Raw genomic sequence first — 115,343 nt, 5'->3', positions numbered from 1 at the left:
CCTGTCGGCCACCCGCTGCGCGCGGCCCGCGTCGCCCGTCCACACGCCGCCCGCGAGCCCGTAACGCGTGTCGTTGGCCAGCTCCAGCGCCTCCTCCTCGGTGTAGAAGCGCTCCACGGTCACGACGGGCCCGAAGATCTCCTCCTGCACGATCCGCATCGTCGGCTTGCAGTCCGCGTACACGGTGGGCAACAGGAAGAATCCGCGGGCGAGTTCGGGATCGTCGGGACGGCGTCCACCGGTGACGAGCCGCGCCCCGTCCATGCGCGCGATCTCCAGATAGCCCTCCACCTTCGCCCGGTGCTCGGCCGAACTGAGCGGCCCGGACTCGGTGAGCGGTTCGAGACCGTCGCCGAGGCGGATCGCCTCGGCCCTGGAGGCGAGTTCGGTCACGAAGCGGTCGTGCAGGCCGTACTGGACGATGAGCCGCGACCCGGCCGAGCAGACCTGGCCGGAGTGGAGGAACGCCGCGTCGAGGGCGTAGTCGAGCGCGGCGTCGAAGTCGGCGTCGTCGAAGACGATGTTGGGGTTCTTGCCGCCCAGCTCCAGCGCGATGTTCTTCACCCCGGACGCCGCGCTCTCCATGATCCTCCGCCCGGTCGACAGTCCTCCCGTGAACGAGACGAGATCGACCTCCGGGTGCGAGGTCATCGCGGCGCCGACCGTGGCGCCCGCGCCCAGCACCAGGTTGGCCACGCCGGGCGGCGTGCCCGCCTCTTCCAGCAGTCCCATCAGGGCGATCGTCGTCAGCGGCGTCATCTCGCTCGGCTTGAGCACGAACGTGTTGCCCGCGGCCAGCGCGGGCGCGACCTTCCAGGAGGCCTGGAGCAGCGGGTAGTTCCACGGTGCGATCAGCGCGCACACCCCGACCGGCTGGTACACGACCCTGCTCAGCACGTCGGGGCCGACGTCGACGACGCGGCCCGCCTCCTTACCCGCGATCTCGGAGAAGTAGCGGAAGGCGCCCGCGATGTCCTCGATGTCGAGGCGCGACTCGGCGAGCGTCTTTCCGGTGTCCAGGGTTTCCAGGCGGGCGAGTTGCTCCAGGTCGCGCAGGAGGAGTTCGTGCACGCGGTAGAGGACGTCCGCGCGGCGGCGGGTCGGCGCCCATGCCCAGTCGGCGCGTTCGAAGGCCCGCTTGGCGGCCCGTACCGCCAAGTCCACGTCGGTCTCGTCCGCCTCGTCGACCGCGGTGATGACGGAGGCGTCGAACGGGTTGACCACATCGCGCTGTCCGCCGGTGACGGCCCCGGTCCACTCGCCGTCGATGTACAGCTCGGCCATCGCGAAGCCCTCCGCTCGCCCCTGGTGTTCGCCGTCCCCCTGTCGCCGGCATGACCGCTCCAACATCGTGCGGGGCGGGGCGGCTTCCTACGGGGCGCACCGGACGGGGGGACTTGGGGAGGGGATGTTGACCCACGTGGACTAAGAACGGGCGAGCGGCTGACCGGAGTTGACCGCATCCGTCATGGAGAACGACCGCCCGCTGTGCGTTTCCGCCGCCCCGTCGACGCGTCGACGCGTCGACGCGTCCGTACGTCACCGCCGTTGCCCGTCGTCCGCAGCGGTATGCCGCGGGCCCCGTCGTCCGCAGCCGTATCCGGCAGGCCCGCTACCCGCCTTTCTCGTCCGGCTCGTGGCCCTCGTCCACGTCGTCCGGCACCGGTACCCGCCCCTGGGGCCGTACGGCGGGCTCCCCGCGCCGGAAGGAACCCGGAGCGCGCCCCGGAGGCCGGGCGGGCCGGCGCCTGGAGGAGGTGAGATGCCACGGCACGGCGGTGACCATCACGCCGGGCACGAGGAGCAGCCGGCTCTTGAGCCACAGCGCGGACTTGTTGTGCAGCAGGTTCTCCCACCAGCGGCCCACGACGTACTGCGGGATGAAGACGTTGATCACGTCGCGCGGGCTCTCCCGGCGAATCGAGCGGACGTACTCCACGATCGGTCTCGTCACCTCGCGGTAAGGCGACGCCAGCGTCTTCAGCGGTGTCGCGATCCGCGCCGAATCCCACTGCGCCCGCAGCTGCTTGGCCTCGTCGCGGTCGACCGCGACGGTGACGACCTCCAGGGTGTCGGGATGCGATGCGCGCGCGTAGGCCAGTGCGCGCAGCGCGGGCTTGTGCAGCCGGGAGATCAGCACCACCGCCCGTACGCGCGAGGGCAGCACCGCCTCCTCGGACGGGTCGGCCACGGCGAGTTCGTCCGACGTGCTGTCGTAGTGCCGCCTGATGCCGCGCATCATCAGCCAGAGCAGCACCGCCGCGAGCACCGCCAGATAGGCGCCCTCAAGGAACTTGGTGAACAGCACGACGACGAGCACCACACCGGTGATCGACGCGCCCACCGCGTTGACGGCGCGCGCCGTGTGGTGGCGGCGGCGCAGGGCGGCTGCATCCGGGCCGGAAGCCTTGCCCGGCTCGTTCGTACGGACCGAGGCCGTCAGATTGCGCAGTTCGCGGTTCCAGTGCCGGACCATGCCCGTCTGGGAGAGCGTGAACGAGGTGAAGACGCCCAGGATGTAGAGGTGGATCAGGCTCGTCACGGAGGCGTGGTACGCCCACAGCAGCACGGCCGCGACCAGGGCCAGCGCCACGATCCCGTTGGAGAAGGCCAGCCGGTCCCCGCGGGTGTGCAGTTGGCGCGGAAGGTAGCGGTGCCGGGCCAGGATCGACGACAGCAGCGGAAAGCCGTTGAACGCGGTGTTGGCGGCCAGCACGAGAACCAGCGCCGTCACCGCCTGCACGAAGTAGAAGCCGAAGCTGTGATCGCCGCCGAAGGTCGCCGCGGCCAGCTGGGCCACGACGGTGCGCTGCGGCGTGCCCGCGCAGTCGCCGCCGACGCCGGTGAGCCGGCACGTGTCCTGGGTGATGTGCACGTCGGCGACCAGTGCGAGCGCGGTGACGCCGGTGAACATCGTGATCGCGATCAGGCCCATCACGCTCAGCGTGATCGCGGCGTTCCTCGGCTTGGGCCTGCGGAACGCGGGCACGCCGTTGGAGATCGCCTCCACACCCGTCAGCGCCGTACAGCCGCTGGTGAACGCACGCAGCGCCAGCAGGAACAGGGCGAAGCCGGTGAGGCCGCTGTCCCCCGGTACCGGCCGGATTCCGTGTGCCGCCGACTCGGCCACGGGAGCGTCGCCGACGGCGGCACGGAACAGGCCCGTGGCGCACATGACCAGCACACCGCCGGCGAACAGATACGTGGGCACCGCGAACGCCCGCCCCGACTCCCGCAGGCCGCGCAGATTCACCGTCGCGAGCACGGCCACGAACAGCACGGCCAGCAGCGTCCGTTGACCGTGCAGGGACGGTACGGCGGAGATGACGTTGTCCACGCCCGCCGCGACGGAGACCGCGACCGTCATCACGTAGTCCACGAGCAGCGAAGCGGCCACGACCAGGCCCGCGGACGGGCCCAGATTGGTGGAGACGACCTCGTACGAGCCGCCGCCGGACGGATAGGCCTGCACGACCTGCCGGTACGACAGCACCACCACCGCCATCAGCGCCACCACCGCGGCGGCGGCCCACTTGGCGAGATGCAGATACGCCAGCCCGCCGAGCGTGAGCACCAGCAGGATCTCCTGCGTGGCATAGGCGACCGACGACAACGGGTCCGAGGCGAACACGGGCAGCGCGAGCCGCTTCGGGAGCAGCGTCTCCCGCAGGTCCTCCGTCGGGAGCGCGCGACCGATCAGCAGCCGCTTGACCGAGTCGCTCAGGTTCGCCACGTGGGCGAGCGTAAGCGCAGGGGTACGGGCCGGGGCGCTCCGGCACGGCCCGTACCCCCGGGCACCGCACGGGAACCGCGCCCCCCGACACCGGACGGGAACCGGTGGCCCGGCACCCGACGGGAACCGTGCCCGGGCACCGGACGGCAACCGTGCTCCCGGCACCGGCGGACAACCGCCCCCGGCACCGAACGGGAACCGTGGTGCCCCGACACCGGCGGACAACCGCCCCCGGGCACCGCACGGGAACCGGTGCCGCTGTGGCGCCGGAGGCGCCGGGAAGCCGGAGGCCCCGAAGGGCACGGCTGGCGCCGGAGGTGCCCAAAGGCGCCGGAGGCGATCGGAGACACGGGAGGTGCCCGAAGGCACGGGAGGTGCCCGAAGGCGGGCGCCGGAGGCGCCGGAAACCGCGGCTCAAACCCCCCGCACCGCATTGGCGAAGATCGCATCCCGCAGGTACCGCGCCATGCCCGGCTTGATCGCCTCGTAGTACGCGGTGAAGCGCTCGTCCGCGACGTACATCTCACCGAGGCAGGTGTGCATCTCATACGGGCACTCGTAGAAGTTGCGGCCGATCTGCCGCCTGTGCTCCTCGGCGAGATCCATCGCCGCCTCTGACTCCGGCCCCGCGCCGCTCTCCATCAGCGCGGCGAAGTCCCGTCCCCACCGCTCGCCCTCCTCCTTGATCCGCAGCCAGTCCTCCTTCGTGTACGAGGCCGTTCTGCGCTGCGACTCGCGGTACGCGTCGGTGCCGCCCCAGCGCCGCTCGGTCTCCTCCGCGTACTGGTCGGGGTCGAAGTCCCCGAACACCTCGAACTTCTCCTCGGGTGTGAGATCGATGCCCATCTTCCGTGCCTCCATTGCGTGTTCGACGGCGGCGGCCATCTTCCGGAGCCTCTCGATCCGCGAACTCAGCAGCTCGTGCTGCCGCCGCAGGTGCTCCCGCGGGTCCACGTCCGGGTCGTCGAGAAGTACCGCCACCTCTTCGAGCGAAAAGCCGAGCTCCCGGTAGAACAGGATCTGCTGGAGCCGGTCCAGGTCGGCGTCGCCGTAACGGCGGTGGCCGGCATGGCTGCGCTCGCCGGGCACCAGCAGGCCGATCTCGTCGTAGTGATGCAGCGTGCGCACGGTGATGCCGGCGAACCCGGCGACCTGTCCCACGGAGTAGCTCATCTCCGCTCCTCTCTCGTACGCACTTCACGATGAGCCCTCACGTGACGTGAGGTGCAAGCGGAATTTCCCGCGGGCCACCGGACCGCGACCCCGGCCCGCACCCGCACCCGCACCCGCACCGGCACCGGCACCGGCACCGGCACCGGCAGCGCACCCCCACCGCACAAGACCGCCCGCATTTGACAGTGGCCGAATGTGCACGGTTAGCCTCGAAAGATGACAACAATGTTCAGAAAGGCGCTCGGTGCACTGCCCAGGTTGGGTGTGCAGGTGCTCGACCTCGGCCCGGGTGCCGCCGTTGTCTCCCGGCGCGGCGGCTACACCGCTACGAAGACGAGCGTGGATTCGTGGATGGTGGGCGGCAAGCGACCGGACACCGACACCGACACGTCCGCCGACAGCTGGGGACTGCACAAGGCGGCCGCCGCCGACCTGTGCACCCGCCACGTCGCCGAGCTGCTCGCCAACTACGAAGTGAACTGCGTGTTCGACGTCGGCGCGAACAAGGGGCAGTACGGCAGGCAGCTCCGCGAGTCCGGTTACCGCGGCAGGATCGTCTCGTTCGAGCCCGTACCGGAGGCGCTGGAGCGGCTGCGCAAGTCCGCCGGCCGCGATCCCGACTGGCGGGTGTGCCCCTTCGCACTGGGCCGCAGCGAGTCCGTCCAGGACATGCACCTGGGCTGGAAGACCATGAACTCGCTGCTGCCGCCCAGCGCTTACGGAAAGAAGCGCTACAAGCGGTTCGCCGACTCCCGTACCGAACAGGTGCGGATACGGCGGCTGGATCAGGTCATGGACGAGGCCCTGGAGGGGATCGCCGAGCCGCGCCCCTATCTGAAGATGGACACGCAGGGCTTCGACATGGAGGTCTTCGCCGGCGCCGGCGAGCGAATAGGCGACTTCGTCGGGATGCAGTCGGAGGTCGCCGTGCTCCGGCTGTACGAGGGGAGCCCGCACATGAGCGAGGCGATCGCCGCGTACGAGGACGCGGGCTTCGAGATCACCGGGATGTATCCGGTCACGCGTGAGAAGACCACGGGGCGCGTCGTGGAGTTCGACTGCGTACTGGCGCGGGCGGAGTCGGCACCGGCCAGGCTGCGCTGAGGACACGGCGGGCGGAGCCGTAACGCGTCCGCCGCGCGCACCCCGCCTGCCCCACCTGTCTCCAGCCCACCTGCCCGAAGACAGAGGCACCGAGAGGGAGTTGGCGACCCGAGACAGGGAGCGTCGAGGGCCCGCACGCTCAACCACCCCCGCACGCCCACGAGTTGAGAACGGCGAGCCGAGGACGGCGAACCGAGGGACCGCGAACCACACACCCCCGGGCGCCCGTTCCCAGGCCCCCGGCTCGCCGGGGCTTCGGGATCCCGCCACCGCCCCCGGAGTGACATCCGCCACCGCATCTTTCCCGGCAGGCGTGGGACCCGTACGGCGCCCGGCGGCGGTCAGCGCCCGGCGGCGGTCACCGAACTCGCTTCACGCTGCCGGTCCGGAATTCATTCCGGCCGGTCGGACTCCGTTCATCTGGGCTTTACAGCACGCGGGCAACCGCAGGAAACAAGCCGTAATCCAGCTGAAAGGTTGCAGTGCGTACCACGCCCACGGTCAGCAAGCCCCCGGTCAAGGTGAGCGTCGTCGTCCCGACCCACAACACCGGCAGGACGGTGCTGACCGGACTGCGCTCCTTCCTCGCCCAGACCATGCCCCGCTCCGACTTCGAAGTCGTCTACGTCGACGACGGCTCCACCGACGACACCGTCGCGATACTCGAATCCGAACTCGCCCGCCAGGAAGCCGAGTCGGCGGTCCGCGTGATACGCACCGGCAACTCCGGCTGGCCCGGCAGGCCCCGCAACATCGGCGTCGACGAAGCCCGTGGCGAGTTCGTCCACTTCGTCGACGACGACGACTGGCTCGCGCCCGAAGCCCTTGAACGCACCTACGAGCGTGCACGGGAGACGGGAGCCGACATCGTCATAGGGCGCATGGCCGGGCACGGACGCCGCGCGCCGCGCGTCCTGTTCGAGAAGCCCCTCGCCTCGGCCGACCTCCGCACGTCCGCCAACGCGCTGCTGACGTCGATGACCGTGCACAAGCTCTTCCGGCGCGACTTCCTGCGTGACCACGGACTGCGCTTCGCGGAGGGACCGGTCCGGCTGGAAGACCACATGTTCACGCTGCGCGCGTACCTGCTCACCGACCGGGTGGCCACCGTGCACGACTACACCTGCTACCACTGGGTGCGGCACCGCGGCGACGAGCACAACAACATCAGCTACGGGAAGATCGATCCCGGCCCCTACGTCGACAGCGTCCGCAAGGTCCTCGCGATCCTCGAAGCCCCGGACACCCGCGTCGCCTCCGCCCGCCGCCGCCACCGGCTCGCGGCCAACTGGTACGGCAAGAAGGCCCTCGCCCGGATCAGCGGCGAGCGCTACCTCGCACAGCCCGACCACCGGAAGACCGAGTGGTTCGAGGCGGTGGGCGCCCTGGCCGCCGACATGCCGCCGGAGGCGGACGCGGCGCTCCCCACCCGGCTGCGGATCGTCGCGGCACTGGCCCGCCATCACGACCGGACGCCGCTCGACGAGTACGCGAAGTTCGAGGCCGCGGTCGACCAGCAGCCGCACGTCCACTCCGCGAAGTGGGACGACGGCGGGCGGCTCACCGTCAGGTGCGGCACCCGGCTCGTACGCAAGAGCGGCAAGGGCGCCCGTTCCGTGCCGCTGGCCTTCTCACGGACGCGAGGCCGCCACCGGCTGCGGCTGACTCCGGGAACCGGGGAGGCGGCGGACGCCGGAGCCGCGCCGGACACCGCAGCCGCCGCCGCGGGCCCCCCGGAAATCGCCGCCGTCGACGCCGTGCCGGGAGTCGCGGAGGCCGCCGACTTCACGAGCGCGGTGCGGCGCAGCAGCGTCCGCGGCCTGCTGCGCCACCGCGAAGGCGGAACGGTGCTGAGCGTGCCGCTCGACCACCGCGTGGTCGAGGAACCGCTGCGCAACGGCAAGACCCAGGCCACCGCGCCGGAAGCGCTCAAGACGCTGACCAGGGCCGCCGGGGGAGCCGCGCGCCGCCTGAGCGAGCGCCTGGGACTGCCGGGCTCCCCGGGCTCGCCGGGCTCCCATCCGTACGCGGACGGACCGGACCCCCGCGACGAGCGTGCGGAACGCGAAGCCGCCGATCAGCGTGCGGAACGCGAAGCCCACGATCAGCGTGCGGAACGGGCAGCCCACGAGCAGGGCGACGAACGTGACGACTGCGCCCTGAGCTTCGAGACGGAGTTCACCGTCGACCCCGCCACGGCCGACAACGGCCGCCCCCTGGCCCCGGGCACCTGGGACCTCCAGCTCCAACTGGGCTTCGGCGGCTGGCGCGCCGCCCGCACCCTGCGCGGCTACTCCATCGACGTACCGGCGGAGAACGAAACGGACCGGCCACGGCAGCGCACCCCGAAGCTGCGCCGTCCGGTCCTCCAGCCGGCGGCCTGGTGACCGCCCGAGGCTCTGCTACGACGCCGCCTGTCCCTGGAGGCTCCCGACGGCGTCGGTGAGGAAGTCCAGCGGTGCGTCGAGGTTCTCCGTCGAGAGCTGCACCTCCGAACGCCAGGTGAGCAGATGGCCGTAGCGCACCTCGAGCGGCAATTCGCCCGCGCGCGGGTCGGAGATCAGGAACCGGCCCAGCCCGCCGCGCAGGAGCGCCAGGGCGCCCTCCTCGTCCTCGGCGACGATGTGGAACTCCTCGTCGACCTGCGGGATCCCCGTGGCGAGGGAGCCGCCCGAGGTGACCTTGCTGTGCCAACGCCGGTGCAGAATGCGGATGTCGGGAACGTGCGCGCTCAACTTCAGTGCCCACACGGGAAAGTAGTGGATCTGCTGCCTCATGTGATCGTCCACCCCGGACCCCACGCTGAGGGTGCTCTGGTACTCGAAGGCCCGGAAAGCGAACCCGCGGTGCGTCCCGGTGACGACGTTGCCGCCCGGCACGCCCTTCGCGACGGGCAGCGGACCGGCGCCGGAGAACGCGTCGATGAGCCCGGCGACCCCGGGCTCATAGCTCCAACCGCGGCCCTCCGCCAGGGCCTTCAGCTCCGCTCGGCCCTCCACCCTGGCCTGCGTACGCCGAGCGGCTCGCCTCCGGGACGAAATGATCAGGGCCGCGAGCGCGACGAAGAACAGCAGGTAGAACAGGATTTCCATGACGCGCGTTCCTCCCCCGTGTCCCGGCGGGCCGCAGCCCCCGGGCAAGTCCGACACCACCTGTGCCTCAGCATCGCACGTCACTCATACGAGCAGTCCCCGGGCTGCGTGCGCTCCCACACGACGCTTCGCCCGCCCCGCCCCGCACCGGCCACGGGCCGGCAGCGACGGAACAGCGACGGAACAGCGACGGAAAGGGCCCCGACGGGCGGAGAACCGCCGGTCAGGGCCGGGTGGATGTTCGTTCAAAAACGGTCGGTAGGCCGTGAGGGACTCGAACCCTCAACCAATGGATTAAAAGTCCACTGCTCTGCCAATTGAGCTAACGGCCCGCCCCCGCAGCATAGCCCGGCGGGCCGCCGGGCTTCGAAGGCATTGGCCTTCGCGCTGGGGAGGTTTCAGGGGTCAGGAGGGGCGTCAGCCGTTGCGCTTCCAGCGCGGCTTGTCCGTACGGCGGTCGAACGACCGGCCGCCTCCGCGGTGATCGTCGCGTCGGCCGTGCGGGCGGCGGTCGTCGTGGGAGCGGGCGTCGCGACCGTACGAGGACGAGGGGCGCCGGTCGTCCCGGCGGAAGCCCGGGCGGTCGCCTTCGCGGCGCTCGCGGTTGTACGAGTTGTACGACGGACGGGCTTCGCGCCGGTCGCCACGGGGACGGTCACGGTCGCGCCCGTACGCGGGCCGCCCGCCGTCACGCCGGTCGCCACGGTCACCGCCGCGGTCGTCCCGCCTGCCGTCCCGGCGCTGGTCCCGCTGCTCACGCTGGTCGCGCTGGTCCCGCTGCTCACGGTGATCGCGCTGCTCCCGGTCGCGCTGCTCGCGCACCTCGCGGCGCTGCTCCCGGCGCAGCTCGCGCTGCACGTCCGCCTCCACCTCGGCGGTCAGTGCCGCAGACGCCTCGGCGACGGCGGCGTCCGGGTCGTCGCCGCGCTCGCGCGCCGCGCGCGCCGTCAACCGCTCGGATTCCTCGCGGAGTTCGGCCGCACGCTGCTGCGCCCGCTCCAGCTGCCTGCTCAGCTTGGCGGCCTCGCGCTCGGCCTGCTTGGCGGCGTTCGCGGTCGCCTCGGCCTGCACCTCGGTCAGCGAACGCGCACCCGTGATCCGCGTCACTTCCTCGTCGAAGACGTCGCCCCGCCCGATGATGTGCCGCGAGGCGTCGACGCCCGCGTCCTCCATCAGCCGGAAGATCTGCTTCCGCTGGTGCGGCAGCGCCAGCGAGACGACCGTGCCGGACAGCCCGGCCCGCGCCGTACGCCCGGAGCGGTGCAGATAGTCCTTGTGGTCGCCGGCCGGGTCGACGTTCAGCACCAGGTCGATGTTGTCGACGTGGATGCCGCGGGCCGCGACGTCCGTCGCGACCAGCACGTTGACCTTGCCGTCCTTGAAGTCCGCCATCGTGCGCGTACGGGCGCCCTGCGTCATGCCGCCGTGCAGCGCGTCCGCGCCGACGCCGCCCTCCCGCAGCTGCTCGGCCACGCGGTCGGCGCCGAGCTGCGTGCGCACGAAAATGATCGTGCGGCCCTTGCGCGAGGCGATGGCACTGGTCACCGGCGCCTTGTCGCGCGGCTTCACGACGAGCACGTGGTGGCTCATCGTCGTCACGGCGCCCTGCGCGGCGTCCACTTCGTGGACGACGGGCGTGACGAGGTAACGCCGTACGAGGGTGTCGATCTCCTTCTCCATCGTCGCGGAGAAGAGCATCCGCTGCCCGCCCTCGGGCAGTTGGTCCATCAGCTCGGTGACCTCGGGCATGAAGCCCAGGTCGGACATCTGGTCGGCCTCGTCGAGCACGGCCACCTCGACGTCCTCCAGCGAGCAGGAGCCGCGCCCGATCAGGTCGCGCAGCCGCCCGGGGGTCGCGACGAGGACGTCGACTCCGCGCTCCAGGGCCGTGATCTGGTTCGCCATCGAGGTGCCGCCGCAGACGACCTTGAGCTTGAGCCCGAGCACGTCGCCGTACGGCTGGAGCGCGTCGGAGACCTGCATGGCCAGCTCACGCGTGGGCGTGAGGATGACGCCGCGGGGGCGCTTGCGCTCGGTGCGGGCGCCGGTGAGGCGCGTCAGCAGCGGCAGCCCGAAGGAGAGGGTCTTGCCGGAGCCCGTACGGCCACGGCCGAGGATGTCCTTGCCCTCCAGCGCGTCCGGGATGGTCGCGGCCTGGATGGGGAAGGGGATGGTGACGCCGTTCTGTGCGAGCTTGCGCACCACGGGCTCGGGAAGCCCGAGATCGGCGAAGGTGACGGTGTCCTCGTCCTCGGGCAGGACAGCGTCGATCGAGGCAACAGACATGCGAAGTGCGAACCTTCCGGAGTTCAGCAGCACGCGCCCAGACTCCGTGAATTCGCAAAAGACCGCCTCTATGCGGTCAGCCACGGCTGAGAGAAACGCGCCACGCGGCGCGCTCTGCAAGGGCGCCGGGCAAATGGGATCAAACGATCAACCAGCATACGCACCCTGAGGTGCGCCGCGCAAATGAGATCGGAGACGGTCCGCGGCCCCGCCGCGGCCCTCCCGTCGGCCTCCTCACCTCCCCTGACGGAACTATCGCCTGGTGGGCGGCGCCGGCACCGCCGTCGACGGCTGAGGGGGCTGCGGCGGCCGGGTCCGGGTGGGAGTGGGCTTCGGCACACTCGGCTCGGGCGGTGCCGGCGGACGGGGACGCGAAGGAGGAGTGGGCCGCGGCCGGGCGGGGCGGTCCGTACGGCCGGACGTGCCGCCCGAACTGTGGTGCCCCGCACCGGAGTCGGCGCCCTCGTGCGCATGGCGCCGCTTCGTGCCCTCACCGGTCCCGGAGTGCCGCTTGCGGGCTTCCGCGCCGCCGCCGGACCTGCCGTGCTCGTGCTCACGCCCCCGCCGATGCCGGTGGTCCTGCCCGGGTCCTTGCTCGCCCTGGCGCCGCAGGCTCCGGCCGAGCCCGCCCTCCGGGACCTCCGTGCCCGTGCCCGCGCCCGCCGAGGACGAGCCGTCACGCCGGACGGACCCGCCGCCGTCCGCTCCCTCGCCCCGTACCGTCATGCATCCGGACAGCACCGCGAGCACCATGGCGCCGGCCACCGCGCGGGCGGCGGTGCGAGCGACCGTACGGACGACGGGTGCGCGAACTCCCTTACGGCCGGGGGAAGTCGAGCGGGAACAGCCCTCCGGACCCGGCACGGCGCGGGGGTCTGCGGAGCCCGGAAAACGGGACGAGCGCACGGCGGGGCCTCCAGGGCACGCGGGAAGGACTGGACGGGATGGACGGTCGGTCGGTCGAGGCGAGAGAGCGGACCGGCAAACACGGCAAACACCGGCGGACGCCCTGCTCAACTGCCGCGCCGCGCAACAGGTCACGCGAACCGTCGCCCCAACACGCCGCGCGCGAGGGCGAGTCCGGCGACTGCCACCCCCCCCCCCGCACGGCAGGCACCGGCCCGGCCGTGATCGCCAACGTCGTTGTTCCGCGGCGGCGTTCGGTTCGGTCGGCCGCGGCATCCGTCTCGTACGAGAACGCCGAACAAGTCGTCGTGGGCGGGTGGGCGGTCGAGCGGTCGGTCACCGCTTCCGTACCGAAGGCAGTGCGCGGGTGGCCGCCGCCCCCGCCCATACCGCGGCGAGGGCGCCGAACAGCGTCGCGCCGAGATACGCGGCGCCGGTCGCCGCCGCATGATCGCCCGCCCGCAGCAGCTGCGCCGCCGCGACCGCGTACGTCGAGAAGGTCGTGTAACCGCCCAGCACGCCGACGCCGAGGAACGGCCGCAGCAGCGCGGGCGTACGCGCGTCCCGGCCGCCCTCGGCGATCAGCGCCATCAGCACGCCGATCAGGGCGCAGCCCGAGATGTTGACGAAGAAGATCCCCCACGGGAAGCCGGCGCTCCCACGCGCCGGGAGCCACAGTTCGAGCGCGTGGCGCGCGACCGCGCCGAGTGCGCCCCCAACGGCGACGGCGGCGAGCACCACGAGCCCGTGGCGTCCGGCGGTCTCGGCCCGCTGGGCCGGTACGTGCAGATCCACGTCGGGGTCGACGGCACCCTGGCCCGGCGGCGGCACGTCGGACCCGGGGCCGGAGCCGCTCATCCGTACCCCAGTTCATGCAGCCGCTCGTCGTCGATGCCGAAGTGGTGGGCGATCTCGTGCACGACGGTCACCTCGACCTCCGTGACGACGCCCTCCCGGCCGCCGCTCTCGCCGTCCACCATGCGCAGCGTCGGACCCCGGTAGACCGTGATCCGGTCGGGCAGCACGCCCGCGTACCACTCGCCCCGCTCGGTCAGCGGCGTCCCCTCGTAGAGACCGAGCAGCTCCGGATCCTCGGCCGGCGGCTCGTCCTCGACGAAGACAGCGACGTTGTCCATCAGCCGCGTCAGCTCGGGCGGAATGCGGTCGAGCGCCTCGGCCACCAGCTCCTCGAAGTCCTCGCGCGTCATCTCCAGCACCCGGCCATTGTCGCCAGACGGCAGTACGCGGTGCACGGCAGGCCCGGGCACGGTCGGGCCCCCGGCGCACCTCCGCAGCCGTATCGCGTCCCCTCCACCTCTGTTCCGGGCCCGCTCCCGCGCATGGTCCGGGCGGCTCCGCATAGGTGCCCGTCCACGCGGGCATAGGGGGCCTCATGGGCCGCGACGCCAGGAAGCCCCGTAAACCGCTCGCTCTGCCGCATTGGGTACGCAAACCTCCGGTCCCCCGCTTCCTCAAGGCCGGGAACATCCGGAAGGCCCGGTGGACCACCCGCGCCACGGCACGGACCACGGCACCGGCCCCGACCCCGGACCCGGCGACATCGCTCGCCCCCGCGCCCCGCCCGTACGTACGCGCCCTCGGCCTCGCCGCGACCACCCTCGTCGGCGCCTGGCTCGGCCTGCTGATCGTGGGCAGCATCGACGCGCCCGTGGGCCCCGTGGACACCAAGATGGCGCTCCGCCCCTCCCTCACGGGCGGCACCAGGGTCAACGTCTCGCCGCTCGGCGCCCTCGAACTGCGCAGCCACGCCGCGCCTCTCCGCCTCGACGTGAACGTCGACCAGCTCGACCAGCAGCGCGCCTCCGCCCTCGTCGACCACCCGGAACGGCTGGAAGGCCTCGAGGACGAGATCACCTCCGACGTGCAGGCGGGCACCGGCGAACTCGCGCTGCGCTCCGCCGTCGCCGTGGTCGTCGGCGCAGGCGCACTCGGCCTGGCCGTCTACCGGCGCCCGCGCCGCGCGCTCGCCGCGAGCGGTCTCGCGCTGGCGCTGCTGGCGGCCTCGGGTACGACGGCGTACGCGACGTGGAACCCCAAGTCGGTCCTGGAACCGAAGTTCTCCGGCCTGCTCGCCGGCGCCCCCTCCGTCGTCGGCAACGCCCGCAGCATCGTCACCGATTTCGACGTCTACCAGCGGGAGTTGGCCCGCCTCGTCACCAACGTGACCAAGCTCTACGAGGCGACCTCCACCCTCCCCGCGTACCAGCCCGACCCCTCCACGATCCGCGTGCTGCACGTCTCGGACATCCACCTCAACCCGGCCGCCTGGCAGATCATCAAGTCGCTCGTCGAGCAGTACGACATCGACGCGATCATCGACACCGGCGACACGATGGACCACGGCACCTCCGCCGAGAACGGCTTCCTCGATCCGGTGACCGACCTGGGCGCCCCGTACGTCTGGGTACGCGGCAACCACGACTCGGACGAGACGCAGAAGGCCTTCGAGGAGCTGGGCAAGAAGAAGGGCAGCGACGTCCACGTACTCGACGACGGCGTACCGCTGAACGTCGCCGGACTGCGCGTGGCCGGCTGGGGCGACCCCCAGTTCACGCCGGACCGCTCCGTCAAGCCCGAGGGGGACCCGCGCGAACGCAAGGACGGGCGGCGCCTGGCCCTGGCACTGCGCGCCCAGAAGGCGGCGGGCACCCCCGTCGACATCGCCGTATCGCACAACCCCGTACTGGCCAAGGAGACCGACGGACTCGTGCCGCTCGCCCTCGCCGGGCACACGCACCAGCGCAGCAACGAGATGCTGCCGCGGGACACCCGGCTGATGGTCGAGGGGTCCACGGGCGGCGGCGGACTGCGGGCGGTGGAGAAGAAGCAGCCGCAGAAGGTCTCCGCATCGGTCCTCTACATGGACCGGGACGGCGGGGAGCTCCAGGCCTGGGACGAGATCACGCTGGGCGGGCTCGGCCTGACCACGGCGGAGGTCACCCGTCACCTCGCGGAGGACGAAACGGGCTCGTCCCCCTCCCCCTCACCGTCTTCCCCCTCGCCCACGTCCCCGTCCTCGTCGCCGTCGTCCCCCTCGCCCTCGTCGTCGTCCGCGCCGGGATCGGCCGCTCACGAAGAGGGCTCGTACGGCCCCGGACCCGCCGCCGGCCCTGCTCCGGCGAACTCCCCGTAACCGTTTTGGCGAACGCTCCGCTATCCCATATGCTTCTCACGTCCCCGACGCGCTGACTTAGCGAAGCGCCCAGGTGGGCCATCAGCCCTCATCGTCTAGTGGCCCAGGACGCCGCCCTTTCAAGGCGGTAGCACGGGTTCGAATCCCGTTGGGGGCACGCACCACACTGTGCGAGACTTGTCCTCGCGCGACGCTTGGTCCTGTGGAGCAGTTTGGAGTGCTCGCCACCCTGTCAAGGTGGAGGCCGCGGGTTCAAATCCCGTCAGGACCGCTTCCCTCATCAGGTCCCGCACCTCTTGAGGGCCACCCGACTGGGGCTTCGCCCCCAGATCCCGGGCTGGGTAGCTCAGTTGGTACGAGCGTCCGCCTGAAAAGCGGAAGGTCGCCGGTTCGACCCCGGCCCCAGCCACAGCAGTTGAACAGCGAGAAGCCCCCGTCGAGTTCGCTCGGCGGGGGCTTCGTCGTGCCGGAAGCTTCTTGCACGAGGGGCGGGGGGCCTGATCCGGCGGGAACGGCACGGAAGCGGGCGAGGGGCGCGCTCTCACGCAGAAGGGTCCGGGAGTGCGATCGGAGATCCGTTAGCCGATGATTCCGCGGAGCAGCCCCAGAAGGGTGTCGAGAAGGCTCGACAGCATGGCCATCACCTCGATTTCCAGTAGGCGTATCCCCTGGGAGAGGGGGGTCGGGACTGGAGAGAGGTACCCGCCCGAAGGGGCGGATACCTGCGCCGAAGGATCTTCAATCGAACGATTGACGGCCCGCCGAAGGCCGCGAACCGACCGATGAGAAGGCGCGCGACGGTCGACGAGACCGGGGTATCCGGCAGGCATCGAGGCACCTGTTCACGCGACCGTGCCGGGCCCCCTGGTCATCGCCTTGCCGTCGCCCGGCCACGCCGTCACCCAACCGTCGAAATACCGGGCCTCCGACGGGAGTTGAACGCCGCTTGTCGCGAGCGCAGTCCCCGGGACGCCTCAGTACGGCGCGTAGAGCGACGTCCCGTTCTCGTTGGCGAAGGACGTGCCGAAGCCCGCGCCCTTCGCCGGGATGCCCAGGTCCACCGGGTTGAACGCGAGGGAGCCCGTCGCCGTGAGGCCGCCGGACGTGCCGCGCAGGGACCAGACGGCGCCCGTGCCGTTCTCCTCCGGTGCGGAGACGGCGAGTTCGGCCCTGGCGTCCTTCGTGACGTCGAGCAACCGGACCGCGCCGCCGAAGCGGTCGCCGGACTCCGCCACCCCCGGTATCCCCGCGGTGTCCTGGTGGAAGGCCTGCGCGCCCGTGCCGCTGAGCCCGCCGGAGCCGCCCTTGAGCAGCACCGCCGCGCCCGCCGCCCGTTTCGCTCCTATCGCCTCGAACGGCACTCCCGCGACGAGGTCCGCGTAGCCGTCGCCGTCGACGTCGCCCGCGTCCAGCCGGGCGCCGAACTGGTCGCCCTTCTCGCTGGTGCCCGGAACGCCCGCGCTGTTCTGCGTGATCGTCCTGGTGCGGGTGGCGCTCGGGCCGTCGGCGGTGCCGTAGTAGATCTTGACCGTGCCCGGGTCGTACGGGAGGTCCTCCGTGATGCCGCCCGGGACCGTACGGGTCGCGAGGTCGCCCTTGCCGTCCTTGTCGAAGTCTCCCACTACGGCCACGTCCGCGGAGCTCAGCTGCTTCGCGTCGGTCGAGAGGCCGGAGGAGGTGCCCTGCCAGAACCGGCCGCCCTCGGAGTGGTTCTCGTAGACGTAGAAGGTGGCCAGGTCGTCGATGCCGTCGCCGGTCATGTCGCCCGCGGCGACGGTGTACATGTCGTTGTCCGTGGTGAACATGTCGAGGACCTGCTCACCCGCTGGCTCGCCGCCGCGCGTGAACGGCCCGCGGAGGACCGAGCGGGACTCCCAGTCGTCGGCGTGCTGCATGAAGAGGTCGGTGTGCCCGTCGCCGTCGAAGTCGCCGCCGGTCAGATTGACGCCGACCTGCCAGCCGCTGGAGCCGGACGGCGCCTCGATCGTGGCGGCGTCCTGGCCGCTGATCCCGCCCGTACGGCCCCAGAGGACGGTCACCGTGCCGTAGCTGTTCGTCGCCGCGACCTGTTCCGCCGAGGCGCGCACCGCGAGGTCGGTGAGGCCGTCGCCGTCGAGGTCGCGGGCGACGAGCCTGGCACCGAAGCGGTCGTCGGTCTCGGCGACGCCCGGGACGCCCGCGCTGTTCTGCGTGATGTACGTGTGCGCTTCGGGGTCGAGCCCGGACGCCGAGCCGTAGTTCACCACGACGTATCCGGCGCGGGTGTGGCCGGCGACCGTGGCGTTGGGAGCGGCCGTGGCCACGTCCTGGAAGCCGTCGCCGTTGAAGTCCTCCCGGACCGAGCCCGCCTTGGCCGCGGCCTTCGGTGCGGCTTTCGGCCCGGCTTTCGGTGCGGCCTTCTGCCCGGTCTTCGGTGCCGAATTCAGTGCCGACTTCGGTGCGGCCTTCGGCGCAACAGCCCCTGTCGCCGGGCTCGTTGGTGCCGCCTCGGCGGCGGATGCCGCTCCGCTCATGAGAGCGACGGCAAGGCCCGCCGCGGCGGCGCCCAGCGTGCGTACGCGCATGTCCCCTCCAAGTCCCCCCGAGGCGCCCTGGGGGCGCCGGTACGCAAGTGAGACTCGCGATGGGCACGGAAAGTTGTACAAGGGGTCATCGAGCCGGAAAACGTACCGACAGGGATGATTCCGGACCTCGAGTCCCGGACCGCGAGGGGACTTTGGCGTGCGAGGACGGTTACACGAATCAAGCCTGCTTGCTTGGATGTGCCTCGTACGTATCCCTCACCCCCCACGGGAGACGAACATGCGACCCTCAGCGGCATCCCCCACACCGGAGCCCGCCAACGCCGAGCCCCCACCACGCAGGTCCCCAAGAGCCCGTCGCGTCAAGGGACTTGCCGCGGCCGCCGTGCTGGCGGCGTCGGTACTCCTCGCCACCGGCTCGTCCGCGACCGCTGCGCCCGGGGAGCAGCCCCGGGCGGCCGGGCCCCCGGCCCTGAAGGTGCTCACCTACAACACCTTCCTGTTCAACAAGCTCATCTACCCGAACTGGGGCCAGGACCACAGGGGCGACGCGATCCCCGACGCGGACTTCTTCCAGGGCAACGACGTGGTCGTGCTCCAGGAGGCGTTCGAGAACTCCGTGTCCGACAAGCTCCAGGAGAAGGCCGCCGGGCAGTACCCGTACCAGACTCCGGTGCTGGGCAGGAGCAAGGACGGCTGGGACGCGACGGGCGGCTCATGGTCCGACATCGCGCCCGAGGACGGCGGCGTGACGATCCTCAGCAAGTGGCCCGTCGTCCACAAGGAACAGTTCGTGTACGACCACGGCTGCGGCGCGGACTATCTGTCCAACAAGGGCTTCGTGTATGCCGTGCTCGATGTGAACGGCACGAAGGTGCACGTCGTCGGCACGCACGTGCAGGCGGGCGACTCGGCGTGCGGGGACGGCGAGACGCGGAAGACGCGAGCCGAGCAGTTCCGTGCGATCGACTCGTTCCTGGACGAGAAGAAGATCCCGGCGGACGAAGAGGTCATGGTCGCGGGCGACTTCAACACGGACTCGCGGGGCGACGAGTACGGGGAGATGCTCGCGAACGCGGACCTGGCACCCGCCGACGCGCGTACCGGACACCCCTACTCCTCCGACAACCAGGAGAACTCGATCGCCCACGGACGCGACCCGGACGGCGGCCGGTCCGATCTCGACTACGTGCTGCACCGCAACGGGCATGCGCGGCCGTCCGGTTGGCAGAACGAGGTGATCAAGGAGGAGTGCGCGCCCTGGACGACCTCGGAGGGCACGTTCACGAATCTCTCGGACCACTATCCGGTGATCGCCGGGCCCGCCTCGTAACGGAGCGGGAGCACGGAACTGCCCCCCGACCGGGAGCACGGAACGGGCCCCCGGCTCAACGGCCGGGGGCCCGCCGCAGCCGTTCGTCCAGTCTGAGGAAGACGGCAAGCCCCGCCAGCGCCCACGCCGCGAGCACCAGATACGGCAGCGCATGCTGATTGCCCGGGAAGTAGACGGCCGTGTGCTGGGCGTTGACGGACGCACCCGGCGGCAGCCAGCGCCCGACCGTGCCCAGCGCGGAAGGGAGCAGCGGCCACGAGACCGCGCCGCCGGAGGACGGATTGCCGAGCAGCACCATCAGCAACCAGGTGGGGATCATCGCCCACCGCCCGATGAGGGTGTTGAACATCAGGAAGACCATCGCCGACGTGAACATCGTCAGCGTGAGGATCAACCACGAGTGCACGAACGGGAGTCGCACCGCGCCGATCAGCCAGCCGACCATCGCCGCGATGACGAAGCCGCCGAGCAGCGCGTAGGCGGCGACGAACAGGATGCGCGGCAGCGGCCGCAGATCCGGCACGTTGACGCTGAGCTGGATCGCGCCGATGAAGCCGATGATGTCGGCGGCGAGCGTCATGTAGAAGATCGTCAGACCGCGCGGGTCGCCCTTGCCCAGCGGCTTGAGATCCCTGACGGTCACCTCCACGCCCGTCTTGCGGCCCGCCTTCGGCGCCGTCTGCTGAAGCACCTCCGCCACGGAGGCGCCGGCGGCGCTGGAGAGGCCCAGCTCGACCCGGCCGTGCGCCCGCGGCCTCAGCACCGCGAACACCTGCTGCTCCTCGACGGCTTGCTCGGCCTGGGCGAACGTACGGTAGCGGTGGATCTTCAGCGACGAGCCGAGGCCCTTCTCCAGGGCGCCGATGAAGGGGCGGACGCCGCGTACGTCGTCGGCGTCGCCCTGTACGGCCGCCGGGATGTTGCGGGGAGTGGGGTCGGCCATGGCGTAGGTGTACGAGCCCGCGAAGAGGCCGGCCGCCGCGGCGATGATGAGCGCCAGCACGGTCGCCGGGAAGAACGGCGTGTGCGTGAAGATCCGCCACCGTGCACGCAGACCGTGGCGGGGCTCCTCCACGCACCGCGCACCGTGCGCCTCGGACCCCCTCGGCTCGGCCCCATGTGCCCCGGACCCCCGCGACTCCGAACCCCGCCGCGCAGACCCGCCGGACCCGGACCCGGACCCGGACCGGCAGGACCCGGATCCGCCGGAATCCGGCCCCCGATCCGATCCCCCGAACTGCGGTCCCCCTGACTCGGACCCGCCGGACCCCGGCTCCTGCTGCTCGCTCATGATCGTCACTCTAGGACCGGTTTGCCCGCATTCATCCCCGCCTCGGGTAATCCGTTGGCCCGTCGATTCGCGGAAGTGCGATCCTGGAGCCCGTATGCCGACTTCCACGTCCCCCTCCCCGTCCTTCGACGCTCTGCGCGAGCGCCTGCCCGGGCTGATGCTGCGCGACCGGCAGCGGCTCGGCCGCCGCCTGGAGGGCGTACGCAAGATCCGTAAGCCCGATGCCCGGGCCGCCGTCCTCGACGAGATCTCGGCCGCCATGGACGAGTCCGAGCTGAGGGTCGCCGGGCGCCGCGAGTCGCTGCCCGCGATCACGTATCCCGAGCAGCTGCCGGTCAGCGGCAAGAAGGACGAGATCCTGGAGGCGATACGGGACCACCAGGTCGTGATCGTCGCGGGCGAGACCGGTTCGGGCAAGACGACGCAGATCCCGAAGATCTGCATGGAGCTCGGCCGCGGCGTCCACGGCGTCATCGGCCACACCCAGCCCCGCCGCCTCGCGGCCCGCACGGTCGCCGAGCGCGTCGCCGAGGAGCTGCGGACCCCGCTCGGCGAGGCCGTCGGCTGGAAGGTCCGCTTCACCGACCAGGTCGGTGAGCGCACGCTGGTCAAGCTGATGACGGACGGCATCCTGCTCGCCGAGATCCAGCAGGACCGGGAGCTGCGCCAGTACGACACGATCATCATCGACGAGGCGCACGAGCGAAGCCTCAACATCGACTTCCTGCTCGGCTATCTGGCGCAACTGCTGCCCAGACGCCCGGAGTTGAAGGTCGTCATCACCTCCGCGACGATCGATCCCGAGCGCTTCTCCCGGCACTTCGGCGACGCCCCGATCGTCGAGGTAAGCGGGCGTACGTATCCGGTGGAGGTGCGCTACAGGCCGCTGCTCGAAGAGGATTCACCCGGGCCCGGAGGCCAGGGTGGTGCCTCCGCGGACGAGAAGGACCGCGACCAGGTCACGGCGATCTGCGACGCGGTCGACGAGTTGCAGGCCGAGGGCCCCGGCGACATCCTCGTCTTCCTCTCCGGCGAGCGCGAGATCCGCGACACCGCGGACGCTCTGGAGAAACGCATCGCCCGCGCCGGCACCGCACGCGGCGGCGGCACGGAGGTCCTCCCCCTCTACGCCCGCCTCTCCCACGCCGAACAGCACCGGGTCTTCCAGCGCCACTCGGGACGCCGGGTCGTGCTGGCCACGAACGTCGCCGAGACGTCCCTCACCGTCCCCGGCATCAAGTACGTGGTGGACCCGGGCACCGCCCGCATCTCCCGCTACAGCCACCGGACCAAGGTCCAGCGGCTGCCCATCGAGCCCGTCAGCCGCGCCAGCGCCGACCAGCGGAAGGGCCGTTGCGGCCGTACGTCCGACGGAATCTGCATCCGGCTGTACTCGGAGGAGGACTTCCTCTCACGCCCGGAGTTCACGGACGCCGAGATCCTCCGTACGAATCTCGCCTCCGTGATCCTCCAGATGACCGCGGCCGGCCTCGGCGACATCGAGAAGTTCCCGTTCATCGATCCTCCCGACCGCCGCAGCATCAAGGCGGGCGTCCAACTCCTCGAAGAGCTGCACGCGTTCGACACCCCGACCGCCGCCTCCGCCACCGCCACCGGCGCCGCCTCCACCTCCGGCGCCGACCGCGCCCCGAAGGGCGGCAGCCGGCTCACCCGCACCGGCCGCAGGCTCGCCCAGCTCCCCGTCGACCCCCGCCTGGCCCGCATGGTGCTGGAGGCCGAACGCAACGGCTGCGTACGCGAGGTGATGGTGATCGTCGCGGCGCTGTCCATCCAGGACCCCCGCGAACGCCCGTCCGACAAACAGCAGCAGGCCGACCAGCACCACGCACGCTTCCGCGAGGAGGGCAGCGACTTCCTCGCCTTCCTCAACCTGTGGCGGTACGTACGGGAGCGCCAGCGGGAGCTGTCCTCCTCGGCGTTCCGCCGCATGTGCAAGGCGGAGTACCTCAACTACCTGCGTATACGGGAGTGGCAGGACATCTGCGCGCAGCTGCGCCAGGTCGCGAAGACGATGGACATCCTGCCGGCCTCGTCCTCGCAGGAGGCGCCGGCCGACGCCGTGCACCAGTCGCTGCTCGCCGGTCTCCTCTCCCACGTCGGCCTCAAGGACACCGACAAGAACGAGTATCTGGGCGCGCGCAGCGCCAAGTTCGCGGTCTTCCCCGGCTCGTCGCTCTTCAAGAAGCAGCCGCGCTGGCTGATGTCCGCCGAGCTGGTGGAGACGTCGCGGCTGTGGGCCCGTGTCAACGCCAAGGTCGAGCCGGAGTGGATCGAGCCCCTCGCCGAGCACCTGGTCAAGCGGACCTACAGCGAGCCGCACTGGGAGCAGAAGCAGGCGGCCGTGATGGCGTACGAGCGGGTGACGCTCTACGGCGTGCCCCTCGTCGCACAGCGCAAGGTCCACTACGGGCGGATCGACCCGGAGACGTCCCGCGATCTGTTCATCCGGCACGCGCTCGTCGAGGGCGACTGGCGCACCCAGCACCGTTTCTTCCATGACAATCGCAAACTCCTCGACGAGGTTGAGGAGTTGGAGCACCGTGCGCGCCGCCGCGACATCCTCGTCGACGACGAGACGCTGTACGAGTTCTACGACGAGCGCCTCCCCTCGGACGTCGTCTCCGGCGCCCACTTCGACTCCTGGTGGAAGAGGCAGCGGCGCGAGGACCCCGATCTGCTCAACTTCGAGAAGTCGATGCTCATCAACGAGCAGGCGGAGGAGATCAGCCGCACCGACTACCCGGACGTGTGGCAGCAGGGCGAGCTGTCGCTGCGGGTGACCTACCAGTTCGAGCCCGGTACGGACGCGGACGGCGTGACCGTGCACGTACCGCTCCAGATCCTCAACCAGGTAGCGCCCGCCTGGGGGTCCCCCCAGGGCGAGCCCGGCGGATTCGACTGGCAGATCCCGGGCCTGCGGCACGCCCTGGTCACCGAGCTGATCCGCTCCCTGCCCAAGGCCGTACGGCGTCACTACGTACCGGCGCCGGACTTCGCCGCCCGCTTCCTGCGCGCGGCCGAGCCGGGCGGGGAGCCGCTGACCTCCGCGCTCGCGCGGGAGCTGCGGCGGATGGTCGGAGTGCCCTTCGAGGCGGGCGACTTCGACCTCTCGAAGGTCCCCGACCATCTCAAGATCACCTTCCGGGTCACGGACGAGCGCCGCCGCACGGTGGCCGAGTCCAAGGACCTGGAGGAGTTGCAGCACCGGCTGCGGGACAAGACGCAGGCCGCGATCGCCCGCGCCTTCGAGTCGTCGGGACGCGGGCGGCGGGGCGGCGGGCCCGGGCCCGGGAAGCGGAGTGCGGAGAAGACAAGCGCCACGGCCGGCGGCGGTGGCGCGGACGATGCCGTCGCCGGCGCCGCCGGACAGGCCGCGCCGCCCGCCCTCTCCTCCCGTACGGGCCTCACCGACTGGTCGTCGCTCGGCACCCTCCCCCGGATCTTCGAGACCCGGCGGGGCGGCCAGCCCGTGAAGGCGTATCCGGCGCTGGTCGACGACGGCGACTCCGTGTCCGTTCATCTCTTCGACACGGAGGCCGAGCAGCAGCAGGCGATGTGGCGCGGCACGCGTCGCCTGATCCTGCTCAACATCCCCTTCGATCCCGCCAGGTTCGCCGCCTCGAAGCTCTCCAACCCCCAGAAGCTCGCCCTCTCGCGCTCACCGCACGGCAGCGTGCAGGCCCTCTTCGAGGACTGCGTCACGGCCGCCGCCGACCGGCTCGTCGCGGCGAACGGCGGCCCGGCCTGGGACGAGGAGGCCTTCCGCAAGCTCTTCGACGCCGTACGCACGGACCTGATCGACGTCACCCTCAAGACCGTCAAGCAGGTCCAGGAGGTGCTCGCCGCCTGGCACTCCTGCGAGCAGCGGCTGAACGGCATCACGAGTCCGGCCCTCGCCGAGTCCGCCGAGGACGTACGGCAGCAGCTGGCCGGCCTGGTCTGCCCCGGCTTCGTCACCCGGCACGGCACGGCGCGCCTGCCCGACCTGCTGCGCTACCTCGTCGCCGCCGACCGCCGCCTGACGCAGATGCCGAACAACGCGGAGCGGGACCGTACGCGGATGGCCAAGGTGAAGGAGATGCAGGACGAATACCTGTGGCTGCTCGAGCAGTTCCCCTCCGGGAGGCCCGTGCCGCAGGCGGCGCTGGACGTGCGCTGGATGATCGAGGAGCTGCGCGTCAGCTACTTCGCGCACGCCCTGGGCACGGCTCATCCGGTCTCGGACAAGCGGATCATGAAGGCGGTGGACGCGGCGGCGCCCTGACCGGCCACGCACCGAGGCGGGGCCGCGCCGTTTGCGGTGACGAGGCGGTCGCGGAAAGTGAGTTCGCGCCGCTCGTGGAGGCTGCTGTAGAGTCTCGTCCGCACCCGCGAGCCGGGTGCGTCACCAAGGTCCTGTGGAGCAGTTTGGAGTGCTCGCCACCCTGTCAAGGTGGAGGCCGCGGGTTCAAATCCCGTCAGGACCGCAGCAGTTCGCAAGAGCCACACGGCAGCGCGAGACGAACGAGCGGCCCGTTCCCCGTACTTCGGGAGCGGGCCGCTCGGCTGTGTGCGCCCGGTGGCCGCCGTACGGGCCGTCGCCGTCGCGTACGGGCCATCGCTCCCGCCCCGGCGCCTCCGTGCCCGCATGAGGCGCCTGCGCGGCCCGTGCAGCGGGCAATTGCCCGGCCGACCGCTGATACCCCGTCAGCAGCCTTCAGAGCGCCGCACAGGAGCGCTCAGGCGTTCCCGCAAGGAAGACGCAGGGAAGAGGCCGCGCGCCGTGCCCCGTGCGCCGTTGCGCCCCGTACGGCGCTTCTTGACGCTCCGCCGTCCTCCCGGTACTTCTCGTATTGGGAGGTGGGGCAAGAATGGGGACAACTCCGCGCGGCCCCCGGCGGCATGAGACCAGGGCACTTCTGCGAGCACACCTGGCCGCTGCCACCCGCTACCGGCATGTGACACGCAACTGCCCCGTCTGTCACCGGCTGTTGAGGCTGGCGACCGAACACACTCCGGAGGAGCCGTACGGGCAGCCAAACGGGCAGCCAAACGGGCAGCCCGACGCCCAGCCGTACGGAGAAGCGCCCGAGGGATCGCCCGAGCCGGCAGCCGAAGGAGAGGCGGCCCACGAAGCGCCCGCGGCGCCTGCCGGAGACCGGGAAGGCGAGCCACCGGCCGGCGAACGGCGCGAACGGGCAGCGAGGCCCCGGCGGATCTCCGCGTCCAAGTAGTCAACGCCCGTTCCGGATAAGGGCGTTCGGTGACGGCTGTGAAGCAGACGACCCCTGCACCGCCACGGCTGCCCCTTTACCGCAGACTGCCCGTCCCGTACAACCAGAAGCGGATGTGACGGGAGTCACCATCCTTCTTCCGGATGTGGGGAAGCTTACGCCCTTCTCATCAAGCGCCAATTTAATATGTGCAATTGCACTACGTTCCCTTGTCCTCCACGGCAGTCCGCACAAGACGTAGCCGGATCCCCAACTCCCCATCCAGCGACCACAGTCGGAGCCCCGCACTCCCCTTGCGGACCCCTCCCGCCGGCCCTCCCCGGCCCCGCACAGAGCACGGGCCGCACGGTGCGAGCGCCCGCAACATGCCCGTCCGGGCACGTCCGGTCCGGGCACGACCAGTCCGGACACGGCAGGTCCGGACACAAAAAGATCGCGCCGGACCCGGCGGAGTCCAGCGCGATCAACGATCAAGCGCCGTTGGGGACAGCGGCCTGATGTCTGTTGCCTCAGGCGCCGATCCGGGGTGAGGGCCCCGAATGCGCCCTGTTATGCAGTTATTTCGCCTGATCAAACCTCACTGCGCTGCTGCGGGATGCCCGCCAGCAGTGCGCGCACCTCCGCCTCGCGGTAGCGGCGGTGACCACCGAGCGTGCGGATCGACGTGAGCTTGCCCGCCTTTGCCCAGCGTGTGACCGTTTTCGGGTCCACGCGGAACATCGTGGCAACCTCAGCCGGGGTCAACAGGGGCTCGGCATCTGGGGTGCGAGCGGTCATGAGCGGCCTCCTCGGAGGAACCGAACCATACGGTTCTTTCCTTGAATTCTGCACCTTGGCCCGCGTTGCCCGATATGGACGTACGCGAGCCGAGTCGGTTATAGGACGAACGGCTTGTCCTCGGCACTACAACTACACCATCTGTCCAGCCACGTCGGCCAAACCGATGGAATTGCCCTCTGAGGTGGTGAACCTCGACGGAAGCCGATGGACCGCCCCATAGCGGACAGTCACCCCACCGTGACGATCAGTCACAGGGCGACCAAGCAGCACCAGCCCCACCAAGGTGGGCAATACCGATCTTTCCGACCATAGTTGGATGGATGGAGCCCCCGTCGAACTCCTTGTCCTATTTTGACACGAGGGACGGCTCTGAGAGCAAGGCCCCGGAAAGTGCTGTCCGTCACGCTTGAGGCTTTGGCCCCTTTCGGGACCTAGGTCCTGGAGGTCCGTGACATGCACAACCCCGTTGGCCCCCGTCCGCGTTCAGTTCACGAACACAACCACGAACGTGAACCTCACGGAGCGAACCCGCGCAGTCAGTTGGCGAACTGTAGTTCTCTCACAGCGCGCCAGCGGTCCGTCAGCCGCTCGTAGGCGACGCCGGCCCGCTCCCCGTCCCCTGCGCGCAGTGCCGCGATTCCCTCCGCCACGTCGGCAGCGGAATCGTCGTCGGCGAGCTGCTCCTCAGGGATCGCGTGCGCCAGACCGCCGTAGTCCAGTTCGACGAGGGACCGCGGATGGAATTCCTCCAGCCATCTGCCCACGTCGACCAGGCCGTCGACGAGCGGCCCCTCCTCCAACTCCTCGCGGAGAACCTTCAGACCACGGGCGAGGCGGCGCCTCGCCTGGACCATCGGCGTGCGATAGCGGAGGACGAACTGCTGAACGCTCTCCTCACCGCTTCCTGGCTTCGCAAACTCTTTCTCCTCCGAAGAAAAAAGAACGAACCAGCGCACAGGCACGTGCCACAGCGCCGTGCGGATCCACGGGCGGGCGTCGGGATTGCGCGTCAGCCAGCGCTCATAGTCCGCGGCGGCCTGACGCCGTACGACCGGAGGAACCGCCGCGTCCAGCACGGTCTGCGGCATCGCCACCTCCTGCTCGCCCGCCGCCTGCGACAGCGCTGCAAGCGCCTGCCAGCCGCGCAGCCGGGTCCGCCAGGGGCACACGCACACCACGCCGTCGACCTCCGCCACGAAGGCGTCCGCGCTCTCGCGCACGGGCACGGCCACGGGCGGTACGGGCAGCAGGTCGGCCAGCGAACGGCGCAACTCGTCCTGGGCGGTGGGCACACGGTCCCGCTTGGCATAGCGCACCCAGTGCGCACGCTCCGGTTCGGGGAACGCGGCCAGTGGCTCGTACACCCGCAGATACGCCGCGTACGGGACGATGACCGACGCCTGCTGAGCCACGCGTTTCCTCCACGGTTCGGGACTGGGGCTCCCGCGGGAACCCGGGCCCGCACCCTTACGGGCGGGCCTCGAGGGACAGTTGACTACCACCGATCGTGGCACCGCAACGATGCGGCCGCGCGCAGGTCGTACCCTGCTGTCGACCGGCCCTCCCCGCCGTGCGCGCCACAAGCTCGGACGGCGACGAAAAGGGCGTACAACCGCGACACCTGGAGTCACCACCGTGGCTGACGTACGTCCCTCCCCACAGCCCGCCGAGGCGCCCACCATCAGCGCCGACGGAGCGAGTGGCACAGGGATTCTGCGGACCCTCTTCCGGTCCGAGCAGGGCGGGCACGAGCAAGTCGTGCTGTGCCAGGACCGCGCCAGCGGCCTGAAGGCAGTGATCGCCCTCCACTCCACCGCCCTCGGCCCCGGCCTGGGCGGCACGAGGTTCCACCCCTACGCGGGCGAGGACCAGCCCGAGGAGGCCGCGCTGCTGGACGCGCTGAACCTCGCTCGCGGCATGTCGTACAAGAACGCGATGGCCGGACTGCCCCACGGCGGCGGCAAGGCCGTGATCATCGGCGACCCCGGGAAGATCAAGACGGAGGAGCTGCTGCTCGCCTACGGGCGCTTCGTCGCGTCGCTCGGCGGCCGTTACGTCACCGCATGCGACGTCGGCACGTACGTGCAGGACATGGACGTCGTCGCGCGCACGTGCCCCTGGACGACCGGCCGTTCGCCCGAGCAGGGCGGCGCCGGCGACTCCTCCGTGCTCACCGCCTTCGGCGTCTTCCAGGGCATGCGCGCCAGCGCGCAGCACCTTTGGGGCGCGCCCACGCTCCGCGGCCGCACGGTCGGCATCGCAGGCGTCGGCAAGGTCGGGCACCACCTGGTGGAGCACCTGCTGGAGGACGGCGCGCGCGTGGTGGTCACCGACGTGCGGCCGGAGGCCGTCGAGCGGGTGCGTACCGCGCACCCCGAGGTCGAGGCCGTCGCCGGCACCGAGGCACTGGTCCGCTTCGAGGGGCTGGACGTCTACGCCCCCTGCGCCCTCGGCGGCGCCCTGGACGACGCGACCGTCCCGGCCCTGACCGCGAAGGCCGTGTGCGGTGCGGCGAACAACCAACTCGCCCACCCCGGCGTGGAGAAGGACCTCGCGGGCCGCGGGATCCTCTACGCGCCGGACTACGTCGTGAACGCGGGCGGCGTGATCCAGGTCGCGGACGAGCTTCTGGGCTTCGACTTCGCACGTGCCAAAGCAAAGGCTGCAAAGATCTTCGACACGACGCTGTCGATCTTCGACCGTGCCGCCACGGACGGTGTGCCCCCGGCCGCCGCCGCGGACCGCATCGCGGAGACGCGGATGGCCGCCGGTGCCGGCGCACCGGACGACGGGACCGACGAGGACGGCGACGGGACCGGCACCGGTGCCGCGGGCGTCCCGCGCGGCTGAACGGCCTTGCCGGGCCCCTTCCCCTGGACCCCTCGGCGGGTCGACACTCGGGCACACGGTAAAATGACAGCTGACCAGCGAAGAGAGAGCCGCAGGACGCCTCCGACGGCGCCCGTGTCGTGCGGGCGGCGTACCGTACGGCGTCGGAAGCAGGTACCGTTGAAGCCCTACGGGACGGTCTCTCCTTCGAGGGTCCGCTCTGAATTGTGAACGCGTGTCAAGACTCTGGGGCCGTCGAGCCCCGTCGTTGAGGGGGTCGAGCCATGGGGCGCGGCCGGGCCAAGGCCAAGCAGACGAAGGTCGCCCGCCAGCTGAAGTACAACAGCGGTGGGACGGACCTGTCGCGCCTGGCTGAAGAGCTGGGCGCATCGACGTCGAGCGAGCCGCCGAACGGCGACCGCTTCGAGGACGATGAGCGTGACGACGACCGGTACGCACAGTACTCGGACGTGTACAACGACGAGGAGGACGAGGGCGAGTCCTCCGACTCTTCGGCGCCACGGCGCCGGAGCTGACGTCCACAGATCCCTGCCCGGTCCGGCCTCTGCCGGACCGGGTTCTGTGCTGTTCCGGGACGTGCGCAGGCCTTGGCGCCCGCGGAGTGCGTCCGCGGGTCACCGCGCATAGTCGCCCGTCAGCGTCACGGCATCGGCGCCCGCCGCGCGCTCGGTGATCTCCCCCGCGACCCAGGCCTCGACTTCACGGTCGGCGAGGGTGTCGAGCGCGGCCTCCGCCGAGCCCGGGGGCACGACCGCGACCATGCCGACGCCCATGTTCAGCGCGCTCTCCAGCTCGTCGCGTGCGACGTCCCCGGCCCTCCCGACCAGGTCGAAGACCGGGCCCGGCGTCCATGTGCCGCGGTCGACGCGGGCGTGCAGCTCGTCCGGGACCACGCGCGCGAGGTTGCCTGCGAGTCCGCCGCCGGTGATGTGCGAGAAGGCGTGCACCTCGGTCGTACGGGTCAGGGCGAGGCAGTCCAGGGAGTAGATCCTGGTGGGCTCCAGCAGCTCCTCGCCGAGGGTGCGGCCGAACTCGGGCACCTCACGCTCCAGGGCCCAGCCCGCGCGCTCGAAGAGTACGTGCCTGACCAGCGAGTACCCGTTCGAGTGAAGACCTGAGGACGCCATGGCGATCACGGCGTCCCCCGTACGGATACGATCCGCGCCGAGCACGGCGCCGGCCTCGACGACGCCCGTGCCGGCGCCTGCGACGTCGTACTCGTCGGGCCCGAGGAGGCCGGGGTGCTCCGCGGTCTCGCCGCCGACGAGTGCGCAGCCCGCCAGCACACAGCCCTCGGCGATGCCCTTGACGATCTGGGCGACGCGCTCGGGGACGACCCTGCCGACGCAGATGTAGTCGGTCATGAAGAGCGGCTCGGCGCCGCAGACCACCAGGTCGTCGACGACCATCGCCACGAGGTCGTGGCCGATGCTGTCGTGCTGGTCCATGCGCTGTGCGACGGCGACCTTGGTGCCGACGCCGTCGGTGGCGGAGGCCAGCAGGGGCCGTTCGTACCGCTTGAGCACGGAGGCGTCGAAGAGCCCGGCGAAGCCGCCGAGCGTGCCGACCGACTCGGGGCGCTGGGCCTTCTTCACCCACTCCTTCATCAGCTGTACGGCGCGGTCGCCGGCCTCGATGTCCACGCCGGCGGCGGCGTAGGTGGCGCCGGCGCCGGAGGGGTCGGCGGGCTCGACAGGCATGGTCGGCTCTCTCGGTCGTGGGGGCAGGCGGGCGGGCAGGCGTGGCGGGCCGGGCGGTGGGGCGGTGCCGGTCGGGCCGGCTACGGGCGCCGCAGCGCGTCGGTGCCGCCGACGCCGGCGGTGAGCGTACCCACGCCGTCGACGTCGGGCACCGAGGGCTGCTCGGCGGGGGCGCTGCCGGGGGCGGTGTCCGGTTCGCGCAGGTGCTTGCCCAGCAGCTCGGGGTCGGGCAGCGGCATCGGGTACTCGCCGTCGAAACAGGCGCGGCACAGCTGCGACTTGGGAATCGTGGTCGCCTCGGTCATCCCGTCGATGGAGATGTACGCGAGGGAGTCGGCTCCCAGCGACTTGCCGATCTCCTCGACGGTGAGGCCGTTGGCGATCAGCTCGGCGCGGTTGGCGAAGTCGATGCCGAAGAAGCAGGGCCACTTGATGGGCGGCGAGGAGATCCGCACATGGACCTCGGCCGCTCCGGCCTCGCGGAGCATCCGCACCAGGGCGCGCTGGGTGTTGCCGCGGACGATCGAGTCGTCGACGACGACGAGGCGCTTGCCGCTGATGACCTCCTTCAGCGGGTTGAGCTTGAGACGGATGCCGAGCTGGCGGATGGTCTGGCTCGGCTGGATGAACGTACGGCCGACGTAGCTGTTCTTGACCAGGCCGCTGCCGTACGGGATGCCGCTGGCCTCCGCGTAGCCGATGGCGGCGGGGGTGCCGGACTCGGGCGTCGCTATCACGAGGTCCGCGTCGGCGGGGGCCTCGGCGGCGAGCTTGCGGCCCATCTCGACGCGGGAGAGGTAAACGTTCCGCCCGGCGATGTCGGTGTCGGGGCGGGCCAGATAGACGTACTCGAAGACGCAGCCCTTGGGTTTCGCCTCGGCGAACCTGGTGGAGCGGAGCCCGTCCTCGTCGACGGCGATCATCTCGCCGGGCTCGACCTCGCGGATGAAGCTGGCGCCGACGATGTCGAGCGCGGAGGTCTCGCTCGCGACGACCCAGCCGCGCTCCAGCCGGCCGAGGACGAGGGGGCGCACGCCCTGGGCGTCGCGGGCGGCGTAGAGGGTGTGCTCGTCCATGAAGACGAAGGAGAAGGCGCCCTTCACCTGGGGCAGTACGACGGGGGCGGCCTGCTCGACGGTGAGCGGGGTGCCGTCCTCGTCCGTCTGGCCCGCGAGCAGGGCGGTCACCAGGTCGGTGTCGTTGGTGGCCGCGACCCTGGTGGCGCGGCTGCCGTTCCCGGGCGACAACTTCGCGACCAGGTCGGCCAGTTCGACGGTGTTGACCAGGTTGCCGTTGTGGCCCAGCGCGATCGAGCCGTGCCCGGTGGCGCGGAAGGTGGGCTGGGCGTTCTCCCACACGGACGCGCCCGTCGTCGAGTAGCGGGCGTGACCGACGGCGATGTGGCCGCGGAGGGAGCCGAGGGAGGTCTCGTCGAAGACCTGCGAGACGAGGCCCATGTCCTTGAAGACAAGGATCTGCGAGCCGTTGCTGACCGCGATGCCCGCAGACTCCTGGCCGCGGTGCTGAAGCGCGTACAGACCGAAATACGTGAGCTTCGCGACCTCTTCCCCGGGGGCCCAGACGCCGAAGACGCCGCATGCGTCCTGTGGGCCCTTCTCGGCGGGGAGCAGGTCGTGGCTGAGTCGTCCGTCACCACGTGGCACGGGACCGAGTCTAGGACAGGGGGCGCGTTGCTCCGAATCGGGTACATGCTCAGCCAATCCGGGTTACTCGTCCACTACTTGCGGTCACGAGGTCGGCAGCCGTTCTTGCGTGGTACGCAGATTTGCGTGATGCGCAAGAATTGCTAGGGTCCCGTGCATGGACAGGGAGGACCCCGGACGCGGCGGCGGACTGCGGGAGCGGAAGAAGCGGGAGACGCGAACGGCGTTGAGCTGGGCGGCGATCCGGCTCACGGTCGAGCGGGGGCTGGCGAACGTACGGATCGAGGACATCGCGGCGGAGGCCGGGGTCTCGCCGCGTACGTTCAACAACTACTTCTCCGGCAAGGCCGAGGCGATCGCCGCGCGGCACGTCGAGCGCGCGCACCGGATCGCGGAGGAGCTGCGGGCGCGGCCCGGTTCCGAGCCGCTGTGGGACGCGGTCGTCCATGCGGCGCTGGCCCGCTTCGCGCTCGATCAGCAGGGCGAGGCGGACCGTGCGCCGGACGAGCGGTGGACGGCCGGGGTCCGGCTGATGGTGGGCGAACCGGCGCTCCAGGGCGAGTTCTTCAAGGCCAACGCCCTGGCCGAGGCGGAGCTGGCCGCCGCCGTCGCCGAACGTACGGGAACGGACGCGGCGCGGGACCTCTATCCGCGGCTGGTGGCGGCGGCGGTGTGCGGGGCCGTCGCGGTCGTCATGGAGCGGTTCCTGGTGGGGGGCGAGGACGGGGGCGAGGGCGGCGGAGCGGGGCCGGGGGGCGGTGCGGGTGCCGGGAGCGGGACCGGTGCCGGGAGCGGAGCGAGGGCCAAGAGCGGGGAGAGCGGGGAGGCCCGTTCGTTCCCGTCGCTGTTGCGGGACGCGCTGGGGCAGCTCGCCGAGGGACTTCCGCCGCCAGCGCCCACACGCGGGTCCGCGCACGGGGAGCGGAAGCGGCCGGAGGACCCCGGGGAGACGGGCTCCCGGGAGACGGAATCCAGGTAGACCGATCCGGGTGGAAGGGCGCGGACATGCCTTGCGAAGAGTGGGACGTCGTCATCGCGGGCGCGGGCCCTAACGGGCTGATGCTCGCGTGCGAGCTGGGCCTCGCGGGCGTACGGCCGCTGGTGCTGGAGCGGCTGCCGGAGCGTACGACGGAGAACCGGGCCAACGGCCTGATCGGGCGGGTGGTCCTCATGCTCGACCGCCGCGGCCTGTACGAGCGCCTCAGCGGCAGCGCGGAACCACCGGACCCCGTGCCGCGATTCGTCTTCGGCGCGATGCCGCTGGAGCTGGGGCGTCTGGAGCCCGGGCAGAACCGGCTGTACGGGCTGGGCGTGCCGCAGCTCCGCGTCGAGCAGGTGCTGGAGGAGCGGGCCCTCGAACTCGGCGTGGAGGTACGCCGCGGACACGAGCTGACGGGGCTCTCCCAGGACGAGCACGAGGTGACGGCGGAGGTCTCCGGGCCCGGCGGGCCGTACCGGATCGGGTGCCGCCACCTCGTCGGGGCCGACGGCGGGCGGAGCCTGACGCGGAAGCTGGCCGGCATCGGCTTCCCCGGGGTGACCAGGGACGACACGGTGCACCGCACGGCGCACGCGACGGTGCCCGAAGCGATGACGGACCCGGCGACGGGCGGTCTGGACGTGCCCGGGCACGGTCTCGTGCAGCCGTTCATCCATCACCGCACGGACCGGGGGCTGTTGGCGTACGCGCCGTTCCCCGGCCGTGCCGCGATGTTTCACACGACCGAGTGGGACCACGGCGACGGGAGCGAGAACGGGGACGGAATCGGCTCCGGGGTCGGCTCAGGGGGCGGGGACCGCGGCGGGGACCGCGGCGGGGACGGCGGTCCGCTGACGCTGGAGGAGATGCGGGCGAGCGTGCGCCGCGTACTCGGGGCCGACGTGCCGCTGGGGCCGCCGGAGGGCGACGGGCCTCATCTGCTGCGCCGCCTGCACGGGGGCAACACCCGGCTCGCGGACCGATTCCGCGCGGGCCGCGTGCTGCTGGTCGGCGACGCCGCACACGTGCACTCGGCGCTCGGCGGGCCCGGGCTCAACCTCGGCCTCCAGGACGCGGTGAACCTGGGCTGGAAGCTCGCCGCCGAGGTGCGCGGGTGGGCACCGCCGGGACTGCTCGGCACCTACGAGAGCGAGCGCAGGCCCGTCGCCGAGCGCGTGGTGATGCACACCCGGGCGCAGTCGGCGCTGATCGCTCCGGGCAGCGAAGTCACCGCGCTGCGCGAGCTGTTCACGGAGCTGCTGGAGCAGCCGGGGAACATCCGGCACATCGCGGACATGATGGCGGGCGCCGACGTCCACTACGGGACGGGGAACGGGGACCCGCATCCCCTCATCGGCGCCTGGGCGCCCGACCTCCTGCTGGACACCGGTGCCGGACGGCCCGTACGGCTGGCGGAGCTGACGAGGAACGCGCGTCCGCTGCTGCTGGATCTGACCGGGGACGGTTCGTACGCCGGTGAAGTAGGGCCGTGGGACGACCGCGTGGACGCTCTCGCCGCGCGATCCGTGCGATCCGTGCGGCCCGGGCAGGAGACGGGGGGCACGGGGGAGCCGGGGGGCACGGACGGCGCCGGCGGGCCCGGTGGCTCCGAGGGCCCGGGGGGTCCGGACGGGGCGGCCGGTTCGCCGCCCGCGACGGCGCTGCTGCTGCGCCCCGACTGCCATGTCGCCTGGGCGTCGTCCGCGGCCCGTCCCGGTCCGGGCGAGCGCGAGGGGCTGCGGGCCGCGCTCGCCCGCTGGTTCGGTCCGGCAGCCGCCGCGCCGGAGCCGGTCAGCCGAGCAGGGGCAACAGGCCGCTGAGGTCGGCCCGTTCGCCGCTCGCGGAGACCGCGTGCGCCGTACGGGCCCGCTCCCAGGTGATCCGTCCGGTGGCGAGCCTGATCCAGGTCAGCGGGTCGGTCTCGACGACGTTGGGCGGAGTGCCCCGGGTGTGCCGCGGGCCCTCGACGCACTGGACGACGGCGAACGGCGGCACCCGCACCTCCACCGACGCACCCGGCGCCTTCACGGCGAGGGTGTCCGTGAGCACCCGTACCGTCGCGGCGAGCGCCTGCCGGTCCAGGGTGACGGGGCTTCCGGTGGCGCGGGCCAAGTCGTCGCTGTGGACGACGAGTTCGACGAGGCGCGTGACGGTGAAGTCGAGCATCCGCATGGGCCCGGCGCCGTGCGGGATGAGCAGATCGCCTCGTACGGCCGACTCCAGTACGGGCTCCAGCTGCGCCACGGCCTCGTCGATCCGCGCGGCGCCGCCCGCGCCGCCGGAGGCCGCTCGGTCGGCCTCCTCGCGGGTCTCACGGTCCAGTTCGGCGGCGGCGACGGCGGTGGACATCGCCCAGGACGTGAGGTCCACCTCCGGTGCGGGCGCCTTGGACTCGGGCCCGGCGAGATAGCGGGGCACGGCGTCGATCTGGAGCGCGATGTGCACGAGCAGCCGGTGCACATCCCAGCCGGGGAGCCCGGAAGGGCGTGCGCACTGCTCGTCCGTCAGCTCGTGCGCGGCGTTGGCGACGGCCTCGACCTGCCCGATGAGGGCCTGGCGGACGCGGGCGGGATCGTAGCTGCGTTTCTGTGCGGCTTTGGTGCGTTTGGCGGGCGGCATGGTCAAGAGGTTAGGGCCTGGACGGGCCGCCGGTGTCCCGCGGTACGGAGCACGATGTCCGCCACCGGGCACGCGCGCACGACCGGGCACGCGCGCACGACCGGGCCGGGCCCGGCCTCGGGCTCCGGCTCCGGCTCCGGCTCCGGCTCCGGCTCCGGCGGGCCCAGCCTTCGATCTCGGCCCTCGCTCACGCCCGCCGCCTCACGCCGTGCTCTCCCGCGCCACCAGCCGGTGCGCGGCGTGCAGCGTCGTGTGCGGCGCCTCGGGGTCGCCCGCGATCCGTGCGAGCAGGGCCTCCACCGCGAGCCGGGCGACCTCCCGCTTGTCGGGCGCAACGGTGCTGAGGGAGGGCACGCCGTACCGCGTCTCCTCGATGTCGTCGAAGCCGACGACCGCGATGTCGCCGGGCACGGTGCGGCCCGCGTCGTACACCGCCCGTACGACCCCGGAGGCGAGCAGGTCGGAGAAGCAGAAGACCGCGTCCGGCGGTTCGGCGAGCGCGAGCAGCGCGCGCATGGCGGTCATGCCGTCGCCGCGGGTGAACGCCGGGACGAGCGGGGTGAGTTCGGGCCGGTGCGGCAGACCGGCCGCCTCCAGTGCCGCGAGATAGCCGCGTGCGCGCTGGTGGGAGGTCGTGTGGTTCGGGTCGGACTGGAAGCCGACGGCGGCGATCCGGCTGCGCCCGCGCCCGAGGAGATGGGCCGTGGCCTCCTGTGCGGCTCGTACGTTGTCGATCAGCACGTGGTCGGCGGGCACCTCGTAGTCGCGCTCGCCGAGCAGCACGAGGGGGACTCGGCGCTCGCGGCGGACCAGGGTGGACTGGTCGAGGCGCTGCGGTGAGAGCAGCACGCCGTCGATCAGCGGGTCGGACAGGCCGCAGGCGACGCGCAGTTCAGCCGCCGGGTCGCCGCGGGTGTCCTCGATGAGCACGGAGACGTCGTGCTCGCGTGCGGCGTCGATGACGGCGGTGGCCAGCTCCGCGAAGTACGGCTGGACCAGCTCGGGGACGGCGAGGGCGATGACGCCGCTGCGGCCGGTGCGCAGGTGGCGGGCGGAGGCGTTGGGGCGGTAGTCGAGTTCGTCGATGGCGCTGAGGACGCGGCGGCGGGTGGGCTCCGCGACCCGTACGTTGCCGCGCACGACGTTGGAGACGGTCTTGATGGAGACGCCCGCACGCTCCGCCACGTCCTTGAGCCTCGTGCCGGCCATCCGTCGTCTCGCCCCCGCTCGGTCGTCCGGTCGTCCTGGTCGCCCCCGGACGGACAAAGGGCCGTCCGATGTGTTGACGTCACATTACGCCCTGAGTACAACGTTGGAAACGCGATTCCCGCGAGCTTAGCGGGGCGGCCCAACGGCCGTCCGCGCCTCTGGGACCCGTGGCTTCCAACGTTGAACGAACGGACGTGGTGCCTGTGCATGGCAGGCGGAGATTCCTCGGCGCCGTCGGCTCCCTCACGGCCGCGGGGGCGCTCGGCGGGTGCAGCAGTCCGGTCGGCCAGGCCTTCACCGGCTCCGCGGGACCGCCGTCGCTGCTCAACTTCTGGCATCCGTTCACCGGGGGCGACGGCGCGCAGCTCGTGACGATGCAGAGCGCATACCGCAAGGAGAACCCGGACACCGACCTGAAGTCGACGACGCTGGTCTGGGGCGCCCCGTACTACACCAAGCTCACGCTGGCGACGCTCGGCGACCGGCCGCCGCAGGTGGCGATCACCCACGTCTCCAGGCTGCCGACGCTCGCCGCCTCCGGGCTGCTGCGCGAGATATCCGGCTCCGAGCTGGACGAACACGGCCTGACCGCGGGCCGGTTCACCAAGGGCGCCTTCAACTCGGCGCACCACGAGGGCAGGCTCTACGCGCTGCCGCTGGACACCCACCCCTTCGTGCTCTACTACCGCACCGACGTGGCGAAGAAGGCCGGACTGCTCGACGACAAGGGGCAGTTGACGGACGTCGACGGGCCCGACGAGTTCCTCGACGCGCTGCGGGCCGCGAAGGAGGTCACCGGCGTGTGGGGCGGCTCGATCGCCACCGTCAAGGACCCCGCGACCTGCTGGCGGCTCTTCTGGTCGCTCTACCGGCAGCTCGGCGCCGACCTCGTCACCGACAGCGGACGGAAAGTGGTCATGGACGTGGGCGCGGCCGAGGAGGCGCTCGCCTACATCCGGCGGATGGCGGCGGCGAAGCTGATCCCGCCCGGCGCGGACGGGGACGGCGGCGCGATCACTCTGCTCACCTCCGGCAAGGCGGGCTTCCTGATGGACGGGGAGTGGCAACTGCTGGCCGTGCAGGGCGCGGTGAAGGACAAGTTCGACATGCGCACCTTCCCGCGGATCTTCCGGGACGCGCCGTACGCGTGCGCCGCCGACTCGCATGCCTTCATCCTGCCGAACGCCCCGTCCGAGAAGGCCCAACGGGCGGACAAGGCGCTGGAGTTCACCCGCTCCATGCTCGACGCCAGCCTCGACTGGGCCAAGGGCGGCCACATACCCGCATGGCAGCCCACGGCACGCTCCGGCGCGTACCACCGGCTGGAACCGCAGGCGCACTACACGGCGGCGGCGGACGGCGCGGCGTACGACCCGGCGGCCTGGTACTCCGGCGCCGACAGCAACCTCTACCGGCGCTTCGGGGACGTCGTCGCCTCCGTCGTGGGCGGCCACACCCGCCCCGGCCCCGGTGCCGCGCGCATGCTCGCGGCCGTGAAGGACCTGGCAAGGACGGAGGCACCGGTATGAGCGCGAGCACGAGCGTCCACCTCGGCGGTGGTACGGGCGCGTCCGCGGCCGGGCACGGGACCGGGCGCGCGACCGGACAGGCGGGGCGGGCAGGGCAGGCACGGCACGCGGCCGGGCGCTGGACGGCGGCCGGGATGCTGCTCCCCTTCGGCGCCTTCTACGTGGTCTTCCTGCTGGGCCCGCTCCTCTACACCGCGATCGCGGGCCTCTTCAACGACAGCCTCGTCAAGGACGGTCCGGGCGAGTGGGTCGGTACGGCAAACTACGCGGAGGCGCTCTCCTCCGGGGAGTTCTGGTCCAGCCTCGGCCACACGCTCTGGTTCACCGTGCTCACGACGGTGCCGCTGATAGTGCTGTCGCTGACGCTGGCCCTGATGACCGACCGCTTCTCCCGCGGCAAGTGGTTCTTCCGGCTGGCGTTCTTCGCGCCGTTCATGCTGCCCTCCTCGGTGATCTCGCTGCTCTTCATGTGGATCTACGCGGACCAGATCGGGCTGGCACAGGCCGTGGTCAAGTGGTTCGGCGTGCACGCGCCGCCGTCCTGGCTGGGCTCGCCGGACTGGGCGATGATCTCGATCGCCGCCGCGACCGTGTGGTGGACGGTCGGCTTCAACTTCGTGATCTATCTGGCCGCCTTGCAGGAGATACCGCGCGACGTGCACGAGGCCGCAGCGATCGACGGAGCGGGGCCCTGGCAGCGGCTGCGGCTGGTGGTCGTGCCGATGCTGGGGCGTGCCACCACGCTGGTCGCCGTGCTCCAACTCGTCGCGTCGCTCAAGGTGTTCGACCAGATCTACATGATGACCAACGGCGGCCCCGACGACGCCACCCGGCCCTCGCTGCTGTACATCTTCCAGACCGGCTTCACCGACGGCCGCGCGGGCTACGCCTCGACGGTCTCGCTGCTGCTCTTCGTCGTCATCCTGCTGATCTCGCTCGTCTGGTTCGCGCTGATCCGGCGCACCGAGAAGGAGGGCTGAGCACGGTGGCCACCCTCACCCCCGCCGCACCGCGCGCCGCGGAGGCCCCCGCGGCCTCCGCGCCCCGCCACCACGCCGACTCCGAGCGGCTGTTCAACCGCGTGACGCTCGGCGTGCTGATCGCCCTGGCGCTCCTCTGGCTGGTGCCCATCGCCTGGGCCGTCGCCACGTCGCTGCGTCCGCCCAACGACGTCGCCACGAATCCGACGTCGTGGGTCGCGGACGAGCCGACGCTCTCCTCGTACCGGGAGCTCCTCTCGGCGGGCCGCATCCAGTACTGGTACGTCAACAGCCTCATCACGTCCTCGCTGACGACGCTGCTCGCGGTGTGCACCACGTCGCTGGCGGCCTTCGCGCTGTCCCGGCTGAGGTTCCGCCACCGGCGGCCGGTGTTCCTGGTCGTCCTCGCGGGGGTCATGATCCCGCCGCAGCTGCTGATGATCCCGCAGTTCCTGACGTTGCAGGCGACGGGGATGCTCAACACGTACTGGGCGGTGATCCTTCCGCAAGTGCCCAACGTCGTCTCCGTCTTCGTCTTCAAGCAGTTCTTCGACGGCATCCCGGTCGAGCTGACGGACGCGGCGCGGGCGGACGGCGCGAGCTGGCTGCGGATCTACTGGCAGATCGTGATGCCGCTGTCCCGTCCCGCCATCTCCGCGGTGACGATCTTCGTCTTCGTGTGGTCCTGGAACAACTTCCTCTGGCCGCTGCTTGCCGTGACGGACCCGCAGATGATGACGCTGCCCGTAGGCCTGAACTCCGTACAGGACGCGTTCGGGCTGCCGCAGGCGCAGTTGATGGCTTCGGCCGTGCTGGGCGCCCTGCCGCTGCTCACCGTCTTCCTCTTCTTCCAGCGCCGGATCGTCGAGGGGATCGCCGGCACGGGCCTGAAGTGACGGGCCGCGAGCGACGGCGGCAGGCCGCCGAGAGCACCGCCGCCGGTTCAGCAGGACCGGCCCGGACCAGTGACAGCAGCGAGCCGGACCAGTGACAGCAGCGAGAGGGGCACCCACCGCATGACCGATCAGCCCGACCGGCCCGGCCAGTCCGACCAGCCCGGGCGGCCTGCCCGCACGGCCCGCATCACCATCGACCCCGGCTTCACCCTCGGCACCGTCGACCCCCGCCTGTACGGGACGTTCGTCGAGCACATGGGCCGCTGCGTCTACACGGGCATCTACGAGCCGGGCCACGACACCGCGGACGAGCACGGCTTCCGCGGCGACGTCTCCGGCCTCGTACGGGAGTTGGGCACGCCCCTCGTCCGCTACCCCGGCGGCAACTTCGTCTCCGGCTACCACTGGGAGGACGGCGTCGGACCCGCCGCCGACCGGCCCCGCCGCCTCGATCTCGCCTGGCGCAGCATCGAGTCGAACCAGGTCGGCACCGACGAGTTCCTCGGCTGGGCCCGCCGCCAGGGCGTCGAGCCGATGATGGCCGTCAACCTCGGCACCCGCGGCATCGACGCCGCCCGCGCCCTCGTCGAGTACTGCAACATCCCCGGCGGCACCGCCTGGTCGGACATGCGCGTCAAGAACGGCACCCGCGACCCGCACGGCGTGAAGCTCTGGTGCCTGGGCAACGAGATGGACGGGCCCTGGCAGACCGGCCACAAGACGGCGACGGAGTACGGGCGCCTCGCGGCCACCGCCGGCAAGGCCATGCACCAGGTCGACCCGTCCATCGAGCTTGTCGTGTGCGGCAGTTCGAACGCGGGGATGCCGACCTTCGGCGAATGGGAACGGCAGGTCCTGCACGAGACGTACGACGAGGTCGACTACCTGTCCCTGCACGCCTACTACGAGGAGACCGGCGGCGACCGTGCCAGCTTCCTCGCGAGCGGCGCCCAGATGGACGCCTACATCTCGGACATCGTCTCCACGGCCGACCACGTACGGGCCGTGCGCCGCTCGCGGAAGCGGATGCTGCTCTCCTTCGACGAGTGGAACGTCTGGTACCAGTCGCGTTTCCCCGGCGAGCGCGCACTGCCGCTGGAGGAGCGGCCGCGGCTGATCGAGGACACGTACAGCGTCACGGACGCCGCCGTCGTCGGCTCCCTGCTGATCACGCTGCTGCGCCACGCGGACCGCGTCGCCGTCGCCTGCCTCGCACAGCTCGTCAACGTCATCGGCCCGATCCGCAGCGAACCGGACGGCCCCAGCTGGCGGCAGACCACCTTCCACCCCTTCGCGCTCACGGCCCGGCACGCGCGCGGCACGGTTCTCCGTACGGACGTCTCGGGGCCGGTGATCGAGACGGAGAAGTACGGTCCGGTGCCCGCCCTCGACACGGTCGGCACGCTGGATCCGGAGACCGGCCTGCTCACGGTCCTCGCCGTCAACCGCGACCAGGAGCAGGGGCTCGGGCTTCGGGCGGCGCTCCGCGGACTCGGAAAGCGCTACCGGGTCGTGGAGCACCTGCTGATCGCCGACGACGACCCGGACGCGGCGAACACGCAGACCGAACCGGAACGAGTCGTCCCGCGCCCCGTCACCGCGACGTCCGTCAACGCCGAACACGAACTGGAGGCGGTCCTCCCGCCGGTCTCGTGGAACGTGATCCGGCTGGCGCCGGAAGCCTGACCGGTTCGCGCCGCCCCGGCACACGGCGGGCGCGGGCCCGGCACCGGCTCCCGCGCCCTCCACGCGGCACCCGCCGACCCCGCCGCCCGGCGGGCACGGGCCCCAACGCGCCCTCCCCGCTCCGCGGGAAAGCCCGCAGGGCCACACGGCTCGGCGCACGCGCCATGGCGAGACGCCCGACGACGAAGACCGGCCGCCCGACGGGCACGGGCCCAACGCGGGGCGCTGCCCACCCCGCTCCGCGGGAAAGCCCGCAGGGCCGCGCGGCTCGGCGCGGGCGCCGCACGCGCCACGGCGAGACGCCCAACGACGAAGACCGGCCGAGCCTCCGCCGCCCGAGCCCATTGCGCGGCAAGCGGCCCCAGCAGGCCACCTCGGGTCGGCACATCGACCGCGCGGGACCGGCCCGCCACCGGCTACCGCGCCCTCCACGCGGCACCCGCCGACCCGGCCGCCCGCCGGGCACGGGCCCCAACGCGGGGCGCTGCCCACCGTCTTCGGCCCGCACCCGCGCGCCGGAGGCGCAGCCGGCATCGCGCCGGAGGCGCAGCCGAACTGCGGCCCGGTCGCGCGGCCCCGGCGCCGAGCCCGACGTCAGCCGAAGAGTCCCGGCAGGGTCCCCTCGTGTGCCTCGCGCAGTTCCCGCAGGGAGATGCCGAACTGGCCCTGGATCTCGATGTCCTCGCCGTCCACGACGCCGATCCTGGCCGCCGGGAGGCCCCGCGCGCCGCACATGTCGTTGAAGCGGACCTCCTCGCTCCGGGGGACCGCGACCAGCGCGCGGCCCTGCGACTCCGAGAAGAGGAAGACGAACGGCGACAGCCCGTCCGGCACGACCACCCGCGCTCCCCTGCCGCCCTTGAGGCAGGACTCCGCGAGGGCCTGGATCAGGCCGCCGTCGCTCAGGTCGTGGGCGGCGTCGATCATCCCGTCGCGTGAGGCCGCGATCAGGATGTCCCCGAGCAGGCGTTCCCGTTCCAGGTCGACTGCCGGCGGCAGCCCGCCCAGGTGCCCGTGTGCGACCTGCGACCAGGCCGAGCCGCCCAGCTCCTCGCGCGTATCGCCCAGCAGATAGAGCAGTTGCCCCTCTTCCGCGAAGGCGATCGGCGTGCGCCGGGCGACGTCGTCGATGACGCCGAGCACGCCCACGACCGGTGTGGGGTGGATCGCCGCGTCGCCGGTCTGGTTGTAGAGGGAGACGTTGCCGCCCGTGACCGGCGTGCCCAGTTCGCGGCAGGCGTCGGCGAGCCCCCGGCACGCCTCGGCGAACTGCCACATCGCCGAAGTGTCCTCGGGCGAGCCGAAGTTGAGGCAGTCGGTGACCGCGAGCGGACGCGCGCCGGTCGCCGCTACGTTGCGGTACGACTCGGCCAGCGCGAGCTGCGCGCCCGCGTACGGGTCGAGCTTGGCGTAGCGGCCGTTGCCGTCCGTGGCGACGGCGACGCCGAGTCCCGTCTCGTCGTCGACGCGGATCATCCCGCCGTCCTCGGGCTGTGCCAGCACCGTGTCGCCCAGCACGTAGCGGTCGTACTGATCGGTGATCCAGGACTTCGCCGCCTGGTTCGGCGAGGCGAGCAGCGCCAGCACGGCGGCGCGCAGCTCCTCTCCCGTGCCGGGACGCGGCAGCGCCGCGGCGTCGTCGGCCTGCAACTCGTCCTGCCAGGAGGGGCGTTCGTACGGACGCCGGTAGACCGGGCCCTCGTGCGCCACCGTCCGCGGCGGTACGTCGACGATCTGCTCGCCGTGCCAGTGGATCTCCAGGCGGTCGCCCTCGGTCACCTCGCCGATGACCGTGGCGATGACGTCCCACTTCTCGCAGATCTCCAGGAAGCGCTCCACCTTGCCGGGCTCGACGACGGCGCACATCCGCTCCTGCGACTCGCTCATCAGGATCTCCTCGGGAGAGAGCGAGGAGTCGCGCAGCGGCACGGTGTCCAGCTCGACGCGCATGCCGCCGCTGCCCGCGCTCGCCAGCTCGGACGTCGCACAGGACAGCCCGGCGCCGCCCAGGTCCTGGATGCCCGCGACCAGCCTCTCCTTGAAGATCTCCAGGGTGCACTCGATGAGCAGCTTCTCCTGGAACGGGTCGCCGACCTGGACCGCGGGCCGCTTGGCGGGGCCCTTCTCGGGGTCGGTCTCCTCGAACGTCTCGGACGCCAGCACCGATACGCCGCCGATGCCGTCGCCGCCCGTGCGGGCCCCGTAGAGGATGACCTTGTTGCCGGTGCCCGAGGCCTGCGCGAGATGGATGTCCTCGTGCTTCATCACGCCGACGCACAGGGCGTTGACCAGAGGGTTTCCCTGATAGCAGGCGTCGAAGACGGTCTCGCCGCCGATGTTGGGGAGGCCCAGGCAGTTGCCGTAGCCGCCGACGCCGGCGACGACTCCGGGCAGCACCCGCCTGGTGTCGGGGTGTTCGGCCGCGCCGAAGCGCAGCGGGTCCATCACGGCGACGGGCCGCGCGCCCATGGCGAGGATGTCGCGGACGATTCCGCCGATGCCGGTGGCCGCTCCCTGGTAGGGCTCGACATAGCTGGGGTGGTTGTGCGACTCGACCTTGAAGGTGACGGCGTAGTCCTGGCCGATGTCGACGACGCCGGCGTTCTCGCCGATGCCGACGAGCAGCGCGTCGCTCTCGGGGGCCTTCTCCCCGAACTGCTTCAGATGCACCTTGCTGGACTTGTACGAGCAGTGCTCCGACCACATCACCGAGTACATGGCCAGCTCGGCGCCCGTGGGGCGGCGGCCGAGGATCTCGCGGATGCGCTCGTACTCGTCCTGTTTGAGGCCGAGTTCGGCCCACGGCTGCTCGGCGTCGGGGGTGCCCGCCGCGTGCTCGACGGTGTCGAGGGCCGTACGCGGCGCGGACGCCGTGCGCGCTTCGGCCGCCGTGCGCGGCTCGGACCGCGAGGACCGTGCGGACTGCGTTGACGGAGTCATGCGGTGACCAGCCTCTTGAGTACCGAGGTGAAGAAGCCCAGCCCGTCGGTCGTCGGCCCGGTGAGGGTCTCGACGGCGTGCTCGGGGTGCGGCATGAGGCCGACCACGTTCCCGGCCTCGTTGGAGATGCCGGCGATGTCGCGCCGGGAGCCGTTGGGGTTGCCGCCCGCGTACCGGAAGACGACGCGGCCCGCGTCCTCCAGCTCGTCGAGGGTGCGCTCGTCCGCGACGTAGCCGCCCTCGCCGTTCTTCAGCGGGACGGTGATCTCCTGCCCGGCCTCGTAGTCGCCCGTCCAGGCGGTGTCGGCGCGCTCCACGCGCAGCCGCTGGTCACGGCAGACGAAGTGCAGGTGGTCGTTGCGGGTCAGGGCGCCGGGCAGCAGATGGGACTCGCACAGCACCTGGAAGCCGTTGCAGATGCCGAGCACGGGCATGCCCGCGCGCGCCTGCTCCAGCAGCGGCTCCATGACGGGCGAGAAGCGGGCGATGGCGCCGCAGCGCAGATAGTCGCCGTAGGAGAAGCCGCCCGGCAGCACGACCGCGTCGACCTGGTGCAGGTCCCTGTCGCGGTGCCACAGCTCCACGGGCTCGCCGCCCGCGAGCCGCACGGCACGGCGCGCATCGCGCTCGTCGAGCGACCCGGGGAAGGTGACGACCCCGATACGTCCGATACCGCCGGTCACGCGGCGGCTCCCGCTCCGCGCTCCGCGGACTCCTCGACGCGCACGGTGAAGTTCTCGATCACGGTGTTCGCGAGGAACTTCTCCGCGAGTTCGTGAATACGGGCCAGCGCCCCGTCGGTGACGGGCTCCGCCACCTCCAACTCGAAGCGCTTGCCCTGGCGTACGCCCTCGATGCCCTCGAAGCCGAGACGGGGCAGTGCGCGCTGCACCGCCTGTCCCTGCGGATCGAGGATCTCCGGCTTCAGCATGACGTCGACTACGACGCGAGCCACAGGTACTCCCGGTGATGGTGGTGAAGCTGAGCGACAGTGCGTGCTGCCAGCGAAGCAACGCGTTCGCCACCCTACCGGCCCCGGAAATCTACGCGCGTGGATATCGGTGCCCGCACACCGCACACGCTTTCCTCCGGGCTCCTCCGCCACGTAGTCGCCCCGCACCTCTGGGAAAAATGCCGTGAAAAAAGTATGGTCCCGATTGCGGTCTGACACGCGAGCCGAAATACTCTCGCTTCACATTGCAAAGCCCTCCGCTGTACAAAAGAAAAAGCCCCAGCCCCAATCCCGTGGATCACCCGGGTCTCCCTCATGGTCTTCCCATGTCAGCACGGAGAATCCAGTGATCCAATTCGCGATCCTGATGGAAGGTCCGATATCCGTGGCACAACGTGTAGTGGTCACCCTCTCCGACGACCTCGAGGGCGGAGAGGCAGCGGAAACGGTCTCCTTCGGGCTCGACGGGAAGTCGTACGAGGTCGACCTCAACATCGAGAACGCGAAGAAGCTGCGCGAGGATCTGGCCCGCTTCGTCGAAGCAGGCCGGAAGCGCGCCAAGTCGGGCAAGGCCTACCACCGCACCTCGGTCGCCCCCGACCCCCGCGCGGTGCGTGCCTGGGCCGAGTCCAACGGCTTCGAGGTGCCCGCACGCGGGCGCATCCCGAAGAAGGTCTACGACGCGTTCAACGCCTCCCGTTGACCCCCGCGCCCGGCCCGAGCGGCACGGCTGCCGCCCCTGGGGGGCGTCCGTACCGCGGGCCGGGCGGCCCGACTTGCCACGCACCCCGGTTGATCCGCTAGAGTCGGGCCCGTCGCCGCGAGGGAAACCTCACGGAACGCGCGGGTGTAGCTCAGTAGTAGAGCGCCCCCTTTCCAAGGGGGAGGCGCAGTGTGCGATTCCTGTCACCCGCTCTCGTCACCGCCGGACCGGCATCGGAAACGATCAGGTACAGTGGGGGCGCGTCATTCGGTGATGAGCCGGATGAAAGCACGCGGACGTAGCTCAGTTGGTAGAGCGCAACCTTGCCAAGGTTGAGGTCGCGAGTTCGAGCCTCGTCGTCCGCTCCAGAGATTCACAGCAGAAGAGACAGCCGAGCCTCGGTCCCCGGACCGGGGCTCGTTCTTTTTCCGCACCGGACCGCATCGCTCCGGTCGGGCCGCTTCACCTCTTGTCCGCCTTTCACCCCCGGCGCCCTTCTCCCTTCCTCCCGCTCTCCCGTCATCGGCGTCATTCACCGCCTCCCCCCGCGGGCCCCGGGTGTGCAAGCCTCCTTGCCTGCGTATGAGGTTCGTCATACGCACTCGTGACAGCACGCATCGGGCAACCGCCGGGACACACGGAAGACTGAGGACATGGATGCGATCGAGGTCGAGGGACTCAAACGGCGATACACGAAGGGCTTCGAAGCCGTGCGCGGCGTCTCGTTCTCCGTACGGGAGGGCGAGATCTTCGCGCTGCTGGGTACGAACGGAGCGGGCAAGACCTCCACTGTCGAGCTGCTGGAGGGCCTGGCACGCCCCAGCGGCGGCGAGGTGAAGGTCCTCGGCTTCGACCCGTTCTCGGAACGCAGCGCCGTGCGGCCCCGCACCGGCGTGATGCTCCAGGAGGGCGGCTTCCCGTCCGAGTTGACGGTCACGGAGACCATAAGAATGTGGGCGGGCTGCACCAGCGACGCGCGCCCCATCGGCGAGGTCCTGGCACAGGTCGGGCTCTCCGACCGGCGCGCGGGCGTACGCGTGAAGCAGCTCTCCGGCGGCGAACGGCGGCGCCTGGACCTGGCGATGGCCCTCGTCGGCCATCCCGAGGTGCTCTTCCTCGACGAGCCGACGACCGGCATGGACCCCGAAGGGCGCCGGGACACCTGGGAGTTGGTGCGTGAGCTGCGCAGGGCGGGTACGACCGTGTTGCTGACCACGCACTACCTGGAGGAGGCCGAGGAGCTGGCCGACCGGCTGGCCATCATGCGCGCGGGGCGCATCGTCACCGCCGGCACTCCCGAACAGGTCGTCGCCGAGCGCCCGTCCAGCATCCGCTTCACGCTCCCGGACGGTCTCGCACCGCAGCACCTTCCGCAGTCGCTGCCGGCGGCCGCCCTGCGCGAGGGGGGCCGCGTGGAGATCCGTACGCCGCATCTGCAGGAGGCGCTCACCGATCTGCTGCTGTGGGCACGGGAGTCCGGCGTCGAGCTGCCGGGGCTGCACGCCCGCACCGCGACCCTCGAAGAGGTCTTCCTGGAGATAGCGCAACGGCCGGAGGAGGAGGACGGCGACGCCGGCGACGGCCGCGGGCCTGGCGGCACCGCCCGGGATACGGACGGGACGGCTCCCGGCGAGATGGAGGTGGAGCGGGTATGAGCACCACGGGCACCACGGGCACCAAGGGCACGGCCGAAGCCGGGGCCGGCGGCGGGGCCGCGGGCGGCGCGGGCGTCAAGGCGCCCCGCGGGCTGGACACTTCGGCGGCGAGCAGGCGCCTGCGCGCGCTGGGACGCGCCGAGCTGACGCTGCTGATGCGGAACAAGGCGATGCTCTTCGTCGCGCTCGCCACCCCCGTACTGCTGACCGTCCTGATGCGCCAGACGATCAGCGGCATGAACCTCAAGGGCACCGGGCTGTCGGTCGGGACGGTGCTCATCCCGGGCTCGATCGGCTACGTGCTGGTCTTCGCCGTCTACGCCAACCTCACCGGCATCTATGTCACCCGGCGCGAGGAGCTGGTGCTCAAGCGGCTGCGCACCGGTGAGGCGAGCGACGGCGAGATCCTGGCGGGCGGCGCGCTGCCGTCGCTGATCGTGGCGCTCGGACAGTGCGTGCTGCTGCTCGTCGGCGGTGCGGCCGTGCTCGACCTCGCTCCGCCCGAGCGGCCCGAACTCGTCGTCGCGGGCGTGCTGCTGGGCCTGGTGCTGATGGTGCTGCTGGCGGCGCTGTCCGCCGCGCTCACGCGCACCACGGAGGCGTCGCAGATCACCACGTTCCCGTTCATGGCTGTCTCCTTCGTGGGGTCCGGCGTCGTGGTGCCGCTGGACGTGATGCCGGACGCGCTCGCCGACGTGTGCTCACTGCTGCCCGTGTCGCCCGCGATGGAGCTCGTACGGAACGGCTGGGTGGGCACCCTGAGCGGAGCGGAAGCCGTCAAGGCGCTGGTGGTCCTGGCGGTGTGGATCGTCCTCGCCGCGCTGGGCGTACGGCGCTGGTTCCGCTGGGAGCCGCGGCGGTAGACGGCTGATGAGGAGCACGGGCACGTGATCGGCGGGTGGGTGGCCCCGAAGTACCGCCGCTGGCAGGAGCGCAGCAGCCACGAGCAGGTCGAGGCGTCGACGAGGTGGATGCTCGTCGCCTACGCCTGGGTGATGCTCGCCGGCTTCCTCGTGCAGCTCGTGCCCAACGTGGCGCCGGGACCGCTGCCCGCCGCCCTGGCATGGACGGTCCTCGGGCTGGGCCTGGTGCAGTGCCTGTCGTGTACGGGCGTACTGCACCAGGCCCTCGACAGCTATCTGGGCACCCGCGTCGTCACCGGCGCACAGCTCGCGCTCCCGGCATCGACGGTCGTGGCGATGACCGCGCTGACGGTGGCGCTGGTCGCGCTGGACGCGGTCGAGGGCGGCGTGACCGTGGGGCTGGCGCTGTACGGGACGCTCGCGCCGTTCGCGGTGACCTTCGGTGTGGCGGTGCCGCGGCGCACGGCGGCGCTCGCGCTGTGCGGCTATCTCGCCGCCGTGCCGTGTGCGCTCGCCGCGGCGGGCATGCCGGGGTCGCGGGTGCTGGTGGCGGGGGTCGTGGCGGGCCTCGGCGGGCTCGTCTCCGTGTTCACCGGGCGCTCCTCCGCCTGGTACATCGCCGTGATCAGGGAGCTTCAGGAGGCCCGCGGCGCACAGGCGCGGCTTGCGGTCGCCGAGGAGCGGCTGCGCTTCAGCCGCGACCTGCACGACGTGATGGGACGCAATCTCTCGGCGATCGCGCTGAAGAGCGAACTCGCGGCACAGCTGGTGCGGCGCGGTGCCTCGGCGGAGGCGTCGGCCGAGCAGATGACGCAGGTGCAGCACATCGCGCGGGAGTCGCAGTCGGAGGTGCGGGCGGTGGTGCGCGGCTACCGCGACGTGGACCTTCCCACCGAACTCGCGGGCGCGCGCGGCATCCTGCGCGCCGCGGGCGTCGACTGCCGTACGGACAACGGAGGTTCGCGGCTGCCGGCACGGGTGCAGGCCGCGCTCGGCTGGGTCGTGCGGGAGGGCGCGACGAACGTGCTGCGGCACGCGGACGCCACGTGGTGCACGGTGTGGGTGGGCACGGACTCCGCGGGCGGCAGTGCGCTGCTGGTCATGGAGAACGACGGTGTGCGTGGAGCCGCGGGCGGCGGTGCACGCGGCGCTTCGGGTTGGGGCTCGGGCTCAGGTTGGGGCTCGGCAGCGGGGCCGGGTGCCGGGGCCGGGGTGGGTTCCGGTTCCGGCGCCGGGGCGGGTTCCGGTTCCGGCGGCGCCGTGGGTTCCGGGCCGGGCTCCGGTTCCGGGCTCGCGGGACTGCGGGAACGGCTCGACGGGGTCGGCGGCACGCTGCGCGCCGAACCGGGCGGCGGGAGCGGTACGTTCCGGCTGACGGCGGAGGTCCCGCTGGGCACGGGCGACGGCACCGGCACCGGCACCGGCTCCGGCGCCACCGGTGGTACGGACGGGAAGGACACGGCGGAGTGAGCAGCGCGCACAGCGATCCGGCCCCCGGCGGCGAGCGGGCATCGGCCGGCGGCACGGGCGGTGGTGCGAGTGGCGGCACGGGTGGCGGCACGGGCCGCGGCATCCGCGTACTGCTCGCCGACGACGAGCATCTGATCCGGGGCGCCCTGGCCGCGCTGCTCGCGCTGGAGGAGGACCTGACGGTCGTCGCGGAGGCCGCGTCCGGACCGGAGGCGGTGGCGATGGCCCGTGCGCACGCACCCGACGTGGCCGTGCTCGACCTTCAGATGCCGGGCGCCGACGGCGTGCAGGTCGCGACGGAGCTGCGCGACGAACTGCCCGCCTGCCGGACGATGATCGTGACCAGTCACGCGCGTCCCGGGCATCTCAAGCGTGCGCTCGCCGCGGGCGTCCGCGGCTTCGTGCCCAAGACGGCGTCGGCGCAGCAGCTCGCGGAGATCATCCGTGCCGTGCACGCCGGAACCCGTTATGTGGACCCGGAGTTGGCGGCCGACGCGATCAGTACGGGCGACTCGCCGCTCACCGCACGCGAGGCCGAGCTGCTGAACCTGGCGGCGAACGGTGCGCCCGTGGCGGAGATCGCGGAGCGCGTCTCGCTCACCCCCGGGACCGTGCGCAACTACCTCTCGGCGGCGACCGCGAAGCTCGGTGCGGAGAACAGGCACGCGGCCGCGCGCATGGCCCGGGAACGCGGCTGGCTCTGACCCGCGGCCGGTCCCTGAACCGTCGGGCGCCCCGCGAACCGGCCGGCCCCGCGAACCAACGCACAGCACGGACGGCCCGCGAACCGCACGGCGCCGACCCCGCGAGACCCCGCGAACGGCCCGTACAACGCCGACAGCCGCTCACAACGGTCGAATTGGGACCATCCAGCGGCTGCGCCACCAAGCCGGAAAAGCGTTGCGAGGCGGATATCTGTCCCTATCCGATACCCGGCCCTTGTGCCAATTCCCAAAGATTGAGGTTTACTTGAGCATGGCGACCGGGAACCTGGAAAACAGGCACTGGCCGGTAGCGAATAGGTCCAGGCCATCCCCGCGCGTGGCATAAAGCTGCCGCATCGCGCTGCAACAAACTGTCACGGATTCCTCTTCTGCCGCGCATCACGTGCTGGCATCTTCATCCCTGCGGAAGCGAACCCGGGCATTAACGGGGAGGCAAGCGTGCGCTCGACCCGCTTCGCTGAAGTTTACGGTGACGACCGAAAGCTCACCGACGGGGGATACGGGCCCGGTGACCGACCCGAGCTTCCTGGCTTCGACCACTTTCGCGAGCAACAGCCAGTCATGTCTCAAAAGCTCGGAGGAATCACATGCTGGAAGAGAAGCTGAATCTGAAAATTCAGGACCAGCTGCACGAAGAGCACGCCGGCGAGATCGCCGAGGAGGCGGCTCCCGTCCTCGCCACCCCCGCTCTCGCGGGCGCCTTCGTCGGCGGCGCGGCCGTGGTGACCGGCGCCTACGCCGCCGGCAAGGCCGTCGGCTGACCACCGGCACCAGACGCGGCCGGTCAACTCGGTCCGGCCGTCGACCACTTGCCCTCCCGCGGACGGCGACGTCCCGGGCGGCCGACAGAACAGGAGTGCGCACATGACCGATGTGACCTCGCACATCAACGAGACGGCGGAGCTGTCCTCCGTCGGGATCGACGACGCCGAGGGTGTCATCTTCACCGACTACACCCCGGTGATGGGCACCCCCGGCGCCTTCCTCGGCGGCGTCGCCATCGCCTCCGCGACGGTTGCCGCCTTCGAGCAGGGCAACAGCTGAGCAGGCAACTGAACCGCTGATCACACGGCCACGTGGTACCCCCTTCTGCGCGGCCGGGTGACTTCGGGGCTCCGCCCGGTCGGCCGGTCCTGACACCGGCCGACCGGGTAACACCATCACCGATGAAGGTTTCTTTCAAGTCGGCCCGGACCAACTGCCTGGTATTTCCTCACTCTTTCCCGGTTCTCCGCACTCGTCTTCGCGACCGGTGCGACCAATGATTTCCGCACCACGCCAGCACTCCTGCCATTCACCGCGATTCAGACCGCCACCCCCTTCGGGTACGGGCACGAGGAGTCCGATGTGAAATCCCTCGCCAAAAAGCTGACCTCGACATTTCTGGGGCCGGTACCGATCTCCCGCAGCCGTGCGCTCGCCATTTCGGAGCGGCTGACGGCGATGACGTCCCTCACATCGAGTCTCGAATACATCACCCACCAGCGGCAGATACGCCGTGGAGGCCTCAACGACTGGACGATCGCGCGGAAGATGCACGCGTCGTCGACGCGGCCGACCAGGCGAATTCTCGACGCCGTCGGCAATCAGCGGACCACGCAGGCCCTGCACATCGCGCGAATCGCGGCGAGCGCCGCGCTGCTGGCCCCCGGAAACGCCCGCTGGCGGGGCGCCGCCAACATCTTCCTCGGGGTGAGCAACGCCGCCCTCTACCCGCGCCACCGCTACGGAACGGACGGCTCCGACCAGGTCTCCTCGTTCGTGCAGACGGCGGCCGGGCTGGCCCGCATGTCACGTCAACCCGCGGTGCAGGACGCCCTGTTGTGGTACGTGGCGCTCCAGGCCAACCTCTCCTACCTGGTCTCCGGCTGGGTGAAGCTGCTGGGCGAGCCCTGGCGTGACGGCTCCGCGCTCAACGGCATCATGCGCACCCGTACGTACGGGCACGAGGGCATGTACAGGCTGACCAACCGCCACCCGGTGCCCGCCCGTTACCTGGCGCACGGGGTGCTCGCCCTGGAGTGCCTCTTCCCGGTGGCGTACGCAAGGGGCGGTGCGCTCGCACGTCCGGTCATGGCGAGCGCCGCGGCCTTCCACGTGGCCAACGGCTACTTCATGGGCCTCGGCCGGTTCGTCACCGCCTTCGAGGCGATGCACCCGATGGTCGCGTACACCAGCGCGCCCAAGGACCACCCGGCGGTCGCCGGACGCGACGACCGGATGCTGAAGGCCACGGCCTCAATGGCCGCCATCGGTGCGACCATTGCGGGTTTCCTGGCCGCGATGCGCCGGATGCGGGCCACCGACCCGTGGCCGCACGGGAAGGTGCTCACCTCCCGGCACGGCAACGAACTCCACTACAACGAGCGGGTGTCCGAGGACGAGACGTCGCCGGTGCTGGTCTTCGGCACCGGCATGATCTCCACGACGGAGCACTTCGGCTGGATCACCGACAAGCTCGTCGAGGAGAGCGACTACGGGATCATCAGCTACAGCCGGGCCGGTTACGGCCCGAGCAGGCGCCGCAGCGGCGGCGCGTACTCCCTCCAGGAGTCGGTCGACGATCTGGTCGACCTGGTCGGCGGAGCGGTGGCCGACGGCCGTGAGGTGTATCTGGCCGGCCACTCGCTGGGCGGGGAGATCGCGCGGCGCGCCGCCGCCGAACTCGGCGACCGCGTAAAGGGCGTGATCTACCTCGACAGCTCCCACCCGGACGAGCTGACCCGCTCCAAGCAGCAGCAGGAGGCGGCGGACCGGCTCAAGGACGGGCTCAACATGTTCACGCGCAGCCTGCGTGCGGGGCTCGGGGCCACGCTCGTACGTCCCAAGTGGGTGCAGGACCTGCCCGCGGAGGTGCGCAGCCGGGCCTTCGCGCAGTACGCGGACAGCAGGATGTGGCGGGCCGGGATGCGCGAATGGGACGCCACGGAGGCCGACTTCCGCTGCTTCCGCGGGGACCTGCCCGCGATCGGCGGGCATGCGCTGGTGCTGTCCGCGCAGCGCACCGTCGACCGCGATCCCGAACAGCTGCTGATGCACAACGAGTTGGGCGCGGCGCACAGGGGCGAGGGGCGCGTCGTGCACAACTCAGTGATCGAAGGGGCCGACCACGACACGATGCTCACCGACGCCCGCCTGGGCGGGGAGGTGGGGCGCCGGATCCTGGACTTCCTCCGCGAGGCGGAGGGACGGCAGGGCGGCGAGGTCAGCCGCACCGACGGGAACCAGTCCGAGGAGGCACGATGAAGAGCACCCCGAGCGCAGCGAGGGGGAGCATCCCCAGGGCTCTCTCCCGCGCCTTCACCGGGCCGGGCGGTCTCACCCGGGCCGCAGGGGCCGCCCTGCTGCTGGGCACGCTCTCGGCGCAGCATCCGAATCCGCTGTTCAACAGGGCGCAGAAGATGGACATCTTCTCGGCGCTCTTCCCCAACTGGCGCTTCTTCGCGCCCACTCCGGCGCAACACGACTACCACATCCTCTACCGGACGCTGAACGACGAAGGGGAGACGTCCTCTTGGCGGATGGTGCAGGTCATCGTCGGCCGCAGGAAGGCGCAGATGCTCTGGTTCCCGGGCCGCAGGCCCGAGAAGGCCGTCTTCGACATCGTCACCGAGCTGACCACCCAGCTCGACAAGGGCTTCGGCGGGATGAAGAAGCTGCCCTCCTACCGGATGCTCTGCGCGTATCTGCGCCACCGCATCCGCGAGGACGGCGCGGCGGAGGGCGTGAAGGGCTTCCAGTTCACGCTCGTACGGGCCACCGGCTACGAGGAGACCGACCCGGAGATCGTCTTCGTCTCCCCGTACACCCCGATGGCCGGGCCCGGCGAGGCGGGCGGCCACGGGACCGGCGTCCCCGGCTCCGCACGGCCCTCCTACGACTCGCACATACGCGACGACTCACGCGGGGAGGTCCCCGCACGACCGGCCTGATCCAGGCACGCACCACACGTCCGCCTCCGCTGCCGCGGCGGCGGGTGAATCACCGACCGGAACCCGGAAGGGGTCGATGCACATGTCCACCGGCTCGATCGTCATCTCCGTCATCGCCATCGTGATCGTCGCCGCGATCGCGCTGAACGTCTCGAAGAACAGCAAGAAGAAGTAACGGCACGGCAGGCAAGGAAGCACAGCGGAAGGCCCGCACAACGAGACCGAGAGGGGGCCGTGATGAGTTCTGTGGACGACATAGGCTACGGGCGGCAGTTCGGAGACTTCTACGACCGGATCTTTCCGAGCGGCGCCTACACCGAGCCGACCGTACGCAAGCTCGCCGACCTGCACCCCAGCCCCGGTGAACGCGCCCTTGAACTCGGCGTGGGCACCGGCCGGGTGGCGATACCCCTGGCCCGGCGGGCCTTCCCCGTCACCGGCGTCGACTCCTCGCCCGAGATGCTCCAGCAGCTGCGGACGAAGGCGAAGGAGGCCGACGCCGACGTGGAGGCGGTGCACGGCGACATCCGCAAGTACACCGACGACGCGCGGTACGGACTCGTCTACTGCGTCTGCGCGACCTTCTCCATGCTCCTCGACCCCGACGACCAGCGGGCCGCGATGCGGTGCGCCGCGGACCGGCTCGCGCCCGGCGGCACGCTGGTCGTGGAGACCTCCAACCCGGGCGGGCTGCGCGCCCTGCACGAGGGGCAGCAGCGCACCTCGTACTTCATCCCCTATCCGGAGCCGAACACCGGGCTGCTGACGTACTCCACGGTCTTCGAGGAGAAGCGCCTGTGGCACGCGTCGCACATCTGGTTCGAGGACGGCAGGTCCTCCGTCGGATCCGAACTGGCGCGGCTCACCACGCCGGAGGAGGTGGACGAGTACGCGGCCGCCGCCGGGCTGAAGCCGGCCGACCGCTGGGCGGACTGGCAGGAGACGCCCTGGGCGGAGGACTCCCCCATGTTCGTCAGCACCTACACGGCGAGGTGACACCGGCATGAGCAGCACCCTGGAGGCGAAGGACACGCAGGACGCGGCGAGTTCGGGCGAGGGGCGCGAATCCGGCACGGGCCGCGGTCCCGGCTCCGGTGCGGGATCCGGCTCCGGTGCGGGATCCGGCTCCGGCGCGGGATCCGGCTCCGGCACGGGGTCCGGTTCCGGTTCCGGTCCGGCTCCGGACCCGGGCTCCGGTTCCCGGACGCTCCGCGCCGACGAACCGCTGGAGGCGCACCTCGGCCCGGCCCACGCACGCAGACGGGGTGGCGGAAACGGTCCGGCAGCCGTCTGGTACCTGGCGCGGCGCCACCGGGGGCTGCTTCTCGCGGGCATCGTCATCGGCCTCGTCGGCGTGACGGCGCAGCTCGCCCAGCCGTACGCGATCGGAGAGTTGATCAAGCAGGCCGGTGCGCACAAGCCGCTGACGGCGGCGGTCCTCGTCCTCGTGGCGCTGTTCTGCGTCGACGGCGGCTTCTCGGCGCTCCAGTCGTATCTGATCGGACGCGCGGGCGAGAACGTCGTGTACGACGTGCGGATGCTGCTCACCAAGCGGCTGCTGCGCGTCGATCTGGCCGCGTACGGCAAGCAGCAGCAGGGCGACGTGCTGACGCGTACGGTCGCCGACACCTCACTCGCGAAGATCGCGCTGTCGCAGAGCCTGGCGCAGCTGGTGATCAACGGATTCACGGTGGTCGGCGGCGTCGTCGTGATGTTCCTGATCGACGTGTGGATGATGCTCATCACGCTGGCCTGCCTCGGCATCGCCAGCGGCGTCTCGCTGGTGCTGGCGCGCAGCGTCCGCAAGGCCGCCGTCGTCAACCGCGAGGACACCAGCGCATACGGCTCGGACGTGCAGCGGGCGCTGTCCGCGCTGCCCACGGTGAAGGCCTCCCGCGCTGAGGACCGCGAGACGCACCGGATCGGCCTGCTGGCCTGGCGGGCCCGTAACTCCGGGGTGCGGGTCAACGGCCTCAACGCGCTGTTCATGCCTGCCATGAACGTCGGTACGCAGGCGGCGCTCGCCGTCGTCGTCGGCGTCGGCATGACCCGGGTCACCCGCGGGACGATGTCGATGGCGGACCTCACCGCCTTCGTGATGTATCTCTTCTACATGGTCTCCCCGCTGGTGCTCTTCTTCCTGGCCATCGGCCAGTTCCAGCAGGGACGGGCCGCGATCCGCAGGGTCGACGAACTCACCACCCTCCCGCAGGAGGGCGGCGTGCTCGACAGGATGCGGCACCGGCCGAAGCCGCCGCCCGCCAAGTCCTCGCTCTCGGCGGACCAGTACGCCGTCGAGTTCCGCGGGGTGCACTTCACGTACGGCGGCAAGGACGCGGGCGGTGGGGGCGCGGCCGGCGCGAACGGCGAACAGGCCGCGGAGCGGGCGGCGACGCTCTCCGACATCACCTTCTCCGTCGCCTCCCGCGGAATGACCGCGGTGGTCGGCCCGTCCGGCGCGGGCAAGACCACGCTCTTCCAGCTGATCGAACGCTTCCACGCGCTGGACTCCGGAAGCATCGCCGTCGGCGGCAAGGACATCGAGACGATGCCGCTGGCCACGCTCCGCGGGCTCGTCGGCTACGTACAGCAGGACACCGCGGCGATGCGCGGCACCGTGCGCGAGAACGTCGTCTACGCCCAGCCCGAGGCCCGCGAGCAGGACATCCGCGAGGTCATCGAACTGGCGGGTCTCACCAAGGTCGTCGAGGAGCTGCCCGCGGGCCTCGACACCGAACTGGGCGACCAGGGAAGCGGCTTGTCCGGCGGGCAGCGGCAGCGGCTGTGCATCGCACGCGCCCTGCTCCAGAAGCCGGCGGTGCTCCTGCTCGACGAGGCGACGTCGCATCTCGACTCCGACTCCGAGCGGGAGTTCCGCGAAACCCTGCGCAAGGTCTCGGCCCGCTGCGCGGTGATCGCGATCGCGCACCGCATCTCGACCGTCGTCGACGCCGACACCATCGTGGTGATGAACGAGGGCCGTGTGCAGGCCAGCGGCAAGCACGAGGAACTGGTGAAGCGGGACCCGCTCTACTACCGGCTCGCCAACTCCCAGCTACAGGCGGCCACTTCGGCGGCCTCCTGGCCCACGGACCCGTCCGGCGCGGCGGGCGCGGCGGGTGCGGCGGGCGCGGCGGGTGCGGCGGGGCAGAACGGCGACGGTGCGTCCACGCCCGCGTCCACGCGGGACGGCACGCCCGTCGGCGGGCCCCGGTGACGTACACCGTCGACGCGGCGGTCGTCGGCAGCGGCCCGAACGGCCTCGCGGCGGCGGTGACTCTGGCCCGCGCGGGTCTGCGGGTCGAGATGCACGAGGCCGCCGGGTCCGTGGGCGGCGGCCTGCGCTGCGAGGCGTACTTCGACGGCGACATCCGGCACGACGTGTGCTCGGCCGTCCATCCGATGGCCGCCGCGTCGCGATTCTTCCGGGAGTTCGACCTCGCGGCGCGCGGGGTCGAACTGATCGGCCCCGACATCGGTTACGCGCATCCGCTCGACGACGGGCGCGCGGGCCTCGCCTTCCCCGGTCTCGACGCCACGTGCGACGGCCTCGGCGCCGACGGGCCGCGCTGGCGGCAGCTGATGGAACCGCTGCTCGAACACTCCACCGGGCTGGTCGACTTCTTCATGGACGGCCAGCGCTCCCTGCCCGGCGACCCCGTCGCGCCGCTGCTGCTGGCGGCACGGCTGCTGCCCCGCCGGCTGATCCGGGGCTTCCGCGGCGATGTCGCGCCGGCGCTGCTCACCGGGGTCGCCGCGCACGCCGTGGGCAAGCTGCCGTCCCTCGCCTCGGACGCGGTGGCGATGCTGCTGGGCCAGCTCGCGCACGGCGCGGGCTGGCCGCTGCCGCGCGGCGGCAGCGAACGCATCGCGCACGCCATGGCCGACGACGTACGCGCACACGGCGGCACCCTCCACACCGGCTCCCTCATCACCTCCCTGCACGAGCTGGACCACGCCCGCGCCGTCCTCCTCGACACCGGGCCCGACCAGCTGCTCCGCCTCGCCGGGGACCGCCTCCCGGCGCGCTACGCACGGCAGTTGAGGCGCTTCCGCTACGGGCCGGGCGCCGCGAAGGCCGACTTCCTGGTCTCCGGTCCGATCCCGTGGACCAACCCGGAGGTGGGGCGCGCCGGCACCGTCCACCTCGGCGGAAGCCACACCGCGATCGCCCGCCAGGAAGGGCTGACGGTACGGGGCACACCCACCGGCGAGCCGTTCGTACTGCTCGTCGACCCGGCGGCCACCGACCCCGGGCGCGCACGCGAGGGCAGGCGTCCCGTGTGGGCGTACGCGCACGTGCCGAACGGCGATCCGCGCGACCCGGTCGACCTGGTGCGCTCACGCGTCGAGAAGTACGCGCCGGGCTTCTCCGACACCGTCCTCGCGGCGCGCGGCGTGCCCGCCGGCGACCTGGAGACGTACAACCCCAACTACAGGGGCGGCGACATCGGTGCCGGTGCGATGACGCTGTACCAGTCGGTCGCCCGGCCCGTCCCACGCCTCGACCCGTGGCGCACCCCGCTGCCCGGGGTCTTCCTGTGCTCGGCGTCGACGCCGCCCGGGCCGGGCGTGCACGGAATGTGCGGCCACCTCGCGGCGCTCTCCGCGCTGCGTCACCGCTTCGGCATCCGCGAGGCGCCGTCACTTGGGCCGGAGCCGGCGCCGCCGTCCGCGTCGCCCACGTCGGCGCCGGGAGGCCCCGCGGATCCGGCGGACCGGGAGGGCCCGGCGGGCCGGGGCTGAGACGGCACGGACGCCCGAAGACCGGGCACCGTTCCCGGCTCTCGGCCCTCGCGGCGGGCCGCGGCCTCACATCCGCCGCGCCCCGGATCCAGCGACTGCCCCGGATCCCGCGACTGCCGCAATTCCGGCCGCAGTTGCGGCATCGGTTCGGCCCCGCTTCCCGCCGCGCTCTCAGATCCAGCCGCGCTCGCGGGCGAGCAGCGCCGCCTGCGGCCGGTTGCCGGCGCCGAGCAGCTGCATCAGGTCCGCGACGTATCGCCGATAGGTGCGTACGGAGACTCCCAGGTCGCGCGCCCCCGCCTCGTCCTTGCCCCCTGAGCACATGGCCCGCAGCACCATCCGCTCCAGTTCGGAGGGCGCGCTCTCCTCGGGCCGCCACTCGCCGAGCAGCGTGCCCAGGTCCTCCGACTCGGCCCAGATCGACTCGAACAGGGCGAGGATGTTGGAGACCAGGCCCGTCTCCTGCGCGAACAGCGCGCCCCGCGCGTCCTCTTCGGGATCGACGGGCACGACCGCGGTGCGGCGGTCGTACATCTGGATACGGGCCGTGGTGTGGGTGACCAGCCGTACGCGCGCCCCGTGCGACTCCAGCTCCCGCAGATACGCAACGGTCGGCGGGTGGTCGAGGGCCTTGCGGACCATGACCGTCCGCACCGAGAGTCCTCTTCGCAGACAGCGCAGCACCCGCGGGCGTGCCTGGTCGATCTCGTCCTGCCGCAGCGCGACGCCCGGTTCCACGACCGCCACCTCCTCGCGGGCGAAGAACGCCAGGTCGTCGATGCGGTCGCGGATCTTCGGCACGTCCGTGACCTGCTCGATGCCGACGACCGCCGGCTCGCGCACCTCGCCGCGCTCCGCACGCAGCGACGCCACCAACGGCTGGAGCTGGGTGACCCGTTGGAGCTTCTCGTGCAGCTCGTGCAGCCGCAGATCGAGGAGCCTGGCGACCGCCACGTCCGGGTCCGCGGCGGCCAGGCCCTCGTCGTCCGCCGCGCTCCGACCGGGGGAGAAGCCCTCGTTCCGCAGCAGACCCAGCTCACGCAGCCGGCGAAGCTCTCGCCGCGCCGCGTTGGGGGGCAGCCGGAGCTGGTCGATGAGACCGTCGAGACCTATGCCGGGCTCCCTCAGACAGAGCCGGTAAATCTGTTCCTGTTCCTCGGTGAGACCGAGATACGACATCTCGTTCGTACCCAAGGCCGTTTCCCCCTGTCCGGTCGCCCGCCAGACCCCGTGCACATGGGCGGATGGTCAAAGCTTGGCAACCCACGTGCCTGAACAGGCTTCCGAGCATAGAAAAAACGAAGGCGTCCAACACCCCTCATTGAAGGACCATTTCGAAAGGGCCCTTCATATGGTGCGGGTCTGCCCCTCTATGGGCCGGTCCGGGCGGAGGAACCGACTCCGGGAAACTGTCCGCGTGTTCGGCAACTGGCGTGTTCGGCGACCGGACCGTGGCGTCACCAGTCGAGGCCCGTGAGCATTCGGTACGCCTGCACGTACTTCTCGCGGGTCCGTTCCACGATCCGGTCGGGCAGCGGCGGCGGTGGCTCCTGGCCCTGCCTGTCCCAGCCGGAGTCCGGACCGGAGAGCCAGTCGCGCACGAACTGCTTGTCGAACGACGGCTGCCGCCTGCCCGGCTCCCACTGCTCCGCGGGCCAGAAGCGGGACGAGTCGGGGGTGAGCACCTCGTCGCCGAGTACGAGCCCGACGTCCGACTCGGCGTGCACGCCGATCCCGTCCTCGCCTTCGGCCCCGCCGTGCCCGAACTCGAACTTGGTGTCGGCGAGGATGATGCCCCGGTCCAGGGCGACGTCACGGGCCCGCTGGTAGACGGCGAGCGTCAACTGGCGCAGCTGCGCGGCGGTTTCGGCACCGACCTCGCGTGCGACCTCCTCGTAGCTGACGTTCTCGTCGTGGTCGCCGACGGCCGCCTTCGTGGCGGGCGTGAAGATCGGGCCGGGCAACTCCGAGCCGTCGGTGAGCCCTTCGGGCAGCGCCAGGCCGCAGACCGTACGCGTCTGCTCGTACTCCGCGAGGCCCGAGCCCGTCAGATAGCCGCGCGCGACGCACTCCACCGGGATCATGCGCAGCGAACGGCACACCATGGTGCGCCCCTCCCAGTCTGCGGGCGCGCCCTCCGGAACGTCGGTGCCGAGGACGTGGTTGGGGACGAGGTCGGCCAGCTGCTCGAACCACCACAGGGACAGCTGCGTGAGGATCCTGCCCTTGTCGGGGATCTCGGTGGGCAGCACCCAGTCGTACGCGGAGATGCGGTCGCTGGCCACCATGACCAGGTCGCCCGCCTCGTTGCGGTACAGGTCGCGCACCTTGCCGGTGTGCAGGTGCAGCAGGCCCGGAACCTGTACGGGGTCGGGCTTCTCCACGAATCCGGACACGGGGTCCTCCGGGGTCGGTACGGGTCGGTGCAAGCCGGTGCGGGGCGGCACCGGACGGTGCGGCGGCACGCGAGCAGGCGCGCTTCAGCTCCCGATTGTCCCGTACGGCGGCTTCGCACACCTCCCGGGCCCGTGCGGGGACCGTGCCCGGTCGATGCCGGGACCGTGCCCGAGCCGGGCCGGACCGGTGCCGGACCGGTGCCGGCTCAGCTGCCCTTGCGGACCCGGTCGAGGAGGTTGGCCGTGGCCCGCTGGACGCGAGGGTCCACGTGGCCGGGGCGGTCGAGAGCGGGCGACCAGGCGAAGGTGCCGGAGCAGAAGACCAGCGCCCCCGACGGGGCCCGGTAGAGGGACGTCTCCTGGTGGCGGCGGACGCCGCGCGCGTCCCGGTACGGGGAGTGCGCGAGCAGCACACGCTCGGAGTGGGCCGGCAGGCTCGTACGCGGGTGGTAGCAGTCGGCCTCGCCGGCGACCAGGCCGGGCAGTCCGTCGCCCTCGCGCATGCCGGTGGACTCCCACAGCCAGTGGTCGCTGTTCCGCACGACCAGCGGGTGCGGCTCGGGCACCTGCCCGGCGTACTGGATGCCCAGCACGCGCTGCTCGGGCTCGCCCTGGGCTCGCCACTGCACGGAGCGACCGGGGCCGCGGCGCTTCCGGCAGGTCAGCAGCCGGTCGGGGGCGCCGCCGGGCAACGGGTCCAACTGCACCTGCCAGTACATGGTGTTGGCGGAGAGGAAGACCAGCGAGGTGCCCTTGTCGCGCGCCCGCTCCACGGCACGGCGCATGGGCACCGTCCAGTACTCGTCGTGCCCCGGGAAGACGACGCCGCGGCAGCCGGACGGGTCGACTCGGCCGGAGTGCAGATCGCGGGCGTCGGCGTAGGCGATGTCGTATCCGTGGCGCTCGGCCCAGCGGATGAAGTCGTAGGCGTGGCCCACGTGCAGGGGCAGTCCGGCGCCGGCGAAGGGGCGGTCGAAGGAGACGGTGTCGGCCGCGTCCGCCTCGCCCAGCAGGCGCCCGTCCTCGTCCCAGGCGTGGTAGAGGCTGGCGCCCGTGCGGCCGTCCTCCGGGAAGAGGTTGTACGCCTGCCACGTGATGTCCGGCAGCACGAGGAGCAGGTCGGCGGGCGCTCGGTCGCGGACGGTGAACGGGATGTGCGAACGGTGCCGCCCGTCCGCGGTGGTGAGGACCGCGACATATGCGCCGGTGGTCCAGTGCTCGGGGATCTGGAGGCGCCAGGAGAGCCACCAGTGATGGCAGGAGACGGTCTTGCCGGCGCTGAGCGGTGCCGGCTGTCTGATGCCCGACAGGCGCGGGCTCGTGGTGATCTTGCGTGCGCCGTCGCCCTGATAGTGGCCGATGCGGTAGATGTCGACGCCGAAGGACTGCGGCGGATCGACGGTGATGCGGAAGTCGATCGACTCGCCAGGTGCGGTGCCGCCGTCGCTTCCGGCGAAGCCCTTGATCTGGCAGTGCAGATCGTCGGCGGTACGGGGGCGGCCCACGCCCGGGCTGCGGTGGATCCGCTCGCCGGAGAGCACGTCGTCCAGGCCGGTGTGGTCCACGTACCACGGGATCATGCGTCCGTTGTCGAAGTACTGCTCCCCGAACCGGAGCCAGGGGAGCGGCCCCTGCCCGAACGGGTCGGTGACCGCGTGCGCCAGCGCTCCCGACTCCCAGCGCCGGATCTCGTTTCCCTTCCCCACCTGTGACCCGACCCCCACTCCTGTCGACACCCCCCGACGGGGTCACCCCATCACATTACGCGAGCAGTACGTCACCCCCCGCATCAGTGCCCCCGGCGGACGGACCCGGGGACGGCCCCGCGAAACCGCCATGAACGACCCCGCGAACCACCGCTAACGACCTTGAACGCCCCACGGACAAGGGGGCGTTGGCGCACGCCACGGGCCGGAGGCCGTACGCCGAGCGGGGGGCGTACGCGTCAGACGAGGCGGACCGGCTTGTCAGGCCTGACGCCGACGGCGGCCATCCAGTCCCGCAGCGCCCGACCGTCGCCGTCCTCGACGAGCTCCAGCACCGGGCCCGTCAGATCCGCCGTGCTCGCCCCGTCCAGCAGCAGCGCCGGACCGTCGAGCCAGTCCAGGCCCGGGGCGGCGCCCGCGCTGTCCACGGCCGCGCAGCAGATCACCGCCGTGATGTGCTCCGTCATCAACTCCCGCCCGCTGCGGGGCGCCTGGAGCGGAAGGCCCATGGGCGTCACCCCGGATCCGCCGGGTCCGTCGCCCGCCCCGGCTATGAGCGGCGCCACGAGCGGGTCCTCCCAGGACTGGCGGGCCTGCTCGCGCGCGGCGTCGGCCCCTATGCGCGCGGCCAGCTCCTCGGTGCGGCCCGCGCCGCCGTCCGCCAGCCACTTCATGATCCGGGCGGGGGTGGCACCGCCGTCCGCGGGGCCGCCGCCGGGACGGTCCAGCGCGTCGAGCTGGGTGAAGAGGCGGGCGGCGCGGGTGCGCCAGATGCGGTCGACGACCTCTTCCGGATACGCCTGCCAGTCCACGGGCGCCCAGTACGGGCCGGGCTCCGGCGGGCCGCCGTGGAAGAGCCGGGCGGCCAGCAGCGAAACGGCTTCGTCGACTGCGCCCGGCTCGTCCAGCAGATCGCAGGCGGGCCGCTCGCCGAGACGCGAGGTGAAGCCCTCCGCGAGCCGGTCGCGGTGGGAGAGCTCGGTCAGCGCGGAGACCACACCGGCGTCGAGCCGGACGGGCCAGCGGCCGATGCGCCAGGCGGGCAGCGCCACCCTCGTGAGCAGCCTGTCCCAGCCGGCGTAGGCGAGGCCGACCTGCTCCTGAGCCGCCGTGCGCAGCGCGAGATCCACACCCTGTGCACGGGAGGCCGCCGCCGCGGCGACGCCCCGCTCCATCTCGGCCGCGTGCGGCGCGCACGCGCGGAGCATCATGCGCGCACAGAGCCCCGCGAAGCGCAGCACGGCCCGGCGCACGGCGCCTCCGGACCGCACGGACCGTGCCTTGTCGGCGACCGCGACCGCCGCGTCCAGGCCCCGTACGAACCTGCGGGACGCCGCTATGTCCGGGTGCACGGACGGCCCGGTGCCCGCGACGACCGGAGCCAGCAGGGCGCGCAGCTCCGCCACCCTCATCCACCACAGGAACGGCGAGCCGATGACCAGCACCGGCGGAATCCGGCCGCGCGTGCGGTGCGAGCGGTCCTCAAGCCAGCTGTCGCAGTCCGGGGTGAGGGCAACCGCCGAGGGCACGGGGACCTCCAGCCGCTCGGCCAGGTCCCGCACCAGGTCGTACAGATCCGGGGCGGCGCTCTCCTCGACGGACACCGTGGGGGACACGGCCGGGCGCGACCAGGCGATCACCGCGGCGACACCCGCCGCCGTCGCCAGCACCAGCACCGCGAGACAGCTCAGCGCGAGCCGCACGCCCGCCCAGCCGGAGCCGCCGACACGGCCCGTCGTCTCCGCGGCGAAGACGATCACCGCGGCCGCGGCGGGCAGCAGCGCGAGCGCGAGCGCCGTGCCGCGGATGCGGAGCACGGAGAGAGCGTGCGAGCGCGCGGAGCGCGTACCTGCCTGGCGGCCCACCACCGACTGCTCACCCCCATCACGACGGACCCGGACTCCCGGGCGACGGGCCCGGAGTCCCGGGCTTCGATGGTCCCCACTGTGGCACCGCGCACCGACACCGCAATGTGCGAGGGGCCACTCGGGACACCGCCGGGCATACGGTCGTAACGCCCCATGCGGCTTGCGCGGCACCATAGTTGGGGCCCTCCCGACCGTCAGCCGCTCCGCTTTCCGGTCACTCGATGGAATGGCTTTGGGGAGAGCTCTTGCATCTGCGGGGCTGAGAGGAGTGCCCGGAGAATCCCGATCAGCCCCATTTGTCGCGAGAGGCAGAGACGACCGCGGGCAGCCGGTCAGCGGCCGCGGTCACGGGACCGCAGTCACGGGACCATGGGGCTGGGCCATGGGGCTGGGCCGTGATCAAGGGGCCGTGGGCAGGGCCGTGTTCAGGGAGCCGTCGTCCGCTGCCCGGCCCTCCCGGGCCCGCCGCCGGCCGCGGCCTCCGCGTCCGCCGCCTCCGCCGCGATGTCGCTGCGGTGGTGCGACCCGTCGAGCCGGATGCGCCCCAGCGCCTCGTACGCCCGCTCACGTGCCCCCGACAGCCCCGGCCCGGTCGCCGTCACCGACAGCACCCGCCCGCCCGCGCTGACGACGCGGCCCTCACCGTCGCGCTTGGTGCCCGCGTGCAGCACGTACGCCTCGGGGGCGTCCTCACGCGCCACCTCGTCCAGGCCCTCGACGACGTCACCGGTGCGGGGCGCCGCCGGGTAGTCGCGCGCCGCGACCACGACGGTCACGGCCGCCTCGTCGCTCCAGCGCAGCGGCGGCACGTCCGCCAGCCGCCGCGTGGCCGCAGCGTGCAGCAGCCGGGCGAGGGGCGTGCGCAGCCGCGCCAGTACGGCCTGGGTCTCCGGGTCGCCGAAGCGGGCGTTGAACTCGATGACGCGCAGACCGCGCGGGGTGATCGCGAGCCCCGCGTACAGCAGCCCGGAGAACGGCGTGCCGCGGCGCCGCAGTTCGTCGACGGTCGGCCTGAGCACCGTCCGCTCGATCTCCTCAACCAGGTCGAGCGCGGCCCACGGGAGGGGCGAATAGGCGCCCATGCCACCGGTATTGGGGCCCTGGTCTCCGTCGTAGGCGCGCTTGAAGTCCTGCGCGGGCTGAAGCGGGACCACGGTCTCGCCGTCGGTGACCGCGAAGAGCGAGACCTCCGGGCCGTCCAGGAACTCCTCGATGACGACCCGCTCGCAGGCGCGCGCATGGGCGCGGGCCTGCTCCAGGTCCCCGGTCACCACGACGCCCTTGCCGGCGGCCAGGCCGTCGTCCTTCACCACGTACGGGGGACCGAAGGCGTCCAGCGCCTCGTCGGCCTCCTCCGGCGTCGTGCACACGTGGCTGCGCGCCGTCGGCACTCCCGCCGAGGCCATCACGTCCTTGGCGAACGCCTTCGATCCCTCCAGCCGCGCCGCCTCGGCCGACGGCCCGAACACCGCGACGCCGCGCGCCCGCAGGGCGTCCGCGACCCCCGCGACGAGCGGCGCCTCCGGCCCGATGACGACGAAATCGGCGTTCACCTGCGGCGTCTCGGCGAGCGCGGCGACGGCCGCGCCGTCCGTCGGGTCGACGGCGTGCACCGTGGCGACCTCCGCGATGCCGGCGTTGCCGGGCGCGCAGTGGAGCGCGGTGACCTCGGGGTCGAGCGAAAGGGAGCGGCACAGGGCGTGTTCGCGGGCGCCGCCGCCGATGACCAGAATCCTCACGGGAGCAGCCTAGACGTCGTCCTCCGCGGTCTTCGCCGGGCACTCTTTCGAGTGAGAGCGGAATCGCTCCTATACCTGAACAGTGCACAATTCCGTGGGAGATCAGCCGCAAAGTGGTGTTGCGTCCCCACTTACGGCGGTAGGAAGGGCCCTTCCAAGCGGTCGTGGTCGTGTTCATGTGTTGTGGGGTGTGGCAGTGAGCAAGCCGGAGTTGCGACCCGGGGCGGGACGGGCGTTCCCGCTCGGGGACTGGGGAGAGCCCGGGGAACGCCTCGACGAGCTGTACGTATGGGTGGAGCAGCGGGCGCTGTTCATCGCCGACTGGTATCTGGCCGACCGCACCCGCAAGCGCCGCGGCGCGCGGGTGCTGCGCGCCGGCGCCTCGGTCGGGGCGACGGCCGCCGCGCTGCTGCCGCTGCTGGCCCTCACGGACACGGTGTCCGCGGGCCATGCCTCGTGGGGCTATGTGGCGCTGCTGGGCGCGGTGGTGTGCGTGTGCGCCGACCGCTGCTTCGGGCTCACGACGGGCTGGATCAGGGACGTCGCGACGGCGCAGGCGATTCAGCGGAGGCTGGAGACCTTGCAGTACGAGTGGGCGTCGGAGTCGGTGCGGGAGATGCTCGGCCCCAAGGAGGGCGGTGCGAACGAGGCCGCCGAGCGCGGCCTGACCTTGCTGCGCCGCTTCACGGAGGACGTCTCGGAGGTCGTACGGGCCGAAACGGCCGACTGGATGCTGGAGTTCAGGCCCGGCTTCGCCCCGTCGCCGTCGCAGCCGGACACCTCGCCGCAGGTCCGTCCGGCCGAGGTGTGCGTCGCCGCGCAGAACGTGCACCGCTTCCCGAAGTCCCCTGGCTTCCGCCCGAGCATGCCGCGCCAGCGGCCGCCCGAGGACACCCCGAACTGAGCCGGGGCGGGGCGGGGCCGCCCCGTGTGCGGGCGCCGGCGCGGGCGCTAGCTGAAGACGATCATCGAGCCCTGCGCCAGGCTCCGGGTCGCCGCCGCGTGCAGCCCCAGCCATACGTGGCGCTCCTGCGCGAACGGCTCGTCCCCGTAGGCGACCGGCGTCTCCGCGGGCTCCGCGAGGTCCGTGGGCCGCGAGGGGGACGCCGGAGCGGGCGGCGGTGCCGCCGGATCGAGGCCCAAGTACGGTGCCACGGCCTCCAGTTCGCGAAGCAGGCCGTGGCTGGAGCCCAACGGCCCGCCGCCGTCTATCAGTTCGTCGTTGGCGAGCGGCACGGGGAAGTCGAGGGGCACGTACGCGCCCGCGTGGTCGTAGTGCCACACCAGGTGCGACTGCTGCACCGTCGTCTCGAACATCTCCAGCAACTGCTCGTAGTCGCCGCCGAGTTCGTCGACCGGAGTGACCTCCAGGCCGCACAGCTGGAGGATGTGCGCGCGGCGCAGGAAGTGCAGTGCCTCGTAGTCGAATCCGGCGATCGGCGCGACGTCCCCCGACAGGCCCGGCATGTAGTTGTAGACGGGCACCGGCGGCAGTCCGGCCTCGGTCAGGGCCTTGTCATACGAAGCGATCTCCTCGGCGAAGGGGTTGTCGGGGCTGTGGCACAGCACGTCGACGAGGGGGACCAGCCAGAGGTCACATGCCAAGGGATACTCCATCCGCAGCCTGGGAGTGTCAGCGTAATGCCGTGCACGGGCCGCCCGTTCACCATCGCGGCGACTTCTCCGCGATCGCGAGCGCGTGCCGGTGCTGCTCGCCGACGATGCGCCGGGCCGCCTCCGCGTCCTCGCGCTCCACGGCGTCCAGCAGATCCCGGTGCCCCGCCCACAACCGCTTGCCGACGTGGTGCTCCCTGCGCAGGCACGGCACGGCGTAGACCCAGCACTGCACTCGGAGCCGGTCGAGGAAGTCGCAGATGTAGCGGTTCCCGATGGTCTCGCCCAACTCCCGCCAGTAGCGCAGGTCGTAGCCGATCAGCACGTCGAGATCGCCGGCGCGGGCCGCCCGCACCGCCGCCTCCGCCCGGCGGCGCACCGACGCGAGGGCGGGCTCGTCGGGCGCGACGACCGGCACGGGCCCTTCGTCGGAGATGTAGCCGTGTACGAGTCCGTCCAGGACGACCATCCGGGCCTTCACCATCGCCCGGTAGTCGTCGACGGTGAACTCGTGGACGCGGAAGCCCCGGTGCTGCTCCACGTCCAGCAGCCCCTGCGCGGCGAGGTCGACGAGCGCCTCGCGCACGGGCGTCGCCGACACCCCGTACTGCTCGGCGATCTCCTTGACCGTGAAGTGACTCCCGGCCGGGAGCCTCCCGGCCAGGATCTCGTCACGCAGCGCCGAGGCGATCTGCGACCGCAGCGTACTTCGCTTGATCATCACCCGGCGGTCGTGTGCGCGTCCGCGGCGGCGAGCGCCTCGTCCAGCACGGCCAGGCCCTCCTTGGCCTCCGCCTCGCTGACGGTGCACGGCGGCACGACGTGGGTGCGGTTCATGTTCACGAACGGCCACAGACCGCCGCGCTTGCAGGCCGCCGCGAAGTCGGCCATCGGCTTGTTGTCGGCGCCGCTCGCGTTGTACGGCACGAGGGGCTCGCGGGTCGTCTCGTCCCGTACGAGGTCCAGCGCCCAGAAGACGCCCATGCCGCGCACCTCGCCGACCGACGGGTGGCGGGCCGCGATCTCCCGCAGCGCCGGGCCGATGACGTCCTCGCCGATCCGGGCCGCGTGCTCGACGATGCCCTCCTCCGCCATGGCGTTGATCGTCGCGACGGCCGAGCCGCACGCCAGCGGATGCCCGGAGTAGGTCAGACCGCCCGGGTAGGGGCGCTTGTCGAAGGTGGCCGCGATCTCGGCGGAGATGGCCACGCCGCCCAGCGGCACATAGCCGGAGTTGACGCCCTTGGCGAAGGTGATGAGGTCCGGGGTGACGCCGAAGTGGTCGGCGGCGAACCAGGCGCCCGTACGCCCGAATCCGGCCATCACCTCGTCGAGGATGAAGACGATGCCGTGCCGGTCGCACAGCTCGCGGACGCCCGCGAGATAGCCCGGCGGCGGCACGAGGACGCCGGCGGTGCCGGGCACGGTCTCGAGGATCACCGCGGCTATCGTGCCGGGGCCCTCGTAGGCGATGGTCTCCTCCAGGTGCGCCAAAGCCCGGGCGGACTCCTGCTCCTGGGTCTCGGCGTAGAAGTGCGACCGGTACAGATGCGGGCCGAAGAAGTGCACGGCGCCCGCGGCTCCCGTGTCGTTGGCCCAGCGGCGCGGTTCGCCGGTGATGTGGATCGCCGCCGCGGTGTGGCCGTGGTACGAGCGGTAGGTGCTCAGCACCTTGGGGCGGCCGGTGTGCAGCTTCGCCATGCGGACGGCGTTCTCGACGGCCTCGGCGCCGCCGTTCGTCCAGAAGATCTTGTCGAGGTCGCCGGGGGTGCGCTCGGCGACGAGCCGCGCGGCCTCCGCACGCACGTCGACGGCGAAGCCGGGCGCCATGGTGCACATGCGGGCCGCCTGCTCCTGGATGGCGGCGACGACCTTGGGGTGCTGGTGACCGATGTTGGTGTTGACCAGCTGGGACGAGAAGTCGAGGTAGCGGTTGCCGTCGTAGTCCCAGAAGTACGAGCCCTCGCCGCCGGCGACCGGCAGCGGTTCGATCAGTCCCTGCGCGGACCAGGAGTGGAAGACGTGGGCGCGGTCCGCGGCCCGTACGGCCTCGCCGGCGGCGGGATCGGGGACGGAGGCGGGAGGGCCTGCGGCGGGGGACGGTGTGTTCGTGCTCGTGTCGGTCACGTGCTGGCTCCTCAGCTCGGGGAAGGCGCCGGTGGTGCTGCCCACGGCCATGGGACGGCCCACAGCCTAGAGCCCGTCGCGGGAATCGGCCGAACACGGTTGCTGACAGCGTCCGGCGGTACGCCGTGACACCGCGGGACCGGGACCTGCGGCACGCGGGCCCGGGACCTGCGGCACGCGGGCCGAGAGCCTGCGGTTCGCGGGCCAGGACCGGGAGTTGGGGCCTGGGAAACAGCGGGTTTCTCAGGGCTTGTCCGAGAACAGCGTGGTCCGCCCGTCGGCCGCCCGCGCGCGCCCGTTCCGCGCCGTCCGCTTGAGCCTCGGCGGCCGTACGATCCTGAGGATCCGCCGCGCACGGCCCGCTCCGCCGCCGCGCGACCCCCGGTAGCGCACGTCGACGACGGTGAGGTTCCGGCCGTAGTCGACCTCCTGGATCTTCCAGGACAGCGGCTCCCCCAGCCGGTCCCGTACGAACGCCTCGATGGCGTCGGGCTCGGTGACCGCCGCGTCGATCGTGACGAGAGCGCGCTGCGTGCGGGCGAAGAGTCGCGGATGCCCGGCGACGTACACCACCGCGAGCGGCAGCGCGCACAGGAGCCCGGCGAGCGGCAGACTCACGTTCGGCAGGCCGGAGATGAGACCCAGGACGAGCGTCGTGAAGTAGTACGCGACCTCTTCGCTCTGCATGGACTCCGAGCGCAGCCCGACGATCGACAGCACCCCGATCAGACCGAACCCGAGCGCGATGCCCCCCTTGTCGCCGCTGCGGCCGAGCGCCGCGGCGAGGGCGAAGAGCGAGACGTTCATCGCGAGATAGCCGGGAATCAGATCCCGCCGCCGGTGCCGCGGATAGTAGACGGCGAAAGTCAGCACGCAGACGGCGGCGAAGTCCAGGATGAAATGGGCGAGAATCTCGCTTATCAGGTCCATATCGGGAAGTTAAGGGAGGCCGTGGACCTGGGGACCGCTACGGTCACCAGCCCACCGATAAGGGCGAATTGAGAGCTTGTCATCTCAATTGCATCTCAAATGAGGCGACGTGGGCGGCTTCCGGACGGATACCGGGCCCCGCGGCGGTACGTGTTATCGGATCGGATCCCGGGCTCCGCCCAAAGCCCGCCGTCAGCCGACCTATTCTCGTGACAGGCGAATACCCGGGGGGAAGAGGTAGGCACATGAAGCGGCTCGGCGCCGAAGACCCGCGCTGGATCGGTGACTTCCGGCTGCTGGGCAGGCTGGGCGAGGGCGGGATGGGCCGGGTCTACCTGGCCCGCTCCAAGCGCGGACGCACGGTCGCGGTGAAGGCGGTGCAGAACGAACTGGCCCGCCAGGCCGACTTCCGCCGCCGCTTCGCGCAGGAGATCACGGCGGCCCGCAAGGTCGGCGGCGAGTGGACGGCGCCCGTCCTGGACGCCGACACCGACGCCGAGACGCCCTGGGTGGCGACGGGTTACATCGCGGGGCCGTCCCTCGCGGAGGTCGTCGACGACCAGTACGGGCCGCTGCCGGTCGAGTCCGTCACGGCGCTCGCCTCCGGGCTGGTGCGCGCGCTGCACGACATCCACCGGGCCGGGCTGGTCCACCGCGACCTCAAGCCGTCCAACGTCCTCATCACCATCGACGGTCCGCGCGTCATCGACTTCGGCATCGCACGCGCCCTGGACTCGGCGGTGCAGTCGGCCGGTGGTCTGACGCGTACGGGCGCGCTCGTCGGCTCGCCCGGCTTCATGTCGCCCGAGCAGGTGCGGGGGCTGCAGACGACGGCCGCGAGCGACGTCTTCTGCCTCGGCGCGGTGCTGGCGTACGCGGCGACCGGGCGGATGCCGTTCGGCACGGCGGACAGCGGTGTGCACGCGCTGCTGTTCCGCATCGCCGAGGAGGCGCCCGAACTGGCCGGGCTGGAGGGCCCGTTGCTCGACATCGTCGCCGCGTGCCTCGCTAAGGACCCGGCGGACCGGCCGACCGTCGAGATGCTGCTCCAGCACACCGAGGGCGGGCTGAAGGGCACCTGGCTGCCGGGCGAGGTGCTCGCGCAGCTGGGGCGGCACGCCGTGCAACTCCTCGACAGCGAGGACCCGGAGAGCGTGGAGGAGGCGCGTCCCGCGGCCGCCGCGGCCTCCGCCGCCACGGCGTCGCCGGCACCGCCCGGGGCCCTGCCCTCCACTCCGCCGCCCGGGCCTTCGGGACCGTCGGCGCCGTCGACCTCTTCGGTCCCCTCGACGCCGCCGCCCGGACCGTCGGGGCCCTCCACTCCGCCGCCCTCCGGCGGGTACGGGCCGCCCGCGAGCAGCCCGTACTCGACGCCGCCCGGTCAACAGCCGCCGTGGCAGCCGGGGTTCGGGCCGGGAGCGCCGGGACCGGGACCGGGTCCGGGGCCGGGTCCGGGAGGCGTGCCGGGGCACGCGCCGGTTCCGCCCCAGCCGGGCCATCCGGGCCCGCCCGGTCACCCGGCACCGCACAGCCAGTCCGCACGCCCCGCCGTGCCGCCGCGCTCCGCGCGCAAGCTCTCGCAGTCCATCACGGTGCTGATGAGCCTTCATCTGCTCGCCGGCGTGATCGCCGTGATCGTGGACGTCTTCGTGGTCAACGCGCTCAGCGCCTCCGACGCGCGCTCCGGCTACCACTACGACCTCGACCGCATCAGCGGATACGGGGGACTTCAGGGCGCCACCATCGCCGTCGAGGTCATCGGCTTCCTGCTGAGCGTCGCCGTGATCGTGCTGTGGCTCACGTGGTTCTGGCGGATGCGGGTGAACGCCGAGACCTTCGCGCCCGGCCGTATCCGCTACTCGTCCGCGATGTCCGTGTGCTGCTGGTTCATCCCGGTGTGCAATCTCTTCATGCCGAAGCAGATCATCAACGACGTGTGGACGGCGAGCGATCCGTCCGCGGCCCAGTGGTACGGATACGGCCCGCGTCCCCCGGCGAAGCGGGGCCTGGTCACCGCCTGGTGGACGATGTGGCTGATCTACTTCGTCTTCTTCAACTCCAACTGGGAGAGCTGGTACGAGCAGGACGGCGTCGGCTCGGCGCAGGAGACCGTCTCGATCGCCATGTTCAACGACCTGTTCGGCATCCCCGCCGCGATCCTCGCGATGGTCGTCGTCAGCCGGCTCACGAACATGCAGGACGGCAGGCTCTCGGGACGTACCGCCTGACGGGACGTACCGCCTGACGGGAAGTGCGGCTGCGCGCGCGGCGTGCGCGTCGCGTCGGAGGGGCGCGCGGCGCATCAATAGCGGCGCATCAATAGCGGCGCATCAATAAGGGAACGCGTTGGCAGCCCGACCGTGACCTTCGCGACGGAGAGTGAGAGGGTTCCAGCGCACGAAGGCCGAAGAACGACTGGGGGGACGACATGGCACCGCTGGCGGCGGACGACCCGCGGACCATCGGCCGATACCGCCTGCTGAACAGGCTCGGCTCCGGCGGCATGGGCCGTGTCTACCTTGCCCGTTCCGAGGGCGGACGCACGGTCGCCGTGAAGCTGATCAAGGCCGAGCTGGCGGCCGAGTCGGAGTTCCGCTCGCGCTTCCGGCTGGAGGTGGCGGCCGCACGCCGGGTGGGAGAGCGCTGGACCGCTCCCGTGCTCGACGCGGACACCGAGGCCGAGAACCCGTGGGTCGCCACCGGCTACATCGCGGGACCGTCCCTGGAACAGGTCGTCACCGCCCGTACGCAGTCCGGGAGTTCCTCGCGTGCCGAGGGCGCCGGAGAGGGCGAGGGCCCGCTCCCCGAGAACACCATCCGCACCCTCGCGTACGGACTCGCCAGCGCTCTCCTCGACATCCACGGCGCAGGAGTGGTCCACCGCGACCTGAAGCCGTCCAACGTCCTCGTCACCATCGACGGTCCCCGCGTCATCGACTTCGGCATCGTGCGCGCGCTGGACGCCCTTCCCGAGTCCACGGTGACCGGCACGGGGGTCGTCGTGGGCTCCCCCAGCTACATGTCGCCGGAGCAGATCCGCGCCCAGCCGGTCACTCCGGCCAGCGACGTCTTCTGCATGGGCTCGGTGCTCGCGTACGCCGCGACCGGTCGTACGCCCTTCGGCAGCGAGGGCGGCGGCATGCACGCGGTGATGTTCAACATCGCCTCCGGCGAGCCCGATCTGGAGGGCATCGAGGAGCCGCTGCGCGGACTGATCGCCTCGTGCCTGGAGAAGGACCCGGCCGACCGTCCGGCGCCCGAGGACGTCATCGCGGGCGTGCAGCCGATCTCCACCGGCACGGCCTCCGCGCCGTGGCTGCCCGCGACGCTCATCGCCGAACTGGGCCGTCACGCAGTGCAGTTGCTCGACACCGACACCCCGCCCTCGGGCTCGGGGGCGCCCGACGTCCCCGGCGGTGAGCAGTCCTCGGAGGCGCACACGTCGGCGCTGCCCCGTACGGACGGCGCGGAGGCGGCGTCGTCCGCGTCCGGGCAGGACACCCCACGGCAGCCGGGGACGAAGCTCGCGGGCGCGCAGTCCGCGGGTGCGGAACAGGCGCCCGAGCCCGGGACCGGACTCCCGGCCCGCCGCCGGCGCAACCGCATCGTGGTGGGCGCGCTGGCCGCCGTCGCCGTGGCGGTCGCCGCCTTCGCCGCGTCCGGCGCCGAACTCCCCCTGCTGGGCTCGGAGAAGACCGGCGGGACCACCGAGTCGTCGGACGTTCCCGAGAGTTACGTCGGCACGTGGACCGGAGAGGTCGAACGGGACGGCGAACCCACCGGCCAGTACCGACGGTTCGTGGTCTCACACGGCAACGTCGGCGAGGTCGTGGCCAACAGCATCAGCCTCGGCACCGACTACGAGTGCAAGAGCGACGGCAAGCTCGTCTCCGCGGGCAAGTCGATCGAGCTGGACACCAAGGTCGTCAAGAGCGTGCCCGAGGAGAAGTGCTCGGCGCTCGGTTCGCACACGCTCACCGGCAAGTCGCGCTCGACGCTGCGCTGGTCGGCGGCCGGCCGCACCGCCACGCTGCACCGCGTCAAGGAGCCGGAGAGGCTGCCGGAGGAGTACCTCGGCACCTGGCGGCGCCCGCTGCCGGGCGGCGGCGAGCAGACGCTGACGGTCAAGCAGGTCGAGGCGGGCAGCATGTCCGTACGCATGGTCTCCGAGGCGCCCGAAGAGCACTGCGAGGCCAACGCCGACGTCTTCTCCGTCGGCGGCGACGGAGAGCCCGTACGCCTGGGCCCGCCCCGCATCGACAGGGCCGCCTCGTCGGGCGAGTGCGCCACGGGTCCGTCGGCGGCGCTGGAGACCCGAGACGGGGGTCTTGTGCGGACGTTCGAGAAGACCGGCAAGGAGTTCGCCTACACGCGGTCGCAGTGACGCCGCCCGTAGCGCCGCCGGTACCGCCGCCCGTACCGCGGCGCGGGGCCCGGCCCGGAACGGACACGGCTCGCGCCCCCGCCCTCTCCTGCGAACAACGCGTCCGTCCCGGGCCCGCCCCGCTACTTCGTCTCCAGGTCCCTGCGGCGGAAGCCCACGAGGCCCGCCGCGAGCAGCAGCGCGGCGACGGCCGTGAGCGCCGCCATCGGCGTCCAGTCCATCTCCTTCGCGGGCAGCTGCGGTACGTGCCCGAACGGTGAGAGGTCGTTCATCCAGTCCGGGAACTGGAGGATCTGCCCGAGGTAGCCGACGAGGAACGCGTACGCCGGTACGAGCCACGCCGCCGCCGCGATCCGCGGCAGCCACCCGAAGAGCACGGCCACGACGCCGACGGTGACCCACAGCGCCGGTGCGTACGCCAGCGCCGCACCGGCCAGCGACAGCACCAGACCGCCGTCGCCCGTGGACGCGGCGCCCGCGACGCCGAAGCCGAGGCCCGCCAGCAGCAGCGTGAACGTGCCGCCGGCGAGCGTCACCGACAGATGGCTCCAGGCCCACCTCGCGCGGGAGAGGCCCGTGGCCAGCAGCGGTTCGGCCCGTCCGGCGCCCTCCTCCGCGCGGGGGCGGAGCGCGGCCAGCACCACGTAGACGGCGGCGATGACCGCGTTGACGATCATCACCACGGACGCGAAGGACTCCACGAGGGAAGAGCCGCCGGTCTTGGCGAGGACCTCGTCCATCACGTGGACGTCCTTCAGCATGTCGTCGACGTCGCCGAGGATCGCCCCGTACATCGTCCCGAGCAGGAAGACGCCCGCGCCGAAGCCCGCGATCGTCCCGCGGTGCAGGCGCAGCGCGAACCCGAAGGGCCGCGTCAGCGCCGCCGACGCCGTGCGCCGCCCGGGCCGCGTATCGCGCAGGCCCTCGCCCACGTCGCGCCGCACGCTGAGCGCGAAGCCGGCGGCGCACGCGACGGCGGCCGTGACCGCCATCGGCAGCAGCGGCCACCACAGGTCGTCGACGAAGGGGTAGCAGCGCTGCGCCCAGCCGATCGGCGACAGCCAGGAGAGCGTGCCGTCACCGACGTCGCCCGCCGCACGCAGTACGTACGCGAGTCCGATCACGCCCAGCGCCATCCCCGAGGCGCCCCGCGCGTGCTCCGTGATCTGCACGGTGACGGCCGCGACCCCGGCGAAGACGGTGCCGAGGCCCGCGAACGCCGCCCCGTACAGCAGCGATCCCTCCCAGTTCACGCCCTCGATGCCGGAGGTCCCGAGGCCGAGCGCGAGCAGCCCGCCGAGCAGCAGCGAGGCGCCGACGGCGACGGTGAGCGCGGCGGTCAGCGCGGCATGGCGGCCGACGACGGTCGAGCGGACCAGTTCGGCACGGCCGCTCTCCTCCTCGGCGCGGGTGTGGCGTACGACGGTGAGCACGGCCATGAGCGCCGCGAGCACCCCGTAGAAGCCGATCACCTGGTGGCTGAGCATCGCGCCCAGGTTGTAGCCGCCCTCCAGGTAGTGGCGGGGCCCGGTCATGGCGAGCGCTGCGGGACTGCCCATGGTCTTCGCGACGGAGGCGCGGTCGGCGGCCTCGGGGTAGAGCCCTTCGAGCTTGCCGACGGTGGAGAGGCCGACGAGCGCGAGCGCCGCGACCCAGGCGGGGATGCGGACGCGGTCGCGCCGTACGGCGAACCGGATCAGGGTGCCGGTGCCGGTCAGCGAACCACGGGGGCCGCGGCGGCCGTTGACCCCGTGCGGACCGTGGGGGCCGTGCGGACCGTGCTCCGGACGGTGGCCCTCCGCTGCGGCGCCGCCCGCGGAGGGCGCGGCACCCGCGGCACCCGCGGTGGTCGAGCCTGCCTTCGCGGCCATCACACGGCTCCCACGGACCCGTTGACGCCCTGTCCGCCCGCGCCCTGCCCGGCGGCAGCGTGCGCGTGCCCGTTGGCCGCCAGCTCGTCGCCGTAGTGCCGCAGCATCAGCTCCTCCAGCGTCGGCGGATGGCTGGTGAGGCTGCGGACGCCGAGCGTGCTGAGATGCCGTACGGCCTCGTCGAGGTGGGAGCCGTCGACGGCGAAGTGCACACGCCCCTCGTCCGTGCGTACGTCGTGCACCCCCGGCAGCCCGTCGAGCCCGGTGACGGGACGCTCCGTCTCGGCCTCGATCGTCGTGCGCGTCAGATGGCGCATGTCGCTCAGCGTCCCCGACTGCACGATGCGCCCGAGCCGGATGATGCTCACGCGGTCGGCCAGCTTCTCGACCTGGGCGAGGATGTGGCTGGAGAGCAGCACGGTCTTGCCCGCGGCCTTCGCCTGGAAGATGACGTCCTGGAAGACCACCTCCATCAACGGGTCGAGCCCCGCGGTGGGTTCGTCGAGCAGCAGCAGCTCGGCGTCGGAGGCGAGGGCGGCGATGATGGCGACCTTCTGCCGGTTGCCCTTGGAGTAGGTGCGGCCCTTCTTCGTCGGGTCGAGGTCGAAGCGCTCGATCAGCTCGTCCCGGCGTGCGGCGTCGAGGCCGCCCCGCAGCCGGGCCAGCAGGTCGATCGCCTCGCCGCCGGTGAGCGACGGCCACAGCTCGACGTCGCCCGGCACGTAGGCGAGGCGGCGGTGGAGGGCGACGGCGTCCTCCCACGGGTCGTGGCCGAGCAGACGGGCGGTGCCGGAGTCGGCGCGCAGCAGGCCGAGCAGTACGCGGATGGTGGTCGACTTCCCTGCTCCGTTGGGCCCGAGGAAGCCGTGCACCTCTCCGGTGCGCACCTCCAGGTCGAGGCCGTCGAGCGCACGTACCCGTCCGAAGGTCTTCACGAGACCGGATACAGAGATCGCGGTGGCGGATGTGTCCATGCGAGGGACGGTACGCTCGCTTCACAAATTTGTGAAGTTAAGGAAGCGTTAGTATCTGCGGTACGCACGCCGAGCAGGGACGAGCCGAGCGATCAGCAGGGACGAACAGGGAGGAGACACCGGAGCGGTGACCCCCAGAGAGAGACCAGAGCGCGAGCGGGCCCCCGTGCCCGTGCCCGGGCCGGTGCCCGGCTCCGAGCCCCGGTCCGGGTACACGTCCGCGGCCGACACCGGCCCCGGCCCGGCACCCGAGTCCGAGCCCGACGACTACGGCCCCGCCGCGGCCTCCTTCGTCGAACGCTTCGCCGCCGACATGACCGAGGCCGGCATGCAGCGCATGGCGTCCCGAGTCTTCGCCTGCCTGCTGGCCTCCCGCGACGGCTCGCTCAGCTCGGCACAGCTCGCGGCACGCCTCCGCATCAGCCCGGCGGCGGTCTCCGGCGCGGTCCGCTATCTCTCCCAGGTCCACATGGTCAGCCGCGAGCGCGAACCGGGCTCACGCCGCGAGCTGTACCGCGTGCACGAGAACGTCTGGTACGAGGCCCTGCTCGACCGCGACCAGTTGCTGACCCGCTGGACGACCACGCTGCGGACCGGTGAGCACGCCCTGGGCCCGGACACCCCGGCGGGCCGCCGCGTACGGGACACCCACGACTTCCTGGAGTTCATGCAGTCCGAACTGGAGGGAATGCTGGACCGCTTCCGCGCCCACCGCACCGCCCGCGACGGCGGTGAGCACGACGGCGGTGAGCACGACGGCGTCCGGCGGAACGAGGACTTCAAACAGGCCGAGGACCTCAAGCGGGACGAAGACCCCAAGCGGGACGAGGACTTCAAGCCGGACGACGACTTCACCCCGGAAGCGTGAGGCTCCAGGCCCCCGCCAGCGCCGTCCACGTACGCACCCGGACCGGGCCGCCCACCAGGGCGTCCGCCCGGTAGCGGAAGTCCGGGCCCGACACCGTCACGGAATTCGCCCGCGTACGCACCAGACCGGCACGGCCCCGCCCCTCGGGCCGCACGGTCACCTGCGCCAGGCTCGGCGCACCGCCGGCGCTCGGCCGGTTCGAGGAGCCGGGGGAGCTCACCGACACCTCCCGCACCGGCCGGTCCAGATCGGCCAGCAGCTCGCCGTCGGCCTCGACCCGGAGCCGCTGCGCGGCGGCCCGCGAACGGCACGCACGCGACAGCGCCGCCTTCGCCCGCAGCGCTCCGCCGAGGCCCGCGGTCTCCTCCGCGTACGGCGGTCCCGGGATCCGGATGCCGCCCAGCACCACACCGCCGCTGTCGTCTATCAGCAGGCCCAGCCGCTGCCGTACGCCGTCGAGCACCGTGCGCGCCGCCGAGACCGCGTCCGCCGGCACGCCGAGTCCGCACGTCACGGCGATGGTCTCCGCGGCGCCCACCGGGACCACCGAGAGCACCGCCTCGTCCAACTCCCGCTCCCTGTGGAGCAGTCGGACCGCCCGCAGCAGCGCTCTGTCGTCGCCCACCACCACCGGCCGGCGGCTGCCGCGGCGGGCGAGCGCACGCTCGGTCTCCTCCGGGCCGTCCGGCAGGCACAGCTTCACGCCCGGTGCGCCCGCGCACAGCACATCGCGTGCGATGCGTACGGACTCCCCGTCCCAAAGCTTGGCGACGGGGTCGATGACCAGGAGCAGCGAGGGCTGCGAGGTCCCCGCGGGATCTGGAGCCGACACCTTGTTCCTCTCTCAGGTAACCTCTCGGTGCAAGAGCCCCTGTCGCTGTTGCGACTAGGGGCTTCCGCTATCTGGGGCACCGGTCCGCGGCTCTGCGACGGCACTCGCCGCGCACGTGGGACATGCCCCGCCCGGAAGGGGTGTACGCCTGTGCCCGCACTTGTGCTGCTCGGTGCTCAGTGGGGTGACGAGGGCAAAGGGAAGGCCACCGACCTCCTCGGCGGGTCGGTGGACTACGTGGTGCGCTACCAGGGCGGCAACAACGCCGGCCACACGGTCGTCGTCGGCGACCAGAAGTACGCGCTGCACCTGCTGCCTTCGGGCATCCTCTCGCCGGGCTGCGTACCCGTCATCGGTAACGGCGTCGTCGTCGACCCGTCGGTCCTGCTCTCCGAGCTGAGCGGCCTGAACGAGCGCGGCGTGGACACCTCCGGCCTTCTCATCAGCGGCAACGCACACCTGATCACGCCGTACCACACCGAGGTCGACAAGGTGACGGAACGGTTCCTCGGGCAGCGGAAGATCGGCACCACCGGGCGCGGCATCGGCCCCGCCTACGCGGACAAGATCAACCGGACGGGCATCCGCGTGCAGGACCTCTTCGACGAGTCGATCCTGACGCAGAAGGTCGAGGCCGCCCTCGACTTCAAGAACCAGGTGCTCGCCAAGCTCTACAACCGCCGTGCCGTGCGCACCGAGCAGATCGTCGAGGAGCTGCTGGGCTACGCGGACGCGCTGCGCGGTTACGTCGCCGACACCAGCCTGATCCTCAACGACGCGGTGGAGCAGGGGAAGGTGGTCCTCTTCGAGGGCGGCCAGGGCACGCTGCTCGACGTCGACCACGGCACGTATCCCTTCGTCACCTCCTCCAACCCCACGGCGGGCGGCGCCTGTACGGGATCGGGCGTCGGGCCGACGAAGATCAGCCGGGTCATCGGGATCCTCAAGGCGTACACGACCCGCGTGGGCGCGGGCCCCTTCCCCACCGAGCTCCTCGACGCCGACGGCGAGGCGCTGCGCGAGATCGGCGGCGAACGGGGCGTCACCACGGGCCGCGACCGCCGCTGCGGCTGGTTCGACGCGGTCATCGCCCGCTACGCGACCCGCGTCAACGGCCTCACCGACTTCTTCCTCACCAAGCTGGACGTGCTGACGGGCTGGGAGCGCGTGCCGGTCTGCGTCGCATACGAGATCGAGGGCCGGCGCGTGACCGAACTCCCCTTCAGCCAGAGCGACTTCCACCACGCCACCCCGGTCTACGAGTATCTGCCGGGCTGGTCCGAGGACATCACCAAGGCCAAGTCCTTCTCCGACCTGCCGAAGAACGCGCAGGGCTATGTGAAGGCCGTCGAGGAGATGTCGGGCGCCCCGGTCTCGGCCGTCGGCGTCGGCCCGGGCCGGGACGAGACGATCCAGATCAACTCGTTCCTCTGAGCGCGCGCAGCGCGTTCTCCGCGTCCCCGCGTTCCCCGCGTACGGAACCCCGGCCCGCGGGCCGGGGTTCCGGCGTGTGCGCCCTGCCGGGGAACCGCCGGACGCCGACGGGACGGGCGGGCTGGTGCGCGGGACGCGGCCGAGCCGATGATGTCCCCATGGCAGATCACTCCACCCTCATCGACGAACTCGGTCTCCAACCGCACCCGGAGGGCGGCTGGTTCAGGGAGACCTGGCGCAGCGACGTGACGATGCGGCCCGGCGGTTACGACGGTGAGCGGGCCAGCGCCACCGCGATCTACTTCCTGCTGGGGCCCGGTGACGAGTCCCGCTGGCACGCCGTACGTTCCGCGGAGATCTGGCTGTGGCACTCCGGGTCGCCGCTGCTTCTGCAACTCGGCGGCGACGGCGAGGCTCCCGGGGACGAGCCGACGACCATCACCCTCGGCTCCGACGTCGCGGGCGGCGAGCTGCCGCAGGCGGTCGTGCCGCCGGGGGCGTGGCAACGGGCACGGCCCGTGGACCGCGCAGGGGAGACGCTGGTCAGCTGCATCGTCTCGCCGGGCTTCGACTTCGCCGACTTCCGCATGCTGCCGTGAACCCGGCGGAGCCCGGGGTGGGGCCCCGCCCGCCGCTGCCCCGGCCCGGGCCCCGCAACCCCGCACCGTTCGGCTTCGACTCGGTACGGCTCGGTACGGCGGGTCGGCTCACCGAAGCGCGTCCACCAGCACGCCGAAGGCCGGCGTGCCCGGTGTGAACGCCGCGTAGTGGCCCACGCCGGTAAGCAGGTTGAGGCGCGCGCCCCAGTCGTTGGCGTAGCGGCGCGACAGCTCCAGCGGGACCACCTCGTCGGCGGTGCCGTGCAGCAGCTCGACCGGCACCTTCGGCGGCAGCCGCATCGGGTCGGCCTCGGGCAGCCTGGCGTGGATGAGCGCCTCGGCCTGCTCACGGGAGTCCCCGCCCGCGCCCAGGAACTCGTTCACCGCGCCGTCGCTGAGCCGGAGCCGGTGTGCCCGTTCGAGGTCGGCCACGGGAGCGACTGCGACGACGCGGTCCGCGGCGCGGTCGAGCCCCGGCCGCGAGTCCGCGCCGCCCGTGCCGGCCGCCGCCCACAGCGCGAGCTGGCCGCCCGCCGAGTGGCCGAGCAGTACGTCCGCGTGCCCCAGCAGTCCGAGCGCGGCGGCCACGTCCTCCGCGGTCTCGGGCCATCCGCCGCCTCCGCCGACCCGCCGGTACTCGACGAGTGCGACGGTCATGCCCCGCTGCGCGAGCGCGGCGGCGAAGGGCGAGAGATGTGCGCGGTCGTACGCCTCGCGCCAATAGCCGCCGTGGAGCACCGTGATGCGCGGGCCGGTCGCGCCCGTGCCGTACAAGTCGACGATCTGGGAGGGGTGTTCGCCGTAGGAGAGGGTCCGCTCCGGCGGCACCGGACTCAGATCCAGCAGCGCGTTCTCCTCCCGCTCGTTCCCCGCTCCGGTCAACTCCCCGCCTCCTGCCCGTATTCGTGCACCACCTCCGCGAGCACCCGCGCCGCGCGGCCCGCGTCGGCGAAGGACGTGTACAGCGGAGTGAATCCGAAGCGCAGCACGCCGGGACGGCGGAAGTCGCCCACGACGCCCCGCCGGTGCAGCTCCGCCATCACCTCCCCGGCCACATCCCCGGCGTCATCCCGGTCCGCGTCACCTTCTGCCTCCGCGTCCCCGTCGCCGCCCGCGCCCGAAGGGCCCGCGCCCGCGCTCGAAGCGTCCTCGCACAGCAGCGAGATCTGGCTGCCGCGCCGCTCATGCTCCTCCGGGGTCAGCGAGCGCAGCCGCAGCCGCCCGGCCCGGCCCCCGGGCACGTGCGCACGCAGCTCCCGCAGGAAGAAGTCGGTGAGAGCCAGGCTCTTGGCGCGTACGGACGCGATGCCGACGCCGTCCCAGACCCTCAGCGCCTCCTCCAGCGCGAGCATGGAGAGGATGTCCGGCGTGCCGACCCGCCCGCGCGCCGCCCCGTCGCCGGGCACATAGCCGTCCGCCATGGCGAACGGATCCGCGTGCGAGGTCCAGCCGGGCAGCGGGCTGTCGAACCTGTCCTGCAACTCGCGCCGTACGTAGAGGAACGCGGGCGAGCCGGGGCCGCCGTTCAGGTACTTGTACGTACAGCCGACGGCGAAGTCCGCCCCGCGAGCGTCGAGTTCGACGGGCAGCGCCCCCGCGCTGTGGCAGACGTCCCACACGGCGCGGGCTCCCGCGCGGTGCACCGCCTCCGTGAGCGCCGCCAGGTCGTGCAACTCGCCCGTGCGGTAGTCGACATGGTTGACGAGCACGGCGGCGGTGGACTGCCCCACCGCGGCCGCGGTCTCCGCGACGGGCACGGCCCGCACCGTCGCACCCGTCATCCGGGCCGCGGAGCGGGCGATATAGCCGTCGGTGGGGAAGGTGGCGGCGTCGACGAGGATCTCGTCGCGCCCCTCGCCGTGCTCCTCGCGTGCGAGACGCACCGCGCCCACAACCGCCTTGAAGACGTTGACGCTTGTCGAGTCCCCCACGACGATCCGGCCCTCGCCCGCGCCCACCAGCGGCGCGATACGGTCGCCGATCCGCTCCGGCGCGGACCACCAGCCCGACTCGCTCCAGGAACGGATGCGCAGCCGCCCCCACTCACGCTCGACGACCTCGGCGAGGCGCGCGGGCACCGAACGGGGCAGCGCACCAAGGGAGTTGCCGTCGAGATACACGGTCCGGCCCGAGTCCGCGGCCGTGCCGCCGCCATGACCGTCCGGCCCGTCGAGGACGAAGTCCTCGCGGCGGAAGGCGAGTTCGTCGAGCGCGTCCAGCTCCCCGGCCGAGAGCGCCGAACCAGGGCCGGGACCGCGCCCGGGACCACGCCCGGACCCGGACTCGCTACCGCGGTGGGACTCGGAGGGCTCGCCGGCGCGCACACCCACCGCGTCAGACATGGCTGCGCGCCGTCCACAGCTCCGGGAAGACGTTCTTCGCGGCACGCTTCTCCAGCCAGGCCACACCGGCCGAGCCGCCGGTGCCGACCTTGGAGCCCATCGCCCGCCGGGTGGCGACGAGATGGTCGTTGCGCCAGCGCCACACCAGCTCGGCGACCTCGGTCAGCGCCTCGCCGAGCCGTACGACCTCGTTCTCACCGCCGCCCGCTCCGGCGCCCGTGCCCAGGCCGCCGTCCTCCTGCCGCGCATACGCCGCCGCCCACACGGCCTCCACCCCGGGGTGCGGCCGGTACGGCTCCGAGACGTCCCTCGACAGCACCTCGGGCGGCACGGCCTCGCCCCGCCGCGCGAGGTAGCTCAACACCTCGTCGTACAGGCTCGGTTCATGCAGCGCCTTCGCCAACTCGTCGTGCACTCGCGGCGCTCCGCGGTGCGGTACGAGCATCGACGCGGACTTCTCACCGAGCAGGAACTCCATCCGCCGGTACATCGCGGACTGGAAGCCCGAGCCCTCACCGAGCGCCGAGCGGTAGGAGTTGAACTGCGCCGGGGTCAGATGGGCGAGCGGCTCCCAGGACGCGTTCAGCGACAGGAGTTCGTACGCGGAGCGCTTCAACGCGGCCAGCGCACCCGGCAGATCGTCCTCGCGCAGCGCCTTCGCGGCGGTCTCCCACTCGTGCACGACGACGGTGAACCACAGCTCCATCACCTGCGTCGTGACCAGGAACACCATCTCGCCCGGGTCCTCGGAGAGCGGGTGCTGGAGATGGGTGAGGACGTCCGCCTGCACATAGTCCTCGTACGGAGTGGTGCCTTCGAAGTCCAGATCGGGTGCCTGCGTACCGGCCGCGGGGTCTTCGACGTCGTGCGACATCGCTTCTCCTCAACGTGGTGTCCGGGTAGCGGTCCGCTCCTTCTCTCTCTCGGCAATGGAGCCCCGGTCCCCTCAGGCCCGCCCCGGATCTCCGGGCGCACGGGCCTGACACTCATCATCGGGGAGCCGGCCCGCCGGTACAAGAGCACCTGGTCAGCGCCCTGGTCATATGCCCGGCGGGCCGTACGCAGCTGAAAACCGCAGGCTGCGGACCTTCCGGCTACGAGAGGGTCGCCGCCGCGGTTGGCGAACTCTCCTTGAGGAAGGACGAGCAGCGCTCGTACTCCTCGTGCTCCCCGATCGCGCCCGCGGCCCGCGCCAGCGCGTGCAGCGAGCGCAGGAAGCCGCGGTTCGGCTCGTGCTCGAACGGGACGGGCCCGTGGCCCTTCCAGCCGCTGCGGCGCAGCGCGTCGAGGCCGCGGTGGTAGCCGGTGCGCGCGTACGCGTAGGACTCGACGACCCGTCCCGCCTCGAAGGCGTCGTCCGCGAGCAGCGCCCACGCCAGCGACGACGCGGGATACTCGGCGGCCACCTCGACGGGCGCGGCCCCGGACGCGAGCAGCTCGCGCGGGCCGGGGTCGTCGGGCAGGTGGGTCGGGGGCGGCCCCCCGAGCAGATTCTCGTGAATGCTCATGCTTTCCAGTCTGCCTTGTCGGTACGGAACACAGTCCCGAGTGCGCGAACCCGCGGGCGCACGCCGGACACGAGCCGGCGGGCGTACGGCACGGGCCCGCACAGCATGGGAGGGCCGGCCGCGCGAGCACAGCCGGCCCTCCCGGTGAAGCGGTGGAACCGTGAAGCGGATGCGGAACGCCGGGGATCGACCGCGCGAAGCGGTGCGGCCCGCGGTACGGCCCTACTTCAGCCGGGTGCCGGTCGAGCGCAGGTTGGCACACGCCTGCTGCACCCGCTCGGCCATGCCCTTCTCGGCGGCCTTGCCCCAGCTGCGCGGGTCGTAGGTCTTCTTGTCGCCGACCTCGCCGTCGACCTTCAGCACGCCGTCGTAGTTGCGGAACATGTGGTCCGCGACGGGCCGCGAGAAGGCGTACTGGGTGTCGGTGTCGAGGTTCATCTTCACGACGCCGTTCTCCAGCGCCGTGGCGATCTCCGTGTCCGTGGAGCCGGAGCCGCCGTGGAAGACGAAGTCGAACGGGTTCTGCTTGCCGGACTTCGCGGCGACGCCCTCCTGGAGGTCCTTCAGCAGCTCGGGGCGGAGCACGACGTTGCCCGGCTTGTAGACGCCGTGCACGTTGCCGAACGAGGCGGCCAGCAGGTAGCGGCCCTTCTCGCCCAGGCCCAGGGCCTCGGCGGTGCGCAGCGCGTCGTCGACGGTCGTGTACAGCTCGTCGTTGATCTCGTGGCTGACGCCGTCCTCCTCGCCGCCGGTCGGGGTGATCTCGACCTCGAGGATGATCTTCGCGGCGACGGCCTGCGCCAGCAGCTCCTCGCCGATGTCCAGGTTGTCCTTCAGCGTCTCGGCGGAGCCGTCCCACATGTGCGACTGGAAGAGCGGGTCCCGGCCGGCGTCCACGCGCTCCTTGGAGACGGCCAGCAGCGGACGTACGTACCCGTCGAGCTTGTCCTTCGGGCAGTGGTCGGTGTGCAGGGCGACGTTGACCGGGTACTTCTTCGCGACGATGTGCGCGAACTCGGCCAGCGCGACGGCACCGCTCACCATGTCCTTGCTGTACTGACCGCCGAGGAACTCGGCGCCGCCGGTGGAGATCTGGACGATGCCGTCGCTCTCCGCCTCCGCGAAGCCGCGGAGCGCCGCGTGCAGGGTCTGCGTCGAGGTGACGTTGATGGCTGGGTAGGCGAACTTGCCCGCCTTCGCCCGGTCGAACATCTCGTTGTAGACCTCGGGGGTCGCGATGGGCATCTGTCCGCTCCTTGGGGTCCTCGGGGTGCGTTTCGGCTCTGCTGCGGCGTCAGGATTCTCAGCGGCGTCCGTACCGGATCGACGAAGACCCGGAACCGGATCGCCGGGAATCCGAATCGACGGAGTCAACGGAACGACGTCATCGTCGCGTCCCATCCTCCCAGACGGACACCGGCACGTGAGCCGCGCCTCAGCCGTACCCGCGCGTAGCCGGAGTTCCCTCAGGCAGGAGGTCCGCCGCCGCCCGCCCGGGTCCCGTGCGGGCGCTTCCGGGGCCGCGTCAGCCCAGTCCGAGATCCGTCAGGTCGTACGCGTACAGATACGGCAGATCCGCCTGCTCCACGGCCACCGCCGCCCCGCGCTCGACGATCGTCGCCACCGCGACGACCTCCGCACCGGCGGCCCTGGCCGCCTCCACGGCGGTGAGCGGAGAGTTGCCGGTGGTGGAGGTGTCCTCGACGATCAGCACCCGCCGCCCGGCGATGTCGGGCCCCTCGATGCGGCGCTGGAGACCGTGTGCCTTGCCCGCCTTCCGCACGACGAACGCGTCCAGCTTGCGGCCCCTCGCGGCGGCCGCGTGCAGCATCGCCGAGGCCACGGGGTCGGCACCGAGCGTCAGCCCGCCGACGGCGTCGAAGTCGAGACTCCCGGTGAGGTCCAGCATGACCTGACCGGCGAGCGGCCCGGCCTCGCCGTCGAGGGTGACGCGGCGCAGGTCGATGTAGAAGTCGGCCTCCTGGCCGGAGGAGAGGATGACCCTGCCGTGCACGACGGCCTTTTCCTTGATCTGCCGCAGCAGGGCGTCTGAGGTGCTCACAGTGCTCATGTGCCGGAGCCTATGCGGGCGGCGCCGGAGGACGCACAGGAGTCCGGAACAGGAGGAGGGCCAGGAGGAGGGCTAGGAGAGCGCCCGCCAGCTCCACGTGGTGGAGACCTCCAGCGGCTGGATCGGAGTGACCAGGTGCGGATGGGAGTTGAGGCCGTTGGGCGGTCCGGTCTGCGGCTCCACGCACACGGCGTCGGGCTGCTCGTCGAATACGACGACCCACTCGGCACGGCTCGCGACCTTCAGCTCCAGCCTCTCCGGCCAGGTCAGGGTGACGTCGACGCCGTCCGGCATCCCGAAGCAGTCGTCCCACGGCCCGGACCGTGGCGGGACGCGCTTGCCGGTGGGCAGGTGGTCGACGCCGCGCTCCTCCTGCCACTCCGGCTCGAAGCCGATGCGCACGTCGCCGCCACGTCCGTACGGATCGCGCAGGAACCAGGGGTGCCAGCCGGCCTGCGCGGGGAAGCTGGCGTCGGTCGCCTCGACGCCCAGGGTGAGGGTGAGGCTCTCGCCGTCCTCGCCGAGTTCGACGATGTGCGTCACCCGGCCCTCCCACGGCCAGGGGTCGCTCAGTTCGCAGCTGAAGACCGCCAACCGCTCGTCCTGCCGCACGGTGCGCCAGGCGGCGTCGCGCACGGTGCCGTGGATCGCGTGTGGGCCGCTGTCCAGGGGCAGTTGGTACAGCTCGCCGCCGCTGCGGAAGCGTCCCTGATCGGTGCGTCCGCACCACGGGACCATGACGAACGCGCCGTACCTGTTGCCCTGCCGCAGCAGTTCCGTACCGCTGACCTTCAGCGAGCCCAGACGGCCTCCTCGGTGCGGTTCGACCGTCAACTCGGCGTCTCCCGCGCGAAGCGTGACATCGGCGTCGGTGGTGGCGGTGTCAGTCATGACGCGACCCTAAACCTCGGTACTTCCCGGCAGAGTGCGACCCGGCCGTACGGCGCACCGCGGCGCACACCCGGGCACCGCGCCCCGCCGGCGGCCCGTGTGCGGCGGGCGTGCGGTCCGCGTGTGACCGGTCTGCGATCGGCCTTCCACCGGTGTGCGGTCGGCGTTCGGCCGGTGTGCTGCCCGCTCAGCGGCGGCGGCGCAGCGCACGGCCGATGACGACGGCCCCCGCGACCACGGCTGCGGCTGCGGGCGCGATCCAGCGCAGCGCGGCCGAGTTGGCGATGGGCTCGGGCAGGGGTACGGGGGCGTAACGCCCGCGCGGCGGCGCGTGGTCGACCTCCTCGGCGCTGCGCCCGATCATCGTGCGGCGTGCGTGTGCGGCCTCGGCCTCCGCCGCGGCCTCCACATCGGCCTCGTCGAGGGGCTCGTCGTCGTGGAGCGGGTCGAGTGAGGACGGGGGGATCTCGGCACCGAAGACGCCGCCGCGCTCCGAGGGCTCCTGCCCCGACGGCTCCTGCCCCGGCGGCTGTTCCGAAGGCTCCTCGGAGGTCTCCTGCTCGGCGGGCTGCTGCTCAGGCGTCTCCTGCTCCTGGCCCGCCGCTTCCTTGTCCTGCCGGGTCCGCTCGTCCGCGGCCTGCTCGTCCGCGCTCTGCCCGGCCTGCGCGCTCTGCCCGGCTTGGGTTCCGGTGCCCGCGTCCTCCGTCCCGGCACGGTCCGCGCTCTTGTCGGGGGCCGGGATGCCGGGGATGACGCGGTCGTTGTCGCCGGGCTCGCCGATGCCGCCCGAGGGTCCCGCGACGGGCTCGTCGGTGGCCGGCTCGGCGGCGGGGGCTTCGGGAGCGTCGAGTCCGCGGGGCGGGTCCTGCTGGATGCTCTCGCCGAGCGCCTTGCCGAAGCGTTCCAGCAGCCGCTGTCCTGCCGCCGTCGCCGTCTTCTGCTCGACGTCCTTGATGCGTCCGCCGCCCTTGACCGTGCCCGTGCAGACGAGGCGGGTGCCCTCGCCCTCCTTGGACCGCCTCGGTACGACGGTGAGGTCCAGCCGTACGGAGCCGGTGCCGCGTGCCTCCGTGCCGCGGCCCTTGACGGTGAACTCCTCGCCCTGCGGCGTGACGGTCAGGCTGCCCCGGTAGGTGATCGTGGAACCGCCGACGCGGACGCGGAGCCGCCCCTCGGTGGTGGTCCCGGCGCCCCCGGCCTTCGCGCCGTCCGCGCCCTTCCCGCTCTTGGCGCCGCTGCCGCTCTTCGCACTCTTCGCGCTCCCGCTGCCGTCGGCGTCGAGTTGCAGACCGGGGACGCAGTGCGCCACACGCTCGGGCTCGGCGAGTGCCGCCCGTACCGACCCGACGGGAAACGGAACGTTCACCTCGTGCTCCATGGGGGCGAGCCTACCCATCGCACCCCGTACATGTGACCGGTCGGCGCTGTTCCGCCGCGCACCGTACCCGCCTGGGCTTGCGCCGGTTCCAGCGGCGGCGGCCGGTGGGACTTCGCGGACGCGCCCTAGTACCGCGGGTGCGTGAGCGTGGAAGGCGGAAGGCCCGTCATGCGGTCGCGCTCCGCGCGCAGCCCGGCGACGCGCAGCTGACGCGGGGTCAGCCGTCGCATGCCCGGTGCCGCGCCGGCGACCGTGCCGGAACCCGCGCGCGCACCCGCGCCTGAACCTCCGCTCCCGCTCCCGATCCCGCTCAGCGAGGCCAAGTCCCGGTCGCTCAGGGAGCCGGCAAGGCCCGCCCCGTGCAGGCGGCCCCGCGAGGCGAGCACGAACCCCCAGTCCCTGGGCCGCCGGACCACGTACGGCGACGTGTGCAGCCCGGCCCGGCGCAGCGTCGCCTCCACCGTCCAGAACCTGCGCGGATGCGCCGCCGCCGCTCCCGCGTGCACGGCGAGACGGCCGTCCGGCGCCAGCACACGCTCCACCAGCCCGTAGAACTCCTGCGAGTAGAGCTTCGCGAACTCCTGCGCGGCCGGGTCGGGCAGATCGGAGACGACGACGTCGTACGGCGGGGCGCCCGGTGTGCGTGCCCGCTCGCGCAGCCGGGCGAAGGCGTCGCCGGCCGCTTCGAGGCGTACCCGAGGATCCTCGTAGGCGTCCTCGTTGAGCCTGCGCAGGCCCGGGTCCGTACGCGCCAACTTCACTGCCTCGGCGTCCTGTTGGAGCACGGTCACATCACGCACGCCCGGATGGTCCAGCACTTCGCGCAGCGCCAGCCCGTCCGCGCCTCCGAGGATCAGCACCCGCGCGTGCGGGCCGCTCGACAGGGCGGGACGCACGAGCGAGGCGTGGTAGCGGTTGCCGTCCGCCGAGGAGGCCCGCAGCCGTCCGTCGAGGTAGAAGCGCAGCGGCTCGCCGCCGCGCAGATACGCGGTGGGGTCCGCGTCGCCGGTGATCACGGCCTCCTGGGCGCCGGTGCGCACGGCGACCCGTACCTCGTGGCCGTAGACCGCCTCCCGCGCCGCCCGTTCGAAGGAGCCGACGAAGGCGGTGCCGGCGACGAGCAGCAGCACGACCGCGCCGTTCACCGCGAACAGCCCCCAGCGCGTGCGGGCGCTCACGTCGCGGCGGAATAGCCACAGCACGACGACTCCGCCGGCGGTCGCGTTCACGACTCCCGTCAGCAGAGCGCCCGTCAACTGGCCGTAGAACGGCAGCAGCAGAAAGGGGAAGGTCAGTCCGCCGACGAGCGCGCCCACGTAGTCCGCGGCGAACAGGTCGGCGACCGCGCCGCCCGCGTCCTGCTGCCGGATGCGCTGGATGAGGGTCATCAGCAGCGGCATCTCGGCGCCGATCAGCGCCCCGATGACGAAGGAGAAGCCGACGAGCGCGGCGCGCGCACCGCCCAGCCAGGCGAAGCTCGCGTAGAGCGCCATCGCCGAACCGCCGCCGGTGAGCGCCAACATCGCCTCCACCGCGGCGAATCCGGTGGCCGCCCGGCAGCGCAGCCGCTTGGCGAGGAGCGAGCCGATGCCCATCGCGAAGACCATCACGGACAGCACGACGGATGCCTGCGTCACCGAGTCGCCCGCCAAGTACGAGGCGAGCGCGACGAATTCGAGCTCGTAGACGAGGCCGCACGCGGCGCAGACGAAGACCGAGGCGAGGACGAGCCCGCGCCCGAGCCCGGCGGGAACCGGAAGCCGCACCTGCTGCGGCTCGGCGAGGGAGCGCTCCGTCATGTCGCGAACGCTACGTGACACCTTCTGTGCTCTTCGCCACCTACACGCCTTGTGTGGAGGCAAAACACGCGCAAGGAAGCGACAGGAAGCACGGCGTCCGCTTCCGGTCTCCCGGGTGTCCCCATCCGGTCCGGGGTGCCCGTGGCGCAGCCCCTCCGGGTGTCCGTGTACGACGGCCGACTACCGGGCGGACGCGGTGTGTTCGGCCGCCGCGGCGAGCGCCGCGACCGCGTCGGGGGGTGCGGTCACGGCGGCGCCGGCTCCGGCTCCGGTACGTGCCACCCGGGTACGGGTGGAGACCAGCCGGCCCTCCTGCGGATACGAGTGCCACGTGCGCCAGCGGACGTGTCCGGGGGGCCGCTGCACCAGGAGCGCGGTGAACGCCTGCGCGTCGCCCGGGAACGTACCCGCGAGACCGCCCGGATGGTCGGAGACGAGCTCGATCAACTCCTGTGCGCGGCTTGCGAATGCGGTCGGGGAGAGCGTCTCGACGCGGGCCGCGAAGTCGTACTCCCAGTCGCCGGTGCTTCTGGAGACGCCGAGCGGCAGGGGCGTGGAACTGCCCGTCATGCAGGCGACGGTCTCGGAGCAGACGCGCCCGTCCTCTTCGAGCAGCACCTGATGGGAGGCGCCGAGCAGTCTCAACTCCACTGTGGCGCCGTCTAATTCGAGCGTCCGACGGGCCAGGGCCGGCAGCGGTCCGAGACCGAGCGCCCAGCCGAGATCGCCGGCACGGGTGTCGGTGTAAGGGGTGGAGAGAGTGGTGAGCATGGGTCGGCTCCGCAAGCTGCACGGTGGAGGGGTCAGCCGGGTGCCTCCGTCGACGAGTTGGGCGACCGGTGCTCAGCGGTCCATGAGTGGGGCAGGACGGGACCGCTGAACTGTGGTCGGATCTCGTGTGCGTCCGGGGCCGGCTCGTACCCACGCCAAGTCCGGTAATACAGAGTCACCGAATCATGAAATTTATGCTGCCACAGCTCAATGGTCCAACTTCTCCGGGTTTCCATCCCCCCGGGGGCCGGGCAGTTCAGATGTTCAACTGCCGGACGCTCGACGGAAGTACGGGTAGCCGTGTAATGCGCCTGCCGTAGCCCGGTCGCCGCCTGCCGGGTCCGCGCGCACGAACGAGCCCCGCACCGGGCGGTGCGGGGCCCAGGTCGTTCGTGGTCCGCGGGCGGGCCCGTGGCGTATCAGCCGGACCCGTGGCGTATCAGCCGGGCCCGTGGCGTATCAGCCGCCGCCACCGCCGCAGCCGCCACCGCCGCCGCCACCGCACGAGGAGCCCCCGCCACAGGAGGAGCCGCCGCAGGACGAGCCGCCACCGCATGAGTGACCGTGCCCGTGGCCGTGGCCGCCGCCCGAGTCGCCGACCCACCAGCCGCCCGCCGCGCCGCCGCCGCCCGAATACCGGCCGCCCGAGTAGCCGCGGCGGCCCGGCTTGCGACCGCGGGAGCTCTTGGAGAGGCCCGCGACGACCGCGCCGACCAATACCACGAGGCCTATGAAGACGAAGATCTCGCCGCCGCTGCTCATGTGCTTCCCCCAGTTCTCCGCAGTGCGGCTCGCACTGCGCTGCTCTTCCCGCGCTCCGGCATCCACCGGTCCGATCGGGCGTTCCCCGTTCCGTCCGTCCGTACGACGGGACGGCCCGTATGGTCCGCACGCCCGGCCGCGGGCACCGGCACCGTGCCGGTGTGAGGCGCTTCTGCCCGAAGCCCCCTGGCGTAAAAGCGAGTTGAGCAAGAACAGAGCTTCGGCCGTGCGCACGCCGCGCTCGGTCCGGGAGTACGCGAGTACGCCGAATGCCCCGTGCTGATGCGGATGTCCCCCGGCGTCCATACCGTCGTCCTCGGTCCGCGCCGTGCACGGAGTGTGCCCGAGCGAGCGCTTTGCGTACGCGGGCGCAGGCGGCGCAGAGAGTCCAGCGACTCGACGACCTGAACGACCCGAACGATCGGAACTATCTGAACGGCCCCGAACGACCGTAACGAGGAGGAGCATCCGCATGCGCGTATCCACCGCCGCCGTCGCCGCCGCACTCGGTGCCGCGGCCCTGCTCGGCTCCACGCCCGTCACCGCCGCCGCAGCGCCGGGCGCCGCCGAGCCCGCCGGGGGCCACGGCTCGCATCTCGTGAGGCTCGACGGCGGGCAGGAGGTGCCCGGCCCCGGTGACCCCGACGGCACCGGCACGCTCAAGTACCGCATCGACCATGGCGAGTTGTGCTACACGCTCGCCGTCCGCGACATCGCTCCCCCGACCGCCGCCCACATCCACTTCGGGGCGAGGGGCGAGGCCGGGCCGGTCGCCGTCACGCTCAGGACGCCTCCCGAGAACGGCTCGGCGCACGGCTGCATCCGGGCCCGGCAGACCCAGACCGCGCAGAACGCCGCCCGGGTGCTGACCCGATGGGAACTGGACGGCATCGAGCGGAACCCGTTCTCCTTCTACACCAACTTCCACAACGCGGAGTTCACGGAAGGGGCCGTACGCGGTCAACTCTGATCAAGCCCTGACGTGCACCCACGGGGCCGCGGCGCACCGCGGCCCCGTGCCGCGCGGTCCGGGTGCACGGGCTGAGCGCGGCCCGTGCCGTGCGCGGGAGTTGAGGAACAGCTGAGCTTCGCGCAGGATGACCGCCATGACTGCTGATCAGCGTGCTCCGGGACGACCGCTGCTCAACCGGCGGCTCGCGGAGTTCGGCACCACGATCTTCGCGGAGATGTCGGCTCTCGCCGTGCGTACGGGCGCGATCAACCTCGGACAGGGCTTCCCCGACACGGACGGCCCCGAGGCCGTGCGCGAAGCGGCCGTGAGAGCGCTGCGCGACGGCCGCGGCAATCAGTACCCGCCGGGCCCCGGCATCCCCGAGCTGCGCACGGCCGTCGCGGACCATCAGCGGCGCTGGTACGGGAGGCTCGGGCTCGACCCCGACCCGGACACCGAGGTGCTGATCACCGCGGGGGCCACCGAGGCCATCACCGCTGCGCTGCTCGCGCTTCTGGAGCCCGGCGACGAGGTGATCGCCCTGGAGCCGTACTACGACTCCTACGCCGCGGCCATCGCCATGGCGGGCGGCACCCGCGTCCCCGTCACGCTGCGCCCGGACACAGGGAACACCGGGGACTCCGGTGGGGACGGGAGCGCCGGGGAGGACGGGGACGCGCGGCCCGCGGGCCGCTTCCGGCTCGATCTGGACGAGCTGCGCAACGCCGTCACCGACCGCACCCGGCTGATCCTGCTCAACACCCCGCACAACCCCACCGGCACCGTGCTCAGCCGCGAGGAGCTGGCCGCGATCGCGGAACTCTGCGTGGAGCGCGGGCTGCTGGCCGTGACCGACGAGGTCTACGAGCACCTCGTCTACGAGGGCGAGCACATCCCCATCGCCTCGTTCCCGGGCATGCGTGAGCGCACGGTCACCGTCAGCTCGGCGGGCAAGACCTTCTCGTTCACCGGCTGGAAGGTCGGCTGGGTGACGTCGACCCCGGAGCTGGTGGCGGCGGTGCGGTCGGCGAAGCAGTTCCTCACCTATGTGTCGGCCGGGCCGTTCCAGTACGCGGTCGCGGAGGCGCTGGCGCTGCCCGACGACTACTACACGCGGCTGCGCGACGACCTGCGCGCCCAGCGCGACCTGCTCTCCCAGGGCCTGTCCGACGCCGGCTTCGGCGTCTTCCGCGCACCCGGCACGTACTTCGTGACCACCGACATCCGGCCGCTCGGCGAGAGCTCGGGCATCGACTTCTGCCTCGCGCTCCCCGAGCGCTGCGGAGTCGTGGCAGTGCCGACGCAGGTCTTCTACGATCACGAGGCCGCGGGGGCGCCTTTCGTACGCTTCGCCTTCTGCAAGCAGCAAGAGGTGCTCGCGGACGCGGTGAGACGGCTGAAAGGCGTCGTGCCCCGCTGAGGGGCGTGGCCCCGACGAGGGGCGTCGTCGCCGTCCCGGTCCGGCTCACAGCCGGCTCACCTGGGGTTCCCGTACGGGGCGGCTGTGGATCGGGCCTTGCCCGGGCCGCCGAGCAGGAGCCGGGCTCCGCTCATACACTACAAAAACGGGCAATTCGTCCAACACAGCCATGGAAGACCATGCCTTCAGCCTCTTTCACGCTGGATCACGCGGCGCACATCACCTCGTGGAGCCCTGCTGCCGCCGCATGGTTCGGGCGGCCGCCGGACGCCGTGCTGGGCCGGCACAGCCGGTCGATCTTCGAAGGCGCGGCGCTGTACGCGCTGGCCGAAGCGTCGGCGAACGCCGCGCTGGGCGACGACTACAGCCGCGTGCTGACGGTGACGGCCGGTGACGGCGCACCGCACGACGTGCTGCTGAACTGCTCCCCGCTGACGGAGAGCGACGGCCGGTCCAGGGGCCTGCTGTGCCAGGTGAGCGAGGTGGCCGGCACCCGTGGTGCCCCCGGCGTCCGCGACGACTCGGCGGACGCCGGGAGCGCCACGGGCGCCGGGGAAGAAGCCGCTCCCGCGGGCCTGCTCTCCCGCCCCGACGAGGTCCAGGCGGCCTTCATGGACGCCTTCGTACGCAAGTCACCGCACGGCATGGGCGTCCTCGACGCCGATCTGCGGTACGTGCTGGTCAACGACGCACTCGCGGAATTCAACGGCATCCCCGCCCGCGAGCACATCGGCCGCACCGTCAGCGAGGTCGTGCGGCCCGCGGACCGGGGCGAGTACGAGAAGCACCTGCGCAGGGTGCTGGAGACCGGCGAACCGCTGCACAACGTGCTGATATCCGGCCGTACCCAGGGCCACCGGGACCGCGACCGGGTCTGGTCGGTGACCTTCTTCCGGCTGACGTACGGCGACGGCCGGGTGCTGGGCCTCGGCGGCCTGATCGTCGACGTGACCCAGCGGCAGACCGCGCTGCTGGAGGCGTCCGCCGTGCGGCAGCGGCTCGACCTGGTCAACCGGGCCGGCAGCAAGGTGGGCACGACCCTCGAGATGGCGGAGACCGCGCGCGAGCTGGCCGACTTCGCCGTGCCGGAGTTCGCGGACGTCACGACGGTGGAGATGCGCCAGGACTTCCTCGACGGCGCCCGCTTCCCCGACCCCGCCGAGGACGTCGCCACGAGGAGGGTCGCCGGACGCGGCGAGCTCGACGACCCGGCGAGCCGCTGGCACTTCTCCGAGACCGGCGGCGAGTACATACACCCCGTGGGCTCGCCCGCCCACAAGTGCCTCTCCTCGGGACGCCCCTGGCACGACGAGAAGCTGGCCGGGGCGCCGCTCGCCGATCTGACCTCCGCGCAGGGAGAGCCGGGGCTGCGGGACCACGGTCTCGGCTCGGTGGTCATGGTGCCGCTGGTCGCCCGGGGGCGGTGCCTGGGCCTGGTGACGTTCGGCCGGTCCGTGGACCGCGAGCCCCTCGACGACGACGACCGGCTAGTGGCCGAGGAACTCACCGGCCGTGCAGCACTGAACCTCGACAACGCCCGGATGTACGACGACGAGCGCCGGATAGCGCTCGCGCTCCAGCGCAACATGCTGCCCGGTGAGAACGACCTCCCCGTACGCCCCGGCCTGGAGATCGGCTACCACTACTGGTCCACGAGCCGTTCGGCGAACGTGGGCGGCGACTGGTTCGACGTCATACCGCTCTCCGGGCACCGGGTCGCCCTCGTCGTGGGCGACATGATGGGCCACGACATACACGCCGCGGCCGGCATGGGCCAGCTGCGCACCGCCATGCACACCCTGGCCAGACTCGATCTGGAGCCCGTCGACCTGCTCAAACGGCTGGACGACATCGTGGAGTTCAGCCCCGCGATGCAGCACGCCACCTGCGTGTACGCGGTGTACAACACCGTGACCCGGGAGTGCAGCATCGCGAACGCCGGCCACCCGGCGCCCATGCTGCGGCACGCGGACAGCACCACCGCGATGATCCCGGTGGACGCCGGGATCCCGCTGGGCATAGGTCTCGGGACTCCCGAGTTCGCCGTCACCGATCTGGTGCTGCCGGAGGGCGCCACGCTCGCCCTCTACACCGACGGCCTGATCGAGCGCCGCGGCAAGGACATAGACGAGGGCATCGAGGCGCTGCGCACGGCGCTCGCCGCACCCGGGCCCTCCATCCTCTCCGTACAGCGGTGGTGCGACAGCGTGGTCGGGAAGCTGACGGACTGGACCGACGGCGACGACCTGGCCGTGCTCATGGTGCGGGCGACGCCCATGCCCGAGCACCGCAGCGCCCGCTGGACCATCTCCGCGGAGGCGGGGGCGGCCTCCCGCGCGCGGGCGCTCGTGGACGAGACACTGCACGCCTGGGGTCTCGACGAACTGCGGGACACGGCAAGGCTGTTGACGAACGAGCTGGTCACGAACGCGTTCCGGCACGCGAGAGGAGACATCGGGCTCCAGCTGGCCAAGGGCGGGACGCTGGTGGTGGAGGTCTCCGACCGGGACGAGCGCCTGCCGCACCGGGCCGAACCGGCGGCGGAGCCGGCCACCGAGGGCCAGTGGGGACGCGGGCTGACGCTGGTCGACAAGCTGGCGCAGAAGTGGGGAGCGCGCTCCATCACCTCGGGCAAGGTCGTCTGGTTCGAGCTGGCGCTCACCCGCTGACCCGAGGTTTCACAGGGGGTCTCACAGGGGGTCTCACAGGGCCGCCGTCATGCGGGCCCGTCGGCGCACGGGGTCGCGTCCAGGGTCCAGGGCTCCCCGCGCCCCGTCCATGCCGCTCGGTCCGCGCCGTAGTCCGCGCCGCGGAGCCCCGCGCCCAGGGCCCTGCAACGGAGCCCCCCGAAGCTGCGCAGGCTCTTCGCCGCATTGCGCGCATATGCTGGTGGTAGATGTACATGTAGAACCTCGCGCCGCGGAACGGGAACGTCCGCTCCGGGACTTGGGGGCGTGGCCAGCGTGCACTTACGCCGATCCAGCGAGCAGCCGCTATGAGACAGCAGGCAGTGGTCCCGGGAGACCAGCCGGGCAGTCAGTCGGAGAACAGCGCCACCCAGCCGGACACGCTCTTGCGCCGCTTCGACGCTGCGGCCCGGCGCGACCCGTCGGCCGTGGCCGTACGGGCCGGGGCGGCGGCGATGACGTACGGAGAGCTGGCCGATGCTTCCCGCGCACTGGCGCGGCGGCTGGAGCCTCTCGTGGCGGGGCGGCCGGGGCCCGTCGCCGTACTGATCGAGCCCGGTCCGTCGCAGGCGGCCTCCGCGCTGGCGGCGATGCGCTGCGGCAAGCCGTATCTGCCGGTCGATCTCTCCTATCCGCGGCAGCGCATCGACAGCATCCTGGCGGACGCGGCGCCCGCGGCCGTGATCGGCGGACGGGGCTCCGCTCAGGGCGTGACCGGGGCGGGAGCCGCGACCGCGGACGGCGCGAGCACGGGCGGCCCGAGCGTGGGCGGCACGAGCGCGGGCGGCACGAGCGCGGGCGGCACGAGCACGGGCGGCGCGACCGGTTCGGACGTGGATCTGCCGGACGTCGCGGGCGGGGAGTGGGGGGACTCGGCGCGGGTGACGGCCGAGGACGCCTACGTGATCTACACGTCGGGGTCGACGGGCAGCCCCAAGGGCATCGTGGTCCAGCACCGCGGCATCCTGAACCTCCTCGACGAGTCCCAGTCCCGCCGCGAACTCCCCCCTGGCAGCCGGTGCAGCACCTGCGCGAGCCCGGGCTTCGACGCGGCGGTGCTGGAGACGTGGACGTCGCTGGCCTCGGGCGGCGAGCTGGTCGTCACGCCCGACGAACGCCGCTGGCATCCCGCGGAGTTCGCACAGTGGCTGGCGGACGAGCGCATCGCGCACGCGTACATACCGGCGGCGTTCCTGCCCGCGGTGGCGCAGGGGCTGCGAGACGGCCTCGATCTGCGGTCGCTCCGGCGGATCATCGTCGCGGTCGAGCCGATACCCCGTGGTCTGCTCGGCGAGATCAAGCGGGCGCTGCCGTCGCTGACGCTGATCAACGGCTACGGGCCCACCGAGGCGGCGGTGTGCGTGTCGATGTACGAGGTGACCGAGGACGACGAGGGGCCCGAGCGCACGCCGATCGGCATGGCGATACGCGGCACCGACCTGGTCGTCGAGCCGCTGGAGACGGAACCGGAAGGCCTCGCCGGAACCGCGGACGGGAGCGAACAGACCGGCGGGAGCGAACAGACCGGCGGGGGCGAGCAGACCGGCGGGGCCGGGGGCGCCGGCGGCGACGGGCCGAGCGCCGAGCGCGCGGACCCCGCGGCCGCCGCGGACGGAGGCACCCGCGGAGAGCTGCACATCGGCGGCGTCGGAGTCGGCCGGTACATACACGGCGAGAGCGCGGAGCGCCCCGCCTTCTACACCCGGACCGCGGCGGACGGCACGCGCACGCCGTACTACCGCACCGGCGACGTCGTACGCATGGACAGGGACGGCATGCTCACCTTCCTGGGCCGCGTCGACCACATGATCAAGATCCGCGGGCACCGGGTCGAGCCGGGCGATGTGGAGCACGCGCTGCTCGACGAGCCGGAGCTGGCGCAGGCCGTCGTGCTCAAGCGCCCGCCGGGCGGCACGGACGGCACGGGCAGCACGGACGGCACGGACGGCACCGGCGGCGGGAACGGGGCCGACCAGCTCGTCGCGTACGTCGTCCCCGAGGCCGGTGGCTCGCCCGATCTGGCCGGCGCGCGCAAGCGGCTCCGCGAGCGGCTGCCCTGGTACGCCGTCCCGCACCGGATCGTGGTGCGCGACGCGCTGCCGCTGACGACGCACGGGAAGATCGACAGGGCGGCGCTCGCCGCCGACGCCCACGTGCCGGAACTGGCCCCGCAGCCCAGCGAGCACCCGCAGCACAACGATGTCGAACCCGAACTGCTGCGGCTGTGGAACGAGGTGCTGGGCGGCGCCTCCGGGAACCGGCCCGACCCCGGGCTCTCCTTCCTCGCCAACGGCGGCGACTCGCTCGCCGCGGGCAGGATGGCCGTCGACCTCGCGGAGCGCCTCGGCAGACCCGTGCCGGTGCTGGAGGTCCTGCTCGCCGACGACGTCGCCGACATCCAGGAAGTGGTCTCGCGGACCCTCGCCGAGACACCCGCACCCGCCCCCGAAGTACGGTCGCAGGACGGGCAGTTGGAGGGCGGCCGGTCGCAGGACGGGACGGCGGGGGTTCCCCGGATGCGGGCCCCGGAGCCCGGAGAGCCGGTCCCCGCCACGTACGGGCAGCGCGGCCTGTGGTTCCACGACTCGCTGCACCCCGGCAGCACCGTCTACAACGAGCCGCTCACCCTCCGCCTGCGCGGCCCCCTGGACCGTGACGCGCTCTCCTCCGCAATCGACACCGTCGTGGAGCGGCACGAGGCGCTGCGCACCGGCCTGGAACCGGTCGACGGCGAGCTGCGGCAGGTCGTACGGCCGGCCGGGCCGGTGCCGCTGACCGACGAGGACCTGCGCAACGTGCCCGAGGCGGACCGGGCGGCGGCCGAGCAGCGGGCGGTGCGCGACACCCTGCGCGCGCCCTTCGACCTCTCCCGCGGTCCGCATCTGCGGGCGCGTCTGCTGCGGTGCGGCGAGGAGGAGCACGTGCTGGTGCTGGCGCTGCACCACAGCGCGTTCGACGGCGCTTCGGCGGACGTGCTCTTCGGTGAACTCTCCGCGCTGTACACGGAGTACGTCACGGGTGAGGCGTCCGGGCTCGGTCCGCCCGAGGGGCAGTACGCCGAATTCGCGCTCTGGCAGCAGGAGTCGGTCTCCGGCGGCCATCTGGACGAGGACGTGGCGTACTGGCGCAGGCAGCTCGAAGGGCTGCCGGAGACCATGGACCTGCCGGCCGACTTCCCCCGGCCGCGGACGCCTTCGGGCCAAGGCGCGCTCGTACGAGGCCGGCTGTCGCGCGAACTGACCGAGCGGATTGACGAGTTGGCCCACTCGGCGGGGGCGACGCGCTACAGCGCCTTCCTCGCGGCGCTGCACATACTGCTGTCGCGGTACTGCGGCACCGAGGACGTGGTGGCCGGGGCGCCCTTCTCCGGCCGCGACCACCCGCGCACCGCACGCTCCGTCGGCTACTACCTCAACATGCTGCCGCTGCGGGCCGATCTGGGCGGCGGGGAGCACGGGAGTCAGGAGGGCACGGAAACGGCGACGGACCGGGGCACCGACGACGGCCCGGACTTCCGGCAGTTGCTCGCCCGCACCCGGCGGACCGTCACCGACGCCTACGCCCACCAGCAGGTCCCGTACGGCCTGCTGCTGGAGGAGCTGCACAGGCAGTCGCAGGCGGAGAACCCCTACCTCCAGGTGTGCCTGGTGCCGGAGGACGTCTACCGGCACGAGATGACGTTCGCGGGCATCGAGTCGGACTTCGAGTACTACGACACGGGCATCGCCAAGTTCGACCTGACCGTCAACCTCATCCCCGACCCCGGCGGCGGGCTGCGGCTGACGGCGGAGTACAGCACCGACCTGTTCCGCGCGACGACCGTGGAGCGGCTGCTCGGGCACTTCCGCACGCTGCTGGAGTCGGCCGTCGCCGATCCCGGGCTGCCCGTACGGCGGCTGCCGATGCTCACCGGGGCCGAACAGGCCCAGATCCTCGGCACGTTCGCGGGCGGGCCGCCCTCCGCCGCACCGCACGGCACGGCGGGCGCGGCGACCGCCGTGCACGAACTGGTCGGCCGCTGGGGGGAGTCCACCCCGGACGCCGTCGCCCTGGTGTCGGGCGACGAGGAGCCGGAGACGCTCACCTACCGCGAACTGGTCGGCAGGGCCGACCGGTTGGCCCACTATCTCGCCGAGCGGGGCGCGGAGCCCGGTACCCGCGTCGGCGTGCGGCTGCCGCGCGGCACCGACGCGGTGGCGGCCTTCCTCGCGGTGCTCAAGACCGGTGCCGCGTACGTGCCGCTCGACCCCGCCTATCCCGAGCACCGGCTCTCCTTCATGGCGGAGGACGCGGACCTCGTCGTCGAACTCACCACCGGGCTGCTCGAAGAGGACCGGGCCGCGATCGGCGGCAGCCCCGCACGGGCGCCGACGGTCGCCGTGCGCGGCGACGACATCGCCTACGTCATCTACACGTCGGGCTCCACGGGGAGGCCCAAGGGCGTGCAGATCCCGCACAGCGCCGTCGTCGACCTGGCGCTCGGCGCGCCGCGCTGGGCCGGTGTCGACGGAGACGCACGGCTGCTGCTCACGGCGTCGCTCTCCTTCGACCTCGTCACCTTCGACATGTGGGGCACGCTCGGCAACGGCGGACGGCTCGTACTGCCACCGACGGGGCCCATGACTCCGGACGCGCTGGCCGCGCACATGGCACGGCACGAGGTCACGCACGCCGACATGCCCACGGCGCTCTTCCACCGCCAGGCGGAGACCGAGCCCTCCTCGCTGCGCGGGCTGCACACACTGATCGTGGGCGGCGAGGTGCTCAATCCGGCGCTGGCCGCGGCCGCGCTCGAAGCGGCGCCGGGGATGCGGCTGATCAATGCGTACGGGCCGACCGAGGCCACCACCTACGCCACGTACTACGTCATGAACGGCCCCGAGGACGTGCCCGACGTGACCGCGCCGGTGCCGATCGGCCGTCCCACGCCCAACACCCGGGTACGTGTCCTCGACCCGCACGGGCAGCCGGTGCCCGTCGGGATCGTCGGCGAACTGCACCTGGGCGGGCCGGGGTTGGCCGACGGCTATCTGGGCCGTCCCGAGGCGACGGCCGAGCGCTTCACCGAGGATCCGTACGGGCCGCCGGGCGAACGGCTCTACGCCACCGGCGACCTCGTCCGCTGGCGCCCGGACGGCACGGTCGACTACGTGGGCCGGGGCGACGAGCAGATCAAGCTGTACGGCTTCCGCGTCGAGCCGGGGGACGTCGAGGCCGCCCTGCGTGCGCATCCGGACGTGACGCACGCCGTGGTGATAAGGCGCGAGGACCGTCCCGGCAGCCCGTATCTGGCCGCGTACTACACGACGGCGCCCGGACGGGCCGTCTCCGCAAGGGAGTTGACGCGTCTGGCCGCGGACCGGCTGCCCTCGTACATGGTGCCGCGGGTGCTGACCGAGCTGGAGCGCATCCCGGTCACCGCGGGCGGCAAGACCGACCGGGCGGCGCTGCCGGTGCCGTCGGCGGCGGCGGGTGGAGCGGACGCGGCGCCGCGGGACGCCGAGGGAGCGCCGGGTGCCGGGGCGGCGCCGGACGCCGTGGAGTCGGGGCGCGAGCCGGATGCGGCGGACGCGGATTCCCGCGGCTCCGGCGCCCCGGGTGCCGCCGCTCCTGCCGGTCCCGCCGCTCCCGGTCTGGAGTCCGTACAGGACCGGATCACCAGGATCTGGTGCGACGTCGTCACGGTCGACACCCTCGACCCCGACGAGCGGCTCTTCGACATCGGCGGTGCGTCGCTGCACGTCACGCTCATCCACCAGCGGGTCGCCGAGGACTTCGGCCTGTCCCGGCTGCGCATGATCGACCTCTTCGGCCATCCCACCGTCCGTACGTACGCGGCCCATGTGCACCGGCTGTGCGCGGAGGAGGCCGAGGAGCAGGCACGCAGGACGGGGAGGGAGCAGCAGACGGGCAGGGCGGCGCAGGAGGCGGGGAGAGCGGGTGACCGCAGATGACCCCGGCGACGGCCCCGGAGACGACCGCCCGTACCGCGATCGTGGGCATGGCGGGGCGCTTCCCCGGCGCACCGGACGTGGACGCGCTGTGGTCGATGCTCTCCTCGGGCACCGAGGCCGTCCGCCGCTTCTCACGCGACGAACTCCGCGCCGCGGGCGTGCCCGACAGCCGCATCGACGACCCGGACCACCTCCCCTTCGGCGCCGACCTGCCCGGCATCGAGGACTTCGACGCGGAGTTCTTCGGCATCACCCCGGCCGAGGCACGGCTCATGGACCCGCAGCACCGGATCTTCCTCGAATGCGTATGGGCGGCCCTGGAGGACGCGGGGGCCACGCCGGGCGCGTACGGGGGCCGGGTTGGAGTCTTCGGCAGCACGAGCCTCAGCTCGTATCTGCTGCACAACGTGCTGCGCTCCGCCGAGCACCGCGACGCGGCGTTCACCTACCCCGTACTGCTCGGCAACGACAAGGACTTCCTCGCCACCCGCGTCTCGTACGCGCTCGACCTGCGCGGCCCGAGCGTCGCCGTGCAGTCGGCCTGCTCCAGCTCGCTGGTGGCCGTAGACCAGGCGGGCGCGGCGCTGCACGCGGGCCGGTGCGACGTCGCGGTGGCCGGCGGGGTCAGCGTGTTCACGCCGCAGTCGGCGGGCTACCGCTACCAGGCGGGCGGCACGTTCTCGCGCGACGGGCACTGCCGGCCCTTCGACGCGGCGGCCTCGGGCATGGTGCGCGGCAGCGGCTGCGGAGTGGTCGTGCTCAAGCGCCTCGACGACGCGCTCGCCGACCGCGACCACATACACGCCGTCGTCGCGGGCACGGCCGTCAACAACGACGGTTCCGCGAAGGCCGGTTACAGCGCACCGGGCGCCGCCGGGCAGGACGAGGTCGTACGCGCCTGCCTCGACGCCTCCGGGGTCCCGGCCTCCTCGGTCGGCTACGTCGAGGCGCACGGTACGGGCACGTATCTCGGCGACCCCATCGAGGTCGCCGCCCTCCAGCAGGCCTACGAACGCACCGGCGACCCGCCCGCCGAGTGCGCCCTCGGCAGCATCAAGGCCAACATCGGGCACCTCGACGCGGCTGCGGGAGTCGCCGGGCTCATCAAGGCGGCGCTGGTGCTGCGCCACCAAGAGGTGCCGCCGCAGGCCAACTTCACCGAGCCCAATCCCGAACTGCGGCTGCCGGAGACGCCGTTCACCGTGCACTCGCGGCTCTTCACGCCCGAGCACCCCATCGAGGCGGCCGCCGTCACCTCGCTCGGCATCGGCGGTACGAACGCGCACTGCGTGCTCCGGAGGGCACCGGCCCTCCCCACACGCGAAGAGGCGGCCGGCGACTACGTGCTGCTGCTGTCCGCGCCGGACGCGGAGCGCGTACGGGAGGCGGCCGGCGATCTCCTCGACCACCTGGAGCGCCATCCGCGCACCCGGCTCGACGATCTCGCCTACACGCTGGCGCACGGCCGGGTCCCGCTGGCGCACCGCACCGCGGTGACGGCCGGCGACGTGGGGCAGGCCGTCGCGGGGCTGCATGAGGTGCGGGAGGGGCGGTTCGAGGAGCTGGGAGCGTACGGGGAACGCGGATCGTACGGTGACGCGCACCTGGACACGGGGCGGATCGGGGACGTACGGAACGCGCGGAAGATCCGGCTGCCGGGACTGCGGCTGCGGCGCGTACGCCACTGGATCGAACCGGAGCGGGAGGAGCGGCCCGGCCGTGAGGAGTCGCGCGGCCGGGAGGAGCCGCGCGGCCGGGAGGAGCCGACCGGGCGGCAGCGGGCGGCGGGGGCCGGGCGGCGGCCGGAGCCCGGGCAGCGACCTGAGCCCGTCGAGGACCCCGTCGCGACCGCGACCGGCGTCTTCCGCGCCCACCTCGGCATCGAGTCCGCGGGCCCCGACGACGACTTCTTCGCGCTCGGCGGCGACTCGCTGCACGCCGTCGGCCTCGTCGACGCGCTGCGGGAGCGCCTGGGCGCGGAGTTGACGCTGGAGCAGTTCATCGGCCTCGGAACGCCGCGACGGGTCGCCGAGCGGTCAGCGCCGCCGCACCCGGACGGCGGCGGAAACGGAAACGGCAGCGGCGGCGCGCGAGGCGACGGCGTCGGCCACCGCGAACGCGAACGCGGCGGCGACGGCGACCCCGGCGACACGCTCACGCTGGTCAAGGAGGGCCGCCCCGACCGCATCCCCACGGACCGGCCGGTCTTCCTGATCCACCCCTCCGGCGGCTCCGTCTCCTTCGCCCAGGCGCTCACCGCCCACAGCCGCGATCCGAGCCCCGTCTACGGCATCGCCTACCCCGCCGCCCTCACCGGCTCGCTGACCACCGTTCCGCGCATGGCGGAGCACTACGTACGGCTCATCCGCAGGGCACAGGAGCACGGCCCGTACCGGATCGGCGGCTACTCGCTGGGCGGAGCCGTCGCGCTGGAGGCCGCACGGCTGCTCACAGCGGCGGGCGAGCAGGTCGAACGGGTGCTGATGTGGGACACCCTGCCGCCGGAAGAAACGGGCGAACGCGTCCGCAGCGAGCAGGAGTTCCTCGATCTCTATCCCCCGCTGCTGCGGCTGATGTTCAAGCTTCCCGACCCGCCGTCCGAACCCCGGGTCCGTACGCCCGACGAGGCCATCGAGTCGGTGCGCCCGCCCGGCTGGAGCGACGCCGTCGTGCATGAGCTGCGCACCATGTACGACGTGTGGCGCGTCTGCGACCGTGCCCTGGCGGAGTACCGGCCCGAGCCGTACGGCGGGCCCGTGCAGCTCTTCGCGGCCGAACAGCCCCTGCCCGAAGGGCCGTTGACTGCGCTCACCGACGCCGGAGGGAACGGCGCCGGTACCGATGGCGCCGGTGCTGACGGCGGCGAGGGCGGTCACGGTGACGACGGCGGCCACGGTGGCGACGGCGGCGGCGCGTCGACGGCGGAGGGCTGGCGCCGGCTGCTGACCGGGGAGTTCCGAACGGCGGTGGTGCCGGGGCACCACTTCAGCATCTTCGACGCGCCCCGGCTGCCGGGCCTGGCGGAGGCGTACGACGAGGCGCTGCGCCCGCACGCCGCACATACCGACAGACGCGCGGCGCCCACCGAGCCCGCCGCACCCCCCGCACATGCCGCATCCCCCGCATCCTCCGCACCCGCCGCTCCGGCGCCCCCCTCCGGCGGCGACGGTGAACAGCGTCCCGTGGCCCTGCTCTTCCCGGGCCAGGGCAGCCAGTTCGAGGGCATGGGCCGCGAACTCCTCGCCCGCTACCCCGAGTTGACCGCCGAGGCGGACGAGGTGCTCGGCTACCGGATCGCGGACGTGTGCGCCGGGGATCCGCGACGCCCCCTGGGCGACACCGCGTACACCCAGCCCGCGCTCTATGTCGTCTGCGCGCTGGCGCTTCGCGAATGGCGCGAGGAACGGGCCGAGCAGGGCCCGTACGGGGACCGTACGGTCGTGGCGCTAGGCCACAGCCTGGGCGAGTACAACGCCCTGGAGGCCGCCGGGGTCCTCTCGTTCGCCGAGGGTCTGCGGCTGGTCGCGGAGCGCGGCGCCGCGATGGCGAAGATCGGAGGCGGCGGAATGATCGCCGTCAGCGGTCTGCCGGAGGAGGAGCTGCGGACGCTGCTCGACGCCCAGGGCGATTCGATACGGGTGGACCTCGCCGCGGCCAACGCGCCCCGCCTGCACACCCTCGCGGGCCCCGACGAGGATCTGGAGGCGCTGACTTCAGTGCTGCTCGCGAACGGGGCGCGGTCGGTGCGGCGGCTCGACGTGGGCGGACCGTTCCACTCGCGGTTCATGAGCCCGGCAGCCCGCGAGTTCCGCGCCGTGCTGGACAGTATGGAACCGGCCTGGTCACCGCCCGCCTTCCCGGTCGTCGCCAACACGACGGCGCTGCCGCACTCGACGGACCGGGTACGCGAGGAACTCGTGGCGCAGATCGACCACCCCGTGCTGTGGCGCCGTTCGATCGAGGAGGTCGTATACGCCCACGACGACCCGGAGTTCCACGAGATCGGCGGGCGACGGGTGCTGACCCCGATGGTCACGCAGACCCGGAACGCGATGCGGAGCGCGGCCCGCGGCCGCTGATCGGGCACCGTCGCCGGGTACGCGAACACCTCCGCGCCGAGAACGTGCGTCGGCGTCGTGGGCGTCACTGAGCGCGCGGCGGCGGCCACGTAAGCCAACTGGCCTGCTAGGCACCACCGTTGACCAGCCGACCACGGAACCGAGGCCCTACCGCGCGGCGCTGAGCGCGCGGCAGCGGCCACGTAAGCCAACTGGCCTGCCAGACACCACAGTTGACCCGCCGACCACGGAACCGGGAGCCCTGCCGCGCAGCAGCGAGGGCGCCCGTCAGCGGAGCCCGACGGGACCGGCCGCGGCCGGAAGGACCGAAGCCCGGACGGGGCCGGGACCGAGGTCGGGACCGGCCCGAAGCCGGGACCGGGGCCGTCAGGGCCGGAGTCCAGAGCCGCACCCACGGGGCGGTCGGCCCCCGGGGCCTCCGGACACACAACGGCGGGGCGCCCTCGAAACGCGCCCCGCCGCCCGCGTCCTGCGTGGTCACGACCCGACCGGCATCGAGCCGTCTCACGCGAAGTCGTCTCACTCGGAGTCGTCGTCGGGTCCCTTCTCGCCCGACTCCGCGTCCTTCTCCAGTCCGAACTGCTCCACGAGCCACCTGTCGAACTCGATCGACGCGCGCACCCAGCTGACCACGCTGGACACGAAGTGCTCCAGCGAGACGCCGGTGCCGATCAGCAGTTGCGCCTCGCCGATCAGCCGGACCGTGCCGTCGTCGTGCGTGTGGCTGTAGACCTTCGGCCACAGCGTCCGCCGGTTCCAGTCGTCGATGGACTCCAGCAGCTTGGGCTTGTCCTCGATCGCGTGGGGCCGGTCGTAGAACGTACGGACCGAGAAGACCTGCTGCTCCTCCTCGCCCCGGAACATGAAGTACGTGCGGAAGTCCTCCCACGGCGCCGCGAGGTCACCCTCTTCGTCGACGACGTACTTCAGCTCCATCTGGTCCAGGAGCTGCTTGACCAGGTCCTGGTCGGGGATGACAGGGCCGGTCGGACCGGATTCCTGCGGGTCGGGCTCCTGGCCCCCGAAGTTCGGGATCGAGGACGGGTCGATGCTCACCTGTAATTCCCTTCGTACGGATTCCGCCATCCTCCCCCATGCCGGGGCCGTCCTGGCAAGCGACGCGGAGACCGGCCGCCGCCGGTACGCGTCGCCGCCGGTCAGGGGCCCGCGGCCGCGTTCCGCAGGCAGCGGCGGCCACCACCGCCCGCACGCACCGGCCGCCGCTCGCACAGTCCGGACGCAAGCCGCACGCAACGGCCGGACGCGAGCCACCCCCACCGGCCGCACACGCGCCGCACGCGAGCCGCACGCTCATGAGGAGCGCGCGGCCCCGCGCGCCGCGCTCGTCACTCGCTCCCGGACTCCGCCTGCGAGCCGCTGCCGACCATCAGCCCGTCCCAGCCGTCGACGTGGTCGACGCGCACCGTGTCGCCGTCGCGCACCTCGCCGGAGAGGATCTCGCGGGCGAGCTGGTCGCCGATCGCCGTCTGCACCAGACGCCGCAACGGCCGTGCCCCGTAGGCCGGATCGTTGCCCTCGCTGGCCAGCCAGGACAGCGCCTCCGGGGTGACCTCCAGCTCCAGCCGGCGGTCGGCGAGGCGCCGCCGCAGCCCCTCGATCTGGAGCCTCGCGATGCGGCTCAGCTCCTCTTCGCTGAGGGCGGAGAAGACCACGACGTCGTCCAGGCGGTTGAGGAACTCGGGCCGGAAGGACGAGCGGACGGTGGCGAGCACCTTCTCGCGCTTCTCCTCCTGCTTGTCCAGGGGATCCATCAGGTACTGGCTGCCCAGGTTGGAGGTGAGGACCAGGATGGTGTTGCGGAAGTCGACCGTCCGGCCCTGGCCGTCCGTGAGGCGCCCGTCGTCGAGGACCTGGAGCAGGATGTCGAAGACGTCGTGGTGCGCCTTCTCGACCTCGTCCAGGAGCACGACGGAGTACGGGCGCCGCCGCACCGTCTCGGTGAGCTGGCCGCCCTCCTCGTAGCCGACGTAGCCGGGAGGCGCCCCGACCAGCCGGGCCACGGAGTGCTTCTCGCCGTACTCGCTCATATCGATGCGGACCATGGCCCGCTCGTCGTCGAAGAGGAAGTCCGCGAGGGCCTTGGCCAGTTCGGTCTTCCCGACGCCCGTCGGGCCGAGGAAGAGGAACGAGCCGGTGGGGCGGTCAGGGTCGGCGACGCCGGCGCGGGTGCGGCGCACCGCGTCGGAGACGGCGCGCACGGCCTCGGTCTGGCCGATGAGGCGCTTGCCCAGCTCCTCCTCCATGCGCAGCAGTTTCCGGGTCTCGCCCTCCAGCAGCCGGCCCGCGGGGATGCCCGTCCAGGAGGCCACGACGTCGGCGATGTCGTCCTGGCCGACCTCCTCCTTGACCATCGTCTCCCGTTCGGGCTTGGCAGCGGCCTCCTCCTCGGCGGCCGATGCCTCCTCCAACTCCCGCTCCACGTCCGGGATCTCCCCGTACAGCAGCTGGGAGGCGGCCTCGAAGTCGCCCTCGCGCTGGGCGCGTTCGGCCTGCCCGCGCAGCTCGTCGAGCCGCTCCTTCAGCTCGCCGACGCGGTTGAGGCTCTGCTTCTCCTTCTCCCAGCGGGCGGTCAGACCGCGCAACTCCTCCTCGCGGTCGGCGAGTTCGCGGCGCAGCCGCTCCAGGCGCTCCACCGAGCCGGGGTCCGTCTCGTTGGCGAGCGCCATCTCCTCCATCTTCAACCGGTCGACGGCGCGCTGGAGTTCGTCGATCTCGACGGGCGAGGAGTCGATCTCCATGCGCAGCCGGGACGCGGCCTCGTCGACCAGGTCGATGGCCTTGTCCGGCAGGAAGCGCGAGGTGATGTAGCGGTCGGAGAGCGCGGCGGCGGCGACCAGCGCGCCGTCGGCGATCTGGACCTTGTGGTGCGCCTCGTACCGCCCCTTGAGGCCGCGCAGGATGGCGATGGAGTCCTCGACGGTCGGCTCCGCCACCAGCACCTGCTGGAAGCGGCGCTCCAGCGCGGCGTCCTTCTCGATGCGCTCGCGGTACTCGTCGAGCGTCGTGGCGCCGACCATGCGCAGCTCGCCGCGGGCCAGCATCGGCTTGAGCATGTTGCCCGCGTCCATGGCGGACTCGCCTCCGGCGCCCGCGCCGACGACCGTGTGCAGCTCGTCGATGAACGTGATGATCTGGCCGTCGCTCTCCTTGATCTCCGACAGCACCGTCTTGAGGCGTTCCTCGAACTCACCGCGGTACTTCGCGCCGGCCACCATCGCGCCGAGGTCGAGCGACACCAGGCGCTTGTCGCGCAGCGACTCGGGCACGTCGCCCTTCACGACGCGCTGCGCCAGGCCCTCGACGACCGCGGTCTTGCCGACGCCGGGCTCGCCGATCAGCACCGGGTTGTTCTTCGTACGCCGCGAGAGCACCTGCACCACGCGCCGGATCTCCTGGTCCCGGCCGATGACGGGGTCGAGCTTGCCCTCGCGGGCGGCGGCGGTCAGGTCGGTGCCGAACTTCTCCAGCGCCTTGTACGTGCCCTCGGGGTCGGGGTTGGTCACGCGCCGGCTGCCGCGCGCGGCCTGGAACGCCTCCAGCAGCTTCTCGCCCGTCGCTCCCTGCTCCTTGAGCAGGTCGGCCGTCTGCCCGCCCTTGGCCGCGATGCCGATGAGCAGGTGCTCGGTGGACACGTAGGCGTCGCCGAGCTCCTTCGCGCGCTGCGTGGCGTCGGCGATGACGGCCAGCAGCGGACGGTTCGGCTGCGGCTTGCTCACGGTCGAGCCCTGCACGGTGGGCAGGGCGGCGAGCTGGCGCTCGGCGCCCGAGCGCAGGGCGGCCTGGTCGGCCTCCACGGCGGCGATCAGGTCGGAGATGTTCTCGTTCTCCTCGCCCTGGAGCAGAGCGAGGAGCAGGTGGGCGGGGGTGATGTCGGGGTGCCCGTCCGTCACCGCGCGGTCGTTCGCCGCACTGATCGCTTCCCGGCTCTTGTTGGTCAGCTCCGCGTCCACTGGCGTGCGTTCCTCCTTCGTCGTCTGCGGCTGTGTGCTGTGTGTCCCCGGTCGTGACCGTACGCACGACGGCGGGCGACTGCTAGGTTCAGCATCCAGCAAGTTGAGTCTATTCCACTCAACTATCGACGGACTAGATTCGTTCCCATGACGAGCACCGAAGCATCCAGCACCGAAGCCCCGGGGACGGAGGCGTCCGGCCTCATCGCGTTCTGGCAGGAGCGCCACTACGCGACCCTCACCACGCAGCGCCCCGACGGCACACCGCACGTGGTGCCCGTGAGCGCGACATACGAACCCGGCACGGACACGGCGCGGGTCGTCGCCAGGCGCGGCAGCAAGAAGGTGCGGAACATCGCGGCGGCCGGCGACGACGGCATGCGCGTCGCCCTCTGCCAGGTCGACCGGGGCCGGTGGTCCACCCTGGAGGGCCGCGCTCGCATCCGTACCGGCGCGGCGGCGGTGGCGGACGCCGAGCGACGCTACGAGGAACGCTACGGACGCCGGCCGCGCCCCAACCCCGAGCGCGTACTGATCGAGATCAGCGTCGACCGGACGCTGGGCAGCATGCGCTGAGGCGCGGAGGCATCGGGGGGTGTCCCTATGGGTTTCGTCAACCCGTGGGGGTGGGCTTGGGGTCGTAGAAGGTGCCGTCGCGGAGCATGGCGAAGAGCACGTCGGCTCGTCGTCTCGCGAGGCAGAGGAGGGCT

81 protein-coding genes and 7 tRNA genes (1 of these 88 running past the window's edge) are annotated in these 115,343 nt (G+C 72.1%); 44 read left to right on the top strand and 44 right to left on the bottom strand.

Annotated features, from left to right (window positions below):
- The 3 genes from HCC61_RS27695 to HCC61_RS27685 all read right to left on the bottom strand — a co-directional run.
- Positions 1–1,284 carry the 5' portion of an aldehyde dehydrogenase family protein gene (locus HCC61_RS27695; protein WP_169140100.1) on the bottom strand. The gene continues 183 nt to the left of window position 1, outside the view, so only the first 1,284 of its 1,467 coding nucleotides appear in the window; it begins with the start codon at positions 1,282–1,284; the stop codon falls past the left edge of the window.
- Between the two features lie 328 nt (positions 1,285–1,612).
- Entirely contained in the window at positions 1,613–3,733 is a 2,121-nt protein-coding gene (locus HCC61_RS27690) for an APC family permease (RefSeq protein WP_169140098.1), read from the bottom strand.
- Between the two features lie 414 nt (positions 3,734–4,147).
- Complete coding sequence (locus tag HCC61_RS27685) at positions 4,148–4,906, bottom strand: MerR family transcriptional regulator (protein ID WP_169140096.1); 759 nt, start codon at positions 4,904–4,906, stop codon at positions 4,148–4,150.
- A 216-nt stretch (positions 4,907–5,122) separates the two neighbouring features.
- Here HCC61_RS27685 and HCC61_RS27680 point away from each other — a divergent pair, with 216 nt between their 5' ends.
- Positions 5,123–6,010 (top strand): FkbM family methyltransferase, encoded by an 888-nt coding sequence (locus HCC61_RS27680; protein ID WP_169140094.1) that lies wholly within the window; start codon positions 5,123–5,125, stop codon positions 6,008–6,010.
- Positions 6,011–6,492: 482 nt separating this feature from the next.
- A complete protein-coding gene (locus HCC61_RS27675; RefSeq protein WP_169140092.1) occupies positions 6,493–8,397 on the top strand; it encodes a glycosyltransferase family 2 protein in 1,905 nt (634 codons plus the stop codon).
- Positions 8,398–8,412: 15 nt separating this feature from the next.
- Here the strand turns inward: HCC61_RS27675 and HCC61_RS27670 are convergent, their stop codons facing one another.
- The 5 genes from HCC61_RS27670 to HCC61_RS27650 all read right to left on the bottom strand — a co-directional run bounded on the left by HCC61_RS27670 (position 8,413) and on the right by HCC61_RS27650 (position 13,511).
- Entirely contained in the window at positions 8,413–9,102 is a 690-nt protein-coding gene (locus HCC61_RS27670) for a hypothetical protein (protein WP_169140090.1), read from the bottom strand.
- A gap of 259 nt (positions 9,103–9,361) precedes the next feature.
- A tRNA-Lys gene (locus HCC61_RS27665) sits at positions 9,362–9,434 on the bottom strand.
- A gap of 85 nt (positions 9,435–9,519) precedes the next feature.
- On the bottom strand, positions 9,520–11,388 hold the full coding sequence (locus HCC61_RS27660; protein ID WP_169140088.1) for a DEAD/DEAH box helicase: 1,869 nt from the start codon (positions 11,386–11,388) through the stop codon (positions 9,520–9,522).
- A 1,242-nt stretch (positions 11,389–12,630) separates the two neighbouring features.
- Complete coding sequence (locus HCC61_RS27655; RefSeq protein ID WP_169140086.1) at positions 12,631–13,152, bottom strand: CrcB family protein; 522 nt, start codon at positions 13,150–13,152, stop codon at positions 12,631–12,633.
- Positions 13,149–13,511 (bottom strand): metallopeptidase family protein, encoded by a 363-nt coding sequence (locus HCC61_RS27650; RefSeq protein WP_346777417.1) that lies wholly within the window; start codon positions 13,509–13,511, stop codon positions 13,149–13,151. Before HCC61_RS27650 ends, HCC61_RS27655 begins: the two co-directional genes overlap by 4 nt.
- Positions 13,512–13,687: 176 nt before the next feature.
- On the opposite strand from HCC61_RS27650, the gene HCC61_RS27645 reads away from it, so the two are divergent.
- From HCC61_RS27645 to HCC61_RS27630, 4 genes are all read left to right on the top strand, one after another.
- Positions 13,688–15,448, top strand: a complete 1,761-nt coding sequence (locus HCC61_RS27645; RefSeq protein WP_169140084.1) for a metallophosphoesterase — start codon at positions 13,688–13,690, stop codon at positions 15,446–15,448.
- An 84-nt stretch (positions 15,449–15,532) separates the two neighbouring features.
- Positions 15,533–15,605: transfer RNA gene (locus tag HCC61_RS27640), tRNA-Glu, on the top strand.
- Positions 15,606–15,644: 39 nt separating this feature from the next.
- A tRNA-Asp gene (locus HCC61_RS27635) sits at positions 15,645–15,719 on the top strand.
- A gap of 64 nt (positions 15,720–15,783) precedes the next feature.
- A tRNA-Phe gene (locus HCC61_RS27630) sits at positions 15,784–15,857 on the top strand.
- A gap of 565 nt (positions 15,858–16,422) precedes the next feature.
- Here the strand turns inward: HCC61_RS27630 and HCC61_RS27625 are convergent.
- Positions 16,423–18,012 carry an FG-GAP and VCBS repeat-containing protein gene (locus HCC61_RS27625; RefSeq protein WP_169140082.1) on the bottom strand — a complete coding sequence of 530 codons (1,590 nt, stop codon included), beginning with the start codon at positions 18,010–18,012 and terminating at the stop codon, positions 16,423–16,425.
- 238 nt (positions 18,013–18,250) lie between these two features.
- Here HCC61_RS27625 and sph point away from each other — a divergent pair, with 238 nt between their 5' ends.
- A complete protein-coding gene (sph, locus tag HCC61_RS27620; protein WP_169140079.1) occupies positions 18,251–19,303 on the top strand; it encodes a sphingomyelin phosphodiesterase in 1,053 nt (350 codons plus the stop codon).
- 55 nt (positions 19,304–19,358) lie between these two features.
- On the opposite strand, the gene HCC61_RS27615 is transcribed toward sph, so the two are convergent.
- Entirely contained in the window at positions 19,359–20,378 is a 1,020-nt protein-coding gene (locus HCC61_RS27615; protein ID WP_169140077.1) for an ABC transporter permease, read from the bottom strand.
- Between the two features lie 310 nt (positions 20,379–20,688).
- Between HCC61_RS27615 and hrpA the strand changes: the two genes are divergently transcribed.
- The 3 genes from hrpA (at position 20,689) to HCC61_RS31040 (ending at position 25,828) form a co-directional block, all read left to right on the top strand.
- Positions 20,689–24,879, top strand: a complete 4,191-nt coding sequence (gene hrpA, locus HCC61_RS27610) for an ATP-dependent RNA helicase HrpA (protein WP_169140075.1) — start codon at positions 20,689–20,691, stop codon at positions 24,877–24,879.
- A gap of 127 nt (positions 24,880–25,006) precedes the next feature.
- Positions 25,007–25,081: transfer RNA gene (locus HCC61_RS27605), tRNA-Asp, on the top strand.
- Between the two features lie 384 nt (positions 25,082–25,465).
- Positions 25,466–25,828 (top strand): DUF6274 family protein, encoded by a 363-nt coding sequence (locus HCC61_RS31040; RefSeq protein ID WP_169140073.1) that lies wholly within the window; start codon positions 25,466–25,468, stop codon positions 25,826–25,828.
- Positions 25,829–26,398: 570 nt separating this feature from the next.
- Here the strand turns inward: HCC61_RS31040 and bldC are convergent.
- Both bldC and HCC61_RS27590 read right to left on the bottom strand, forming a co-directional pair.
- Positions 26,399–26,605: a developmental transcriptional regulator BldC gene (gene bldC, locus HCC61_RS27595; protein WP_027749187.1), complete on the bottom strand. Its 207-nt coding sequence runs from the start codon at positions 26,603–26,605 to the stop codon at positions 26,399–26,401.
- A gap of 539 nt (positions 26,606–27,144) precedes the next feature.
- Positions 27,145–28,020 (bottom strand): hypothetical protein, encoded by an 876-nt coding sequence (locus HCC61_RS27590; RefSeq protein ID WP_169140071.1) that lies wholly within the window; start codon positions 28,018–28,020, stop codon positions 27,145–27,147.
- Positions 28,021–28,288: 268 nt separating this feature from the next.
- Here HCC61_RS27590 and HCC61_RS27585 point away from each other — a divergent pair, with 268 nt between their 5' ends.
- Both HCC61_RS27585 and HCC61_RS27580 read left to right on the top strand, forming a co-directional pair.
- Entirely contained in the window at positions 28,289–29,458 is a 1,170-nt protein-coding gene (locus HCC61_RS27585; protein WP_169140156.1) for a Glu/Leu/Phe/Val dehydrogenase dimerization domain-containing protein, read from the top strand.
- Between the two features lie 263 nt (positions 29,459–29,721).
- The gene (locus tag HCC61_RS27580; RefSeq protein WP_169140069.1) at positions 29,722–29,973 is read left to right on the top strand and encodes a DUF3073 domain-containing protein; all 252 of its coding nucleotides are present in this window, start codon (positions 29,722–29,724) and stop codon (positions 29,971–29,973) included.
- 99 nt (positions 29,974–30,072) lie between these two features.
- On the opposite strand, the gene purM is transcribed toward HCC61_RS27580, so the two are convergent.
- On the bottom strand, positions 30,073–31,158 hold the full coding sequence (gene purM / locus HCC61_RS27575) for a phosphoribosylformylglycinamidine cyclo-ligase (RefSeq protein ID WP_169140067.1): 1,086 nt from the start codon (positions 31,156–31,158) through the stop codon (positions 30,073–30,075).
- Positions 31,159–31,238: 80 nt separating this feature from the next.
- On the bottom strand, positions 31,239–32,822 hold the full coding sequence (gene purF, locus HCC61_RS27570) for an amidophosphoribosyltransferase (protein ID WP_169140065.1): 1,584 nt from the start codon (positions 32,820–32,822) through the stop codon (positions 31,239–31,241).
- A 157-nt stretch (positions 32,823–32,979) separates the two neighbouring features.
- Between purF and HCC61_RS27565 the strand changes: the two genes are divergently transcribed.
- Both HCC61_RS27565 and HCC61_RS27560 read left to right on the top strand, forming a co-directional pair.
- Entirely contained in the window at positions 32,980–33,801 is an 822-nt protein-coding gene (locus HCC61_RS27565) for a TetR/AcrR family transcriptional regulator (protein ID WP_169140063.1), read from the top strand.
- A 26-nt stretch (positions 33,802–33,827) separates the two neighbouring features.
- Complete coding sequence (locus tag HCC61_RS27560; protein WP_240969338.1) at positions 33,828–35,621, top strand: FAD-dependent monooxygenase; 1,794 nt, start codon at positions 33,828–33,830, stop codon at positions 35,619–35,621.
- On the opposite strand, the gene HCC61_RS27555 is transcribed toward HCC61_RS27560, so the two are convergent.
- On the bottom strand, positions 35,593–36,420 hold the full coding sequence (locus HCC61_RS27555; protein WP_169140061.1) for a maleylpyruvate isomerase family mycothiol-dependent enzyme: 828 nt from the start codon (positions 36,418–36,420) through the stop codon (positions 35,593–35,595). The two genes, HCC61_RS27560 and HCC61_RS27555, sit on opposite strands and share 29 nt — an antisense overlap.
- Before the next feature lie 201 nt (positions 36,421–36,621).
- Positions 36,622–37,629: a LacI family DNA-binding transcriptional regulator gene (locus HCC61_RS27550; protein ID WP_169140059.1), complete on the bottom strand. Its 1,008-nt coding sequence runs from the start codon at positions 37,627–37,629 to the stop codon at positions 36,622–36,624.
- Between the two features lie 194 nt (positions 37,630–37,823).
- Here HCC61_RS27550 and HCC61_RS27545 point away from each other — a divergent pair, with 194 nt between their 5' ends.
- The 4 genes from HCC61_RS27545 to HCC61_RS27530 all read left to right on the top strand — a co-directional run bounded on the left by HCC61_RS27545 (position 37,824) and on the right by HCC61_RS27530 (position 42,720).
- The gene (locus HCC61_RS27545; RefSeq protein WP_169140057.1) at positions 37,824–39,158 is read left to right on the top strand and encodes an extracellular solute-binding protein; all 1,335 of its coding nucleotides are present in this window, start codon (positions 37,824–37,826) and stop codon (positions 39,156–39,158) included.
- Complete coding sequence (locus HCC61_RS27540; RefSeq protein ID WP_240969337.1) at positions 39,155–40,138, top strand: sugar ABC transporter permease; 984 nt, start codon at positions 39,155–39,157, stop codon at positions 40,136–40,138. The genes HCC61_RS27545 and HCC61_RS27540 overlap by 4 nt, the downstream gene beginning before the upstream one ends.
- 5 nt (positions 40,139–40,143) lie before the next feature.
- Entirely contained in the window at positions 40,144–41,034 is an 891-nt protein-coding gene (locus HCC61_RS27535) for a carbohydrate ABC transporter permease (protein ID WP_169140055.1), read from the top strand.
- 120 nt (positions 41,035–41,154) lie between these two features.
- Complete coding sequence (locus HCC61_RS27530; RefSeq protein ID WP_169140053.1) at positions 41,155–42,720, top strand: alpha-N-arabinofuranosidase; 1,566 nt, start codon at positions 41,155–41,157, stop codon at positions 42,718–42,720.
- Between the two features lie 594 nt (positions 42,721–43,314).
- Here the strand turns inward: HCC61_RS27530 and purL are convergent.
- From purL to purS, 3 genes are read right to left on the bottom strand one after another with little or no spacing between them, the layout of a single operon-like run.
- Positions 43,315–45,660 carry a phosphoribosylformylglycinamidine synthase subunit PurL gene (gene purL, locus HCC61_RS27525; protein WP_169140051.1) on the bottom strand — a complete coding sequence of 782 codons (2,346 nt, stop codon included), beginning with the start codon at positions 45,658–45,660 and terminating at the stop codon, positions 43,315–43,317.
- Entirely contained in the window at positions 45,657–46,343 is a 687-nt protein-coding gene (gene purQ / locus HCC61_RS27520; RefSeq protein ID WP_169140049.1) for a phosphoribosylformylglycinamidine synthase subunit PurQ, read from the bottom strand. Before purQ ends, purL begins: the two co-directional genes overlap by 4 nt.
- Positions 46,340–46,615, bottom strand: coding sequence for a phosphoribosylformylglycinamidine synthase subunit PurS (gene purS / locus HCC61_RS27515; RefSeq protein WP_169140047.1), 276 nt, complete (start codon positions 46,613–46,615; stop codon positions 46,340–46,342). The genes purQ and purS overlap by 4 nt, the downstream gene beginning before the upstream one ends.
- Before the next feature lie 382 nt (positions 46,616–46,997).
- Here purS and HCC61_RS27510 point away from each other — a divergent pair, with 382 nt between their 5' ends.
- The 14 genes from HCC61_RS27510 to HCC61_RS27445 all read left to right on the top strand — a co-directional run bounded on the left by HCC61_RS27510 (position 46,998) and on the right by HCC61_RS27445 (position 60,706).
- The gene (locus tag HCC61_RS27510) at positions 46,998–47,315 is read left to right on the top strand and encodes an Lsr2 family protein (protein ID WP_169140045.1); all 318 of its coding nucleotides are present in this window, start codon (positions 46,998–47,000) and stop codon (positions 47,313–47,315) included.
- 140 nt (positions 47,316–47,455) lie between these two features.
- Positions 47,456–47,527 (top strand) — tRNA-Gly (locus HCC61_RS27505).
- An 80-nt stretch (positions 47,528–47,607) separates the two neighbouring features.
- Positions 47,608–47,683, top strand: a tRNA-Gly gene (locus HCC61_RS27500).
- A 285-nt stretch (positions 47,684–47,968) separates the two neighbouring features.
- Positions 47,969–48,970 (top strand): ABC transporter ATP-binding protein, encoded by a 1,002-nt coding sequence (locus HCC61_RS27495; RefSeq protein ID WP_169140043.1) that lies wholly within the window; start codon positions 47,969–47,971, stop codon positions 48,968–48,970.
- A complete protein-coding gene (locus tag HCC61_RS27490; RefSeq protein WP_169140041.1) occupies positions 48,967–49,833 on the top strand; it encodes an ABC transporter permease in 867 nt (288 codons plus the stop codon). The genes HCC61_RS27495 and HCC61_RS27490 overlap by 4 nt, the downstream gene beginning before the upstream one ends.
- 24 nt (positions 49,834–49,857) lie before the next feature.
- Positions 49,858–51,303, top strand: a complete 1,446-nt coding sequence (locus HCC61_RS27485) for a histidine kinase (RefSeq protein WP_346777416.1) — start codon at positions 49,858–49,860, stop codon at positions 51,301–51,303.
- Between the two features lie 101 nt (positions 51,304–51,404).
- On the top strand, positions 51,405–52,007 hold the full coding sequence (locus tag HCC61_RS27480) for a response regulator transcription factor (protein ID WP_169140150.1): 603 nt from the start codon (positions 51,405–51,407) through the stop codon (positions 52,005–52,007).
- Between the two features lie 608 nt (positions 52,008–52,615).
- The gene (locus HCC61_RS27475; RefSeq protein WP_169140039.1) at positions 52,616–52,789 is read left to right on the top strand and encodes a hypothetical protein; all 174 of its coding nucleotides are present in this window, start codon (positions 52,616–52,618) and stop codon (positions 52,787–52,789) included.
- Positions 52,790–52,892: 103 nt separating this feature from the next.
- Positions 52,893–53,072 (top strand): hypothetical protein, encoded by a 180-nt coding sequence (locus tag HCC61_RS27470; RefSeq protein WP_169140037.1) that lies wholly within the window; start codon positions 52,893–52,895, stop codon positions 53,070–53,072.
- A gap of 303 nt (positions 53,073–53,375) precedes the next feature.
- Positions 53,376–55,274, top strand: coding sequence for an alpha/beta fold hydrolase (locus HCC61_RS27465; RefSeq protein WP_346777415.1), 1,899 nt, complete (start codon positions 53,376–53,378; stop codon positions 55,272–55,274).
- Positions 55,271–55,960, top strand: a complete 690-nt coding sequence (locus HCC61_RS27460; RefSeq protein ID WP_206323093.1) for a hypothetical protein — start codon at positions 55,271–55,273, stop codon at positions 55,958–55,960. The genes HCC61_RS27465 and HCC61_RS27460 overlap by 4 nt, the downstream gene beginning before the upstream one ends.
- A gap of 237 nt (positions 55,961–56,197) precedes the next feature.
- Complete coding sequence (locus HCC61_RS27455; protein WP_169140035.1) at positions 56,198–56,956, top strand: class I SAM-dependent methyltransferase; 759 nt, start codon at positions 56,198–56,200, stop codon at positions 56,954–56,956.
- Positions 56,957–56,963: 7 nt separating this feature from the next.
- Entirely contained in the window at positions 56,964–59,177 is a 2,214-nt protein-coding gene (locus tag HCC61_RS27450; RefSeq protein WP_240969336.1) for an ABC transporter ATP-binding protein, read from the top strand.
- Positions 59,174–60,706 carry an NAD(P)/FAD-dependent oxidoreductase gene (locus tag HCC61_RS27445; RefSeq protein WP_169140033.1) on the top strand — a complete coding sequence of 511 codons (1,533 nt, stop codon included), beginning with the start codon at positions 59,174–59,176 and terminating at the stop codon, positions 60,704–60,706. The genes HCC61_RS27450 and HCC61_RS27445 overlap by 4 nt, the downstream gene beginning before the upstream one ends.
- Positions 60,707–60,877: 171 nt before the next feature.
- Here HCC61_RS27445 and HCC61_RS27440 read toward each other — a convergent pair whose 3' ends face one another.
- From HCC61_RS27440 to purD, 5 genes are all read right to left on the bottom strand, one after another.
- A complete protein-coding gene (locus tag HCC61_RS27440) occupies positions 60,878–61,900 on the bottom strand; it encodes a response regulator transcription factor (protein WP_206323092.1) in 1,023 nt (340 codons plus the stop codon).
- Between the two features lie 263 nt (positions 61,901–62,163).
- Positions 62,164–63,102 (bottom strand): phosphoribosylaminoimidazolesuccinocarboxamide synthase, encoded by a 939-nt coding sequence (locus HCC61_RS27435; RefSeq protein WP_169140031.1) that lies wholly within the window; start codon positions 63,100–63,102, stop codon positions 62,164–62,166.
- A 206-nt stretch (positions 63,103–63,308) separates the two neighbouring features.
- The gene (locus HCC61_RS27430; RefSeq protein WP_169140028.1) at positions 63,309–64,808 is read right to left on the bottom strand and encodes a N,N-dimethylformamidase beta subunit family domain-containing protein; all 1,500 of its coding nucleotides are present in this window, start codon (positions 64,806–64,808) and stop codon (positions 63,309–63,311) included.
- A 239-nt stretch (positions 64,809–65,047) separates the two neighbouring features.
- Positions 65,048–66,625, bottom strand: a complete 1,578-nt coding sequence (locus HCC61_RS27425) for a hypothetical protein (protein WP_346777414.1) — start codon at positions 66,623–66,625, stop codon at positions 65,048–65,050.
- Positions 66,626–67,101: 476 nt separating this feature from the next.
- Complete coding sequence (gene purD, locus HCC61_RS27420; protein WP_169140024.1) at positions 67,102–68,415, bottom strand: phosphoribosylamine--glycine ligase; 1,314 nt, start codon at positions 68,413–68,415, stop codon at positions 67,102–67,104.
- A gap of 196 nt (positions 68,416–68,611) precedes the next feature.
- Here purD and HCC61_RS27415 point away from each other — a divergent pair, with 196 nt between their 5' ends.
- Positions 68,612–69,319: an SLATT domain-containing protein gene (locus tag HCC61_RS27415; protein WP_169140142.1), complete on the top strand. Its 708-nt coding sequence runs from the start codon at positions 68,612–68,614 to the stop codon at positions 69,317–69,319.
- A 47-nt stretch (positions 69,320–69,366) separates the two neighbouring features.
- Here HCC61_RS27415 and HCC61_RS27410 read toward each other — a convergent pair whose 3' ends face one another.
- From HCC61_RS27410 to HCC61_RS27395, 4 genes are all read right to left on the bottom strand, one after another.
- A complete protein-coding gene (locus tag HCC61_RS27410; RefSeq protein WP_169140022.1) occupies positions 69,367–70,020 on the bottom strand; it encodes a hypothetical protein in 654 nt (217 codons plus the stop codon).
- A gap of 58 nt (positions 70,021–70,078) precedes the next feature.
- Positions 70,079–70,750: a GntR family transcriptional regulator gene (locus HCC61_RS27405; RefSeq protein WP_169140020.1), complete on the bottom strand. Its 672-nt coding sequence runs from the start codon at positions 70,748–70,750 to the stop codon at positions 70,079–70,081.
- On the bottom strand, positions 70,750–72,156 hold the full coding sequence (locus HCC61_RS27400; protein ID WP_346777413.1) for an aspartate aminotransferase family protein: 1,407 nt from the start codon (positions 72,154–72,156) through the stop codon (positions 70,750–70,752). The genes HCC61_RS27405 and HCC61_RS27400 overlap by 1 nt, the downstream gene beginning before the upstream one ends.
- A gap of 243 nt (positions 72,157–72,399) precedes the next feature.
- Positions 72,400–73,086: a DUF4956 domain-containing protein gene (locus HCC61_RS27395; protein ID WP_169140016.1), complete on the bottom strand. Its 687-nt coding sequence runs from the start codon at positions 73,084–73,086 to the stop codon at positions 72,400–72,402.
- Positions 73,087–73,331: 245 nt separating this feature from the next.
- On the opposite strand from HCC61_RS27395, the gene HCC61_RS27390 reads away from it, so the two are divergent.
- Both HCC61_RS27390 and HCC61_RS27385 read left to right on the top strand, forming a co-directional pair.
- On the top strand, positions 73,332–75,314 hold the full coding sequence (locus tag HCC61_RS27390) for a DUF4328 domain-containing protein (protein ID WP_169140014.1): 1,983 nt from the start codon (positions 73,332–73,334) through the stop codon (positions 75,312–75,314).
- Between the two features lie 200 nt (positions 75,315–75,514).
- Complete coding sequence (locus HCC61_RS27385) at positions 75,515–77,470, top strand: serine/threonine-protein kinase (RefSeq protein WP_169140012.1); 1,956 nt, start codon at positions 75,515–75,517, stop codon at positions 77,468–77,470.
- A gap of 122 nt (positions 77,471–77,592) precedes the next feature.
- Here the strand turns inward: HCC61_RS27385 and HCC61_RS27380 are convergent, their stop codons facing one another.
- Both HCC61_RS27380 and HCC61_RS27375 read right to left on the bottom strand, forming a co-directional pair.
- A complete protein-coding gene (locus HCC61_RS27380; RefSeq protein WP_240969335.1) occupies positions 77,593–79,341 on the bottom strand; it encodes an ABC transporter permease in 1,749 nt (582 codons plus the stop codon).
- Positions 79,341–80,315, bottom strand: a complete 975-nt coding sequence (locus tag HCC61_RS27375; protein ID WP_169140009.1) for an ABC transporter ATP-binding protein — start codon at positions 80,313–80,315, stop codon at positions 79,341–79,343. The genes HCC61_RS27380 and HCC61_RS27375 overlap by 1 nt, the downstream gene beginning before the upstream one ends.
- Before the next feature lie 313 nt (positions 80,316–80,628).
- Between HCC61_RS27375 and HCC61_RS27370 the strand changes: the two genes are divergently transcribed.
- Positions 80,629–81,183 (top strand): MarR family transcriptional regulator, encoded by a 555-nt coding sequence (locus HCC61_RS27370; RefSeq protein ID WP_240969342.1) that lies wholly within the window; start codon positions 80,629–80,631, stop codon positions 81,181–81,183.
- On the opposite strand, the gene HCC61_RS27365 is transcribed toward HCC61_RS27370, so the two are convergent.
- Positions 81,167–82,015, bottom strand: a complete 849-nt coding sequence (locus HCC61_RS27365; protein ID WP_346777412.1) for a diacylglycerol kinase — start codon at positions 82,013–82,015, stop codon at positions 81,167–81,169. The two genes, HCC61_RS27370 and HCC61_RS27365, sit on opposite strands and share 17 nt — an antisense overlap.
- 150 nt (positions 82,016–82,165) lie before the next feature.
- On the opposite strand from HCC61_RS27365, the gene HCC61_RS27360 reads away from it, so the two are divergent.
- Together HCC61_RS27360 and HCC61_RS27355 are read left to right on the top strand one after the other, a co-directional pair.
- On the top strand, positions 82,166–83,449 hold the full coding sequence (locus tag HCC61_RS27360; RefSeq protein WP_169140007.1) for an adenylosuccinate synthase: 1,284 nt from the start codon (positions 82,166–82,168) through the stop codon (positions 83,447–83,449).
- A 158-nt stretch (positions 83,450–83,607) separates the two neighbouring features.
- Entirely contained in the window at positions 83,608–84,048 is a 441-nt protein-coding gene (locus HCC61_RS27355) for a cupin domain-containing protein (RefSeq protein ID WP_169140005.1), read from the top strand.
- 108 nt (positions 84,049–84,156) lie between these two features.
- Here the strand turns inward: HCC61_RS27355 and HCC61_RS27350 are convergent, their stop codons facing one another.
- The 11 genes from HCC61_RS27350 to HCC61_RS31355 all read right to left on the bottom strand — a co-directional run bounded on the left by HCC61_RS27350 (position 84,157) and on the right by HCC61_RS31355 (position 95,570).
- A complete protein-coding gene (locus HCC61_RS27350; protein WP_169140003.1) occupies positions 84,157–84,930 on the bottom strand; it encodes an alpha/beta hydrolase in 774 nt (257 codons plus the stop codon).
- Complete coding sequence (locus HCC61_RS27345; protein ID WP_169140001.1) at positions 84,927–86,390, bottom strand: aminotransferase class V-fold PLP-dependent enzyme; 1,464 nt, start codon at positions 86,388–86,390, stop codon at positions 84,927–84,929. The genes HCC61_RS27350 and HCC61_RS27345 overlap by 4 nt, the downstream gene beginning before the upstream one ends.
- Positions 86,383–87,264 (bottom strand): tryptophan 2,3-dioxygenase family protein, encoded by an 882-nt coding sequence (locus HCC61_RS27340; RefSeq protein WP_169139999.1) that lies wholly within the window; start codon positions 87,262–87,264, stop codon positions 86,383–86,385. The genes HCC61_RS27345 and HCC61_RS27340 overlap by 8 nt, the downstream gene beginning before the upstream one ends.
- Before the next feature lie 220 nt (positions 87,265–87,484).
- Complete coding sequence (locus HCC61_RS27335) at positions 87,485–87,898, bottom strand: DUF3151 domain-containing protein (RefSeq protein WP_169139997.1); 414 nt, start codon at positions 87,896–87,898, stop codon at positions 87,485–87,487.
- Positions 87,899–88,120: 222 nt separating this feature from the next.
- Positions 88,121–89,143 (bottom strand): class II fructose-bisphosphate aldolase, encoded by a 1,023-nt coding sequence (gene fbaA / locus HCC61_RS27330; protein WP_169139995.1) that lies wholly within the window; start codon positions 89,141–89,143, stop codon positions 88,121–88,123.
- A gap of 280 nt (positions 89,144–89,423) precedes the next feature.
- Complete coding sequence (gene pyrE / locus HCC61_RS27325; RefSeq protein WP_169139993.1) at positions 89,424–89,969, bottom strand: orotate phosphoribosyltransferase; 546 nt, start codon at positions 89,967–89,969, stop codon at positions 89,424–89,426.
- A 72-nt stretch (positions 89,970–90,041) separates the two neighbouring features.
- The gene (locus HCC61_RS27320) at positions 90,042–90,860 is read right to left on the bottom strand and encodes an aldose 1-epimerase (protein ID WP_169139991.1); all 819 of its coding nucleotides are present in this window, start codon (positions 90,858–90,860) and stop codon (positions 90,042–90,044) included.
- A 187-nt stretch (positions 90,861–91,047) separates the two neighbouring features.
- Complete coding sequence (locus HCC61_RS27315; protein ID WP_169139989.1) at positions 91,048–92,238, bottom strand: hypothetical protein; 1,191 nt, start codon at positions 92,236–92,238, stop codon at positions 91,048–91,050.
- A 125-nt stretch (positions 92,239–92,363) separates the two neighbouring features.
- Entirely contained in the window at positions 92,364–94,037 is a 1,674-nt protein-coding gene (locus HCC61_RS27310) for a polyamine aminopropyltransferase (protein WP_169139987.1), read from the bottom strand.
- A 180-nt stretch (positions 94,038–94,217) separates the two neighbouring features.
- Positions 94,218–94,808: a DUF2617 family protein gene (locus tag HCC61_RS27305; RefSeq protein WP_169139985.1), complete on the bottom strand. Its 591-nt coding sequence runs from the start codon at positions 94,806–94,808 to the stop codon at positions 94,218–94,220.
- Positions 94,809–95,267: 459 nt separating this feature from the next.
- Positions 95,268–95,570, bottom strand: coding sequence for a hypothetical protein (locus HCC61_RS31355; RefSeq protein ID WP_169139983.1), 303 nt, complete (start codon positions 95,568–95,570; stop codon positions 95,268–95,270).
- A gap of 472 nt (positions 95,571–96,042) precedes the next feature.
- Here HCC61_RS31355 and HCC61_RS31350 point away from each other — a divergent pair, with 472 nt between their 5' ends.
- From HCC61_RS31350 to HCC61_RS27275, 5 genes are all read left to right on the top strand, one after another.
- Positions 96,043–96,540 (top strand): CHRD domain-containing protein, encoded by a 498-nt coding sequence (locus HCC61_RS31350; protein WP_169139981.1) that lies wholly within the window; start codon positions 96,043–96,045, stop codon positions 96,538–96,540.
- Positions 96,541–96,667: 127 nt separating this feature from the next.
- Entirely contained in the window at positions 96,668–97,942 is a 1,275-nt protein-coding gene (locus HCC61_RS27290) for a pyridoxal phosphate-dependent aminotransferase (protein ID WP_206323088.1), read from the top strand.
- Positions 97,943–98,121: 179 nt separating this feature from the next.
- Positions 98,122–100,611 (top strand): SpoIIE family protein phosphatase, encoded by a 2,490-nt coding sequence (locus HCC61_RS27285; protein ID WP_169139977.1) that lies wholly within the window; start codon positions 98,122–98,124, stop codon positions 100,609–100,611.
- A 326-nt stretch (positions 100,612–100,937) separates the two neighbouring features.
- Entirely contained in the window at positions 100,938–106,583 is a 5,646-nt protein-coding gene (locus tag HCC61_RS27280; protein ID WP_169139975.1) for a non-ribosomal peptide synthetase, read from the top strand.
- Positions 106,580–110,662: a type I polyketide synthase gene (locus HCC61_RS27275; RefSeq protein ID WP_169139973.1), complete on the top strand. Its 4,083-nt coding sequence runs from the start codon at positions 106,580–106,582 to the stop codon at positions 110,660–110,662. The genes HCC61_RS27280 and HCC61_RS27275 overlap by 4 nt, the downstream gene beginning before the upstream one ends.
- Before the next feature lie 519 nt (positions 110,663–111,181).
- Here HCC61_RS27275 and HCC61_RS27270 read toward each other — a convergent pair.
- Complete coding sequence (locus HCC61_RS27270) at positions 111,182–111,718, bottom strand: YbjN domain-containing protein (protein WP_169139971.1); 537 nt, start codon at positions 111,716–111,718, stop codon at positions 111,182–111,184.
- Between the two features lie 290 nt (positions 111,719–112,008).
- Positions 112,009–114,633: an ATP-dependent chaperone ClpB gene (clpB, locus tag HCC61_RS27265; RefSeq protein ID WP_169139969.1), complete on the bottom strand. Its 2,625-nt coding sequence runs from the start codon at positions 114,631–114,633 to the stop codon at positions 112,009–112,011.
- 147 nt (positions 114,634–114,780) lie between these two features.
- Here clpB and HCC61_RS27260 point away from each other — a divergent pair, with 147 nt between their 5' ends.
- Positions 114,781–115,209 (top strand): TIGR03618 family F420-dependent PPOX class oxidoreductase, encoded by a 429-nt coding sequence (locus HCC61_RS27260; protein ID WP_169139967.1) that lies wholly within the window; start codon positions 114,781–114,783, stop codon positions 115,207–115,209.
- The last annotated feature ends 134 nt before the right edge of the window (positions 115,210–115,343 follow it).

Source organism: Streptomyces sp. HNM0575 (assembly GCF_012726265.1).
GTDB lineage: Bacteria > Actinomycetota > Actinomycetes > Streptomycetales > Streptomycetaceae > Streptomyces.
Note: the sequence above shows the minus strand (reverse complement) of the source record. Positions and strands in the feature narration are given on the sequence as shown.

Bases quoted from the DNA above. Each gene is read 5' to 3' on its own strand.
- HCC61_RS31040 (WP_169140073.1), top strand. From the start codon at position 25,466: ATGGGGACAACTCCGCGCGGCCCCCGGCGGCATGAGACCAGGGCACTT.
- HCC61_RS27495 (WP_169140043.1), top strand. From the start codon at position 47,969: ATGGATGCGATCGAGGTCGAGGGACTCAAACGGCGATACACGAAGGGC.
- HCC61_RS27355 (WP_169140005.1), top strand. From the start codon at position 83,608: ATGGCAGATCACTCCACCCTCATCGACGAACTCGGTCTCCAACCGCAC.
- pyrE (WP_169139993.1), bottom strand. From the start codon at position 89,969: ATGAGCACTGTGAGCACCTCAGACGCCCTGCTGCGGCAGATCAAGGAA.
- HCC61_RS31350 (WP_169139981.1), top strand. From the start codon at position 96,043: ATGCGCGTATCCACCGCCGCCGTCGCCGCCGCACTCGGTGCCGCGGCC.
- HCC61_RS27450 (WP_240969336.1), top strand. From the start codon at position 56,964: ATGAGCAGCACCCTGGAGGCGAAGGACACGCAGGACGCGGCGAGTTCG.
- HCC61_RS27460 (WP_206323093.1), top strand. From the start codon at position 55,271: ATGAAGAGCACCCCGAGCGCAGCGAGGGGGAGCATCCCCAGGGCTCTC.
- HCC61_RS27560 (WP_240969338.1), top strand. From the start codon at position 33,828: ATGCCTTGCGAAGAGTGGGACGTCGTCATCGCGGGCGCGGGCCCTAAC.
- HCC61_RS27345 (WP_169140001.1), bottom strand. From the start codon at position 86,390: ATGTCTGACGCGGTGGGTGTGCGCGCCGGCGAGCCCTCCGAGTCCCAC.
- HCC61_RS27405 (WP_169140020.1), bottom strand. From the start codon at position 70,750: ATGATCAAGCGAAGTACGCTGCGGTCGCAGATCGCCTCGGCGCTGCGT.
- HCC61_RS27310 (WP_169139987.1), bottom strand. From the start codon at position 94,037: ATGACGGAGCGCTCCCTCGCCGAGCCGCAGCAGGTGCGGCTTCCGGTT.
- HCC61_RS27645 (WP_169140084.1), top strand. From the start codon at position 13,688: ATGGGCCGCGACGCCAGGAAGCCCCGTAAACCGCTCGCTCTGCCGCAT.
- HCC61_RS27395 (WP_169140016.1), bottom strand. From the start codon at position 73,086: ATGGACCTGATAAGCGAGATTCTCGCCCATTTCATCCTGGACTTCGCC.
- sph (WP_169140079.1), top strand. From the start codon at position 18,251: ATGCGACCCTCAGCGGCATCCCCCACACCGGAGCCCGCCAACGCCGAG.
- purM (WP_169140067.1), bottom strand. From the start codon at position 31,158: ATGCCTGTCGAGCCCGCCGACCCCTCCGGCGCCGGCGCCACCTACGCC.
- HCC61_RS27685 (WP_169140096.1), bottom strand. From the start codon at position 4,906: ATGAGCTACTCCGTGGGACAGGTCGCCGGGTTCGCCGGCATCACCGTG.
- HCC61_RS27285 (WP_169139977.1), top strand. From the start codon at position 98,122: ATGCCTTCAGCCTCTTTCACGCTGGATCACGCGGCGCACATCACCTCG.
- HCC61_RS27305 (WP_169139985.1), bottom strand. From the start codon at position 94,808: ATGCTCACCACTCTCTCCACCCCTTACACCGACACCCGTGCCGGCGAT.
- HCC61_RS31355 (WP_169139983.1), bottom strand. From the start codon at position 95,570: ATGAGCAGCGGCGGCGAGATCTTCGTCTTCATAGGCCTCGTGGTATTG.
- HCC61_RS27385 (WP_169140012.1), top strand. From the start codon at position 75,515: ATGGCACCGCTGGCGGCGGACGACCCGCGGACCATCGGCCGATACCGC.
- HCC61_RS27680 (WP_169140094.1), top strand. From the start codon at position 5,123: ATGACAACAATGTTCAGAAAGGCGCTCGGTGCACTGCCCAGGTTGGGT.
- HCC61_RS27660 (WP_169140088.1), bottom strand. From the start codon at position 11,388: ATGTCTGTTGCCTCGATCGACGCTGTCCTGCCCGAGGACGAGGACACC.
- HCC61_RS27380 (WP_240969335.1), bottom strand. From the start codon at position 79,341: ATGGCCGCGAAGGCAGGCTCGACCACCGCGGGTGCCGCGGGTGCCGCG.
- HCC61_RS27260 (WP_169139967.1), top strand. From the start codon at position 114,781: ATGACGAGCACCGAAGCATCCAGCACCGAAGCCCCGGGGACGGAGGCG.
- HCC61_RS27315 (WP_169139989.1), bottom strand. From the start codon at position 92,238: ATGGAGCACGAGGTGAACGTTCCGTTTCCCGTCGGGTCGGTACGGGCG.
- HCC61_RS27375 (WP_169140009.1), bottom strand. From the start codon at position 80,315: ATGGACACATCCGCCACCGCGATCTCTGTATCCGGTCTCGTGAAGACC.
- HCC61_RS27280 (WP_169139975.1), top strand. From the start codon at position 100,938: ATGAGACAGCAGGCAGTGGTCCCGGGAGACCAGCCGGGCAGTCAGTCG.
- HCC61_RS27290 (WP_206323088.1), top strand. From the start codon at position 96,668: ATGACCGCCATGACTGCTGATCAGCGTGCTCCGGGACGACCGCTGCTC.
- bldC (WP_027749187.1), bottom strand. From the start codon at position 26,605: ATGACCGCTCGCACCCCAGATGCCGAGCCCCTGTTGACCCCGGCTGAG.
- HCC61_RS27370 (WP_240969342.1), top strand. From the start codon at position 80,629: ATGACCGAGGCCGGCATGCAGCGCATGGCGTCCCGAGTCTTCGCCTGC.
- HCC61_RS27655 (WP_169140086.1), bottom strand. From the start codon at position 13,152: ATGAGCGGCTCCGGCCCCGGGTCCGACGTGCCGCCGCCGGGCCAGGGT.
- HCC61_RS27320 (WP_169139991.1), bottom strand. From the start codon at position 90,860: ATGACTGACACCGCCACCACCGACGCCGATGTCACGCTTCGCGCGGGA.
- HCC61_RS27455 (WP_169140035.1), top strand. From the start codon at position 56,198: ATGAGTTCTGTGGACGACATAGGCTACGGGCGGCAGTTCGGAGACTTC.
- HCC61_RS27335 (WP_169139997.1), bottom strand. From the start codon at position 87,898: ATGAGCATTCACGAGAATCTGCTCGGGGGGCCGCCCCCGACCCACCTG.
- HCC61_RS27470 (WP_169140037.1), top strand. From the start codon at position 52,893: ATGACCGATGTGACCTCGCACATCAACGAGACGGCGGAGCTGTCCTCC.
- HCC61_RS27565 (WP_169140063.1), top strand. From the start codon at position 32,980: ATGGACAGGGAGGACCCCGGACGCGGCGGCGGACTGCGGGAGCGGAAG.
- HCC61_RS27580 (WP_169140069.1), top strand. From the start codon at position 29,722: ATGGGGCGCGGCCGGGCCAAGGCCAAGCAGACGAAGGTCGCCCGCCAG.
- HCC61_RS27555 (WP_169140061.1), bottom strand. From the start codon at position 36,420: ATGCCGCCCGCCAAACGCACCAAAGCCGCACAGAAACGCAGCTACGAT.
- HCC61_RS27540 (WP_240969337.1), top strand. From the start codon at position 39,155: ATGAGCGCGAGCACGAGCGTCCACCTCGGCGGTGGTACGGGCGCGTCC.
- hrpA (WP_169140075.1), top strand. From the start codon at position 20,689: ATGCCGACTTCCACGTCCCCCTCCCCGTCCTTCGACGCTCTGCGCGAG.
- HCC61_RS27390 (WP_169140014.1), top strand. From the start codon at position 73,332: ATGAAGCGGCTCGGCGCCGAAGACCCGCGCTGGATCGGTGACTTCCGG.
- fbaA (WP_169139995.1), bottom strand. From the start codon at position 89,143: ATGCCCATCGCGACCCCCGAGGTCTACAACGAGATGTTCGACCGGGCG.
- HCC61_RS27625 (WP_169140082.1), bottom strand. From the start codon at position 18,012: ATGCGCGTACGCACGCTGGGCGCCGCCGCGGCGGGCCTTGCCGTCGCT.
- HCC61_RS27275 (WP_169139973.1), top strand. From the start codon at position 106,580: ATGACCCCGGCGACGGCCCCGGAGACGACCGCCCGTACCGCGATCGTG.
- HCC61_RS27550 (WP_169140059.1), bottom strand. From the start codon at position 37,629: ATGGCCGGCACGAGGCTCAAGGACGTGGCGGAGCGTGCGGGCGTCTCC.
- HCC61_RS27475 (WP_169140039.1), top strand. From the start codon at position 52,616: ATGCTGGAAGAGAAGCTGAATCTGAAAATTCAGGACCAGCTGCACGAA.
- HCC61_RS27530 (WP_169140053.1), top strand. From the start codon at position 41,155: ATGACCGATCAGCCCGACCGGCCCGGCCAGTCCGACCAGCCCGGGCGG.
- HCC61_RS27670 (WP_169140090.1), bottom strand. From the start codon at position 9,102: ATGGAAATCCTGTTCTACCTGCTGTTCTTCGTCGCGCTCGCGGCCCTG.
- purL (WP_169140051.1), bottom strand. From the start codon at position 45,660: ATGACTCCGTCAACGCAGTCCGCACGGTCCTCGCGGTCCGAGCCGCGC.
- HCC61_RS27340 (WP_169139999.1), bottom strand. From the start codon at position 87,264: ATGTCGCACGACGTCGAAGACCCCGCGGCCGGTACGCAGGCACCCGAT.
- HCC61_RS27490 (WP_169140041.1), top strand. From the start codon at position 48,967: ATGAGCACCACGGGCACCACGGGCACCAAGGGCACGGCCGAAGCCGGG.